Raw genomic sequence first — 115,343 nt, 5'->3', positions numbered from 1 at the left:
CAACTCGTCCCCAAAATGTCATTGGAATGCATTTCTTCAATCCAGCCAATATTATGCAACTTGTTGAGGTAATAGCCGGAGCAGCAACAAGTAAGGAAACGGTTGAAACCGTCAACGAATTTGTCAAAGCAATAGGAAAAGTCCCCGTTCAAGTCAAAGAATCTCCGGGTTTTATTGTTAACAGGATGCTTGTTCCATTAATCAATGAGGCTGCCTTTATCTATATGGAGGGTATAGCAACTCCAGAGGATATCGATGCTGCGATGAAACTTGGAGCTAACCATCCGATTGGTCCTCTTGCACTAGGTGATATGATTGGTTTGGATGTTTGTCTTGCGGTTATGGAAACGTTATATACCGAATTTGGTGATCCAAAATATCGACCTTGTCCCGTTCTCAGAAAGATGGTTCGTGCAGGTTTCTTAGGGCGTAAAACCGAAAAAGGGTTCTACCAATATTAATAGCTGGGGGGAATTATGATGTCAGTCGTTGAGCTGAAGAAAGAAAATAGATTAGGTTTCGTGACCATAAATCGACCCAAGGTTCTCAATGCACTCAATGCGGAAGTTCTTTCCGAATTAGATCAAATAATAAGCAATATCTGCCAAGACAAGGAAATTGATGTTGTAATTTTTTCCGGCGCAGGTGAAAAGGCGTTTGTCGCCGGAGCAGATATATCAGAAATGAAAGATAAGTCCCCTCAAGAGAGTTATACCTTTGCGCGTCAAGGTCAAGTTTTATTTCAACGAATCCAGGAACTTCCTCAACCTACGATTGCGGCAATCAATGGTTTTGCTTTAGGGGGAGGATGCGAACTCGCAATGAGCTGCGATATGCGCATTGCAACGGATAAAGCAAAGTTTGGGCAACCGGAAGTAGCCCTAGGTATTATTCCGGGCTTCGGAGGAACGCAGCGTCTCCCGCGCCTTATTGGGCGAGCAAAAGCTATGGAAATCATTTTAACTGGTCGAACGATTAGTGCAGTTGAAGCTTTGGATTTAGGCTTGGTTAATAAAGTCGTATCAGCAGAAAACTTACTGGCTGAGGCAGTAAATCTGGCAGAAGCTATTCTTGCCAAAGGACCTTACGCTATTCGACAAGCAAAAGTCGCAATCAACAAAGGTCTGGAGGTAGATATTAATATAGGCTGTGAACTCGAAGGAAATCTATTTGCCTTATGCTTTGGTGAAGAACAAAAAGAAGGTATGTCCGCATTTTTAGAAAAAAGGGCGCCTATCTATGAAAAATAGTGGATAGTTTTTGCATGATCAGTTTACTGTAAAGTACATGAAGTTTGGATCTTGTTATTAAGACCATGTTAACACATGGGGAGGATTAGTGACATGAACGAAGCAATACAAACCATTATGACTCGGAGAAGTGTCCGAAAATACTTTGACCAACCCATTGGCGAGGATCAGGTACAGTGGATGTTACGAGCAGCTATGAACGCTCCCTCCGCCGGCAATGAGCAACCATGGGAATTTGTGGTTATTACTGACAAGGACAATCTTAGTAAAGTACCTGAATTTCATCCGTATTCTAAAATGCTCCTAGGAGCAACCGTGGCAATTTTAGTTGTTGCCGACCCAACCAAGGTAAAGTATGAAGAGGAACTGCAACAACTTTGGATTCAGGACTGCTCAGCAGCAACCCAAAATATCCTCCTCGCTGCCCATTCACTTGGTTTAGGGGCCGTTTGGCTTGCAGTTTATCCTGACCCTCCGAGGCTGAATGGAATGCGAAAACTTTTTGGTATTCCAGAAGAGCTGGTGCCGTTTAGTATCGTATCTCTAGGGTACCCGGTGGAACTAAAGCAAGCCACTGACCGCTTCGATAATACGCGTATTCACCGAGAAATCTGGTAAAAAACTATGACATGGAGGGGATGATATGCGAAGCGATTTTCGCTTTTTCCATCGGTTAAGAGTTCGGTATTCGGAAGTTGATTGGCAGGGAATTGTATTTAATGCTCACTACTTAACATATCTGGATGTAGCAGTTACTGAATATTTTCGAACTATCGGTCTTGATTATAAGCAACTTGCTCAAGAAGGCAAGATGGATATGGCTTTGGTCAAAACCACTCTGGAATATAAGAGTTCCGCTATGTTTGATGACGAATTAGATATAGGTGTGCGTATATCCCATGTGGGAAATACAAGTTATAATGCTGAGTTTGAGATTTACAAGACGGGCTTAGAGGATTTGGTGCTTATAGCCCAAACCATCTATGTAAACTACAACCCCGTAAAACGCAAATCAGAACCGGTCCCGGATTTCTTCCGATCTTTGGTCCAAACTTTTGGACCGTAAAAAAGTGTTTACGCTAACAGGACGGAATACTAGGTTGTATAAAAGCACCTAACCTCTCAATTTAATTGAGAGGTTAGGTGCTTTTATAGGTAAGTAAATGACTTCTTAAGTTTTGCATTTTGTATAACGGCATTGATTCGAACAAAATATATGGGTATATTTGTAAAACAAGAGTATCTTCCCGAAAAAGATACATAAAATTCAAAGAATCTATCAATTCGTGTTGAAATAATTAGATATAATTTTCAAGGGAAATTTAGTCAGTTATAGAATGAGTATATATTGATCTCTTGATCAATTTGAGAAGAGTGGTGAGAGAAAATGTCTAAAGACGAAGAAATTTTAGATTTGAAACAAAGGATTGCTATGTTTGAAGAAACTTTAGTAAATGCTCAAGAGGATAACGAAATTTGGGATAGAATCTTCAACGAGAGCTATTGGGGTATGATGGTTTGTGACGCAATTAGCGGTGATTTTCTGAAAGTTAATCCTTGTTATGCTGAAATGCATGGATATAGTTCCTCCGAATTGATTAAAAAAACTGTATATGATGTATTTGCTCCAGAGTGTCATAAAGACCTTCCAGCCATTATTCGCAGGATCCATGAGCAAGGTCATTGTACCTACAAAACCACTCATATTCGAAAAGACGGAAGTCGCTTTCCTGTACACACAGATAGTTATGCATTTACATATAAAACTCGGCTAATACGGGTTGTTTCAGTCTGGGATTTAACGGAGAGTGAGCTAAAAGAGAAAGAACTAAGGCAGTATAGGGAAGGTTTAGAAGAATTGGTCAAATCGCGAACGGAGCAATTAGAACGAACGAATGAGCAACTAAGAAGTGAAATCCACCAAAAAGAAGCCGCCGAAACTAAATTAGCTAAAGCTAATCAGGAGTTGATTAATACCTTAGAAAGTATTAGTGACGGTTTTTATACTATCGATCGACAATGGGTAATAAGCTATGTCAATAACGCCATGGTTAAAGCTTTAGAGGCAAATGGAATTAATAGCAGTATTGTAGGAACAGATTACTGGGAAACGTTTAAGTATGGAAATACCGTAATTAAAGAGTCGTGCTTAAAAGCAATGAGGGATGGGCAGCAATCTCAACTAGAAATTTTCGAGTGTCTAATGGGGCATTGGGTAGAATGTAGTATATATCCTACAGAAAGCGGAGTAGCAGTTTTTTCTCGTAATATTAACGAACGAAAGAAAAATGAAAAGATTATCAAAGATGAACATCATCGCCTCTATACCTTATTTGAACGTTTTCCAGGTCTGATTTGCATACAAGAAGAAAATTTCAAGATCCGTTTTGCAAATAAAAGTTTTAAAGCAAAGTTTGGTTCGTGTGAAGGTAACCACTGCTATGAGGCTATAGCAGGGTTGGACTTTCCATGTAAGGATTGCTTAACTCCAATAGTTTTGCGAAACTCTACCCCTCTATGGAATGAAGTTTTGATTGAAAACAGAACCTATGAGGTATATATTCAGCCTTTTACTGATATCGATGGCTCAAATTTAATCTTTAAAGTTTTAATGGATATTACGGATCGAAAAAAGGCTGATCGAGAATTAGCGCGTTTAGAAAGACTTAATATGGTGGGTGAAATGGCTGCGGGTATTGCTCACGAGGTAAGAAATCCTCTAACGACGGTTCGAGGCTTTTTGCAACTCCTTGACTCTAAGGATAAAGCAAAACTTCATCATGAGTTTTTTGATTTAATGATTCAAGAATTAGATAGGGCAAATCTAATTATTACTGATTTTTTAAGTCTGGCCAAAGAAAAATCGGCTGATTTTACCCTTATAAATCTTAAAAAGATCATAGAATCCCTAGTCCCCCTCTTATCAGCAGATGCCCTTAATCAAGATAAGGAAATTATTCTTGAGCTTGAAGAGGTACCGAACTTCCAGGGAAACGAAAATGAGCTTCGACAGTTACTTCTGAACCTAGTAAGAAATGGACTTGAGGCAATGAACGTTGGTTCGATTCTAACCATTAAAACTAATAATCTTGAAAATTGCATCTTCCTAAAAGTGTGCGACCAGGGAAGTGGTGTTGATCCGATGATATTCGAAAAGCTTGGTACGCCATTCCTGACAACAAAAGAACGGGGGACTGGGTTAGGTTTGGCAATTTGCCAAAGAATAGCTGCTCGCCATAATGCTGTTATTAATTTTGAATCAAATCCAACTGGAACAACAGTCACCGTTAAGTTTTATATATCCAATTAACATTTTAGAAACTAGATGCATCTTTACGTAATATGTTTAGAAATTGATCGACCATTTCAGGATCAAACTGTTTACCAGAACAGTTTTGGATTTCCTGAATAGCTTTATCTATGCTCATAGCCTCTTTGTAGTGTCTAGCGTGGGTCATAACATCGAAGGAATCGACAATTGACAATAATCGGGACAACTTCGGTATTTCTTTACCTATTAGGCCCTGAGGGTAACCGGTTCCATCAAATCGTTCATGGTGGGATAGGATTTGATTGGCAACGTGAGCTAAATCCGGTGTCGAAACTGCGATCCGATAGCCAATTTCAGAGTGGGTCTTCATAATTTCCCATTCTTCCGCGGTTAGTTTACCCGGTTTAAGTAAGATTGCTTCTGGGATACCAATTTTCCCAATATCATGAAGCAAGCTTAGTAAGGCCACTTCATCAAGTTCTTCTTGATTTAGCCCCATTTTCATACCTATCTGAACACACATTTGAGCTATTCTTCGGGTGTGTTCTTCTGTCTCGATATGTTTTTCATGAAGAGATTGTTCGAGAGAACTTAGAATTGAACTTTTAGCACTTCGGCTTTCTAGTAGTTTTTTTCGATACATTCTTTCCTCTGCCAGCTTTAAAGCAGCTCTCATATCCGTGTGTAGACTATCTTTATTAGCACGACCCCAGGAAATACTGATTGGACTTTGAAAACCTTTAATAGATTCGCACTCTTTTTTAATTTTCCTAATCAAATTATCAACATAGTTCCCATGGTTATCTTTAATAAAAATAATGAACTCATCTCCACTCCAACGGGCAGGGATATCATTGGCTGAACAGCAATTTTTGAGAATTTCTCCAACGGTACGTAAGAGACGATCTCCTTCATGATAACCAAAGGTATCGTTAATCAGTTTTAGACCATTTATATCACCCAGTATAATCCAACTGTTGCAGAATATACATGTATCAGCCTTTTCTAGTAATATTTCCACAAACGTCCTGTTTTTTAATGTCGTAACCACATCCGTCTGACTCAAATAAAGGTTGTCTGCTTCATAGTTTTTGCGTTGGGTAATATCCGAAATTGTGCCGATTAAACGGCTTGGTTTTTTAGACTCATCGTATTCAACGATCTTCCCTCGAACTTGGACCCACACCCACTCTCCAGAATATTTCCGAGTTCTGTATTCTACATATAGATTATCGGTGTTACCATTTAAGCAATTAGCCAAAGTAACTTGAAAAAGATTTCTATCCTCTGGATGTATTGTTTTGAGGGTTTGATTATAATTGAGATAACTATCCCGATTCACGTATCCTAAATAGTTTAGCCAGTCAGGATTAATATAGAATTCATTCTTCGATAAATCAGAATCAAAATAGCCGTCATTTGTTGCTCCCATGATTAATTTAAAACGTTCTTCACTCGTAGCTATTTCTTCATAATAGCTCTGAAGTTCTTGTAACATATTATTTGCACTCCCAGCGAGATTCGAAATCTCATCATTCCCAGGTAATGAGATCATTTTGGACATTTCCTTTTTGGTTCTAACAGAATTCATAAAAAAGTTAAGTTTTTCAATTCGGCGGATTAATAGAAATTCTAAGCAAAACAAATAAAGGCTGGTAATAATGAGTAGTATCACGAAAAATGCTAAACTTGTGTAATTGATAATAGCCAATCCATCGTTATACAGGGGCCTTTGGGTATCAAGGACCAAAATAATCTCAGGTTCATTGAAGATATTATTTAGCCTGGAATAACTCCTTACTGATTCTGCTGTCTTCTTAATGTGCAAGAAAGTGTTTTCAAAAGGTACCCTTTGTTGTGCCTGTTGCAATACCTCTTGAATCTTGGGATTCTGTGATGCTTCAAATTTAATGGTTACCTTTAAGGCATCTTCAAGATAATTTAGGAATTTTTCATCAATCAACTTGCAAAAGATAATAGCTCCATTATTTGGAGCATCCATGTTAGATGTTGTCACAGGCGAGATTGAAATAAGTAAGGGCTGTCCAGATATTATCAATAGCCCTGTTAGAGGTTTAGAACTAGACAGTAAATTTTGATAGTTCTTTTTCATATGTAAAATATTAAATAATTCTTCTTTTAGAGAATTCTCGATTACTGTTTCGATTCCATATACCTTAGTGAAAACTGTATCCCCTTTAATATCAAAGAAACCCATATAATTTAGATTTAAGGAGGTCAAAGTGTTATCATGAAGATTCACATCAACATATTCGCTATTGGTGCCATTAAGATAGTTAAAAGTATCATCCCAGTAGGCCCAGTCAGTCACTGTACTTTCTAAGGAAGATTTTTCTCGTTGAATAATCGACGTTGCTCGTTGAAAATCTTGACGGACCATTGTTTCTTCTGTTTTTTCTGCGTAATTAATAAATAATGTCCTAATAAAAATGATGGAAGTTAGAGCAATAAACACTATGCCGATTATGGTAATGAGAGATATTTTCTGTCTAACCTTCAAGTAGATCACCTCTAACTTCTTGTTTTCAGAAGAGTGCCCTATGCCTATTATCTAGGAATGTATATAATTATTTCTACATTTTACCGAAAATACCTCCTAATTTATAATATTTCGATTCTAGCTGTAAACTAAAAGCTTAAAAAACAACACCCTGGATCAATCCAGGGTGCGGGGGGAATTAGGAAGAGAAAAGGTGATCACTCTAAAATAATTGCTGCTACGGGGCAGCTTTTGGCTGCTTCTTTCGTTGATTCTTCGGCATCTTGAGGAACCGGATTTGTATAGGCTTCGGCAATCTCGTAATTCATCCTAAAAACTTGAGGACAAATGGCTTCACAGGCACCGCATCCAATACAATCGGAATTTACGATAGCAAACATTCTTTTTTACTCCTTTCTAACACACATTGTTCTGGTGCTGTGTTAATGCCTATCTGGTTAAGAGATCGCCGATAGTGTTCAAATTAGTTAAAAAGTTGCTAAGAAACATTTTCTAAGGGTTTGGTTACTAAGGAGACAAGGATGAAGACAATAATACTGGCTGGAAGTGCTACTATTAAAGGATCGACATAGCTTAAGGGTCCTGTTCCTGCAAGAGAATTTCTCCCAAATATAGCCTTCGCTAATCCAAAGATAGCCGATTCCTTAGTGTACACGAAGATGCACATAAAACTATAAACAAAGGTTCCAACGACCATACTCCAAGTAGCACCGGTTTTGGTTGCGCGCGGCCACCAAAGGGCCCCAGCATATATTGGCAGGAAAGCTGCGGCACAAAGACCAAAGAAGATCGAGGTGGCTACAGCAATAATGTTACCTGGTAAGACGTTGGCTACCATAACAGTAGCAATAAACCCAACAATTAAACCCCCACGGGCTAACAATAGTGTTTTAGATGAGTCATCTTTACTGGTTTTACCTAGAAGGTCATAGCTGATCGAGGTTGAAATAATGTGCAGCTGACCACTCAAGGTAGACATAGCCGCAGCCAACAGACCAAGTAAGAAAAAGTAAACGAGCCAGGCGGGAAAAGCTTGGGACAGGAACAAGGGGATTACTTTATCTGTATTAGGACCAGTTCCTCCAATAGCGGATGCCGTCATGGCAATCGTATTACTCGTTTCATGAAAGTAAACATTGGCAAGGGCACCGACAGTGAATGCTACACCCGTCATGAATAAAATAAAAACTCCGCCGAAAACTAAGGCTCGGTTTAACTCTTTGCCAGATTTAACCGTCATATAACGAACGATGAGTTGTGGCTGTGCTAAGACACCGATGCCAACTCCGAGCACTAAGGTGGAAATGACAAACCACCAGTTTTGGCTTAAAAAGGTGGGCATTGATGCAAAACCAGTCATTCCTTGTTTTGCTAATGCTTCAGGGACTAAGCTGGACATGGCGTTTAGTTTGGCATGTGCTACTGAGATGCCGCCAAGTTTTATATAGGTTAAACTAATTAATAGAAACATCATAATGAACATGAGAGTACCCTGAAAGGCATCCGTATACACGACTCCTCTCAGGCCGCCAAAGAAAACATACGCTAAAACTATGAGTGAGAGAACCCATAATGCAGTCGTGTAATTCATTTGTAAGGTTTGTTCTAGAAATCGGGCACCACCAATCATTACGGCTGCAGCGTATAGGGGCAAAACGATACTCATGAGTGCCGCGGACCACTTGCGAATAAAGCTAGACTGAAAATGAGCCCCTAATAGGTGGGGGAAGGTATAGGCTCCAAGTTTTTGCCCTAAGGTGCGTGTTTTCTTGCCAAAGAAAACAAAGGCTATGAAAATTCCAACAAAAATATTTGCAAATGTCAACCACAACATACTTAGTCCATAAAATCCTGCTGCTCCACCAAACCCAACAATAGCGGAAGTAGAGATAAAGGTTGCTCCATAAGCCATGCCCATGACGTAAGGATGGATATTTCCTCCAGCCACCATGTAATCCTTCGAAGACTTTGTATGTTTATAACCAAGATATCCAAGAAATGCTGTGATTAAAAGATATATCGCGAGAACAACTAAAAAAATTCCCACTTGCTATTCCACCCTTCAAACAATGAATTCTAGTCATTATTCCAATTGATTAAACCGTACACAACGCATAAAAGGGCACTGCCAATGGACATAAGAAATGCGGCAATGATTCCTGGGTCAGTCAGCCCTAACATAAATCCACCCCGTTCCATTTGATAAAATGCAGATGACTATTAGCATTAGCTGGACATATTACTTGAAATCAATGTTCAGATTGATTAAACGAGTTCACTATTAGACAACCTATTGCTCCTACCATTCCTACCGTACTAAAAAAACTAGTTCCCTTAACGTTCAGTTATTTGATATAATAAACTTTACACACCGTACTTCCATCCTTTCTTCTTTAATTAACATAACTTACTTATCTCTATGCTACCGTTGATGGGTAAAAGGAACATGCTGAAATTATAACAAATCTGTTACCAACAGACAATAGTTTTTTTGTGCTGTATTAAGACAGATTCGGGATTATTATTCTAACAATGCCTTTTTACAATAAATGCATTGTTCAGTATTGAAATCAGTATGACAGAGTGCTATTATTATCTAAACCGTTGATGGGGAAGTAAAACCGCAAGACCAACCACACAGAGAGCCGAGTATGGTGGAAGCTCGGTAGGTAATGGAGCGGGTAAATGGGCCTCAGAGGGTGGAGCGAAAAAGCTTAAGCTTTAGTAGCTACCAACGCAAAGCCAGCGTTAAAGGGCTAAGGGTGTGTTGGCACTCTGCATTAGAGGATGCATAGTTTTTTGTGCATCAATTAAGGTGGTACAGCAGATGAACGTCTGTCCTTATCTAAGGGCAGGCTTTTTGCGTTATGGCCATTATTCGTTCTATTCCAGGACTTGTAGGATTGAACGTGCAGAGAAAAAAACCCGCAAATGATAACAATTTGAGGGAGGCTGTTATTGTGAAGGACCTAATACTGGCAGGACGTAGAGCTGAACGATGTGTGATTGGGTTAAAGGACGTCACTATCGGTGCAAAAGAAATTATCTTGATAGGTGGGCCTTGTGCTGTCGAATCGAGTCTCCAGATGAGACGTTCGGCTGAAACCGTTAAAAAAGCTGGAGGGAAGATTTTACGAGGTGGAGTTTTCAAACCCCGCACATCTCCTTATAGTTTCCAAGGGTTGGGGTTAGAGGGGCTAAATTATCTGGTCCAAGCCGCCAAAGATCATGGCTTACTCTGTGTTACCGAAGTGATTGATGCACAGAGTTTGGATCAAGTTGTAAACAGAGTCGATATCATTCAAATTGGTGCCCGAAATATGCAAAACTTTGAACTATTAAAATTGGTGGGTAAAATAAACAAACCTATTATTCTCAAACGAGGATTGTCGGCGACGATAGAGGAGTGGTTGTTAGCTGCAGAATATGTTTTAGCCGCTGGTAATCCACAAGTTATTCTTTGTGAAAGAGGTATTCGGACCTATGAACCAAGTACTCGAAATACCTTAGATCTTAGTGCTGTAGGGGTTGCTAAAGAACTCTCTCACTTACCAGTTATTGTTGATCCTAGTCATGCAGCTGGTCGTAGAGATTTAATTTCCTCCTTATCCAAGGCCGCTATTGCAGCAGGTGCAGATGGATTACTAATTGAGACACATCCTAATCCAGCTGAGGCGGCAAGTGATGGACCTCAGTCGCTAACGCCAGGACAGTTTATTCAATTAGCAGGAGAACTTGGAGTGGTCGCATCTTCGGTTCAGAGAATTTTCACTGCTGGGAGACCTGAGGATACTATCGAATCTCTGAGGGCTCAGATTGATAGTATTGATCAAATAATCTTAGAGAAATTAGCAGATAGAATGCAAATCGTTCGCAAATTAGGGGATCAAAAACGTTTAGATCAGGTTAAAGTTGCCAGTCGACAAAAAGAAATTGTTCAGCGTTTAGTCAACCTTGCTAATGAACTGCAATTACCAGCTGAATTAGTAAAGAGGATCTACCCATTAATTTTTGAGTTCGGAATTCAGTCCCAAATTAAAAGTCATTTAGCCCAAGAAAAGGAATTGGAATTAAGTACCTACTATCCCACTAGTGGTAAGTGAATATATTATGAAAGGGTGGTAACAAACATCTTAAAGTTTGTTACCACCCTAATTATTAAACCTATAATCCTGTAAGAATGGATTCCACCGATTTACTAATTCGATTAGAAAGGGCTTGATATCCTGCAGAATTTGGATGCAGGCCATCCTGGGCGATATATCTCGCCAAATTATATTTCAGTAAGTCATGGGTTGGAATAAAGAGGGTGTTCCTATCTTCTTCGATAAGCTGTTGGGTATTATAGTTCCATGTGTTTAGAAGTCTAGCATCTTCGAGACTAGTGGCTCTTTCATAGGGATTATATAGACCTAGAAAAACTATTATGGAATTCGGGTTGGTTCTTCTTAGTTCTTTAAATATTAGCTTTAAATTGCTCTGATAACTGTTTAGCCTCACATTAAATTCGTCTTCTTTTTCAAGAGTATTCAACGAAAGGATCCTTCGAATATCATTACCGCCGATAGAGATAACAATAACATCTGAATTGATGATCACTTTCTCAAGACGTTGGCTTTGGAGTTGTTCCAGAAGACCTAAGCTTTCTAGCCCATCTATGCCTGCGTTCTGCACAAGGATTTCTTTAGAGGTGTTGTTTTTGAAATTCTCCGGGAGATAGTTAGAAAACCCTTTGCTCTTTTCGTCTCCCGTTCCTTTTGCAACAGAGTCTCCCAGGATAAGCAATTGGATTGTGTTGGGGCTCTTTGACGAGTGTGTGGAATCCTCAGGTGTTTGTGTTATTGGGTCTGCCGAGGATGACTGAGGACTATCCATGGTTGTGACCATGATCGCTTTATAGAAACCGCTCGCTAAAAGGATGAAGCCCGCGCAAGCGATGGCCAGAATAGAATACCACATGCTCTTTTTTAACACATTCATATCTCCTTAGACCAGAATATCTTGGTTCGTAAAGTAGAGAAAGCTAACAAGGATTGAAGCGATGGTCCATCCCAGCAGGACCGAAATCGAGAACAGCATCGTCATCCCTTCGATAGGTTGGAACGATCCCGATAAATAATCTGTAAGTCGTAAATTGACCATGAACATATAGCGGGTGATCTTCCAATCAGAGAGAAAGTAGCTAATGAAATTACCTGCTACGAGGGTGGACATAATAATTCCAATAGAAGCAGCCGTACTTTTAACTAGAATAGATATCATGAACGAGATACTTCCTACGACAACTGCTACAAAATAAGCTAAGGAATAAACCATCAGAGTATAGTGCCACTGAGGGACATTGAGAACCGTGGAGGTGTCTAGCTTTCCCGCTATAACTTTAAAACCTGTCGCAACTGGGGCAAGCCAACCGCCAAAACCGAAGAAGAAGCCTGAAATAAGCACGGATAACACAAAAGCAAAGAATAAAATAATGACTTCCAAGATCATCAAGGTTAAATATTTGCTGAGAAGAATTTTCCATCGAGGGACATTTCTAACAAGAAGTAATTTGATGGTTCCGCTTGAGGATTCTCCCGACACCATATCCGCTGCTAACATAATAACCAGTAGGGGCAGAAATAAGAAAATTGATTGTTCCATGAATTAGTGGTAAATTTTGCTGCAGACTGTTCTAGCGGGTTAATATTATTATCGAGGTTATATTGTAGTTGTTCAATTCTTACCCGGAGTGAGGATTTATCCTTCTCATCCCGATAAGGGCTGTCAAGTCTGTTTTTCATATCAATTAGCTGTTGATCCGCCAGCTTACGCCAATCATCCGTTGCCGCAATTCCCATTCGTTGAGTAAGTTGGGCCTTAGTTCGTTCGGTGGTGTGATTTTGACCATAGGCAAAAACCGAGATCAGCACAACAAGTATCGCAAAGACAAACATTAGTCGTTTCTTGGAAATCATCTTGATTACTTCATTTTCAATTAGGCTAAACAATTTCATCACCTTCCGTAAGGTCTAGAAATAAATCTTCTAACGTGTTTTGCTTTGCCGAGCAATAGGTGAGTGCTAGCCCTTCTCGAATAAAAAATTCATTGAGTTTATCAAGGGGGTGTTGGCCTATGTCAGCGCTGATGGTATTCTTCTTTAACTGAATCGCCTCGATCTTCCAATGTTCCCTTAGCAGAGAGATTGCTTTGTCAGGAGCATTTAACTGCCATTCAATTTTATCATTGTGTTTAAGGATTTCTTGAACCTGGGCAGTTTTCATGACACTACCTTGCTTGATAATTGAGACGATATCACACATTTGCTGAATCTCCAACAATAGATGGCTTGATACAAAGACGGTCATCCCTTCCTCATAGGCAAGTTTACGGATCAAGGTTCTAAACTCGGTAATTCCAGCTGGGTCGAGTCCATTTGTAGGTTCATCTAGAATTAAAAGTTTGGGTCTAGCTAGGATGGCCTGAGCGATTCCTAAACGTTGACGCATACCTAAAGAGTAGGTACTGACTTTGTCATTGACCCGATGCTGAAGCCCCACCATTTCCACGACATCTTTAACCCGCTGTCGGCTGATGGTTTTATTCATGGATGCAAATTGTAACAAGTTTTCCATGCCCGTTAAGTATTTGTACATATCAGGGCTCTCAATTATGCAGCCGACATTCGACAAAGCTTTAACAAAGTCCTTAGTCACGGAATAACCGCAGATTTTCACAGACCCTTCTGTTGGTTTTATTAATCCGACAATCATGCGTATGGTGGTTGTTTTTCCTGCACCATTAGGACCAAGAAAACCGAAAATCTGAGAGGGATATAGAGTTAAGTTTACCCCTTTGACGATAGCCTTACCTTTAATTGTTTTTCTTAAGTTTGACAGTTCCAAGACTGGAGTTTGTTGCATTAGTTCTCCTTTTAGTTCGTTTTATTTAGAAGTATTACTAGGGTCAACGTTCTTTTTAGTATAAGCAAAATTAACCTAAATAGGAAGTTTAGATGAAGCTACAGCTATTCTCGAAAGAATAATTAGTGTAGTTGGAATATAAGGTAAACCTTAAGTAGTTATACTGTTGAAGTATATTTTAAATAGTGAGATATGGCAAAGGAGGGGAAGATTCATGGTGCAGGCAATTTTTCTATTCATACTGGCAGGTTTGGCCGAAATCGGAGGAGGTTATTTGGTATGGCTTTGGCTTAGAGAAGCTCGGCCTGTTTGGTATGGTATAATTGGAGGACTCATCCTTATTTTTTATGGTATCATACCCACATTACAGAAGTTTCCCAGCTTTGGTCGTGTATATGCTGCCTATGGAGGAGTGTTTATTATTTTGGCAGTTATATGGGGATGGGCTGTGGATAAGAAAGTTCCCGACACCTATGATTGGATAGGAGCTGCCATCTGTATAGTAGGGGTTTCTGTCATGTTATGGGCTCCTCGACAATAGGTAAAAAAGGCTAAGGAAATTCTGTTCAAATCATCAAGGATTGGAGAAAAGAAATGAAAGCTTTGGTTATTGGTTTAGGGGCTTTAGGAACCGTGTACTCTTGCCTTCTAAGTTTAGCTGGGCACGAGGTAACAGGGCTCAGTAGACCCGCAAGCATTGATGAAATAAGGTCTAATGGGGTAAAGGTTACTGGGATTTGGGGAGCGCATAGGACGAAACTCGCTAATGTCGTGTCGGATGTTTCGGAACTTGCTGGACAGACCTTTGATATGATAATTGTAACCGTGAAATCATTCATTACCGAGGAGATTGCGGAAAAAATTGCACCACTCGTCGGAGATACGACCTTCGTCTTTCTCCTTCAAAATGGCTATGGTAATTTTGAGGCTGCCGCTAAATCCATCCCAGAGGAAAAGCTTGTTTTAGGTAGAGTTATTTTTGGGGCAGAGACCTTAGCACCTGGGGAGTCTAAGGTAACGGTCATTGCCGATGATGTGTTGATTGGCTCTCCAAAAAAACTAATCGATCCAGTATTACTAGACGAGTTCGCAAGAATTTTCAGTAAAGCACTCATTCCAACTGTAGCATCCTCGGAAATTATGCAATATATATGGGGAAAGATCATCTATAATTCAGCTCTTAATTCCCTGGGATCAATTTTTGAGGTGAGTTATGGAGAGTTGGCCAAAGAACCTGTTACACGTGAGCTTATGAATAAGATTATTAGAGAAATATTTGACTTGTTGCAAGCAAGAAATATCCCCATGTTTTGGCCTGATGCTCAAACCTATCTATTAAATTTCTATGACTACTTATTACCACCAACCTCTGCCCATCATTCATCAATGCTTCAAGACATTCGCAGTGGCCGCCAAACTGAAATCGAGGCACTAAATGGAGCTGTCGTAAAACTAGCCCATGAATCAAGGGTCCCCGTTCCCGTCAATGAAATTATCGTGGCAATGGTGAAAGCAAAAGAGAGTTTTAGCCTGCGTACTAAGGAAGGATAATCGAAATGTTCACATCATAAAGCTGGAGAATTTTTAATTCTTATAGCGACACATGCCCACATTAGAGATGTGGGTTTTCCTTTGTACTGCAGAAAGTATAACTTTAGGGTCCTCTTTCACTCATGTCATCCTGAAAACAGCGAAGGATCTTAACTAGTGTGGAATAGTGCGGAAGATTCATTTTCATTCTCATTTGTGAACCCAAAAGTTCATGAAGTTTCTTTATGTATCGTTAAATCTGAAGAGGTAAATATTTTAAAGATTTGTGTTGAGGGTCTTGAATCATTCAGCCCCTTGGTGTAATATAAATCTATTACATTTAGAAATTTAACTAAATATATAAGTATCTTATTAAATCATTTTGAACGTCTAAAGGGGTTCTATTTGGAGGTGAAACTATTTATGTCCCATCAGGAAACATTTAAAGCGCTATCAGACAACACCCGCCGACAAATCCTTCGGTATTTAAAGGAAAGAGATTTGAGTGCGGGAGAAATCGCAGAAAAGTTCAATATGTCAAAGCCGAGTATTTCTCATCATTTGACAATTCTCAAACAAGCTGATCTAGTAAGTGATCGACGACAGGGGCAAAGTATCATCTATTCATTAAATACTTCGGTGTTTGAAGAACTTGTGGGTGTGCTTATGGAATTTATCAGCAAAACCCCTAATAGCGACGAAAGAACAAAATAACCTGAAAAGGAGAGGAAAGGTATGTCAGATATTAAAAAAGCTAAAGATGGCAAACTATTTATTGTTTTATCAGGGTTAGTGGTCCTCGGATGTTTAATCGCAGCTATTATCCTATACCCTCATTTACCTGAACAAGTTCCCTCCCATTGGAATTCGGCTGGGGAGATTGATGGGTATATGGGACGATTTGGTGGAGCTTTCTTTATGCCCCTACTCATGTTAGGAATATATATAATGCTTTGGATTGTCCCGAAAATCGATCCGAAGAAGGTTAATTACCAGTCAATGGGTAAGGTTTATTCCTTAGTAGTATTCGCAATCATACTCTTTATGAGTGCTATCTATGCTGGCACCATCGCTGCTGTTTACGGATACAAAATGGCGGTTCCTCACATTGCAATGCCGGGTGTCGGATTATTATTTATCATCGTTGGCAATTACATGGGTAAGATTAAGTATAATTATATGTTCGGTATTCGGACCCCTTGGACGCTGGCCAACGAGGAGGTATGGTATAAGACTCATCGTGCAATGGCGCCCTTATGGGTTGGGGGTGGTGTGATTCTGTTACCGGTTGGTCTTTTGCCGGCAAATTGGACCATGCCACTAATCGTCGGTGTTAGCGTGATATTATCACTAGGCTCAATGGCGTATTCCTACCTTGTTTACCGGAAGGTATCGAAGGGCTTATAGAAGCTATAATTACTCTGTTTACCCGAGACTACGTTATGAACGTGGTCTCTTTTTATTATGACAAATAATCCTTCTGAAACATGACTAGGATTATTCTTAAAAATGGAACTTATTTCTTCTAGAATCTATAATTTAGATATAAATTAGGAGAGTCTTACTGTAAAGCACTTCTATAGGTTGTGTTTATAAGCAGCAAAAAGGGTTAAAAACCCTAGTAGTTGTGGGGATATCCTTATATTTCATAATTAGTTAAACTGTTTGAAATTAAGTTCGGATTTGGCATTCAGATTGCTTATTATCGTAGAACGCAATGTAGTTCGTGTACTACTGCAAAATGCCGTAAGGGTATGAAGGTTGTTAGTGATAAAATTGAGAAGCAAAATTAACGAAAAAGGAGATTGGATTTATGGGAACACTACGAGAAGATGCTTTAGCACTTCACCGCGAGAATGTCGGAAAATTGGATGTCCGTTGCAAAGTACCGGTGCGTGATGGCAGAGACTTATCCCTAGCTTATTCTCCCGGAGTAGCTGAACCTTGTTTGGATATTGAAAAAGATAAGGATTTAGCCTATGCCTATACTAATAAAGGTAATTTTGTCGCCGTTGTTAGTAACGGTACGGCTGTCTTGGGCATCGGCAACATCGGTGCTCAGGCCTCGTTACCTGTAATGGAAGGTAAGGCCGTCCTTTTTAAAACATTTGCCGGAGTAGATGCTTTTCCGATTTGCATTGATACAACCGATATAGAAAAAGTTATTGAAACAGTAAAGCTTTTGGAACCCACGTTTGGTGGAATCAACTTAGAAGACATTAGTGCACCAGCATGTTTTGAGATTGAAGAGCGCCTTAAAAGTGAGATGAACATTCCAGTGTTCCATGACGACCAACATGGCACGGCTATTGTAGTCATGGCGGGAATGATTAATGCTCTAATGGTCGTCGGAAAATCAATTGATGCCATTCGTGTTGTCACAAATGGCGCAGGAGCTGCGGGTGTGGCAATTATTAAATTGTTGATGAGTCTTGGTGCTAAGGATGTGATTATGTGCGATACTAAGGGGGCGATTTATAAAGGGCGTCCCGAAGGTATGAATAAATCCAAGGACGAAATCGCCAAAGTAACAAATCTAACGATGATTAAGGGTTCTCTTGCTGACGCCATGGTTGGGGCAGATGTCTTTATCGGGGTTTCAGCAGCTAATACGGTTACTCCCGAGATGGTCAAATCAATGGCCAAAGACCCCATTATCTTCGCTATGGCAAACCCGGTACCAGAAATAATGCCGGATTTAGCCAAAGAAGCCGGAGCTAAAGTCGTAGGTACTGGACGTTCTGATATGCCGAACCAAGTTAATAATGTATCGGCCTTCCCTGGAATTTTCCGTGGCGCTTTAGACGTTCGTGCATCACAGATTAATGAGGAAATGAAACTTGCCGCTGCATATGCGATTGCGGGTTTGGTTAGTGATGAAGAACGCAAGGAGGACTATGTTATTCCGAAAGCCTTTGATCCTCGCGCTGCTCCAGCTGTCGCTGCTGCAGTCGCTCGAGCTGCAATGGACAGCGGGGTAGCTCGGATCACCGTTGATCCAGAAGAGATTTCCAAGAAAGTATGGGCGATTCGTCCTGAGTAAACTTCAGATATTTGAAGATATGTAGTTCCTTAATATTAGTTCCTTTTCCTATTTTGTAAGTATCTCATTAAACCAATAAATCAGTTACTCCTCCTCTTTAGCGCGGCCTGCACTCTACATGCAAGCCGCTTTTTTACTTCAACATACCAACTGCCAGAGTACCTCTTTTACCTGCGTTTATCCTAAACACTTCCTTTTATTCAGCGATCAGAGAGGTGATGATACCAAATGTTCATGCACTCTAAACTACCGGATATATTGGTGTTGTTTATCAATGTACCACTGTAAAAATAGCCCATTTTAGCGAAAGTAGTGTTCATCCCGTAGGAAATAGAGCGGGCAATAGTATAAGCTGTCTTAATTCCTTTCCTCTGGACATAATTCCCCATTGTTTGCAAGAGAAAGGTAGAAAGACCTTTATCCCTGAAGTCAGGTAGGGTTGCGAAGTCTGTCATTTCGACATTGCTAGCTTGCAGATCCATTTCTGCAGAGGCGAGGGCAACTAACGATTGATTATGCCATATCCCGAAATAAGTAACATTATTCTTTATAGTCTCCGCGATATAATCGGGGTCATGAATAGGAAAGGGATAGGTTTTGAAAATTTTCTTATATAATTCAGTCATCTCCAAGACATCGGCCTCATGGCATTCTCGGTAGATAAAATTACATGAAGGTAGGACTATGGGGGTTTCTATTTTTGACTTAGATCTGGCAGCAATTAGGACATCCTTAATCAGATCTAAATTTTGGGACTGCTTCCGTGTTTCGGAAAAGTATTTTCCCATAAAGTAAGCTGTTTGGTTAGCATTATAGAATTTTGGGATAGAAGCCTCTATTCTATAGTCGTTTTCTAAAAAAGTATCTCTAGCATAGCCTGGTACCTTGGCAAATAGTTTTGTATATCCCTTTTGAGATGCAAGACTATCTAATTTTGGAATTATTGCAGGAAAGTCGGCCTGAGAGAGTTTTATCAAATATATTCGATCATTATAGGTTCCATGTTGAATATTGGAGTTCCCAAGAGTCGTGATGGAATCATACATTATCTCGTCTCTCGATCCGCTCTGTATTTTCTGGGATCAGTGATATGGTATCGTTAGCATCCGATAGAAGCTTTTCGATACCAACTGCTTTGTATTCCTCTGCTCCCTCAAGCTTGGTGTCTGATGGATTAAAACTCTTATTTTTAAAGATATCTACGTATGATTTAGGTTCTTCATAAGTCGTAATAATTCCTTCAAAGTTTCTAAGTACCACTTTATCAGGGGACCAGGAAAGAAGATAGTTAGGAGTAATGCGAATTTTTCCTCCCCCGCCTGGAGCATCAACAACGTATGACGGGATGGCGAACCCGCTTGTATGACCGATCAGGCTCTCCATAATTTCCACTCCTTTGCCGACAGGAGTGCGAAAATGTTTTAATCCTTCAGACAAATCACATTGGTATAGGTAGTAGGGTCGGACACGATTTTGGACTAGTTTATGAACCAGTTTTTTTATGATGCTCGGACTATCGTTTATCCCAGCAAGCAGAACACTTTGGTTCCCCAAAGGGATGCCAGCATCAGCTAAACGACTTAAAGCTTCCTTAGAGGACTTCGTTATTTCTCTTGGATGATTAAAATGTGTGTTTACCCATAGGGGATGATGCCTTTTCAGGACCGAAACTAAAGAATCTGTAACTCGATAGGGAAGGACAACAGGTATTCTCGTACCGATTCGAATAACTTCAACATGAGGAATCGTCCTTAATTCTGTTAAGAGCCAGTCTATGTCTTCATCAGACAGCAAAAAAGGATCTCCTCCAGACAACAAGACATCCCGGATGGCGGAAGTTTGCCTGATATACTGGATCCCGTTTAATAATATTTCTCTACTAGGAAGAAAACTCTCATCTCCAACTTTTCTTTTTCGGGTACAATGTCGGCAATACATAGAACAAGTTGCAGAGACTTGGAATAGTACTCGGTCAGGATAGCGATGAGTGATTCCAGGGACAGGACTATCTTTGTCTTCATCAAGAGGATCTCGCATCTCATAATCCCCTACCTGTAATTCGGATATGGAAGGAAATGCTTGTTTATAAATGGGGTCATTTACATAATCATCTGTATCGATTAACGAAAGGTAATAGGGGGTTATGGACAGGGGAAATTTAGCTATGGTTTCTTGAAGTTGCTTTTTCTCCGATTCTTTAAATGTGACACCTAGGAGTTTTTCAAACATATCTATATCCCGGATAGAATGCTTAAGCTGCCATTTCCAGTCTTTCCAATTAGATATTTTTGCACTTGAGCTTATTTTCTCGGCGATTTCTTGCTGGCCTTTGTTATAGATTTGGTCCACTAATGACACTCCAGACGTTGTTAGATTTGTTTTACTAGTGTTTCATACATAGTGCTAGTTTATGCCTTGTAAATAACAGCTGTCTAGAACGGATCAGTTAGTTAATTTCTCGGACGACAGATTTAATGCATTAGTTTCCTTATAGGCACCTTAGAATTTTTGGGTATAGTATAAAGAAGAATGCTAAAATTGGGGGGATTGTGTTGAGAAAATTGATCATTGGTATTTTTGCTTTTATGGCAGGGCTCATTCCAGGTTTCTTCATCGTCTTTAACTCTGTTTTTTCCGATATCGGCGGCTCCTTTAGCGAACGACTAATTACATTCCTGCTCGTGATCTTAGCCTATGTAATACTAGGTTTTGTGTTTGGTTTTATAGACAGGAGTAAGTCGTGGTTGGTATGGGTTTGTGCGAGTGCTCCTGCAGTTCTAATTTTAGTCCTATATTCCTTTAAGGAGACGAGTCTTATAGGACTAAATATTCTATACGCTTGTCTAACTATCGGATCTTCATGGTTGGGGTTTGTTTTAAGCAGGCGTATTCGCCGAGGAAATTAAAAAGACGATTAAATAATCGCCTAATAGTCAGCCAATGGATATTCATCGCATAGATTTAGTAATGTTCGCCATTCTCATAGTAGCGTTGTTTTTCTAAAATCGTAAACATGATATCCACGCTGGGATAACCGGCTTCATTGATCAAGCGGGTTATGATTTGAGCTGCTAGGTCTTGAAGTTCTTGTCCGCGGTCAAACCACGCGACCTCGATAAAAGGATATCCAGGAACCACCTCTCCATTTAGGATATAGGTTGAGTTCATCACTTCAAGGGTAAAGTCGTCCTTTGGAGACAGTGTAAGTTGGGCAAGTTCGTCAATAAGCTGATTACTTAACTTACGTATGGTGTCTGTTTCGACTCCTCGAATTTTAATTTGTGGCATAATAATCCCTCCGTTTAATTGTTAAAACGTAATGTAGCTAGTCTATCCGTAGGCTAGCTACATTATATTTCGCCTAGTATATATTGTGTCAATCATAGGTGTTTTTACCAAACTGCTTTTAGGGGAAATTGAATTAAGTTATGGATGAGTGCATAATGCTGTTGAAGCGTGCAAAGCCTATACTTATTGCTGTTTTTTCGCAGAGAATCACAGATATGTCTGCATTAAACAGTATGCTTAAAACTAAAACTAAGGGAGGATGCTAATGAACAACCAAGAGGTTATTGAACAAACCTTACAAAACTATGATACTGCCAACGATGCCCTGCTAACTGAATGGGATAATCTTGATCCAAATCTCTTAGATATCATTCTACAAAAACAGCAAAACCGCCTCGAACAAATTGCTGAACGGATCTACCACGAAGAATTAAACGAAAATGCGGAATCTGAAATTATTCAAAACACCTTAGCTCACTATGATTGGGCTAACGAATATCTTTATGAACACTGGGAGACTCTACCATTTGTTGAACGATTATCTATTATGCAAAAGCAATGGAACCGTCTTCAAGAGTTACGTAACCGGACTAGGGTAACATATCAGTAAATAAAATTGGAACATAGATGGTCTTCTTGAAGAATAAAGCCAACACTTACAAGAAGATCAAGAATAGGAACTGGAGCATAAATTGTTAACCACAATTAAATGCTTCAGTTTTTCAATATCACGTTTAAGACTTCCGCTTCGTGGGAGCCGTCGCACTCAGCTAATAGAGTATAACCGAAGACGCCTCCACTGTCACGTTAGTCGTAAAGTTTCATAACATTAATGTAATAGTCCATAGGAATGGAGAGCAACGAATATGTTGGAAATACCAGCGAGACATTTTTCTCGATACTACGAGATCCTTTCTGTTTTTATAAGACATGGACTGGGTTATTTGTTTATCCCAGGGAATTTAATGCCAAGACAGGAAGAGGACTTAACTATTATAGGAGTTCGTCTGAGAAACGCTCTCGCGGAACTTGGTCCGGCTTTTGTAAAAGCTGGACAGATAGCAAGTACTCGGGGGGATCTTATTCCCCAACCCATTGTCCAGGAATTAGCCAAACTTCAAGATCGAGTTCATCCACTTTCCTTTGAGGTAGTGCGGCGAGTTCTCGAAGGATCTTTACAATCCAGCCTAGAATCGATTTACAAAGAATTTAACCCTGTTCCTCTTGGGGCAGCATCGATTGGGCAAGTGCATCGGGCAGTTTTGCATAATGGAGACAGGGTGGCCGTGAAAGTCCAGCGACCATTCCTTCGAGAAACTGTTAAAACAGATATAGAGATTTTCCTGCTCCTTATCAACAAAATTGAACAGAATACCCAGTGGGGAAAACGCTACCCCTTTCGGATGATGCTAAAGGAATTTTCCGACACAATAAATAGAGAACTTAATTTTCTTAATGAGGGTCGAAATGCTGAAAAACTTGCGAAATTAAATAAAAGAAACTCTAGTGTTGTAATTCCGAAGATTTACTGGGAATTTTCTCGTCCTTCAGTCTTAACTATGGAGTATATTTCGGGAATTCCATTACATCAAATAATAGATTCTCAGAAGACATCTTATGATGTTCATCGTATTGCGAGTTGCTTGAGTAAAGCGCTCTTCCAGCAAATCTTTTTGGAGGGGTTTTTCCACGCGGACCCTCATCCTGGTAATGTTCTTATTTCACCAGGGGGAAAAATTGGGCTAATTGACTTTGGGATAATTGGGCATCTATCCCAGTCAAGGAGAGATCATATTTTATCATTGGTTTCCGGACTCATAAGAGCAGATAATCCATTAGTTTTCAAGACGCTTTCGCAAATGGGCATACTTCCCGATTCATTTGACCTGTTTCATTTTGAGAGAGACCTATTAACCTTGCGTCGTAAACATTTGAGGGCAAAGAAGTTCAATATGGGCCAATCAATTCAGGGCTTCATGGACATCATCTTTCGGCATGGAATTATTATTCCCTCTGAATTTATTCTTTTAGGTAAATCGCTGCTGACTCTTGAAGGGACTTTAAGTGGGCTAGATCCTAATTTTAGCCTAATTAATCAAGCTAAACCCTTTATACGGCGGTCTGTCTGGGGAATATACTGGAGGAATTTGCGGGATAAGTTTAGAGGGACTAGGGAGACAGACACAACTAGTTTGCCCATAAACATACAATAGAAGTATAAAAAGGTGTAATTGGAAATATTGGCCACAAACCAGGGCTTCTCCGCTAAGCTAACCGTGCGAAGACAGTGTCTGAAAGAAGAGCTAACCCGTGCGAAGACAGTGTCTGCAAGAAAATCTAACCCGTACGAAGACAGTGTCTTCGTGTGTGTGTGTGTTGTGTGTCGTGTTGTGTGTGGGTGGGTGAGCAAGTTTTCTTTGCTGAAATTATTTAATGGAAGGGAGACCTCCAGTGGAAATAGGAATGCTGGCGCTTCTTGGAAAGACAGTATCGCTTATGGAAAACTTAGGATTTATGTGGATTGTGCACACAGGTTTTGAACTAAGACTTTGGGAACGCCTTTTTAAAGAAGCTTCTAAAGAACAGATCCTTGCAGAAAATTCGAATTGGGACTCACTGTTACTTGACCATTGGCTTGAACAAGCAAGAGTTCAAGAACTGATAGTTTTCAAACATGGAAATTATAAACTAAGTAAAATGGGAAAGGCCATTTATGATTACCGTGACTATGGCTTAGAAGCAATGTACAAAGAGTTTGCTCTTCATTGGGGGCCATGCTTTGCGAAATTGCCTGATTTGATGAGAAAGGAGATATCGCAAGATCAGTTGGATCGTGAAATGGAAAACGAGCTTATTTCCAGAGCCTCAAAAGCCTCAGAACCCTTTGTCTGGCCATTATTACGGGGAAAATGCGAAAAGGATCGTTGGGATAACGTTCTAGATGTAGGCTGCGGTGAAGCGGTGCTTTTACGAAGGCTTGTTGAAGAATTCCCAAGTTTAAAGTGCGTCGGACTCGAGATTAATCCGTCGGTAGCTAATAGGGCTGCTGCGCTAACAGAATCTTATCGGGAACAAATTCGAATCGTTGCAACGGATGTTTTTGAGTTTACGGACACTTTGGGGGCCTTCGATTGTTGTCTGCTGAATAATAATATCTACTATTTTAGTAGTGAACAGCGCGTAAATCTTTTGAATCTTATTAAGGGTTTATTAGTACCTGGAGGTCAAATTGGGATTTTAACAGCATTGCGTGGAGTTAATGCTTCTTTTCAACTATTTAATACGCATATTCCACAAAACTTAATGAGCTTTTTCCTGTCTTGCCACGAGGGTTTTGATGGATTGCCTCTGGAAAAAGAAATGCTGGATCTCTTAGATCAAACGGGTTTCACAGAGGTTGAGGCGATTCCGCTCCCGTTTAAGGTGTCCCATTATTTTTTTGCTAAAAAGCCATCGGTTTAGAATAGATTGTAAGTATTTAAGAGGTCGTTTGAGGAAGTAGGGAGTAAATGATTGAGGTTAAAGGTTTAACCAAAGTATATCGTCAAGAGGGACGGGGAATATGGAATATTAGCTTTCAGGTCGAACCTGGAACAGCCTTCGGATTTCTCGGTCCGAATGGAGCGGGAAAGACAACGACCATCCGTCTTTTAATGGGTTTTTTAAAGCCTGATTCCGGACGAGTAACGATTAAGGAACTTGATTGCTGGCGAAAAAAGACGGAAGTAAAGAAGTTCGTCAGTTACCTTCCTGGTGAACTTCATTTTATTGAGAACTTAATGGGAGAAGATTTTTTAGATCTTATCGCGGGAATGCATGGCTATGATCGGCGAATAAAGAAAAATAGAGATTATTTGTCAGGTGCCCTTGAATTAGATTTAAAGATACTGATTCGTAAGATGTCTAAAGGAATGAAACAGAAGTTAGGGATCATCGCTGCGTTAATGTTGGATGCCGAGGTGCTCATCCTTGATGAACCGACATCCGGACTCGATCCCCTTATGCAAAAAGTATTTCTTGATTTAATCCTCGAGGAAAAGAGGAAGGGGAAGACCTTATTTATGTCCACCCATCAATTTTCAGAAATTGAGCGATCCTGTGAACAAGTTGGGATTATACGAGAAGGTAAACTTCTTGCCATACAATCTATTTCTCAGCTCAGAGAAGCGGAGTATCAAACCTTTGAAATTGAAGTTGATAGTGACGAGGATGTGGAACTTCTAAGAGAGAGCCCCTTAGATCTAACCCCTATTCAAGGGAAATGCTTTGTCGTTCGTGTAGCTGGTGATCTGGATAACTTGTGGTTAACTCTCGGACAAGTGCGTGTTAAACGCTTTAAAGAACACTTTATGGAGTTAGAAGAGGCCTTTATGGATTATTACCGATAGTCTCGTTGTTTGGCTGAAAGACCAACGACAAACTTTAAGGTGGGTTAACTATGAATAGAGCATTGTTTCGGGCAATGTATAAACAATATCGCAAGAAAGTAGCAGCTATTTCAACGGGGATCTTTCTTTATCAAGGACTCTTAACTTGGGTTTATCCCATAATTGCAAAAAACCCAGCCGTTATAGATATCGCAGAGACCATGCCATCTACTGTAAAGACTGTTTTTGGGGTCTCGAAAAATGCACGAACTGATACATTTGAAGCGTTTATTTCGGGCCAGTTTTACGCTAGGATTTGGGTTATGCTCATGGCTTTATATGGAGTACAAACCGCGAATGCCTTACTTGCGGAAATGGTGGAGGACGGATCTTTGGCCTTACTTCTTTCCACACCAGTATCTCGAAGTGAGATTCTTTCAACTCAAACTGGAGTTTTGCTTAGTACAAATGCTATTCTAGTCGCTGTAACGATTGTCGGACTATTCATCGGTACGTTCTGCTCGGGTATAGAAATTAATCATTTCAATTATTTACTCTTGGGAGTGCTAGGAATTGCCTTTTTCTCAGTGATTGAACTATATAGTCTTTTCTTCTCAGCATGGTTTGTTGAGGAAGAACGGGCCTTAACTTATGCTGTTGGGTTAACGATGGCCTTTTACGGTTTGGATATTGTTGGAGGACTTAGTGATAAATTATCCTGGGTGAAAAACTTCTCCCTTTTTCAATGCTTTCAGCCACAAGAGGTGCTAGAGGGAACAGTTAACCCAGTATTGACTATCATAGGTCTTAGTGTCACTTCGGCAGTGCTATGGTTTTTGACACAAAAGGTGTTTGAGAAACAGGATCTAGCAATTTGATTAAATGTAAAATGTGGCGCCTATCATAACAGCGCCACATTGGTTCAATGGGGAAGTTTTCTGTGAAGTAAGGCATAGTACATAACCAAGGCTAGGAGGGCAAAGATGACTGAGCTGCCGTACATGTATATATAGCCCAGTTGTTGGGCCAAGAAGCCGAGAGTAACGGCACCTAGGCCAATACCTAAGTCCATTGCTACCGCAAAGGTGGCATTAGCGGCCCCTCTACGTTCAGGCGGAGCAAAGGAAATGACTAGGGCATTTAGAATTGGTTGGACGGTTCCAAAGCCAAGGCCGTAGATAATCCCGACGAGCAGAAACATAGATAATGAGGTTGCTTTGGTCAGCAAAAGAAGGGCAGTTGCAATTAATAATATTCCGGGAGCTAGAAATCTTCGCGGACCATACCGATCCGCTAGTTTTCCAATGATGGGACGGCCGATTAATAATACAAAGGCATAAACCGTAAAAAATACCCCGATGTTTTTCACGTCTCGGTAATCCGCGTAAGAAGGTAAGAAACTAACTATTCCACCGTATGTTAAAGTGATAAAGAACAAAACAATAGCGGGAGGCAGCGCGGTTTTTTCCAGAATAACCCCTTTGACTTTTGGAGTTTGGGCGGCGTTCTGGCTTTTTCGAGGTGTTTCATAATTAATAAACAATGAGCCTGATAGGCCAAAGGCGGCTATAATTGCTGCACTTGTAAATAAGAAAGTGTAACTCTTATATTCGACTAGGTATAATCCTAACGCTGGACCGAGAGACATGGCGATGGTGGCAGCTATTCCGTAATAGCCCATTCCTTCAGCCCGTCGAGCAGCAGGGATTACGTCTGAAGCCATGGTTCCTGTAGCGGTCGTGGATGCACCCCATCCGATACCATGAACGACTCTTAGAGATAGTAGGGTAACAATAGTGAAGGCTAGGTTGTAGGCAAGTACGGATACAAGAAAAATAATAACTCCAATGACTAGTATTACTTTTCTACCCTTTCGATCAAGCAGATTACCAAACCAAGGCCGTACTACAACAGCAGAGAGGGTAAAAATGCCGACAATCGTTCCGGCAACAGTCTCGTTACCTCCTATGGTCTGGGCATATAAAGGAAGGGTTGGGAGAAGCATATACATTGACATAAACATTAAAAATGATACAAATAAGATTAAGAAGAAAGTTTTATTCCAGATCTGGGCTTCAGGTGCGGAGTTAGTCTTGCTAATGTAGATTTTTTTACCTCCCTCGATGTTTATTTCAGGAAATACCTGAGGTTCATAGTACCTTCAATCTCAATATACAATTAATAAGTTGCTATGGCAACTAGTTTTAGAATGGTGGTTCTTATGTTGAATTCAGTAAATAAATATCATGGTAAATAAGCAAAACATGAAAATATAATTCGACTTATGAAGGGATTTTTCATTACTTTGCTGAAGTTTATTAGATCGTGATAAAAATGCGGTTGAACATAAACCATGGGACCTACAAGTTAATGATCTTAGTGAAGGCCTTAGAAAGGGAGCGACAGACATTTGAAAGAAGTTACGGCAGCGGTGATCATAAAGGATAAGAAAGTTCTGATTGCCCAACGGACAAAGGACGATAAATTAGCGGGAAAATGGGAATTCCCAGGGGGCAAAATTGAACCAGGAGAGACTCTACAGGAATGTTTAAAACGTGAGATTAAAGAAGAATTAGAGGTTTATATAGATGTTTTGGATTTCTTCGGAGAAAGCATATATAACTATCCAGGGGGTACCATCAAACTGATGGCGTATTGGTGTAAATGGATTTCGGGCGACTTCACCTTGAAAGTCCACAGCCAAATTGTGTGGGCAAATCGGAATGAATTAGATTTATATGACTTTGCCCCTGCAGATATTCCCTTGGTGGAAAAACTAAAGCAGGCAATCGCCTTAGAGTCCTGCAGTGGAGACAATAAGCATGAGTAGTTTTATAAGTGATCTTAATCATAAGAATATGGCCGCCGGAATTGCCTCAGGACTTTTAGCGATAACCGGTCCACCGGCTATTATATTAGAAGCCGCATCAAAGGGTAACTTTACAATGACTCAGACGATTCTTTGGATGTTCTCAGTCTATGTGTTTGGTGGAATCTATAGTATTGTGATTCCTATGTATTATCGCATGCCCATCGTGGGCGCCCATTCCATTACAGGAGTTGCCTTTCTCGCGACGGTTACGACCCAGTTTACCTATCATCAGTTAATTGGTGCCTATATTTTTTCAGGGCTCCTAATGCTGATGATTGGATATCTTGGTGTTTTTTCGAAGCTGCTCGAATACGTACCTAAACAAATCATCTCTGTGATGTTAGCAGGAATGATTACAAAGTATATGGTTAGTTTTATTACATCTTTCCATCAACTTCCGTTGGTTGGTGGAGTATCTCTTGTTTCATATATTATTTTCAGCAAAGGTCATAATCGGATTCCGCCCATGGTAGCGGCCATTGGGACAGGGTTTGTGCTTTTAATCTTGACCCAACCCTTAAATAGTGTCGGATTGGTATCAGCGTTTGTTCTCCCAACTCCTCAAATCCCTGTATTTAATCTCCTAAGCTTCCTCTCGGTCTCCGTTCCGCTTGCCTTACTAATATTGAGTAATGATGCAGCGGTTGGGATAGGAGGCTTGGAACAGAATGAATATCACCCTCCAGTGAATCGGGTTATAGCTTTTAGCGGCATGTTTTCAATCATAACCAGTTTTTTCGGAGGTCAATCAGCAAATATTGCAGGGATGATGACAGCGATTTGCTCGGATAAGGAGGCAGGTCCGAAGGAGGCGCGCTATATGGGAGCCGTTGTCTCAGGGATGATCATTCTTTTATTCGGCTTATTCGCGTGGAAGCTGGTCCCCTTGATTCAAGGCCTACCTTCTGAGTTTGTTTCAATCCTTGTTGGTTTTGCTCTGTTAGGCGTATTTGGAAATAGTTTATCCGTAGGCTTCTCAAAACCAACCATGAAATTGAGTACTGCCTTTACATTTGTCATCGCAGTCTCGAATATTACAATCTATAATATCAGTGCTCCGGTGTGGGCTTTGGTTATGGGGACCTTTATTGCGCGATATGTCGAAGAAAACTAGAAGCTATTTTATGGATTATAACTATTACTAACTTTCTCCACGGGTCTCTATTTATGATATAATTGTAAGCAGTAAATCAATTAAAATTAACAGATACTCCACCGTTATCGTAGATGGGGAATACTCTGTTCCCAATAAAGTATTCGTTGGAGAAAGCTGAAAGAGAGGGAACAAAATGATTATTACCGGAGCAGAGGCGATTATTGAATCTCTTAAAAATGAAAAGGTTGATGTAGTGTTTGGCTATCCCGGCGGAGCAGTGTTAACACTTTACGATGCTTTGTATCAAGCGGACTTTAGACATATTCTAACTAAGCATGAACAAGGAGCAGTCCATGCGGCGGATGGTTATTCCAGGGCTACTGGTAAAGTGGGAGTTGTTATTGCCACCTCTGGCCCGGGGGCTACCAACCTGGTGACAGGAATTGCCACAGCCTATATGGATTCTATTCCGCTAGTGGCTATTACAGGACAAGTATCTGTACCTCTAATTGGGAGGGATTCTTTCCAGGAGGCGGACATTCGTGGTATTACAACCCCTATTACTAAACACAACTATTTAGTAAAGAAGGTTGAGGACTTACCTGCTGCCCTTAAAGAGGCCTTTTATATTGCGCGCACTGGTAGACCTGGGCCTGTTGTCGTTGACATCGCGAAAGATGTCTTTGCAGCTTCTTTTGATTATCAATACCCCAATGAAGTTAAGCTTCGTGGCTATCGCCCCGTGTATGCCGGGAATTCTGAAATGATTGACAAGGTCTATGGGGAAATGAGGTCGGCTCAAAAGCCGTTAATTTTTGTTGGCGGCGGGGTCAATTTGTCAGATTCCTCTGAGGAGTTAAGAGATTTGGTTGAACAGACTGGATTTCCAGTTATTTCGACATTGATGGGTTTAGGTTGTTTGCCGAATGACCATCCTCAATTTCTAGGTATGGTTGGAATGCATGGAACCTATGCAGCGAATATGGCTACCACGGAGTGTGATTTGCTATTAGGAATTGGGGTTCGTTTTGATGATCGAGTGACTGGACTCCTAAGCAAGTTTGCTGCAAAGGCTAAAATCGTACATTTTGATATCGATCCAGCAGAAATTAATAAAAACGTTTTGACACACATACGTGTTGTTGGAGATATCAAATGGTCAATACCTGCCTTATCCCAACGAGTTAAGGAGGTTCCCGGCGAGCTCAGGGAACAAGTTCGATCTTGGCTGGAGAAAGTGAGAAACTGGTATATAGAAAAGCCTTTAACCTATGAACAAGATAAAGACCATGTTATGCCCCAAGGGATTGTCGAAAAAGTTAGCCAGTTGACTCAAGGGGATGCTGTGATTGTGACGGATGTAGGGCAACACCAGATGTGGGTTGCACAATTCTACGGTTTTAAAAATCCTCGCTCCCTGCTCACGTCTGGTGGGCTTGGTACTATGGGCTATGGTCTGCCTGCTGCTTTAGGTGCACAATGTGGACTTCCGGATCGACCTGTTATCCTCTTTGTCGGGGACGGCGGGGTTATGATGAACTGCCAGGAGTTGGCTACGGTTGCGGAGTATAATTTTCCGGTTAAAGTCCTTATCTTAAATAATCAGTGCTTAGGCATGGTTGCTCAGTGGCAGAGGATGTTTTATGGTGGGCGCTATTCTCAGACAAGTCTAAAAGGATCAGCCACAGATTTTGTAAAATTGGCTGAAGCAATGGGTGTGGCAGGTCTGCGGGTTACCAAGCCAGAAGAACTAGGAAGTGTTCTTGAACAAGCCTTGGCTATCCCAGGTCCAGTGGTGGTGGACATACGGATTCCCGAAGTATTAGACGTACTGCCTATGGTTCCTGCGGGTGCATGTTTAGATGAGATGATGATGGGAGGAGTAGAGGGATGAAGCATACACTCGCTGTATTAGTAGAAAATAAACCAGGAGTTTTGACTCATATTTCTGGACTAATAAGTCGACGGGCATTCAATATAGAAAGTATTGCGGCAGGGTATACCGAAGAACCCGATACCACTAGGATTACGATAGTGGTTGAAGGAGATGAAAAAGAGCAGGAACAGGTGGTCAATCAGCTTTCTAAGTTAATCGATGTCATTAAAATTAGTGATTTAACGGCGGTGGAATCGATTCAGCGTGAGTTAGCCTTAATTAAGGTAAAAGCAAGTATGGCCACACGCTCGGATATTATTAATATTGTCGAGATTTTTCGAGCGAGCATTGTCGATGTTAACAGAGAGACAATGGTTATCGAACTTTCCGGGGATGAAACAAAGATCGATGCCCTCTGCCAAGTCTTAGAAGAAGATCATGGCATCATAGAAATCGTTCGCACGGGTAAGATTGCTGTTTCACGGGGACCAATTCCGGCAAAAGATCAGTAAACTAAAAAGAACAAGGTGTTTCGCAGGTTAATGCGGAGCACCTTGTTTTTGTTTTACGCTTCCGGTAGAGGATTTTTATAATAGTTATAGATACCAAGTAAAATGGCACTGGCAACATTCTTTTGGAAGGTAGGATTTTGTAATCTTGCTTCCTCATAGGGATTGGAGATGAAGGCAGTTTCAAGCAAAATTGAAGGCATGGTTGTATTACGTAACACATAGAAGGATGCTTGTTTGAGTCCTCGGTTATTTGTCTTAACTGTGTCGATGACTGCAGATTGGATGCTATTGGCGAGATGTAGGCTCGCATAGTTTTTGGGATTATCTTCAGAATAGTAGGTTGAAGTGCCTTGAATAGTCGGTTTAAGATTAGCATCATTATGAATGCTGATAAATAGATCAGCTTTCGATTTATTGGCTATGGTTACCCGAGCTTGGAGGTCTTCGATTTCTGAGTAGTTATCACAGGGTGAGATGTCTTTATCTCGTGTAAGAAGAACGGTTGCTCCTGCTTGTTTTAAAGTATCCTCCAAAGCAAGGGCTATTGCTAAGTTGTTGTTCTTTTCATGAGTTTTATTGGGGCCACTTGCCCCTTTATCCGGTCCGCCATGTCCAGGGTCCAGCATAATCGTCTTGCCAGCCAGGGCGTTAGCCGGGATTTCTTGAAAAGGATTGATAAGAACTTCTTTGGACGGATCATAAGTTGTGTCAGGGGGTGAGGGAGTAATAGGATCCTCTGCAGGAGGTGCATCATCGTCATCCCCCCTTGATGGAGGAGGATCTGGTTTTTTTATTTCTGAGGGAAGAGGGGGGAAGTCCTTTAGATTGTCCTTGTAGTTTGAAGACTTTTTACCCTCAATGATGCTTTGGGAAGTAGGACTTATAATCGCCGTCCCGCCTAGGATGTATACTTGACCATTTACCGTTAAATCAATTGAGGGAGCAGAATTACCGTTGTTGGGAGTAGTGCCGTTATTGGATGTAGAACTATTGTCGTTTGTTGTGGCAAGTGTGATGTAATCAGCAGAGACCCAGCCTGTTTTCGATTCATAGGTAGTCTTGTACCAATGGTCTTGTTGTTCAAGAAGCTCAACAGATGTAGCTTTTGGTATGGTGACAAGTACGTTCCCGGTGGAGGAGGGGGTTTCTCTAAGGTTCAAACCTCCCGAAGCACTGATGATCCCCTTTATGGATATTACGGCGAGATAATTTGCAGATACCCAACCTGTTTTGGATTGATAGGTGGTCTTATACCACTGGTCTTGTTTATCGCCAAGGTTAATAGTCGTTCCTTCTGGAATTGTGATAAGCACGTTCCCGGTGGAGGAGGGAGTTTCTCTAAGGTTTAAGCCACCGGAGGCAGTAATTTTTCCTTGTTTATGTAAATTACTAGCTGCCTTATCACTAGTATTATCCTCGCTGTTATCTTTAGGTGCTTGGGCAGGGACAGGAGGTTCTACTTTCATATGTTCGCGCATGATGGTATAAACTGAGGGTGGAATGTCGTTTATTTCTGTAAGTAAAAGAGGTGCTTTGAATTTGGAAGCAAGAACGGTGCCGGCAACCGCGTCTGGGAATGTGATACCGGAAGCTAAGAAAAGGTCGATTGATTGGTAAGTGTCCTTCATATGAGAAACGACTTCCGCATTCGTTCCGTACCGGTCATAACCCGCCAAACGAGTTTCTACGGTGAAGTTGTTTTTCTTTAAGTTATCTGAAGGAATGACTGCTTCCCCCCCGATCACGATCAAGTGCTGAGGCCTAGCTTCTTGGTAGTATTTAATAACAGAATCAGGAAGCTTAGTTGAGGTAAGAACAATGGGAATCTGCCTTATACCGGCAAAGGTTGCTGCTGATAGAGCATCAGGGAAATCATCACCATTGGCCAGAATCAAGGAATCGCTGGATAATTTTTTGGCAAGAAGTACGGAAGTTTCGTAACGGTCAAACCCGCCAATACGTTCCCAGTCTATTGATAATTTTTCTGTTAATTCCGTTTCAATGGCAGGTTGCAGACAAGCAGTTCCGCCCAGTAGGATGACTTTTTGAGGGGATAATCTCTGCAATTCTTGAATTACCCGGGGGTCAATTGCTTCTCCTCTGGTAAGCAGAATAGGCGCATTTAGGCTAACTGCGAAAGGGGTTGCGGCTATAGAATCCGGGAAATCGTTGTATTCACATAGAATAACTGTCTGAGCTGAGTTCCATCCTTTTTGTGATATTTTAAGAGCTGTTTCAACTCTATCTTGTCCAGCAATACGCTCTGTTGAATAAGCTAAGGGGCTTGCTTGGGTTATGAAAGGCGTGCATAAAGTAAGTGCAAGCGTAGTAATGACAGATAAAATGAGCTTTTTCAGAAGGTTCACCCTTTCTTTAATCGAGTTATGTCGATTATACCATAAAAATCAAAAGTATTTGATGCAGTTTTGATTAAGATCTCCAAAAAGAATGAACATCTTAGAAAGTCAAAAAAACAGTAAAATTGGCTTAGAAGCCCTTTCTTACTGTCTTAGTGGAACTGGTTTAACTATAGTGGACAAAGAGTTTGTGATTGAATAGAGTTAACTAGCTGTCCTAAACCTTACAAAGAAGGTTGTTCCTTGAGAACCAGTATCTACATCGATTCTGGCATTATTTCGTTCTGCAATAGAATAACATGTCGCTAAGCCTAATCCTGTTCCCTTTTCCTTAGTGGTCAGGAAGGGAGTACCTATTTTTTCAAGAACCTCGGGTTCAATACCTGTGCCTTGATCTATGATTGATAGGACAGTTTCATCCCCATCCATAAACGTTTTGATAGTAACTTGTCCGCCTTTTTTCATAGCTTCGATACCGTTACGTACTAAGTTAAGTATTAGTTGGTGGATTTCATTTTTGTTGATTTTTAGATCTGAAACAGGGAGCTTTTCTAATTGAACACTATTATCGGAGTTTAAAGCATCTGCCTGAAGTAAAGGATAAAGATCGTCGATGATCTTGTTTAAGTTTTGCAATTGAACATTAGAGGGCTTGTTACTAGATAGGGATAGAAAGTCCGTGATGATAGAATTAGCGCGATCGAGTTCTTCAATCATAATGGAAAAATAGTCCTGATACTTAACACATTCTCTCTTTTCGCCGAGTATCTGAAGGAAACCCCGCACAGTTGTCATAGGGTTACGTACTTCATGTCCTATACCTGCTGCCATTTGTCCGATAAGATTTAGCCGATCGAGGCGCAGTAGTTCAGTTTCATTGCGTATTTGATCCGTAATGTCCAATATAACCATCAAAATGCATGACTCTCCTTGGAGCCAGATCTTCTGGGTAGAGAACAATCCCTCTCTTACTATTCCATCTTTGGTTTGGAAGAAATAGCGTTGATTTTTGAGTGTTTTATGCTCGGATACAATCTCAATTTGACATTGTTCGATAACGTCAATGGGATAAAAATTTAGATCGTGAGTTGTTTTGCCAAGAACTTCTTCTCTGATATAGCCAGTTGTTTGAAGCCACATGTCATTAACGTCAATGAACCGACTCTCCTTGATGGAAAGAATTGATTTTGAGACTGGGCTATATTGAAACGTTTTATGAAATCGTTGTTCCGAGCGCTGAAGTTTTTCATAGGGAAACATGACATAACTCGCAAATACAGCTCGTAATAAAAAGTAGTAATAAACGATTTTCAAAACATGTCCTAGCACATTATAGAAGTTTGTAATGGTTGTAAAAACTGTGAAACATAATTCCGCAGGGATTGCAACAAGAATCGCAAGGATTAAATACTCTTTGGTGACTATGTCTTCTTGCAGGTACCCCTTTAATAATCTGTAAAGAAACAAGATAAACATGGCTATAATCACATATTCAATCACGATCTTTATAGGTGTTACCCCTTCGGGGGTTAGTAGGACTGGGAATAGGTGGGGGGTATAAAGAATCGATGCACCTACTGCGAATGAGAGAAAAACCGTAATTGCAAGGCCTTTATATCGGTTAATGAATCGACTGATTAAGGTTGTGCTTAAAAGCAGAAAGAGTGCCTCAAAGAATCGACCGGCTAGCCAATACTTAGCAGATAAATCATAGTGCCCATGAGGGTATAATCCGAGGCCTTGCCAAAAAAAGATATGTAAAATATCAAAAATTCCGACTCCTAGGAAACCGAATCCTAGAATTAGATTTATTTTTTGGATTTTGCTGACAAACCAAACGACCAAGAATGAGGATAATGCTATAAGGATGCAGAAAATCTCTAGCACTGTATGAATTACGACATAGGAAGTTTCCCATAATGGGAGAATTAGAAAGGAAGTAAATACGGAAAACATAATTAAAGATAAGAGCTTGAAAATAATTCGAGACCATGTTGGATCCTTTAATCTCAAAACTTCAGTTGCTACCAAGAAAACCTCACCCTTCTACTAAACACTTTAAAATGTGACTATTATAGTATTCTTTTCAAATTACGAAAACCCTCTATTCTTTTTTGTACACTATTCGATGGTTTGTTCACGGATATTACAACTATAAACAAACATTGACATTAATCTAAGCTAGATCTCCAAACTTTTAGGGCAATTTAATTGTTTTTACTTATATTAAATATAAACGGTTAATTACTACTCTGAAAACAAGTTAAGGCTAATGTCATCCTTGTAAGATAGCGAAGGATCTAGATCCTTCAGTCGTACCTCCTTCAGGATGACATAGCACTTAAGTCGCTTTCGTAGCAATTCTTCACGCGCTCCCGCACTACGATAAAATGACAAAGTGTACTGGATTTATCATTCATCAGTGGTACCGCACAGCGGCATGAGGGTCTATTAATAAAATTTAGACATTTAGTAGTTACTACTAGGGAACTGGCTTTAGAGTCTGTAAGAAAAAAGATCATACACTAGCAGGAAATTACTTTTAAGTGTCGAATCAATATTAACAAAGCAGTCCGATAATGTTTACACTTCGGATTGATCATCAACTATTATAGGTGCCCCGATGGGGAGAATAGGGAATCAGGGATTAATCCTGAGCGGACCCACCACTGTGAAAAGGGAGTCCCATACATTTTGCCACTGGCGATAGCTGGGAAGGCGTAGGGTGATGATGAACTTTGAGCCAGAAGACCTGCCTATAATAATGAGAAGCCTGCTTTGACCAGGCTTTGGTGGACGATGGTAAAGCCCCCAGTCTATGACTGCGGGCTTTTTCTGTCGTCTTTTTGGTATACAAGAGTCCATAGATACTCGCTAAAACTCTACGATTATCATTAAGCATTACGACGGGTTTATTTTGAAATTATTGGGAGGGGTAAATGTTGGAACAGGATTTGAGATTGTTTATTGAAAGAGTAAAAAAGCAGAATCCAATGGAAGTTGTTCATGTTCAAGAGGAAATCAACCCAAAGTATGAAATCAGTACTTTAATAATGGAGTTAGAGAAGGCCAGACGTTATCCATTGACGATTTTTAATAATGTTAAAGGGCATGATATTTCGGTTGTAACGAATGTTTTGGCTCCCCGCGAGCGTTTGGCGTTAGCTATGGATGTTCATCCCAAGGATCTCGCGGCAGAGTTTTCCAAGCGAATTAACCAGCGGATCGAACCAGTGGAGGTGGAGGAAGCTCCATTTCGAGAGAACGTTTTTGTAGGCTCAGAGGTCGATTTGTATAAGCTGCCAATTTTAACCCACTTCCCTATTGATGCAGGACCTTACATTACCGCTGGTTTAGTTATTGCAAAAGACCCTGTAACGGGTGCAGATACCGCAGGATATCACAGAATGCAGCTTAAAGGGAAGGATAAGTTAGGGATTAGCCTCCACTCTCGTCAACGTTTATGGGAGTATTTTCGCCGCTCAGAAGAACTAGGCAAATCCTTGGAGGCGTCTATAGTGCTTGGAATACATCCTAATATTTCCATGGGGTCCATGGCCTTAATTCCCTATGATCTGGGTAAATTTGCAGCTATGGGGGGGTTATTTGGGGCTCCTCTTGAGGTTGCCCGCTGTAAGACCGTGGATCTGCTGGTCCCGGCCTATGCTGAAGTGGTCATTGAGGGGGAAATTGTTGCGGGAGAACGAGAATCCGAAGGACCTTTTGCGGAATTTACAAATTATGCCTGTTATCGCAGTACAGAAAACGTGTTTAAAGTTAAAGGAATACAGTACCGTACGAAACCCCTATTCCAAGACATTACCCCAGGCATGAGTTCCGAGCATATTACGATTGTGGCAGTACAGCGAGAAGGGGACGTTTTAAATGCCCTGAATAGGACACTTCCCAACGTTAAAAGTGTTCATGCTCCCATCTCTGCCTGTGGATTGTTTCACTGTTATATTTCTATGAAAAAAATTGCGGAAGGACAGGCCCAGCAGGCAATCTTTACGGCCTTTTCCGTGGACCATAATCTTAAGATGGTGGTGGTAGTTGATGAAGATGTGGATGTCTTCGATGAAAGACAGGTTTTATGGGCCATGGCTACTCGACTACAAGCGGACAGGGGAGTAACTATCATACCTCAGCATATGGGAATGGGCTGTACTCTAGATCCCTCCAGCGATGACTTAAGTCGCACAGCTAAGATGGGGATTGATGCGACTAAACCGCTAGAAGGGTTTGCACCTACTATAGAAATGTCCGCCGAGGTACAGCAGAATATCCGTCGGTTTATGGGAACTTTTGGACTTGGATGAGGAGGAGACTATGTACGAAATTGCAGTTGATGTGGGAGGAACATTTGCGGATTTTATAGTGCGTGATCAACAGGGACGTGCATTTACAACGAAAGTTCCTTCGAGTCATGAAGACCCACTGGAACCGATTATAAAGGGCTTGAGTGAGTTAGCTGAGCAGTGTCGCCTCTCTCTCAAGGAGTTTCTCGGACAAACGAACAAATTTGTTCTTGGCACCACGGTTGGGATTAATGCCTTACTAGAGGGTCAGGGAGCCAAAACGGCTCTAATAACAACTGAGGGTTTTCGAGATGCTTTAGAACTACGTCGTTCACGTCTAGCAGAGCAGTGGGATTTTCGGGTTGCTTTGCCGCAGGTCTTAGTACCCCGTCATTTACGTATTGGTTTGAGGGAACGCATGGATTCTCAGGGTGTATCGATTAAAGCGGTGGACCACGGGCAGATTGAGGAAATAGCTCAGTTTTTGCGTCAAGAAGAGATAGAATCTGTGGCAGTATGTTTACTTTTTGCCTGCCGTAATCCTGCGCATGAAGTCGAGTTTAAAGAGGCTTTACAAGCACTTTGGTCTGGAGTTTTTGTCACACTGTCCTCAGAGCTTTCTTCCCAGCTTGGTGAATATGAACGAACGGTTACCACTGTTCTAAATGCTCGCTTAAGTCCCGTCCTAAGCAATTATTTACAAGACCTAAGGTCACTTTTGTGTGATAAGGGCCTTCAAGTACCCATTTCGATTGCCCAAAATGATGGCGGCTTAACGGATCTAATTCAAGCTAGCCAAAGCGCTGTCCATACACTTTTCTCTGGCCCGGCAGGAGGGGTAAAAGGAGGATGGGCTTTGGCTAGAGAGCAGGGATTGCCTGAATTAGTGGTGGCAGATATGGGAGGGACAAGCTTCGATGTTTCCTTAATCAGACAGAGCAAGATGGAGATGACTCCTCAAGCGGAGATCGCTGGATACCCTATCCAACTTCCAATGTTAGATATTCATACCGTCGGGGCAGGTGGAGGAAGTATTGCTTGGTTGGACAAAGGAGGAATGCTGCGAGTTGGGCCCCATTCAGCAGGTGCTAAGCCAGGGCCCGCCTGTTACGGTTTAGGGGGCCAAGAGCCGACGATTACGGATGCAGCTTTGATCATGGGTTTAATAGATAGTTCGAACTTTTTAGGTGGACGAATGACTTTGCAGAAAAAACAAGCCTATGAGGCTATTGACATAAAGATTGCTCAACCCTTAGGCTTGTCCGTCCCAGAAGCTGCCTATGCTATTTATCAAATCGCCCTCTCCTTAATGGTGGATGCTGTGTACTTAATGACCGTCAAAAAGGGGTATGATCCTCGTTCCTTTGCCTTGGCAGCCGTTGGTGGTGCTCTGCCGTTGTTTGCCACGACCTTAGCAGAAGGAGTGGGGATACGGCAAGTGGTGGTACCGGAACTTGCACCTGTTTTTTGTGCTCAGGGATTACATCACGCTCGTTTTCAGGTAGAGGCCTTGCGCAGTGTCTATGGAGTTTTGCGTGAGATACCTAGCTCAAGCTGGAATCAAGTTATACTTGAGTTGCAATCCGAGGTGGATCAAGAGTTATCACGTTTAGGCGTGTGCCCAAAACAACGTAAATATGTTTGGTCGGCGGATTTAAAGTACCCGGACCAACATCACGAAATAAACATAGATTTCCAAAGGGTTGCAGCGGATCCAGAGGTTTGGCAGCAGTTAGGCACGGAGTTTCATAAAACCCATCAGAAACTTTATGGCTATAGTCAGCCTGAGAAGTCTTTATTACTTGTCAATCTTCGATTACTAGCTCTGGAGAGGGAGGAATGTCTTCAGACTGAATCAGATCAAGTTGGGATCCAAGTTAACACTGGAAATCCATTCACCTGTAAGACTAGTAAGAGGATACCTAAATCGAATGAGCTAACCTCAGTCTATCTGCGGGGAGCTTTTCAGGAAGTAGATATCTTTCATTGGCGGGATTTATACCCCGGAATGTGTTTACAGGGGCCCGCATTAATCAAAAAGACCTTCACGACAATATTACTGGAAGAAAACTGTCAGGCAGAACTTGATCAGGCGAGGAATTTAAGGATTAAGATAGGAAAGGATGACGATAACTATGAATGCCAAAATGAATGAAGTAATCGAACGGGCTGTAATTGCTAATCGCTTGGATACGATTACTCAAGAAATGGGCTATGCCTTAGAGCGGTCGTCCCGTTCTCCTATTTTTGCTGAGGCCTGCGATTTCGCCTGTGGAATATGTAACGGTGAGGGGGATTTAGTCTCTCAAATAAATGGCATACCAATTCTTGCAGCAGCAGGAACCTTTAGTGTTAAAGAAGTGATCCGGAAATACTCTTCTGAGCAGATTGAAGAGGGGGATGTCTTTATCCTTAATGACCCCTATCAAGGAGGAAACCACCTTCCGGATATTGGGATTATTACTCCATTAGTCGTGGCTGGAGAGGTCTTATTCTATTGTGTTAGCAGGGCTCATCATGGAGATATCGGAGGGTCCGTCGCAGGAAGTTATAATGCTAAAGCAACTGAAATTTTTCAGGAGGGCCTGCGTATTCCACCGATTAAACTTGTGAGCAAGGGGCAAGTTCTTAACGAGGTTATGGACCTAATTCTACGAAATGTAAGAAATCCGCTGATGCTCCAAAATGATCTGTGGGCTCAAATGGGAGCCAACCAGATTGGAGTTGCTCGTTTAGCAGAGTTACTCAATGATTATTCTCCTGCTCGAATAAAAGGGACAGTAGAATATTTGCTAGATCACGCCGAAAACCTTACTCGTCAAGCTATTGAAGGTATGCCGGATGGAGATTACTCTGCCGAAGAGTGGGTTGATGATGATGGCTTTCAAGAGAATCCTATTAAGATCAAGGTAGAAGTAAGGATTAGAGGAGAAGAAATGACGGTTGATTTTAAGGGCACTGATCCTCAAGTCAAGGGCTTTGTAAACTCGGCGTTAGTAACCAGTACGACAGCTGCCTGGATTGGCGCCCTTTGGGCGTTAGGTCCAGACATTCCACGAAACAGCGGTGCTTTTAGAGCAATTAAGGTTCTTTTGCCAGAGGGCAGTTTAGTGAACCCCTATGATCCTGCGCCGGTTACCTTGAGTACGTTAACTCCGGCAAGTGAAATAATCAGCTCAATTTTCCAAGCTTTAGACTCTGTGGCGGGTCAACGATTGCCTGCTGGTTTTGGGCGTTATTGTGGGCCGTCGTTCTATGGCATCGATCCTCGAAACCAGGAATTTTATGTGGGATTTGCCTTTTGTGCCTTAGGTTCAGGTGGAGGAATATCTGGTAGGGATGGTTATCCTTATATGGCTCCCTTGTCCAATTATGGGGGGGTGCGAGCACCAAATATCGAAGCTAATGAAATCCAATACCCACATTTAACCTTGTGTCATGAAATGGAAATCGATACCAGTGGAGCGGGAACGTGGCGCGGGGGACCAGGTGTTCGCTATAGTATACAGTTTCAGGGTGACCCGACCAATATTGTGATGTTTGGTGATGGAATGAAAATTCCACCGTTTGGCGCAGCAAAAGGGAAGCCTGGAAGTTTGAACTACGTTGAATTGTTAACAATTAATGGGGAAAAGATTCCTCTAGAGAGCAAAGAACCTTCGCGCTCCTTGTCGAAGGGAACGGTACTGACCATGGTTTCCTCTGGTGGTGGTGGTTGGGGAGACCCTTGGCAGAGAGACCCAGGGAAAGTAGAGCAAGATGTCTTAGATGGTGTTATTTCCCGTGCGAAGGCCAGAGAGGATTATGGGGTTGTGGTTGTCGAAGAAGGTGTAGATTGGGCAGCAACGACTGAGTTGCGCTCTGTCTTGTTAGCGTAGTCCATAAATTGATTCCGTAAATGTCTTGGAGATATCTAACGAATACATCATTAGAAAGACTAAAACTCCGATTAGAACAAGATATGAAATACCAATCTTTAGCCTGAAACTGGGCTCAACGCTCAGGTATTGGGCAGTAACTGATTTTTGGCGATACATGGTTAGGACTTCATAAGCCCCGAAAAGCACGATAATAAGTAGTATATAGGCATGTAGTTTCCAAATGAGGAACAGAGCCATCACTAAGCCAATCACCCAGATAAAGGGAGAGATTGCCTTCGAGATTCTGCCCCCATCTAAGGAGCCGAAGGGAAGTAGATTAAAAAGATTTATGAAGGCACTGACATAGGCCAATCCTGCCCAATAGGGACTGCTTGTCAGCATGTAGAGACCTAAACAAACAAAGGTAATCAATGCCCCAGCTGCTGGACCACCAATGGCTGTTATGGCTTCTTCCCGAACAGAATTAGGCATGCTCTTCATTCTAATAAAGGCACCAAGAAAAGGAATAAATGTTGGAGCAGAAACATCTAGACCAAGTTTCTTACTGGTTACGTAATGACCCATCTCGTGAATGAAAATTACTCCAACAAAGCCTACAGCAAATAGCCAACCATATATTTGAGCATAGAGTAATGCCGTCAAACCCATAGTTATAAAGGTCCCTGCAAATTTTGAAGCCTTTAATAAGGTAAACAGCAGTTTGCCGATTACAGCTAGTTTACCAAAATTTAGAAAACCTAAGATTGCTGTGATCACGATACTCAGGATGGCTTTAGAATTTCTTTTCCTTGGTTTTTCTACGAGATCGTAATCAGGTTTATTCTCGTCGTGAAGCATATAATAGTCTCCCTTACTTATTCTGATTATCTTGGAATTACCTTTATATTAATAGTAATCAGTTGCATATTTAAATAGAAGATACCTAGGCCTATTTTATCATTGATATTCCTTTTTCAGAAGAGCTATTAAATTGATGAGGGATAGATCTTTGCCTCATTAGAGGTATTTGGATACTTATTTCAGAAAAGTTTATAATTTGTTTATAAATTGTTTAGAGAAATTCAAGACAATTCGCTTAAACTATAGTTAGAGAGCTTCCTAAAGGGAGTGTTCCAACGGAGTCTTGTTGCCAAGGCCTGGTCCATGACACAGTTGGATATCTGAGCGGTAAGCCCAGACGTGGGCATATGCCGCTCAGAGGACACTTATTTAATAATTCTGCACGAACATTTCAATTTCTTCTTAATTTGTGGTTAATTGAAAGGGAGGGAATCGTATGGAAGGACTAGATTTTTTGCTAACAGCTATCTGTTTTTCAGTTTTGGGTTATGGATTATGCTATATGACTCTTTCAGTTAATCATAAATCTAAACCTCAAAATGTGAATACTGAAAATTCAATGCAGCGGTAAGACGGATCTATTAAAAAGGGACCTAATACATGAGTCAGGTAGATTTGTAGGGAAGATATGAGGGTGTGACGGACGAAGGTTTGTTATACCCTTTTTGTTATATTGTCAAAAGCATAAACTTGCGTTACATTACAAATATTGGTGGAATCAACAAGGTTAATTTTAGTGAAAAATTGACGGCTTTATTGTATAATGCTGAAGATGACAATCATCCAACGTAGCTGCTTAAAGCAGCTACTATTCTTTGTCTTATTGATAGATTTGAAGGATTACCAGGAGTATAAACTAGGAATAGAGGGATTTAAATGAATCCGAAACAGCTAAACTATAAAATGCCACCGGAATGGACTAAGCATACTCGGACCTTTATTTCATGGCCTGTAAAAGCGTCCATGTGCTATCCCGAGAACTATGAGGAGGTCTGTCAGGGTTACACAGAAATCATCAAGGCGATTGCCGAATTTGAGCCTATAACCGTCGTAGCAAATTCTGAGGATTTTAAGAAGCTTTCTTGCCTATTTCAAAATGAGCGGATTGAAATCCTTGAGATCGAGCATAATGATGCATGGCTAAGGGATAATGGTCCAACATTTCTTATCCGTGATGATGGGGATAGGGCAGGGGTCAATTGGAGGTTTAATGCTTGGGGTGGAAAGTACGCGCCTTGGGATTTAGACGACCAAGTGGCTAGTGAGATTTTGAAGCATGTCAAATTGAAAGGGTTTGATGCTCCCCTCGTTATGGAAGGGGGTTCCTTTCATGTCGATGGTGAAGGTACGCTGCTGACAACGGAAGAGTGTCTCTTAAATCCTAATCGGAATCCAAATATGAGTAGAGAACAAATTGAAGCAGTGTTAGGGGATTTTCTTGATATCCAGAAAGTAGTCTGGCTTAAAAAAGGGCTTGATGGAGACGAGACGGATGGTCATGTCGATAATATTGCCTGCTTTGCTGCTCCAGGTAAAATACTCTTGCAGGTTTGTGATGATCCTACGGATGAGAACTATGCCATTACCCAAGAAAACTTAGCCATATTAAAAAGAGAGACGGATGCCCTCGGGAGAAGGTTCGAAATTATCCCAATTCATCAACCTCCCAAACTATGTGATCCCCTTACCAAAGGGCGTTTGACCTTAAGTTATTTGAACTTCTACTTTGTTAATGGAGGAATTGTTTTGCCTGTTTTTGGTGGGAAAGCAAAAGAATTTGATGGATTAGCGGTTCAGGTGTTAAGCCAAACCTTCCCCCGAAGGCGGATACGCACAGTTAATGGAATGGGGATCATTCGGGAGGGTGGAAACGTTCATTGTACAACCCAACAGATGCCAGCAGGGAGGGATTAAGATGAGAAAGGTTAAAGTGGCAGCTACTCAGATGAGCTGTTCTAATAACATTGATGAAAACATTACCAAAGCTGAGGGTTTGGTAAGGGAGGCAGCATCTCAGGGTGCTCAGATTATTTTGTTGCAAGAGTTGTTTGAAACCCCGTATTTCTGTCAAAAGGAAAAATCTCAGTATTATGTTTATGCAACGGAACTAGAGCAGAATAAAGCGGTTAACCATTTTAAAGGAGTAGCTAAAGAGCTTCAGGTGGTACTGCCCATCAGCTTCTATGAGAAAAAAAACTATGCACGTTATAATTCTCTAGCTGTCATAGATGCTAGTGGAGACGTTCTAGGTAAGTATCGCAAGAGCCATATCCCAGATGGCCCAGGGTATGAAGAAAAGTTTTATTTTAACCCAGGAGATACGGGCTTTAAGGTCTGGAATACTCGCTATGGAAAAATTGGGGTTGGAGTCTGCTGGGATCAATGGTATCCGGAAGCTGCACGGTGTATGGCCTTGATGGGGGCAGAACTGCTTTTTTATCCTACGGCCATCGGTTCAGAGCCCCAAGATGGATCGATCGATTCTAAAGATCATTGGCAGACCTGTATGCTGGGGCATGCAGCAGCAAACTTGATTCCTGTAATCGCTTCGAATCGAATCGGGGTTGAGGAAGATGATGAATCGAATATTTCCTTCTACGGATCTTCTTTCATTGCAGGTCCCCAAGGGAATAAGATTGTCGAAGCTGGGCGCACCGAAGAACGTGTTCTGATCGCTGAGTTTGACCTAGAACAACTTGAGACGCAACGAATCGAGTGGGGGATTTTTCGAGACCGCCGACCCGATCTATACAGAATCATATCATCCTATGATGGGGAGACTAAGATTTAGGAGACGTTTTAATCGTTTGCTGAGGCAGACATCAATATCTAACCAATATTATAGAAATGATTCCTCCCCCCGGTACAAATGAACCGGGGGGTTTTGCTGATTAAAAAGACCCTTATGTACTACTAGTCAAATTTTGGGCGTAGGGAATTTTGAGGTAACTGAGAAGTAGTTAAACTAATTCACTGGTAGATACGAAATAGGCCCTCGCGACTTCATAAACAAAGTTAATTGATTTAGAATTTTTTCCTGCCAAAAGGGCATTGAGCTTATTTAGTGTTGGGTCGGAATCATTTGAGGAAGAGTAAAGCAAAGCTGTAGGTTCCACTTCCAGGACGGTGCCTATTCTTGCTAATAGGTCTAAAGAGGGAGCCCTAAGGCCCCGTTCCAAATAGCCTATATAGGAACTACTCACATTAACTAGTTCAGCAAGTTTTTCTTGTGTAAGGCCCTTAGACTGCCGGAAAAGCCGTATGTTTTTCCCAGCGACCTCTTGAATGTTGTTAGACACACTATCACCTCTCCTTCAATTTTATGTTAGTCACCTCAAACATCTTACCGACTGTGTGTATGTAATCAGATTGAAAAACAAAACACATAGTTATAGAATATAATATTAGAAGTCACGAAATATCAGATGTTATATTATAGAGTGCTTAGGTGGGAGGAAGAAAATTGTCGGGATATATTTTAGTTGTCGATGACCAATATGGGGTAAGACTTCTTCTTCATACGGTTTTAGAGGAATCAAGTTATAACGTCAAAACGGTGGCAAGCGGGGCTGAATGTCTAAGCCTTGCGATGTCCTTTAACCCTCCATCGCTCATTCTACTAGATCAAAGAATGCCGACAATGACAGGACTGCAAGTATTATCGATGCTTGGTGAGGACTGTCAGGCTAAAAATATTCCAGTAATCATGATAAGTGCAGAATCCGATATAGAGGAGGTTGCACGAAGTCTAGGCGTTAAAGATTTTTTAAGCAAACCTATGGACTTAAACGTCTTGCTCAAAACAGTTGAAGATACTTTAGCTAGGGCGAAGCTGAAACAAAGTGACGTTGGAAGGGGTTAGAGTATTTGATGAATTTGGTTCTAGAAAAGTTGCCACAAGGTTTCTTGTTTTTCGAAAAACAAGCCCCAATGGATTTGTTTGATGCCAGAGGCCTTCTTTTATTGACAAGAGGGCAACTAGTCACAGAATGGATCAGGGAACGCCTGGCAAGTAGTGAGGTATACACATTAAAATCTGAGGTAAAGACGGTTACTCATACTAAGTCTTTTCCTAAGGACCTATATTGGGATATCGTAGGTTCATTATGGAGTATTTATCACGATGTTGGGTTAATTACTTCTGAGCAGATTTCCAAAACTATGGTTAGTATAGAGTGGATAATTAACGAGATTAAAGATAAATGTATTTACATAGATACTAATTCTCTGCGAGTAGATTTAGCAAGTTTCAAAGAACATGATTACTGTACTTTTGTCCATGCTGTTAATGTTGCTATCCTCTCAGCATTAACAGCTAGGGAATTAGGTTATAAGGGGCAACGTTTAAGGTATCTTGCAATGGGTGCTATCCTTCATGACATTGGTAAAATTAAAGTGCCCTATGAGATTTTGAATAAGCCAGGGCCATTAAGTAAAAGTGAATTCTACATTATTCAGCAACATCCACTTGAAGGTGAAGCGATGCTTCGAAATGCGGAGGTTTTACCAAGTATCTTAAATACAGTACGACAGCATCACGAACGTTGGAGCGGTAATGGATATCCTAATGGACTAAGTGGATCTAGAATTCACCTAGATGCCCAAATTATTGCTGTAGCTGATGTTTATGATGCCCTAACTGCAGATCGGCCATACCGTAAAGCACTTCCACCTTATCATGCTCTCGAAATGATATTAGCTATGGAGAAGGATTTTAACCCAATGGTGATCCAAGCATTTCGTAAATCCTTAAATCTTTATCCTAAAGATTCCTTAGTAACCCTTAATACTGGCGAAAGAGGTTTAGTTGTAGCTGTACCTACTAGTTTTCCGACACGTCCTCTCGTGCGACTGTTGTTTGACCGTAATGGGAAATATGTAGATAAAGATACATATATAGATTTAATGTGCGAGTTAACCTCTTTTATCATAGAAACTTCTTTCCGTAACTCTATGGCCTGATTTCCAAAGGTAATTTAATTGACTAAAAAGGGGTATGCTGAAAAATATTGTTAAAAGTACTGTGAAAAAGGAAGAAGTGTCATGGTTACGTATAGCCAATCATCAAAGCTAAGTCCAAACCGTCAAGCGTTTCCTATAGTTAAGAAATTCCTCGATAGAAGTGAACTTCTAAGGGTCAAAGTTCACAACTATAATAAGGTAACCGTGATTGACTGCGGAGTTCAGGTTCAAGGTGGCTGGGAGGCAGGGGTTTTGTTTGCCGAAGTGTGCCTGGGTGGACTGGCCCGAGTAAACTTACATTGGTCAGGTTTAAATGGGTTACGATGGCCAACGGTAGAAGTTTATACAGATCATCCTGTGCGGGCTTGTCTGGCGTCTCAATATGCAGGTTGGCCCATTCAAAATGGAAAGTCCCTTGCTATGGGTTCCGGCCCAGGACGAGCCATAATTCATAAAGGAAGTGTATATGAGACCTCCTCGTGCTACGAAGACTACTCGGAAAGGGCGATTCTATGTCTAGAATGTGAGGGACTTCCGTCAGATGAGGTCGTTCAACATCTGTTAAAGGAATTAGGATGTGACCCTAAGAATCTTTATATATTAGTAGCTCCTACTGCTTCTCAGGTGGGTTCAGTTCAGATAGCCGCACGAGCCCTAGAAACGGGTTTGTCAAAGCTCATGGAATTAGGGTATGATCTAGAAAGGGTTGATTCTGGCTGGGGAACATGTCCACTTCCTCCTGTAGCAGGTAATCAGCTTAGTGCCTTAGGACGCTCCAACGATGGAATTCTTTATGGATCAACCGTCCTTTATAATCTCAGAGATGAAGATGAGGTCTTAGATGCCCTAGTCAGGCAAATTCCGTTCTGCTCTTCGAAGGAATATGGGAGGCCTTTTTTAGATATCTACAAGGATCATGGAAATTTTTACGATATAGACCCTCTGATCTTTAGCCCGGCAGAGGTATGGTTATGCAATTTAAACAGTGGGCGCTCTTTTCATGCCGGAGCTTTACGTCCGGATCTTTTGCGTGATTTATTTGACCTGACTTAATAAAGTGTGATACAATTTCTTATTATATAATATTGAAAACTCAAATAGTGTTCTCGATCGCTTAATTCTATTTAGAAGCGGGGAAACCATTTCCGGGGGTGAATCCTTCACATTTAGTAAAATTATTGTGAGGGTAGGGTTACTTTCGACCCGAATCCGTCAGCTAACTTCGTAAGCGTTGAAAGAGAGGAATACACTTAGCTTTGCTTTGCGATTCCTAGCTTTCCGCTTTAGCTGTAACCCGGACCTTTGGTCGGGTTTTTTATTTTGAGGTATAATTGTTTGTATGGATTTCATGCTACTCAAGTAAGTGGTAGGTTTTTAAGTAGTTTAAAATACTTTCTTTTTCACTCATTTCAACATGAATCAGTGGTTGCTGTCTACCAGCAATGACTCCAGCCCACTTAAGATAGATTGTTTGGGTATAGGATTTATGGACAATTGGATCTGCATACCTTAGGCAAATTATTATGAAATGGGGATTAAGATTGGGTGCTTCAACAAGGTCTTGGTTATTAAGGGTTAGGAGTAAGCTGGTGGTAGTATCCCTTGGAATGTCATTAACCACTGTATAGTCGTCAATAAGAATCGGCTTTTGCAACATTTGTTGCTCAAAAACCAAGGTCCTACTAAAAAGATTCGTAGCTGGATGAGTTCCAACGTTCTTAAATTTAAACTCGAACTCGAACCCTAATTCTTCGGCAAGATGAATTGTAGGAGATTCTAAAAAAGTGAAGTAAGGTCGTGCTGCTTCCCGCTGTGTTTGCCAGGTAGTGATAGAAATATAGACAGAAATAATTGACACTAAAGCAAAAATTGCCGTTGAAGCAGTGACCATGTTACCAGACCAGTTCCATTTTTTAATGTTCCAAGACATGTTTGCCCCCTAATTTAGCATATTTTGATATGTATATTAGTAAATAAGCTAAAAAATTCATTAGCACTAACCAGTGCACTCTATTTCAGCTAAGGGTGAAATTCGATACTTTGAAGCGGGGGACGCTGTATACGGCGTAATCTGGAACTATTCACAATTATTTTTCTGATTAAAGAATGATAGGGAGGGAACAATAGCATATTATTAGATATTTAAAATGCTTCAATTCCACTTGTTATGGATGTTATAGATTGGGAAAAATCAATTAATTAATAGAGCTTAAAAGGGGAAGAGTATATGAAATATGTAAATAATGAGCAGTCTGAAGAAATCATGTTGAATAAGCTAAGTAAAATGGCTGAAGAAAGTGGCTATATTAAACCTGAATTATATCGTAAATACGAAGTTAAACGCGGACTACGTGATTTAGATGGGAAAGGTGTACTCGTCGGCTTAACTGAGATTGGTGAAGTCCACTCCTACATTATGGATGAGGGTGAAAAGGTCTCCGTTCCGGGACGATTGATTTATCGCGGTATTGACATTAGGGATATCGTAAAAGGTTTCACTAAAGAAGATCGATATGGATTTGAAGAAACTGCCTATTTACTACTCTTTGGAACGTTGCCAGACCTAAAGGCTCAAAAAGAATTTGAGGAACTTCTTTCAGTTTACCAAAGACTACCGGAAGATTTTGCTCGTGATGTGATTCTAAAAGCACCGAGCAAAGATATCATGAATACACTGGCAAGAAGTGTTTTAGCATTATACTCCTTTGATGACAATCCTGATGATACATCAATGCAAAACGTCCTAAAGCAATGTCTTAGACTGATTGCCTGCTTCCCATCTTTAGCAGTCTATGGTTATCAAGCTTTTAGTCATTATCACGGCAATCAAAGTCTTTATATTCACAGCCCTCGAGCGGATCTAAGTATTGCTGAGAATATTCTAGCTATGTTAAGACCGGATAGCAGCTATACAGCGTTAGAAGCTAAACTGCTGGATCTTGCGCTTGTGCTTCACGCCGAGCATGGTGGAGGAAACAATTCCTCCTTTGTAACTCATGTTGTAACTTCGACTGGAACGGATACTTATTCCGCAATGGCAGCAGCGATTGGTGCCCTTAAAGGTCCACGTCATGGCGGGGCGAATATTAAGGTTGTGCAAATGTTTGAGGATATGAAAGATAAATTGAAGGATTGGGAGGATGACGAAGAGATTGAGCAATACCTTACTCGGATTCTTTCCAAAGATGCCTTTGATCGTTCTGGTTTAATCTATGGAATTGGGCATGCAGTTTACTCAATATCTGATCCGAGGGCGGTCATACTCAAGCATTATGTTTCCCAACTAGCACAGGAAAAGGGGTTAGTCGACGAATTTAACCTATATGCCAAGGTTGAGACCCTCGCACCTCAGGTTATTGAAAAGGTCAATACAATGTATAAGACTGTCAGCGCCAATGTCGATTTCTACTCCGGCTTTGTTTACAAAATGCTCAATATTCCAATGGAAATGTTTACGCCGATCTTTGCGATTTCCAGAATCGTAGGCTGGAGTGCACATCGTATTGAGGAAATAGCCAATAGTGGAAAAATTATTCGACCAGCTTATAAAAGTGTAGCACCAAGACGAAAGTATATTAGAATGAATGAGCGATCTTAGAAAGATTGTGACAAAACAAAATATGGTATAAAAAGAGAAGCTTTTTGGCTTCTCTTTTATATAGGCATAAATCTTTATTTAGGCTTTTTTACCCTAAGGTTTGTAGAGGGCATAAATATCTTTTGTTGAAAAAAGAGGAAATTGGGCATTTTCGGTGAATAAGAATGAGAATTTGTTTAATAAGAAAGTGGGGTCACTTAGATGCAAAATAAGGGTGATAAGAAAAATGCCATAAACTACGGAATCCAAATAAAACTTTTGATGGGTTTTTTTGCAGTCTTGCTATTGACCTTGTTCATAGGGGGCGTTGGTTATTATGGCGTTTATAAGATGAATCTAGAATCTGAAGATCTAGGTGAACATTGGTTTAAAGCAACAAGTTCCTTGGCGGAACTAATCCAAGATACTGAAGACACTCGGCGCTATCTTTTAGGAGGATTTCTGATGCGTTCAGATTCGAGAACGTTTCAAGATCATAAGGCCCAATTTGCAATTATAAAAGTAAAATGGGAACAAGACTTTGCGGAATTTAATAGCTATGTAAAAACAACAGAAGGTAAAGCGAAAAGCGAGGCAATGAGGACATCATTTAATACCTACATAAACGATGCAGAGCAGGTTTGGATGTTAACTCAGGCAGGAGAGGATGTTGAAGCTAGGCAATTACTGACGCAAAAGAGCAAAGAAAGCTTTGACAAATTACTTATGGATATGGAAGAACAGATGGATTTTCAGGCCCAAGGCGGTAATCAAGCTGTGTTAGATGCAAAGGCTACTAAAAGTACGGTTTTGAGGATCCTGATTATTTTTGTTACGATTGCCTTGATTACAGGAGCAATTATAGCCTTTATGCTGGCACGGCATATTAGCCGTCCTCTTGCTGCGGTTACGAAAGTTGCACAGTCCATAGCAGAGGGCGACCTAACAGTTGACATGCCTGATATTAAGAACAAAGACGAAATCGGAACTTTAAGCCAGGCAGTGAGTGAAATGCTTCACTCACTTCGAGTGGTTATCGGTGAGGTTTTAATTCAGTCCGAGAGTGTGGCTTCAACTAGTCAAGAATTATCCGCTGCTTCTGAGCAGGCAACGGCATCAAGTGAGCAAGTGTCTGAAACTCTTGGCCAAATTGCTGCTGGTGCAACGGATACAGCAGTTTCGATTGGAGAAACCCTTAGTGTAATTGAAAAGTTATCTTCAAATGCTCAACAAGTAGCTACAAATGCCGAAAGTGTTAGTCAAAGCAGTGAAAATGCAGCGCAGGCAGCTGAATTAGGAGCTTCTCAAGCAGAAAATGCAGTACAAAAAATTGAAGCTATTCAACAGGTTTCAGTCCAATCAGCTGAAGTAATATTTCGTTTAGGTGATCAATCAAAACAAATCGGCCAAATCGTTGACGTTATCAAGGATATTGCAGATCAGACCAATTTATTAGCTCTAAATGCTGCAATTGAGGCGGCAAGGGCGGGTGAACAAGGACGAGGATTTGCAGTAGTTGCCGAGGAAGTTAGGAAGTTAGCTGAACAATCGTCCAACTCGGCAATCGAGATCGCATCGCTTATTGGAAACATTCAACGAGAGGCTGAACATGCTGTTGGGGTAATGGAAAAAGGTAAGATAGAAGTGGTTGCAGGAGTGGAAGCCGTTAATGTAGCCGGCAATTCCTTCCTAACTATTGTAAAAGAGGTTAATAAAGTAGTTACACAAATACAACAAATTACTCAAGCTGCTCAGCAAATGGCCATAGGAACCTCCGAAGCTGTACAATCTGCGGAGAAAATTGGTGTTTCTGCTCAGCAAGCCGCTGCCAGTACTCAAGAGGTTGCCGCAGCTTCAGAGGAGCAAGCGGCCACGATGATATCAGTAAGCAAATCCGCAGAAGCCCTGGCTAAGCTTGGGGAAAGTCTCATGAGTGCGGTTGTCAAATTTAAGCTTCATTGAAAATGAGTGATTGGTGAAAATTTCGATTATCATAAATGCTCTAAGCTTTCGGCTTGGGGCATTTTTTGCATTAGCCGGACAGTAGGACAGGATTTACGCGAATTCGACATACGGAGTATGCGATAATAAAAGATAAATTAGAATAGGAGCGTAATAGGGTGATTTATCAACAAGAAGCCATATATTAGGTGATTTGAAAGGGTGAATTACCATTAAAATCCCATTAATTTCGATACTCTTACAGGGGATCCCTGAACAAATGGGCATTGCAACGTTAGCCTTTGTAATCGCTAAGATACCGATCAATTGGAAGAGAATCTTTTTAGTAGGGACTATCTTAGCTTTAAGTGCCTATATAGTTAGGCTGTTTCCTATTCCCTTTGGAGTTCACACTTTTGTGTTAATGTTCATGATGTCAATATTTTTAATTAAGCTCTGTAGGGCTGAGTTCAGCATCTCTATTATTGCTAGCTTAGTAAGTTACGTAACTCTAGTACTCTTTGAGATTATTTGTCTATCCTTGTTAATGCCTGTTTTAGGAGTGACGCCTGAAATCTTATTGAAGGACTCGGTTGTACGGATTCTAATATCAATCCCTCAAGAACTGCTATTATTTTGTTCCGCTTTTTTCTTAAGGTATTTCTACTTAAAAAGAGGGTCTTATGATGAATTTTACAGTAATTAGCGAAAAAATTACGAATGGGATAACCAGTGAATTAAGTTATAGTGAAGAGAAAAAGGAATTAATCAGCTATGCTATTGAGACAGCTCTTTTGTCAATTTGTGGATCTCTCTTGATAATTTGCTTAGGCTTTCTGTCCAATGCTTTGATTCCTGTTGTTATTGCTGCTATTTGCGGTAGTTTATTGCGAAGGCTATCGGGTGGTGCCCACTTTAATACGCCCTTCAAATGTTTAATTTACGGGGCCGTTATCTACACCTTAATTGGAGTAGCAGCCAAAGAACTCGTTAACTACTCACTAACAAATCAATATGTCCTTATAGTACTTTTACTGATTTCCTTTTTTCTTGTGGCTTTTTTAGCTCCGGTAGATTGTGTTGCTAAACCAATCAATTCTAGGAGCTTGAGATTTAAACTAAAGATTTCCTCGACAGCATTTGTACTTATCTCGTGCATAGTTTTGATCTTAAATAATAATTCATTGGTTAACGTTAGTATGGTACTAGGTATTTCATACCAAAGCCTAACCTTACTACCAATATTCAATAGAAGAGGAGGTGAATACAGCCTATGAAAAAATCTATTTTTGCTGCAATTGCTTCAATGTTAATGGTGCTTGCCAGTGCTACTTCAGTTTTTGCATGCGGTTGGCTTATGTATCAACCTAAAGCCCCTAAAGCTTTACAAAAGTAAAAACAGTTAACTTTACATCCTGTCCATTCGAGAACCACACTATTTCAAGGACTAGGATCTCAAGTTTTTTTGCAAAAATGTAGCTTACAATGGATTAAATAGATATTCTGCGAGTAACATAAGAGCTGGGTTATTCCCAGCTTTTGTGTTGATCCATACAACGGCGATAGTTGGAGGATTCTATGCTTAGAACTATTAAATATCGAATTGACAGACAATCAATCATCCAATTAACCTTATTCAAAATTACCTTCGGCTTATTAACATTTCTTATTATCATCATCTTGATTTATGGAAAAAATTATTGGGAAAAAGAAGCCTTAAGTATGAATTACCGTTTAATTTCCAACCTCTCACTCTTACAATCTGAAATACAATACAAAGTCAGCTATATTCAAGAAATTAAAGAAGACAAGAGTAGAACTCATGAACAAAAAACCATCCAAGTAACTGGTTTTTTGCAACCGATCCTTGACAATCGAGATAATGACACTACGCTTACGCTTGGCTATTATGATTTAGATTTAGATCTGATAGTTACTAACAATGAAAATGACATCGACATACCTTTCGATGAAATTAGGTCATCGATGGGTAAGGATTATACATTCCATGATTTTGTATGGAATAGTAACGAAATAATTGCTGTAACGTTGCCGATCTACGATAAGAATAGATTATTAGGATATACTTGGGCATACGTTAGAAATCTGAACAGTTTATTTGAATCTTACCGAAGTATTTCTGTAATATTTCTTTCGACAATTAGCTTGGTTATCTTAATCATTATTTTAATCAGAAAGAATATTGAACAAATAGCTTCATACTTAGAAGATTTTTGTAAGATGATCACTAATTCGGAAAATGATCAAAATCGAATTCTCACAAAACTTCCCGAATTAAGGCCTATTCTTTCCAAAATTGCTTTTTATACGGATAGTCTGAAAAAAGCAAATCAAGATTTAGAGTCTTCAAGACTTAGAACCACAAAAATTATGGAAGGGATTTCAGATGGGTTTTATGCCCTAGACCGTCATTGGCAGTTTACCTTTGTAAACTACCAATTAAACTGTGTAAATAAGAAGGAGAATACCGACCTATTAGGGAAAAGCATTTTCGAGGTATTTCCTGAGAGCATAAATCCCTTGACTTACCAGAAAATGCTTGAAGCTATGTTGACGAATGAATCTGTCCATTGGGAAGCAAAGGGTTTGGCTAATTCTGATCAAGATCATGAATTTCACGCCTATCCCTACAGAGAAGGCTTGACGGTATTTTTTAGAGATATTACTGAGTCAAAACGACAGCAGCAAGAACTGGGTCGGTTAGAACGTCTTAATCTTATTGGGCAATTAGCAGCTGGAATTAGCCATGAGATTAGAAATCCACTGACCACAGTTAAAGGATTCTTGCAGTTTTTTGGTGCAAAACCCATCTACGAAAATGATAGAGAATTTATGGATTTAATGATTTCCGAGATTGACCGAGCCAATACAATAATTACGGATTTTTTATCCTTAGCGAAAGCAAACTCTGATAACATAAAGGCTCAGAATATTAACGAAGTTATTAATAAAGTTTTGCCTATGCTCCAAGCGGATGCCTTTAACAACAATAAAGAGGTTATTGCCGAGTTAAATACCTTACCCGATATCATGATCAACGAGAACGAAATAAAACAATTGATCTTAAACCTGGTGCGCAACGGATTGGACGCTACCTCAGAACAAGGTTGCGTTCTCATAAGTACCTTTCTCAAAGAGGATAGGGTTGTATTAGCAATTAAGGACCAAGGAAAAGGAATCCCTCAAGAAATCCAAGAGAAAATGGGCACTCCATTTTTTACAACAAAGGATAATGGAACAGGCCTTGGGCTAGCAATTTCAATGGGGATTGCTCAAAGGCATGGGGCAATTTTTGAGTTTAAATCAGGTAGTCAGGGAACAGTTTTTCAGACTATCTTTTCAATTTAAAAAGAAGTTAAGCTTTATTTAGGCTTATTCAATCTCGGCTCAAGTTAAATCAAAAAGTTCTCTCAGTTCTTTTTCAGTTAGTTTCGAGAGCATGGTTTCTCCCGGTTGAATGACCGAATCAACCAGGGTCTTTTTGCGTGCTTGTAAAGCGTTGATTTTTTCTTCGATGGTTCCTTGGGTAATAAGTTTTATGACTTGGACAGCGTTATTTTGCCCAATACGATGAGCCCGATCCGTGGCTTGATCTTCAACAGCAGGATTCCACCAAGGGTCATAATGAATGACCATGTCTGCACCAGTGAGATTTAATCCAGTACCGCCAGCTTTCAAGGAAATTAAAAATACTTTACCTTGGCCTGAATTAAAGGAATTGGCCATATTCAATCGTTCGGATGCTTTAGTCGAACCGGAAAGATAGAAATGTTCGATCATTTCAGAACTTAGATAGCTTTGAATGATATCCAGCATGCTGGTGAACTGAGAGAAAATTAGGATCCTGTGTCCGCTATCCAGGGCGTCTGTAAGAATTTCTTGTAAGAGCAGCATTTTGCCACTTTCTCCGGTGTAATTCTCTAAGAACATGGATGGATGGCAACAGATTTGCCTTAGCCTAGTTAGAGCTGCCAGAATTTTAATGTGGCTTTTGTTAAAGCCTACAGCGGCTATTTCCTGGGCTATTTTACCTTTCGCTTCTTGTAGAAAAGCTACATACAATTTCTTCTGTTCTTCAGTTAAAGGAGCGTTGAGTTGAGTTTCAATCTTATCGGGGAGTTCTTTAAGTACATCTTTTTTAAGACGTCTTAAGATGAAAGGATTAACATGTTTACTTAAGTCTGAGATTGTTTTAGGGTCTTCCCCTTTGATAATTGGAACTTCATATTTTTTACGGAATTCTTGTTGAGATAGTAGATAACCTGGCATAACAAAGTTAAAGAGGGACCAAAGTTCGGAAAGTGAGTTTTCAATGGGTGTTCCCGTTAGGGCAAAATACCCCTTAGCTTGAATCTGCTGGGCGGATTTAGCATTCAGAGTTTGGGGGTTCTTAGCATGTTGTGCTTCGTCTAAGAAACAGTAGGAAAACTCTGTTTTGATAAATTTGTCGATGTCCCGCCGCAATATAGGATAGGAAGTAACTACTAGGTCCCATTGTTCTTCTAGACATGACAAGAGAGCTTCCCTCTCCTGAGGAGCGCCTTCAACGACGAGAACCCGTAAGTCAGGTGTGAATTTTTTTGCTTCCTCTTGCCAATTATAGATTAGCGAAGTGGGGGCGATAACGAGGGCGGGACCTTTGGCGGTAGGTTGTTCCGATAAAATAAAAGCGAGAACCTGTAATGTCTTGCCTAACCCCATATCATCAGCTAGGATTCCGCCAAGTCCATAGGAGGCCAAAGTTTTGAGCCATTTAAAACCGGTTTTCTGGTATTCTCGAAGGATCGTCTGAAGTTCCTCAGGGATAGGGAACTCCATGTCCTGAGGTTCCAGAATATTCTGCACCAATTGCTTAAAAGCATTATTGCGTTGAAATCCGGGCAAATTAGCCTGACGTAGAAAACTATCAATATACATTGCTCTGTAGGCAGGTAAATTGAGCAGTTTCTTATTTAGATCTTCAGCGTTAAGGTCTAGGTTTTCTAAAAGTTCAGCGACGGTTTTCAACTCAGACTGGTTTAAATCAAGGAAGGAACCATCCCGAAGACGATGGTATTTTTTCTTTAAATGGAGGGATTCAAAGATATCCGCAAGTTCGTCTTGGGGTAGGTCATTGTATTCGAAGGATAATTCTAAGATATCCAGAGTTTCGATAAGTCGAACATGTCCTGAAAAGGTGGTTGTAGTTCGGATTTTTAGCTTGAACTCGTCGGAATAATAGAGTTCAGCGAGGTCTCGAAGTTGAGGAAGCCAATTGACTGTGAACTCATAGATTTTCTCCTCTTCTTTAAGGTGGACTCTTCCTTTGGATACCAGAAAATCTGCCTGTTCAAGGATGCGTAGAATCCGTCCTTCTTGTTCAGAAGAACGGATCAGGATGGCATTTCCTCCGTCGCTGGTCTCCTTGCTAGTTTCCCGGGTCGAAATAAAGGGATTAATCACGATCTCCCCGTAGTGAAATTCTAAGCGAGCGATAATACCCATCTCGGATGTTCGGTCAAAATAGATCTTAGCTTGTAACGTTTCATGGGTAAATCTATTTTTTAGGATGGGGTCGACGGATACCGGACCTAGTTTCCCAATCAAAGGCAAGGCTTCCGAAGCGAAAAACTCCGTCTGAGCTGAGGGAATAACAACCTGGCTCGTAGATCCTTGACGAAGGGCTGTTAGTATGGATGGGAGCAAGTCTTTTTGAGTTTTGGAGGCTTGATAGATTTTATGGCGGTAAACGTAATAGCTGCCATCTGGTGTAAGTTGAAGGGGAACTTCATCACTTCCCAGAGCTAAAGCGAGATCCTGCCCTAGAGATTGTAAGGAGAATTCCATGGGTAAACCATGGCGAATAATTTGGGTAGGCTCTGGGGAAGCAGATCCAATTCCCCAAAGAAAGACGTTGTCTCCTAAGGCGTCTAAAAACCTAGTAAGATAATAGCCCGTCAAAGGCAAGGACTTTTGGTTTAAAATTGCCGTGGAATAATAAGGACCTTGCATTTCCATTAAGGCTGTATGTTGTTCATACATTTCCTGGAGCATAGTGATCAGAGGGGAGTCTTCCTCTCTAAAGACCTGTCTCGTTGGTTCTAAGGTGAATTGCTTACCGAATTCCAGGGATTGACCAGTTTTAAGAGCTTTGAGAAATTGTCCGATATCTTTAACGACATAAAGCCGCTGAAGTCCTATTTTGAGTTGTAAGTAAGTAGTAAGGCGTTGGTTGCCCTTGGTTTGGAGTTCTACTTTGATGGTTAGTTCTTCAAAAGAGGTTTCTTGGCGATGATTCGCAAAAGCAGTAAGAAGCTCTTCAACGACGCGGTTATGCACGACGGGGTCTTTCCAAATTGTCGGCAATTTTTCCTGAGCTGTTTTTAAAACGGCAATCACGTGTTTGCAGGCTCCGGGATACTCTTTAAAGGCCGGGCAGGTGCAGCGGTAGGCACGTATGGTGCTGTCCTTAGCAAAGGCTATCTGAACGGAATATCTCAAACCTCCCACGACGGAAGCATTTACCAGACCCTTTTCTGGATAAAAATTAAAATGGTTAACTCTTCCTGCCTTAGAATAAGTTATACCCTTTGTATACACACCCTCATTATCAGCAAGAGTCTGAATTATTTGTTCAGACAGGTTAAAGCGAGGCATATAAAGTACTCCTTCTCGGGTAAGTTTGATAACCCTGAATCAGGGTTATCAGTTAAGAATACCATAGTTTAAGTGTAGTCGTCTAATTATGGATAAAAGAATAACATCAAAAGTATGCTTGTTAACGGTATGCTTTATGCCGTTAGCCAAAAGTTGTAAAAGATTGTCGAATCATGTATCATTTAAGATAGAGGAAAAGTAAACACCTATGCAGAATTATTACCTGTATATTAGCTAGAATACGAAGCTTAGGGGGGGGATGTTCCTTGCTTATTACCTGCGATAATAGCGTGCAAATGGGCTATATCTACCTAATGCCTAATGAAACAACTGACGAGTATACCCTCGATAAAAGTGATATTGGTCTTTACTATGATGTTAAAAGTCTTAGCATTCCAAGAATAAAATGGCTCGGTATGGGTCAAAGTTTGAATCAAATGCGTTTGGCAACCAAGACTTATAGAGAGGCTGTTGATAAAACGTTTCATTGTGAATATTGGAATGACCTTAATAATGAAGGGTATATGATGGGAATTGAACTGTCTTTGAACGAGGATACTCTATTGACTTTGGTTGCCCATCAAGCGTTTAAACTTTATGATATTCGGTGGCGTAGTCGTGATTTTAGAGTCCTTACCTTAGCTGCTTATCTCGATGTTTTTAATAAGAATAATGTTATTTACCCCTTATCTAAAGAAAAAGACGCTTTTGTCATTCTATCTATTGATCCGTCGACGAAGGTTGGGAAAATAAGGGCCCTAATCTCTGCAAGGGATGATTTGTATCCCATTGATTATTTGCTGAATCCTTTGTTTATTTTAGCTAATTCAAGCCGCTATTATGGTGAGATTAGTACAATGTGATTAAAGAGGCTTGGTTAAAGACAAGCTTGACGATTACAATGGCTTATAACAAGGCAGAGCTATAATAAATTTGAAAAAATTTATTATAGCTCCATTTTTTTAAACAAGATCATGACTAGTCCTTTTGATAGACTACTTCTCCATTAATGATGGTCATCACTACTTTCGACATGGTGTCGAAGGGAACACCGTTAAAGACGATGATATCAGCGTCATACCCTTCTTTAAGCCTTCCCAGTCGATGGTCACAGTCTAATACTTGGGATGGATGAACCGTCAGGCATTTAAGAGCGTCGAGTGGAGAAAGACCTTCCGAGATCGCAAGTCCGGCCACCGTCCTAAGTTGATCGATGGAATTATAGGGGTGATCCGAGATTAAGGATACCTTTATGCCTGCTTTAGTCAATTTTAATACTGAATTATAATTTCTGCCCTTGAGCTCCATTTTGATCCTCGGAGTCAGCATAGGGCCAAAAGCAACAGGAATATTCCTCTGAACTAAGTAATCAGCAACTAAGTGGGCCTCCGTGCCGTGTTCAATTACGAGCTTTTTAATCTTAAATTCTTCGGCGATTCTGACGGCAGTAACAATATCATCGGCTCTGTGAGCATGGGCTCGTAAGGATAGCTCTCCGTTCAAAACGGGAATGACTGCTTCTAAGCGGATATCTCGGTTATGTATCTTACCCATTTTCTTTAATTCCATATAATCCTGGGTCCTCATAAACAAGTCCCTTATAAGTCCAGTTATACCCATTCTCGTCACAGGACACTTGCCATGAGATCCATAAGCGCTCATGGGATTTTCTCCGAGGGAAATCTTTAGACCGGCAGGACTTCTAACGATCATTTGATCAATAATGGTTCCATGCGTTTTTATGACTAAGTTTAATCCGCCAACGGCGTTATCACTCCCTGGTCCAGTCATTACCGTGGTCACACCGGCCCGAATAGCATCAATAAAAGCAATGTCTTGGGGGTTTATGGCATCCAGACCTCTTAAATGTGGTGTGACAGAGTCAGAGGTCTCATTGTTATCAACCCCTATCTTACCAGTGGCCTCTTCGATGATTCCTAAGTGTGTATGACAATCGATTAGTCCAGGCAGCACGTATCGTTCTCCGATTTCGTAGACTTGACAAGTTGAAGAATGATTCTCTATAGATTCAGAAATGTGACTAATGATACCGTTTTCAATAAGAATATCCCGAAGTTGATTTTCTCCAGTTTCGGGGTCGATGGTTAAACAGTTTCTTAATAGTAATACACCCATATAAATACCTCTCTGTTATGACTTATCAATATTTAATGCTACTAGGACCTAATATATAGTTATGACCAGATTTTAAATATAAATTCCTAAGAAGCATAAGCCTCAAATAAAGGGGTTCTCTTGCTTTTATGTCCTAAAATCTTTAAAATTGGATGATAGACAAGTAGCAGTAAGGGAATCATTATTAACTAATGCCTGAAATTCAGTAGGTTTGAAGGAATAAATTGAATTTCGACGAATTTATGATAGGGCAGGAATAAGAAAAACAGAAGAGGGGTTCGAGTTATAAATGTTAACTGTGGAAAAAATCGGCGGAACATCCATGCTGCAATTTCAAAATGTCCTTAAGGATATTATCGGCTATCCTAGCTCAGAAGGTTTTCGTTATGGAAGAGTGTTTGTTGTCTCTGCTTATGCTGGAGTCACAAATATGCTTCTCGAAGATAAAAAGACTAAGGCGCCGGGTATTTATCAACGATTTATAAAGGGTGAAGATTATGAAGCGGCTATGGATGACTTGTTGAGTAAAACACTAGAAATTAATGATACTTTGGCAGGCCTTGGACTAGATACAAAAATCAGCAAGGATTTTTTAGTAGAACGGATTGAGCAAACAAAAGCTTATCTTAACAGTATGGAAGATATTATTGCTTCTGGGTATGTCGCTCGAGACAGTATTTACTCCGCCGCGAGGGAGTTACTAGCTTCTATTGGAGAGGCTCATTCTGCTTTTAACACGGTGAATATTCTCCGTAATAATGGGATTCTTTCAGAGCTGGTAGATCTAACAGGTTTTCGCGACTCGAAACAACTCTCAATCAGCGAACGGATTGAAAAGTCGTTTAAGAATATAAATCCTCATGAAGCAATCATCGTTGCTACTGGTTATACAAAAGGGATCGAAGGAATCATGCGTGAATACGAAAGAGGATACTCCGAAATCACTTTCTCAAAAATCGCGACGCATCTTCAGGCGGATGAAGCAATAATCCACAAAGAATACCACCTATCTTCGGCTGATCCTAAGATCGTGGGCGTGGATAAAGCAATTCCCGTAGGCAGAACAAATTATGATGTCGCAGACCAACTTGCTGACATTGGTATGGAAGCCATTCATCCAAACGCTTCTAAACCATTAGAATTAGCTGGAATAAACCTGCGTATTAAGAATACCTTTGAACCTAATCATCCTGGAACAGTTATTTCCAACGACTATATTGGTCCTCAGGCGAAAATTGAGATTATTGCGGGTTCGGATCAAATTATGATCTTAGAAATCCATGATACCTCTATGGTAGGGGAAACTGGGTTTGATTTAGAAATAATGAAGAAGTTCAAGAAGTATAATATAAGCTATATTATGAAGACCACAAATGCTAATAGTATATCCCTCGTGATTTGGCAGAGCGATCTTAGTGATCTCTTAGTATCGGATCTTGAAGCGGAGTATCGAACTGTTACTGTACAGGAGGCAGCGATAGTTTGTGTGATTGGATCCAATATTGCTATGCCTAGAATTCTGGCTAGAGCGGCCAATGCTTTAGCGAAAAACGATATTAATATTAAATGTATATCTCAATCCCTTCGACAGGTTAATATGCAATTTGTCATCGACCGGGACATGTATTCAAAGGCAATTATGTGTTTAAACGAAGACTTGTGTTATGCAGATATTAATTAGTAATATCGAGTGACTTATAGTGGCAAGGCATTGAGGAGAATCTTCTCATGTATATGAGACAAACAAACGTCTTGCCGCTTAATCTTTGTGGGGAGGCCTGACTATGTCTGTAGAAAATGTTGTAGATTTCTTTGAGCAACATCAAAAAAGTGTGAATATATTAACCTTCGAGGATACAAGCACTGTTTCCAAAGCGGCGGAAGCTTTAGGAGTAACCCCTGGAGAAATTGCCAAATCATTACTTTTTAAGGTCAAAGAGGACTTTATCATGATCTTAATGGCTGGAGATAAGCGGCTTGACAATAAGAAATTTAAGGAAATCTTTAATGCCAAGGCCAAAATGCCCGAGGCTGAGGAGGTATCGGAAGCAACGGGGCACCCTGTAGGAGGGGTTTGTCCCTTCGGATTAAGACGGCAGATTCCCGTTTATCTGGATTATTCCCTACAAGCTTATGCTCGCGTCTTTCCAGCGGCAGGGGCATGTAACACAGCTGTAAAATTATCTATAGATGAATTAGAGGAACTGACTGGTGGACAATGGGTGGACGTCATCCAATCCTAGCATTTGCTTTAAGGATAATGAGTGTCAGCGGGATGCAAACCTCTGCAGGAGAACCTTTAGGTTCTCTTTTTTCTGTCAAGATTGACCATTTTCTCTATAGGGACTATTATTTAAAGATCAACAGGTAAATTCAACCTTTTGGAAGGAAATAAAATGAGTACGATTTTACCGAGTAAAGATCATCGTTTTAAACACTATTTAACCAATAAATACTGGGTCATTGTCATCGCCCTGTTATGTGCTGTTCTTTGGGGGAGTGCCTTCCCCGTATTAAAAGTAAGCTATCTAGAGCTAGGAATAGCAGCGAATGATAGGTCCGCGATCATAGTTTTCGCTGGAATACGATTCTTCTTAGCTGCTATACTGATTTTCCTATTGACTGTGGTAGGTTTTCGGCAGTCCCCAAAGGTAGGACTGAACATTTTACCTCAACTTCTTTTATTAGGCATACTGCAAATTAGTTTGCAATACTTTTTTTTCTATAATGGATTAGCCCATACTTCCGGTATGAAAGCAGCGATTTTATCATCAGCCAGCACTTTTTTTGTAGTTGTTTTAGCTCACTTCGTATATAGAGATGACCCATTAGATTTTCGAAAAACGTTGGGCTTAATCGCTGGTTTAATGGGGATTATTGTTATTAATTCTGGTCAAGATTTTACCTTGGATTTTTCCTGGTTAGGTGAAGGTTTTATGATCCTATCCGGTCTTGTAAGTGCTTTAGGGACTATTTTAGCAAAACGGATTTCCAAAGAGGTTCATCCCTTTGTGGTTACAGCTTGGCAAATGCTTTTAGGATCTCTACTCCTGGTGGTGGTTGGACTACCTGGTCTGAAACCCCACGCCCTGGTTTTTTCCAATAAAGCAGTCATTCTCCTCGTTTATTCTGCTTTTCTTTCCGCTGCCGCGTTTTCTTTATGGTACGCTATCTTAAAATACAATAAAGCTGGAGAGATTAGCGTTTATAAGTTTATGACACCTGTATCAGGAGCTATTTTGTCGGCCTTATTGATTCCAGGAGAAGGTTTGACAGTAAATATGTTTATGGCCCTAGCCCTAGTTGCCCTAGGGCTTATAATTGTTAACTACCAAAGAAGGGTCTGATCGATGTTCGTAGTTCGAAGTTCGAGGTTCGAAAGACCGAAGACCGAGGTCCGAATGGCTTAGCTATATGGAGAAGGATTCGTGGTTTAAGACGACGAAAGTCGAGGGTAGGCCTCTGAGACTAGAAGGAAAGGATGTATGATATGGGAAAGACGTTGGTATTAACCGAAAAACCATCTGTGGGCCGAGAAATTGCGAGAATCCTTCATTGTAATCAGAAGGGAAACGGATGCTTCATAGGGGCAAAATATGTTGTGGCTTGGGCTTTAGGGCATTTGGTAACCCTCGCTGATCCGGAGTTGTATGATGAGAAATATAAAGCTTGGAAGATAGAAGATCTGCCTATGCTTCCTACAAAGATGGAATTAGTTGTCATGAAAGAAACGTCCAAACAATTCGGCGTGGTTAAAAACCTAATGAAGAGTCCAGAAATCGTGGATCTGATTATAGCTACAGATGCTGGGCGAGAAGGGGAGCTGGTAGCACGCTGGATCATAAAAAAAGCCGGGTGGAGAAAACCTATCAAGCGTCTGTGGATTTCTTCCCTAACGGAACGGGCCATTAAAGAAGGGTTTAACCATTTGAAGCCTGGCAAGGACTATGAATCTTTATATGCTGCTGCAGAATGTCGCGCGGAAGCAGATTGGTTGGTTGGTTTAAACGTCACTAGAGCGTTGACGTGTAAATATAATGCTCAACTATCTGCGGGGAGAGTGCAAACTCCCACCTTAGCAATGGTTGTGGATCGAGAGAATGAGATAAAACAGTTTGTCCCGAAAGATTATTGGGCACTTAAGGCGCTAGGCAAGGGTGTTACCTTGCGTTGGCAAGATCATAGCGGTCAAAACCGGATCTTCGATAAGCAGAAGGCGGAGGCACTAGCGGCTAAATTGACAGGACAAACTGGGGAAGTAATAGAGGTAAAAAACGAGGCTAAAAAGGAACTTCCTCCTCTAGCCTATGACCTGACTGAACTGCAGCGGGATGCTAATCGAAAATATGGGTTCTCGGCTAAAACCACATCCTCAGTAATGCAGCAACTCTATGAAAATCATAAATTAGTAACCTATCCGCGTACTGACTCCCGTCATATCAGTGAAGATATCGTTCCTACCTTACCAGAACGCTTAAAAAGTGTTGCTCTGGGGCCTTATGTTGATTTGGCTCGCAGCATTTTACGCAATAAATTAGTCATTACCAAACGGTTTGTCGATAGCTCTAAAGTCACAGATCATCATGCTATTATCCCGACGGAACAGCCTCCGACACTGTCTAGGCTAAGCTCTGAGGAACTAAAAATCTACGATTTGATCGTCAGGCGTTTTCTTGCCGTTCTTTCTCCAGCCTTTGAATATGAACAAACAGTCCTTAAGGTTGCAATAAAAGGGGAAACGTTTACAGCTAAAGGTAAACTAGTTAAGCTCAAAGGATGGCGAAAGGTTTATGAAGGGCAGGGTCACTTAGACGATCAATCTGAGAACGGGGATGGAGATTCTGAGCAAACTCTCCCGGAAATTCGCAAAGGGGAGATGCTCAAAAACTTGTCGATTAAGTTAGATCCAGGCAAAACGAAACCTCCGGGTAGACATACAGAAGCTACATTGCTTTCGGCTATGGAACACCCTGGTAAATTGATTGGAGATCAGAAATTGAGAGAAGCTATGGATCAAAGTCATGGCTTAGGAACCCCTGCTACCCGGGCGGAAATCATTGAAAAGCTGTTCAATTCCTTCTATATGAGCCGTCAGGGCAAAGAAATCATTCCCACCTCCAAGGGAATCCAACTGATTGGTTTGGTCCCCTCAGAACTAAAATCACCGGTATTGACCGCTAAATGGGAACAACAACTGACTGAGATAAGCAAAGGACGAGCTGATAGCCAATCCTTTTTGACAGGAATCAGGGGATACGCAAATCAGCTCGTATCCAATGTGATCGGCAGTGAACAGACCTTTAAACATGATAACTTGACAAGAAATAAGTGTCCTGAGTGTGGAAAGTACCTTTTGCAGGTCAAGGCTAAAAAGGGCGAAATGTTGGTTTGTCAAGATCGAGAATGTGGTTACCGAAAAGGGCTATCTCAAATTTCCAATGCCAGATGCCCGGAATGTCATAAAAAAATGGAGATTAAAGGGGACGGGGCAAATAAGCTGTTTTCTTGTGCCTGCGGATATCGAGAAAAACTGTCTGCCTTTACTAAACGAAAAGAGGCAGAGAAGGGAAACCTAAACAAGCGAGATGTGAGTAAATATTTACAAAACCAAAAAGATAGCGGTCCGATTAATACTGCTTTGGCGGATGCCCTAGCAAAATTAAAGAAATAGGGGAAGTATGTTTTTTAAGCTAGACCATATTGATTGAGTTTATAATAAAGTGTTCCACGTGAAATTCCAAGAAGTTTTGCTGCAGCCGTCTTATTGCCGTTGGTTTTTTCTAAGGAGATCTTAATTTGCGTGATTTCCTCGGAAGTTCCCTTGGTTTTAAGAGCTCCTTGGAGGTTTTGAGCTGTTATTGGGTAAACTACGGATGGCAGACGAGAGCTAAAGGGAGTAAGATTTGAGGGAAGGTATTGACTATTAAGGGTTTCTCCTTCGGAAAGAATGGCTAGTCGTTCGATCACATTGCGTAGTTCCCGAATATTCCCCGGCCAGTCATAGTTTAAGAAACTAAGCATAACCTCCGGGTCGAGGGTAGGTAGCGTCTTTAGATACTTTTGAGTAAATTCGTATAATAAAGCTTGCACTAAATCAGGAATATCCTCGGTCCGTTCTCGGAGAGGCGGGACTTCAAGGGCAATAACATTTAAACGATAGTAAAGATCTTCGCGAAACTCACCACGTTGAATCATCTTAGCTAAGTCGCGGTTTGTTGCTGCAATAATTCGTGTATTCACCGTTAGGGGTTCGGTACCGCCAACTCGGTAAAAACACTTATCCTGCAAAACGCGTAATAATTTAACCTGGAGTTCCAGGGGCAATTCCCCAATTTCATCTAAGAAGAGGGTTCCCCCGTGGGCAAGTTCTAACTTACCAGGCTTGCCTTTGCGTTCGGCACCAGTGAAGGCACCCCCGTTGTATCCAAACAATTCACTCTCGAATAAAGCAGAAGGAATAGCACCACAGTTGATGGCTATAAAGGGTTTAGTAGTTCTTGGACTATCCTTATGTATTGCCTGAGCAAAGAGTTCTTTGCCGACGCCGCTTTCCCCGGTGATGAGGATGGTTGCTTCGCTGCTGGCTACTTTACGCGCAAGGAATTTTGTGCGTAGGATGGACCGACTTTTTCCGATAATCCTACTGAAGGGATCATCAGAGGGGTTGGTCTTTTGTTTTAGGTCTCGTAATTGAGAACTAGCCTGAGATAATTCTTCGTTGAGCCGAACGACTTGGGTAATGTCTTGTTCTGTAGAAATGGCACCAACTATCTTACCCTCGTAGATCACCGGAGAGGCATTGATCTGGACATGTGTTTCTGGACGAGGTCTGTGGTAGGCTTGGCGGATCGGACGTCCTTCATCTAAGATTCCAAGTGTTGCCAAGTCCTTCCTTTCAAAGAAATCAGCAATAGGTCTTCCGACAATGGCTTGCTCTGGTATTGTATACATTTCTTGAGCTTTAGAGTTCCAGTGACTAACGGTCCCGTCGTTTGTCACGACAGTTACAGCCTCGTTGACTGTCTCGAGTAGAGTGTTAAAAAAGGTATTTAATATATTCCAAGAACTAAGTAAATGGCTTACAAATAGGGTTGGGGTAACGATTCCTTTCACTTCACCCCATGGATTAAGTACTATAACAGTACGAAGTTCGTTTAGATGCTCCTGACAAAATAGCAAGGCATCTGTATCTGAATTAGCTACTAGGGGAGGTGACCAAGGGATTTCGTTGAGTACCTGATTACTTGACTTTAGGAAAGAGGCATGTTCTCTGGTAAGGACTCCTACTGGACACTCACCCTGAATTATGACTAAGTGAGCTTTATTAGCCAATTCTAAAGCGTTTTGCAAATTAAGACTCCTGTCTACTAAACGAATATTATGATCCATTAACTCAGACATGGTTAGGGACTTCACGGGTGACCACTCCTTTAGGATAATTTTATCCTAAGAAGGAACGGTTGACTAGTCTTTTTGTTTAAACATATTGATCAATAATGTACAAATTTGTTTAAACACTAAGAGAGTGTTTTTTGTAACCTTTTTAAAAGAAAAAAGTTTTGGATAAAAATATTGTATTTCTTTCATTATCTAGCAGGGATTTTAAATATTCCGTCAAATATTACATAACAGGATTCAGAAAAATCATAAGGGGAGGAATACAATGTTTCGGAAGAAGAGTAAAGCCTTAGTTGCCATGAGTATCATTATGTCCGCATTAATCATGGTAAGTGGTTGCGGCGCGAGTAAGCCAGCAGCAACTCCTACGGGCGACGCAGAAAGCAAAGAACCTATCAAAATCGGTTTCCTGGGAGCGAAGACTGGGGATGTGGCAATCTATGGATTGAACACATTAAAGGGTTTGAACATGGCAGTCGAGGAACTCAACAAGGAAGGTGTCCTTGGAAGACAGATTCAGTTAGTCGAAGAGGATAACGCAGGGCAAAAGGATCAAGCCATTAACATTACCAATAAGTTAATAAGCCAAGACAAGGTTGTAGCTATCGTTGGTGACCCTACTACAGGTATTACTCGTGTAGCAGGTACCATTGCAAACAGTAAGAAGACGGTTATCATGTCAGCTGGTTCGACAGGTCCAGACGTCGTTGAAATTGGACCCTACGTTTTCAGAGATACGTTACTAGATACAATTGCTGCTCCTGCAACCATGAAGTACGTAATTGAAGAAAAAGGCTGGAAAAATGTTGCCTTAATCACATCTAAGAACAATGATTACAGCGTAGGCTTGTCCAAAATCTTCTCTAAGTCTATCGTTGATAACGGTGGTAAAGTGGTTATTGAAGAATTCATTCAAGACAAAGACACTGATTTTAGTGGACAGATCACCAAAATCAAAGCAGCTAACCCCGATGTCATTGTGTTCTCAGGCTATTACACTGAGGGAGCTCTCATCATGAAGAAAGCTCGTGAAGTAGGGATTAAGGCAGTTATGGTCGGTGGAGATGGTCTTCAAGGGGACGATCTCATGAAAATTGGTGGAGCCGATGTAGAAGGTTCAATCTCTTATGCAGGCTTCTCACCGGAACAGCCAACACCTGATACCGAAAAGTTTATTAACGCTTTCAAAGCAAAGTATAACAATGAGTTGCCAGATCTCTTCGCTGCCCAAGGTTATGACGCTTTAATGCTCATTGCTAAGGCTATCAAAGAAGCAAAGAGTGCTGATCCTGAGAAGTTTAAAGATACCCTTGCTCAGACTAAGAATTATGAAGGTGTATCTGGAACCATTACCTTCCAAGAAGGTCGTGAGCCAATTAAGAGCCCAGTTTATCTGCTGGAAGTTAAGGGTGGCAAGTTCACCTTACTGAAAAAAGTCCCTGTAGAAGTAAAATAAGATTAAAAACCGGGTTTCGATCCCTTACTAATAGCTTGTAGCAGCACTAAGGTCCTAGGACCAGTGCTGCTACAAATAATTAAGGTAAATTCCGACAATTTCCACTATATTACATGATTTTACCCGCATTTTATACTCCCACTTAACTTAAGGAGGGCGCCAAATTTGCCGATTTTAAACAATCTGATGCAGCAACTTGTCAACGGGCTCGCCCTAGGTAGCATCTATGCTCTTATAGCCTTAGGCTACACCATGGTGTACGGTATTATTGGCATGATCAATTTCGCTTATGGCGAAATATTTATGTTTGGCGCATATGCCGGCCTAGTTCTAGCATTGACGAATTACGTTAATGTTTACGTAGCCTTATTAGGCGCTACGGTTATCACTATGGTGCTTGGAGTTGTCATTGAGCGAGTCGCTTATAAACCGCTTCGCCGTTCATCACGACTTTCGGCGTTAATTAGTGCTATCGGGGTATCGATCTTCCTGTCTTCTTTAATGGTTCGGATGAAGGGACCTAATACAAGGGGCTTCCCTAAACTTTTTGAGAATAGAATTTTTGAAATTGGGGATTTCCAAATTACAATTTACCAAATTGTAATTATTGGAGTAGCAGGTCTCTTAATGCTTGGATTACACCTTTTTGTCTCGTATACCAAAATGGGTAGGGCGATGCGTGCATGTTCCCAAGACAGGGATGCAGCGAGCCTTATGGGGGTTAATATTGACCGAGTTATATCAGTGACGTTTGCCATAGGGTCTGGCTTAGCAGGAGCTGCTGGGGTATTAGCCGGTATCTATTTTAACGCAGTTCAGCCTTATATGGGGCTTTTGGCGGGTCTTAAAGCCTTCGCTGCAGCAGTCCTTGGAGGAATTGGAAGTATTCCTGGGGCTATGATTGGTGGACTAATGATTGGCTTAACCGAAATACTAGGTATCACAGTGAACTTATCTCAGTACAAGGATGCCTTCGCCTTTACCATCCTTATATTGGTGCTCTTGTTCAAACCATCGGGAATCATGGGGCGAAAAGCCAATAAAAAGGTGTAAGGAGGGAATGGCGATGAAGAAATTACTTAATAATTGGATTGTCCAGGTTCTGCTGTTCCTTAGTGTGCTTGCCTTAACTGCGTTGAGCACATCTATTATTCAGGACATTATTCCACCCTATCTTTTAATGATTGGATTATTTATAGGTATAAATTTAATCATGGCCCTAGGCTTAAATCTGATTACGGGAGTAACTGGTCAGCTGTCCCTAGGTCATGCGGCATTTATGAGTATCGGAGCATATGCTTCGGCGATTGCTACCGTAAATTATGATCTGCCATTTCTGATTGGAGTTTTAATTGGCGGTCTCGCAGCGGGTCTGATTGGGATAATTATTGGCTTTCCGACTCTGCGTCTGACAGGGGATTACTTAGCTATTGCCACGTTGGGTTTTGCAGAAATCGTGCGAGTCCAATTCACGAACATGAAAATTACCAATGGTGCCATTGGTTTTCTAGGAATTGAAGGATCCACTACCTTTCCTATCGTTATGACTATTGTAGTGCTGACAATCTGCTGCATGGTGTGGATAGAAAATTCTCGGAACGGTCGGGCTATGCTTGCCATTCGAGAAGATGAAATTGCTTCCTCAGCAGTTGGGATTAACACGACATTGTATAAAATTCAGGCCTTTGCCATTGGCTCTTTTTGTGCAGGAGTGGGGGGAGCGCTGTTCGCTCATACCACCACGTTTATTCAACCCACCGATTTCGGCTTTCTTAAATCCGTCGATATTTTAAGTATTGTTGTTCTCGGGGGATTGGGAAGTATTCCGGGAACTATCATTGGTGCGATCGTTCTTACCTCAGCCCCAGAAATCTTAAGACCACTCGCAAACTATAGGATGATTGTTTACGGGTTACTGCTGGTCGTGATCATGATCTTCCGTCCCTATGGTTTATTGGGCGGAGTAAATTTAAGGCAGGCCGTTCGCCGTGCATTAATGATACCTAAGAAAAAACAGGCCGGACGGGGGGAATAAAGGTGAGTTTATTAACTTTAAACAACGTAACCATCCGCTTCGGCGGTCTGACTGCAGTAGATACTGTGAACTTAGAAGTCAAGCAGGGCGAAATATTAGCCTTAATTGGTCCTAATGGAGCGGGTAAAAGTACCATGTTTAACCTGATCACCAGTATCTATCAACCCACCGAGGGCACAATAACCTTAGAAGGCAAATCCTTAGTTGGTGTCGCTACCCATAAGATTGCGGATATGGGTATTACCAGAACCTTTCAAACGATTCGCTTGTTTACAGAACTCTCTGTCTTGGACAATGTGAAAATTGGATGTCACTGCCGAGGGAAAGCGGGCTTGTTACAAGCTTTAACCCGCCTGCCGGGGATGAAACGTGAAGAAGCGGAAATAGAAGAAAAAGCGATTAAATCCCTTGAATTTCTTGATTTAGCTTCAAAGCGGGATGAAATGGCGAAGAATCTCTCCTATGGTGAACAAAGACGTTTAGAAATTGCCAGAGCTTTGGTATCTAAGCCGAAGATTCTTCTGTTAGATGAGCCAGCAGCTGGAATGAACCCTCAAGAAAAGGTAGTTTTAATGGAAATGATTCGCAGAATTCGGGATACAGGCATTACTGTTTTTCTTGTAGAACACGATATGAAACTAGTTATGGGTATTTCTGAGAGAATTGCTGTGCTGGACTATGGTAAATTGATTGCTGAAGGGACGCCTCTAGAGGTTCGAAGTAACAAAGCTGTTATCGAAGCGTATTTGGGCTCCGGTAAATTTAAAAGTAGAATTCGGCGCTAGGGAGGACCAAGACATGTTGAAGTTAGAAAAGGTAGATGTGAGCTATGGCTCAATTAAAGCGTTACACGGTATTTCCCTGGAAGTAACAACGGGGGAGATTGTTGCCTTAATTGGGGCAAATGGAGCCGGAAAAAGTACGACACTGCGCACTATCTCAGGACTCCTAAAACCGTCTAACAAAGAGAGTAAGATTACGTTCAAGGAAAAGCAAATTCAGGGCATCTCCCCTCACAAAATTGTGGAGATGGGCCTGTCTCATGTACCGGAAGGACGTCGCGTATTTCCAGACATGTCCGTCTATGAGAACCTTTTAATGGGTGCCCATAGTCGTAAGGGTAAGCCAGACCAGGCAGATTTCGATCGCGTATATCACCACTTTCCTAGGTTAAAGGAAAGAATTAAGCAATTAGCTGGCACCTTATCTGGTGGAGAGCAACAAATGCTCGCCATGGGTAGGGCTCTGATGGCTAGACCAAGTCTGCTGATCCTAGATGAACCAAGTATGGGTTTAGCCCCAATGCTAGTAGAAGAAATATTCCATATTATTGAAGACATTAATGTTGCAGGAACAACAATTCTCCTAGTAGAGCAAAATGCTCATCTGGCCTTGGAGATTTCCAATCGAGCTTATGTATTAGAAACTGGGGAGATTGTCTTGGAAGGTATGGCCCAAGATCTAGCGAAGAATGAAGATATCCGCAAATCTTATCTCGGAGAGTAATTTTAGGTGAGTTTCATTCGTATTTCACTAAGGAGGCAAGTAGGATGAAATTCACAAAGGATCAACTTGAACGATATTCAAGACACCTTAAATTGAAAGAAGTTGGAGCGAAGGGTCAAACCAAGTTACTGGAATCTAAAGTTCTAATCGTTGGAGCAGGAGGTCTTGGTTCACCAGCAGCAATGTATCTGGCAGCAGCAGGCATAGGAACCCTTGGACTTGTTGATCCGGATGTGGTTGACTTATCCAACCTCCAGAGACAAATCTTGCACACAAATAAAGATATTGGCAAGCCCAAAGTCATCTCGGGAAACGAAACTATACAGGGGATGAACCCGGATGTCGATGTTGTGGCGTATCAAGAATGGGTTAGTTCAGCCAACATAAAAGACATTATCCAGGATAGAGATTATGACTTTATCATCGATGCGACGGATAATTTCGAATCTAAATTTTTGATCAATGATGCTTGTGTGCTTTTAGAAAAGCCTTTTTCTCACGCCGGAGTACTTCAACTTCTTGGACAAACTATGACTTATGTACCAGGGAAGGGCCCCTGTTACCGGTGTGTATTCTTAAATCCTCCACCGGCAAATGCGGTTCCTAATAATAAGGATGTTGGTGTACTGGGTGTGATGCCAGGCATCCTCGGTACTATTCAGGCAACTGAGGGAATTAAGTATCTTCTTGGGATAGGAGAGCTCTTAACCGGAAAACTGTTGATAGTTGATGCTTTGACCATGGATTTTAGAAAGGTTGAGATCTCAGCAAGAGTAGGCTGTAGAGCATGTGGTGTTTGTCATCCTGAGTGTTAGCGAAGGATCTAGATACTTCAGTCGTCCCTCTTTCAGGATAACAAAGCCTTTAAGTTGTTTTTCATAGCAATGCTTTAAGTTAATAAGATTTTTTCTCCATCAAAGGAGTTCTTCTTTCTAATCTGTGGTGGTTGTCTTACAACTCTGGATTAGAAAGAGGTTCTCCTTTTCTGTCGATATAATGAAATTATTGTGCATTTGTGTCTAAATAGTAATGAAAATGATGGCACAAAAATTGCATAGTATTTACCTTGAAAGAACCAATTAATAGTTTCAGATTTCATAACTAAGGGAGTGAATGTAATGCGTATCACTGAGCATCCGATTTTAGAGTTTCAGCGTGGGGAAGAGGTCACGTTCTTCTTTGAAGGGCAGGAACTTAAGGGCTTTGAGGGCGAAACTATTGCCGCAGCGCTTCATGCAGCTGGAATTAAGGTTCTAGGCCATAGTCCAAACATGCACCGACCTAGAGGTCTGTTCTGCGCCATCGGAAACTGTTCTTCGTGTCTGATGGTTGTAAATGGAGAACCCAATATTAGGATCTGTGTAGAAAAGCTTAAGCCGGGCATGAGAGTAGAAACTCAGCAAGGAAAGGGGTGCCTTAAGTGAAAGAAATAGAGATCCTTGTCATTGGCGGCGGTCCGGCTGGTCTAAGTGCTGCTACTGCAGCAGCTAATTTAGGTGCCAGCGTCCTTGTCTTAGAACGAGACGGGAAACCTGGTGGTCAATTGGTCAAACAAACTCATAAATTTTTCGGTTCCAAAAAACAGTATGCTGGGGACCGCGGTTACCAGATCGGTAATCTTCTGATAGATGAATGCGAAAAGAATCCCAAAGTTGAAGTGTGGACAGATTCGACCGCTCTTGGGATTTATGAAGATGGAGTAGTAACGGCTGAAGGCCAAGGCAAACACTTGAAAATTAAACCTAAGAAGATAATTGTAGCTACCGGTGCTTCTGAGAAAATGATTGCTTTCCCTAATAATGATTTGCCAGGCATTTATGGAGCTGGCGCTGTACAGACCTTGATGAATGTTTATGGTATTGTCCCTGGTAAACGCGTGTTGATGATCGGCGCGGGTAATATCGGACTGATTGTTTCCTATCAATTGATGCAGGCTGGAGTGGAAATAGCTGGGATTATTGAAGCTTCTCCAACCATTGGTGGTTATTTAGTCCATGCTTCTAAGATTCGACGGGCAGGAGTGCCTATCTTAACCTCACACACTATTATTGAAGCTTATGGACAGGAAAGTGTTGAAGGGGCTAAGATCTGTCAGCTCGATGCTCAATGGCAGCCAATTCCTGGGAGTGAACAAGACCTAAACGTTGATGTTATTTGCCTGGCGGTGGGACTGAGCCCTTTAACTGAGCTTTGTTTTCAAGCAGATTGCCAGATGAAATATGTGCCAGAACTTTCTGGGCATGTCCCTATTAGAAATGAGTCTTTAGAAACCACTCGTCCAGGTCTCTATGTTGCCGGGGACGTTAGTGGGGTTGAAGAAGCTAGTTCCGCTATGGTAGAAGGACGTTTGGCAGGTATTTGTGCCGCCTACAGTCTAGGGTACGGAACGGATGAGGCTCCAAAGCTTCAAAGGGAAGCCTTAGCCGAGCTAAGTGAACTGCGCGCTGGCCCTGCCGGACAAAAGACTGTGAAAGGGATTATGAAACTGATGGATAAGGGGGGAGCTGCATGCTAAACAAGACAGGGGTACCAACACTTGAAGATATACAAACTGTTTCTCCTTCCGAGGAAAGACTTAAAAAAGGTCCCGTCGCCATCATTGAGTGCTTTCAGGAAATTCCTTGCAATCCCTGCACTGAAGCCTGTAAGCAAGGTGCAATTCGACCGATGGAGGATATTAACAATTTACCAAAATTGGACTTTGATAAATGTAACGGTTGCGGTGTCTGCCTAAGTCGCTGCCCGGGGCTGGCAATCTTTATTGTCGACGCATCCTACAGCGATACGGAAGCTATTGTTAGAATTCCTTATGAGTATTATCCAGTCCCACAGGTCGGCGAAAAAGTGGTGGGATTAAATAGGGCAGGGGATGAACTTGGCACGTTTGAAGTAAGTAAAGTTCAGTCAGGGGGTCAGAAAAATAAGACCTACACTATATGGCTGATCGTACCTCAAAGCCTTGCAATGGAGGTACGTGGTCTGCGTTTAAGAAGTACAGAAATACAACCTAAGGAAACGATAGTTTGCCGATGTGAAGATATCACCTTAGGCGAAATTCAGGCACTGATTAAGGAAGGTTACAGTACAATTGATGAGATTAAACGGGCGGCCCGCGCGGGAATGGGTCCCTGCCAAGGACGCACCTGTCGGATGCTGATCGCCCAGGAACTAGCTAAATTTTACAGTATTCCTGTGGGAGAGGTTTTAATGCCAACGTTTAGACCAACAGTAAAGCCAGTGAAACTGGGAACGTATGCGGGGGGTGAATAAATTGCAAAAAAGTGCGAACGTAGTGATTATCGGTGGCGGGATTACAGGCTGTGCGGTAGCCTATGAAATGGCTGTCCGCGGGGTAAAGGATATCGTTGTCATTGAAAAACAGTACCTTTCTTCTGGGGCTACAGGTCGCTGCGGTGCCGGTGTCCGTCAACAATGGGGAACCGAGACCAACGCTATTCTGGCACGTGACAGCGTAAAACGCTTTGAGGGTATGAACGAAGAACTTGAATATGATCGGGATATCGAATTCAAGCAAGGCGGATATTTAATGGTTTCCTACACCGAAAAAGAGTGGGATCAGTATAAAAAGAATGTTGCAGTTCAGCATAACCTTGGAATTCCAACGAAAATGATTACACCCTTAGAAGCTCAGGCAATTGTTCCTCATCTAAACCTCAATGGACTGATCGGTGCCACCTTTTGTCAATCGGATGGTCATGCTAATCCATTTCATGTAGTGGACGCCTACTACAAAGCAGCCCGGCGATTGGGAGTAAAATTTGAGACTTATACCTCTGTAACCGGGATCACATTGGAAAAAGGGAAGGTTACAGCTGTTCAGACCTCTAAAGGAGATATTGCTACTTCAACAGTGATCAATGCTTGTGGTTATGCTGCAGGTACTATTTGCAAGATGGTGGGATTCGAACTGCCTCTCTATCCCCAACGGCACCAGGCGTTAGTGACCGAACCGGTTGAACCCTGCCAGGGACCGATGGTCATTTCTCTGCACCATCGTTTATACTGTCAGCAGACTCCACATGGCAGCTTTATTATGGGAGTGGGCGACCCCAATGAACCTAAGGACTTTAATATCAATTCCAGCTGGGAGTTTTTGGAGGATGTCTCTCGCCAAGCAACAACAGTCTTGCCGCTTTTAAAGAACCTCCGTGTCGTTCGTCAATGGTCGGGTCTTTATGATATGAGTCCAGATGCTAATCCGATTCTGGATGAAGTTCCGGGCGCTCAAGGAATGTGGGTAGCTGCCGGGTTTAGCGGACATGGGTTCATGGTTGGTCCCCAGACGGCCGTTCTTCTAACTCAAAAGATTCTCGGTCAACAGTGCTTTATGCCGATTGAACGATTTGGTTTGGCGCGTTTCCTCGGGGGAGAATTGGATCTTGAATCTGCGGTGGTCTAAGAGTCGATATTCAGGTATTATTAACATACGGAGGTGGAATGTTTGAAACTCTTAGCTAAGGATGAATCCTTATGTATAGGCTGTGGAGAATGCGAAGCAGTTTGTTCAAAAACGTACTTTAAGGAAATTAGCCCAGAAAAATCATGTATACGAGTTAGTGACCAAAAGATTCAGGTCTGCACTCAATGTGGTGAATGTATTGATGTTTGTTCAGTAGCGGCCATTTCACGGGATAAAAACGGTGTTGTTCGAATTAACAAGAAACTTTGTGTTGGTTGCTTTATGTGTGTCGGCTTCTGCCCGGAACTTGCTATGAAAATGCACGGGGATTTGTTGGAACCTTTCAAATGTATAGCTTGTGGACAATGTGCAAAGATCTGCCCAACCCATGCGATTCACATTTCGGAAGAAGCTTAGGAGGAAATTAGATGGAAAAATTGGAACACAAGTTTCTCAAGGAATATAACTATGAATTAGGAGCTGTCGACAAAGGGTATACAAACCGAACGCTCTATATTAATGTCGGTACTCATGAAATCAAAGAAAAGCCTGTTACATCCTTAATGAAAGACAAATTCATTGGCGGCAAGGGCTTTGGTCTATATTACTTGTGGCAGGCCGTGACTGAATCGACAAAGTGGGATGACCCAGAAAATGAAATCATTATTTCCAGTGGTCCAATTGGCGGAATTACTCAATATCCTGGTTCAGGAAAATCATTGGTTGTGACACTTTCTCCCCTGACGAATATGCCAATTGACAGTAACGCAGGTGGTTATTTTGGCCCCTTCCTGAAATTTGCCGGTTTTGATGCTCTTGAGCTTCAGGGTAAAGCTGAGAAGGATGTGTTAATTTTTATCGATGGTACTAAGGGGACGATTACTATCGAGGAAATGCCCGGAGGGGGCGTGGATACCCACATTCTCGGCGAACAACTAACCGAAAAGTATGCTGATAACGAAGAAGACAAGCGAAATATCGCTGTGATTTCTACCGGGACAGCTGCAGAGCATACGAATATTGGTCTTCTAAACTTTACCTTCTACGATGTGCGCCGAAAAGGAATTCGTCTAAAACAGGCTGGCAGAGGTGGGATTGGTACTGTTTTTAGAGATAAACATATCAAGGCTCTGGTCATAAAATGTGCAGGAGTTAAGGGTGACCTGAACCATCCAGTTGATAAGCTTACTCTGAACAAAACAGGGATTAAGCTCCATAAAGAAATGCATGATCTCGATAATTCTCAAAATCAAATGCGTAAAATTGGGACCGCTAATATTATTAGTATCATGGACCAGTATGATCTCTTGCCAACTCACAATTATAAATTTGGCGCTCACAAGGATACCTTTAAAATTTCCCCAGAAGTTTTCATCTCAAAAGTGACCCAGAATTCCCCGGATGGCTGCTGGCATGGCTGCAGTATGGCTTGCGCTAAGGCCGCTGATCACTTTGAACTGAAGACAGGACCCTACAAAGGTCAAAAGGTGACGATCGACGGACCTGAATATGAGAACGCAGCAGGTCTGGGTTCGAACTGTGGTATCTTCGATCCAGATGTAATCCTAGAGTTAAACTTTTACTGTGACACCTATGGCATTGATACGATTTCCTATGCTACTCTGACTGCCTTTGTTATGGAATGCTATGAAAACGGTATTCTCAATAAGGAACGAACCGGAGGTTTGGAACTTAATTTCGGTAATATAGAAGCAAACTTTGAGCTTATTCACCAAATGGCTAAGGGTGAGGGTTTCGGTAAGATTGCGGGTCTTGGAATCCGTAAAATGAAGGAGATCTTTGCAAAAGAATATGGTGCAGATCCTCAATTCCTCTTCGATATCGGTATGGAACAGAAAGGTCTTGAGTTTTCCGAGTATTTGCCTAAGGAATCCTTGGCTCAACAAGGGGGATACGGCCTGACCAATAAAGGGCCTCAACACGATGAAGCTTGGCTGATCTTCATGGATATGGTTAATAATCAGATTCCAACCTTTGAAGATAAAGCAGAGGCACTTCACTATTACCCGATGTTTAGAACTTGGTTTGGCTTAAACGGTCTCTGCAAACTTCCTTGGAACGATATCGCTCCTGCGGATAACAAATTGACGGACGAACCCGCAAAAATACCTGAGCATGTTCAGAATTATGTTGACATATTCAACGCGGTTACGGGTAAAACTATTGACAAATTTGAACTGATTCGTCAATCTGAGCGAGTCTACAATTTCCAGAGAATCTTTAATATACGAATGGGTTTTGGTAAACGTATACATGACAAACTTCCTTACAGAGCAATGGGACCAGTTACAGTGGAAGAGTATCAGTCCAGAGAAGAGCGTTATGATCAACAGCTCAAGGAGATTTTGGGCTATGATACGACAGGCAAAACCACTGAAGAAAAGATTAAGGTCCTGAGAGAATACCGTGAAGACCAATATGAAAAACTCACTGATGCAGTCTATAAACGACGGGGCTGGACTATGGACGGCGTACCAACCGTCGAAAAGCTTCGGGAATTAGGGATGGATTTACCAGAACTCCTAGAAGTTGTTGAAAAACATCGGTAGGTGATAATTTGATCAAGCTAAATAACAGGGATTGCGAATGGCACGAAGGGCTGACGGTTGAAGAGCTTTTGAGGCTTAAGAACTACACCTATCCAAGGATTGTTGTTTCAGTTAATGCTGTGATTGTTCCCGAGGAGGCTTATGCTTCTACGGTCATTGAGGATGGAGATAGAGTAGAGGCAATACACCTTATGGCGGGAGGATAAACAATTAAATAGTTCTATCGCTAGATGAAAGAGATCTGTGGCAAACCGGGAAAAGGTTTGTTGCAGATCTCTTTTCTCAGTTGTTTTTAGCACTGTAATAGAGGAACTACAGGATAAGCGGAGAATTAAGGGTTATAGAGGCAGATGTTTCTGTTGTAGTGTTCAACACTGAGCCTATTCAAAAAGGAGGGGATTGACGTGAAAAGGCAAATCACAAAAGCGAACTTCTCCCTAATCAGTAAGGAACTAAACCACTATGTAAGCAACGGGATTATCACAGAAGAGCAAAAAACCGGGATCATGGAGATTTACGAAATAAAGGGTGGGCTTAACTTTATTCGGGTAGTAGTGACAATTGGAGCAATTTTAATAGGTCTTGGAATCTTAAGCTTTATTGCCAGTAATTGGGATGGAATGAGTCATTTGATTAAGCTGATTATTATCTTTGGGTTTTTCGGAGGAGTAAATCTTGCGGGGTATATACTTTCCGAAAATAATCCTAAGACGGGGCGAAGTTTGATTTACTTAGGAACCTTAGTTTATGGAGCTGGAATTTTCCTCATAGGACAGATGTATAATTTCGGCGGAGACTTTCCCACGGCGTTTCTGCTTTGGTCCTTAGGAGTACTCCCGATGTCGTTTCAGCTTAGGGACAGGCATTTGATGCTATTCTCGAACATCCTGTTCGGAATTTACCTTTTCGGTTCATTTGAACAGGGCTTTCCTTATGCAGGCTGGATAGGGATACCTCTTTTATACTTTGCTTACCACTATTTTGATAAGTCAAGACTCCTCTTATTCTTTGCAAATATAACGTCCTTAAGCTTTATCTTGCAAATAACCATAAGATATGAGGTTGAAGGTTTATATATTGCCTTACTCTTTTTCTTGATCGGACTTGTGATGTATGGCGTGAAACACGAAGTTGAGCCAGATATTTTTCAAAATCAAGGAACCATTCTCTTTGGGGTAGCTGGTGTGATTCTAACAATCCCTGAGTTGTGGGACGTTTTGGTCAGTGTTCAGTCAACCCGCTTGGCGAGTATCCTCTTTGCAATCTCATTTGTGGGTTTGCTGTTTTTCCTGATTAGAAAGGGGAGCCTTATCAGCCTACTTTTTGTGTGTGCTACAATCTTCCGCTATTATACAGATACCTTTGCGTTTTTACCTAAATCCCTGTTTTTTATCGTAGGGGGTCTGTTATTACTTGCCTTTGGTTTCTACTTTGAACGTATGAGAAGTCAATCAAAGGAGGGATTCCGGCATGAATAAGAAAATGACGTTCTTAATCGCTGTAGCGATTCCCTTATTCATTCTCCTAGCCATGACGATTAAACCTCAAGCAACGGTTCTCTTTGGACAAGAGATCCTTTTAGAAACGAAGGCTTATGACCCCACCGATTTGTTTAGAGGGGACTATGTTGCTGTTAATTTCGCAATTACGGATGTTCCGAAGTCTAAGGTGAACTTGCCCTTAGACAAGGTATACAATAAGAATCTTTATGTAAGTCTTAAACAAGAGGGCAGGTATTATGTAGTCGACCAGGTTAGCGAAACGAAACCAAAGCAAGGGGTATATCTTAAGGGAAAATTCAGAGAATCCTTTAATGAGTTAGGGCAAGCAGCAACTTACAGAGTCGATTATAGTTTAGATAAGTATTTTGTTGAACAAGGAAGCGGCAAAAAGCTAGAGCAGGAATCTATTCAGGGAGGGCTTATAGGAACAGTTAAAGTCCTTGGTGGGTATGGAGTTCTAACTGGAATTGCGCAGAGCTAGATAAGCGACAAGAAAGATTTGCCCAAAAGGCAAACTGTGAAACAGGTGGACAGGTGCATTGTTTCGTTTGAAACGAAACAATGCACCTGTCCCCCTGTCCCCCTGTTTTTCCCTGGTGTTTTTGCAGTAGAATCACATTTAAAAATATTTTGAAAAGATTCAGATAGTAAGAAGGATTTTGTAAAAAGAAGTAGAATATATACTTCAAATGCTTGTCGACAGCCTACATTCCACAGTATGCCAACAAAGTTTTGGAGGGCAGATCATGAGTTTAATCATCAAAAGTGTTCCGTACCATTTGCAAGTCTATGAAATTATTAAGGAAAAGATTTTAACAGGGGAGTTGGAGAGCGGTGAAAGGATATATGAGAATAAGATCTCTCAGGAGCTTGGAGTAAGCAGAAGCCCGGTGAGGGAAGCTCTGAGGATGCTTGAACAAGATGAGTTTCTGGCACTTACCTCTTCCGGTTTAATTGTTAATCCTATGGATTTCGAAGACATGGAAGAGATCTATCAATGCAGAATGGCAGTCGAGCCTTTTGCAGCCAAACTTTCGGTAAGCAAATTTGATCAGGAAAGTATCGAAGAGCTTCAGGAATGTGTTAATAAAGCAAAAGAGTATCATGCCACAAAACAATTTAATAAAGTTATTGAAGCAAATACATGGTTCCACAATCTGATTGTCAGAAAATGTGAGAATAGCCGCCTTAAGTCTTTCATCGAAAAGATAGGTTTCCTGGCAATACTTTCAAGAGTTTCAGAGTTTCAATGCTATCAAAGGGACGAAGATTATTTGGAAGAACACCAAGCAGTTGTAAACGCTTTAAAAGCTGGGGATGAAGATTTGGTTGAAGTGACTCTCAGAAACCACATAGAAAATGATTTAACCTTTTACAAAAGAAAATATATGGAGAAAGAAGCTTGTCAGAAACCCTTAGACTCAAACACCAAATCTAATTGATTAGGGGGGTGATACCATTTAGAGGCATGTGGAGACCATTGCTTCCGATTACCAAAAGGATTTAAAAAGAGAACAACCAATCACAAACAAAAAGAAAGAGGGTAGTATGATGTTTAAATTCAACAAAAGAGCGATCGCAAGTGTTCTGACACTTGCGATGGCCGTTGTCACTCTTGCAGGATGCAGCGGCGGAGCTAGTAAAACTCCCAGCGGCACTTCGGAAAATTCTAAGAAACCTGAGGTTGTATATCGTATAAATAGCACCCAGGCTGTGGACCTGTTTGAACAGCTGGAGAAAAAATTTGCTGAAAATGTCACAGAGATGTCTGGAGGCCGCATTGGCTTTGAGTTTGTCCCTACCGGTTCCATCGGTAGCAGCACCGAGGCCCTCACCTCCGTCCAGATGGGCACGTTGGATTTTGTAAATGGCGGCTCTGACGAGTTGGGCTCCCTCGTTCCCAATTCCGACTGGGCACAGCTGCCCTTCTTCATCAATAGTCATGAGCAGGCCGACAAAGAGTATATGAATGGCTTCATCGGCAAATTTGCCGATGAGCAGTATGCAGAAAAAGGGCTTGTCTCTGTCGTCCGCGTCGACAACTCCTTCCGCACGCTGGGCATCAAGGACAAGGCTGTAAACAGCAGCAACGACCTGAAGGGCTTGCGTATTCGTGTGCCTAACCAGCCTCTGGCGCTACGTATGTACGAGCTTATGGGTGCTCTGCCCGTAGCAATTCCCGCCCCTGAGGTTCTGATGGCTCTGCAGCAGGGCACCGTGGATGGAGCGGACAATGCCGTCCTCCTCTTTGACAAGTTTAAACTTATGGATTCCTTCAAAAGCGTCGTTTTACTGAACTACGGCTTCGGCACCGTCAATATCTTTGCCTCTAAAGAGATTTGGGACACCATGTCTGCGGAAGACCAGAAGATTATGAAGGAAGCCGGCCTCAAAGCCAGAGAGTGGTATACTGCAGAACTTCTTAAGCAGGAAAAGGAACTCATTGAGCGTTTAAAGGCCGAAGGCAAGAATGTCATCGTACCCGACGACAAATGGAAAGCCGAAATGTACAAAAACGCTGACGTCATCTGGCAGGAAGCCCTTAAATCTGGAAAATACGACGAGACTTTCATTAAGGAGCTGTACGCACTTTATCAGAAAAACATAGGTGCGAAGTAATACAGTTGGCACAGGATATGGCCAGGTCAAGGCCCCATCCTGTGCCGTCTCCCCCAGCTTTGAACCATCGATTCATTAGTAAGGATGCACGGCCATAAGGAGGATACTGTGGAAAAAAACAATCTATATACCGCCGCTAAAATGCTGATGAAGCTCAATAAGTCGATCTACACGATTGAGAAATATCTTCTTGCTTTTATCATGTACGGTCTGGTTGCTGTACTTTTTATTAATGTACTTTTTCGCTTTGTTTTTTTCATTCCGAGTGCCTGGGCCGATGAGCTGGCCCGCTTCACCTTCGTCTGGCTTGTGTTTCTCGGTGCTTCGGCAGCCATGTACAATTGGGAGCACATTGACATTAACCTCATAGACACCATACTCAAGAAGCTGATAAAGGACAACGAGAGATTATACAATAAGGCACTGAACGCTGTTAAGAAGTTTGCCGTAATCTGTACCATTGGGTATCTTGCCTATCTGGTTGTTGTCTACGGACAATATCTGCAAAAGGTTCTTAAGCTTGGTACACAATCGATGTTTTTGGGGGTTGGAATGGCTGTGCCGATGAGTGCCGTCTATATCTGCTCAGCACTCATGCTGTTCCACGCCGTGTGCTATCTCATTATCCCCGAGCATATCCGGAAACAGGAGGGCTAATACGTGACTACACTAGCTGTTTTTCTTGGTCTGTTTTTTGGGCTTTGCCTGTTTTTGCGCGTACCTGCCTTCATTGCTATGGGTATCGGCGCAGCGGGTGCCTTTGCGTATAAAGATTTCCCTACAAGCCAGATGAGTCAGGCGATTTACAATCAACTGGACAGCCTGCCCTTTTTGGCCATTCCCATGTTCATCCTTGCCGGTGCCGTTATGGAGCATGGACAAATATCGGATGCACTCATTAAATGGATACGATTCTTCATAGGAAGATTCCGTGGTGCCTTAGGTCTTGTCACCATCATCGCAAGCGCGGCCTTCGGTGTTATCACCGGTTCTGCCATGGCTACCATCTCGGCTGTCGGGCGTATCATGGGACCGTCTCTGGAAAAAAACGGTTACTCTAAGGCCTATATCGGAGCACTGCTGTCTTCCTGCGGATTTTTGGGCATCATGATTCCTCCGAGTATTCCGGGCATAATGTATGGCAGCGCTTCGGGCGAAAGCACGTCCGATGTCTGGATTTCGACCATTGGCGCGGGCCTGCTGTTTATCGTTTTATACAGCATTATTAATTACCTCAAGGTCGGCCGTTTTGAAACAAAGCAAGAGGTGCCGAAGCTGACGCCTTCAAAATATGTTCATGCTGCTCTGGTCAACACATGGAGCACCCTCCCCGCTCTTATTATGCCGATCATCATCTTTGGCGGCATTTATTCCGGTGTTTTTACTCCCACCGAGGCGGGTGCTGTCTCCGTCGTGTATGGGCTTGCCTACATTATCATTCGGCTTATTCTTCGCAGATCAAATACAAACGCCAAGGTCTTGACACAGTCTGCAATTGCTGCCGCTCTCTCCACCGGTACTGTCGTCATCATGGCGGCCTTTGCAAACGCCGCGGGTCGCGTCATTACCCTTGCAGGGGTTTCCGCCGCGATGACCGAGTTGGTTACCACCAACATTGACAACCCATACATCTATTTACTGTTGGTCAACCTCATTTTTCTGTTTGCGGGAACCTTCCTGGAGGTCAATTGCGCAATTCTGATTCTGGTTCCGCTGTTGCTGCCCCCTGCAAAGGCACTGGGCATTGACCCCATTCATTTTGGTGCAATTACGCTTGTAAACCTGAGTGTGGGCAACCTCACCCCGCCCTTCGCACAAGGAATCTTTATGGCTTCCAAGGTAGTGGGCACGTCCTTTGTAGAAATTGTCAGTGAAATATGGCCGTTTCTCATTGCGTCTCTCTGCGTTATCGCGGTCGTGACTTATTATCCGCCGCTGTCGCTCTTCTTGGTTCGTTAAACAAGAAAAGCGAATCAAACTGTCTAATGAAACAGGGCTAAAGAGTGCTTCAGAACAAAAAGTAAGTTAAGCTTAGATAATTAATGACCTTAAAGCCTTAAGGAGGTGCTATGATGGATTTTGATAAATTGTTGGTAAACGGAACGATAGTTACCCCTTTTGGTAGATATAAGGGCGTAATAGGTATTAAAAACGGTAAAATTGCCTTTCTTGCTGAGCAACAAGCTGACTACAAGGCTGCTGAGGTGATTGACGCAAGCGGCAAATATATTTTGCCAGGAGTTATTGATGGACACAATCACTTTCAAGATCCTGGATTTACCCATAGAGAGGATATGGAACATGCCACTGCAGCTTGTGCGGCAGGGGGAACAACAACGGCTATCTCTCATCCTATGAATGATCCGGCCATTGTGGATATAGAATCCTATAAGGCTACTATGGAAGCCTATGCACATAGAAGCATTATTGATTATGGGATTCACGGCGGAGGAACAGCTGGTAACATTGATAGGATAGAAGAATTATGGCTAAAGACAGGTGCAACATCCATCAAAATGTTTATGTGTTTCTCGGTTAAGGAATTTCCGTATGTTCATGATGGTGCCCTGTTTGCGATCTTGGAGCAACTGAGCAAGCATAATGGTTTGGCTATACTTCATTGTGAGAATGACGATTTAATTAGGCTTATGGAAAAAAAGATGCAGGCAGAGGGACGGAAAGATCCGTTAGCCTATAATCTTTCACGTCCGGAGATGGCAGAAATAGAAGCCATCAGAAGAGTCATTTTTATGCTAGAAAAAACGGGTGCTCAAGCTTTAATCTTGCATGTGACTTCTGCTGAAGGATTGAAGGAGATAAAGAAGGCTCAACAGAGAGGGGTAAAGGTTTGGGCAGAATCCTGTCCTCATTACTTCACTTTTGTTAGAGAAGATATGAATAAGTTAGGACCTTATTTGAAGTTTTCTCCGGTCATGAGAGATGAAGAGAACCGACTTGAAATGTGGCGTCTTTTAAATGAAGGCTATATATGTACCATTGGTTCAGATCATAGTCCTTATACCAGGGAGGAAAAGGAAGTAGGTGAGGATGATATCTGGAAAGCCCCCAATGGAATTCCAGGAAATCAGATCATGTTATCTGTTTTCCTGGATGGTGTTAACAAAGGACTTGTTTCCTTAGAACGAATCGTGGAAGTTTCCAGTTACAACCCGGCTAAAACTTATGGCTTGTATCCTCAAAAAGGTGTGATACAACCCGGTGCTGATGCTGACCTGACAATAGTGGATATGAATCTGGAGAAAACGTATACTGCTGAAATTAGTAAATCCAAAGCTACTTGGTCACCTTATTTCGGACGAAAATTTAAAGGCTGGCCGATTATGACCTTAGTACGAGGCGAAGTGGTCTATAATAATGGGCAAATTATGGTCGAAGCGGGTCATGGAAACTATATTGCCCGTCAAAAATAGGCCTTGATTGGAATTACGCAGTATAGTTTTCTAGAAGTAGAAAGGAGAGTGAATAGAATGCGAATTCTAGTAATAAATCCAAACATTTCAGAGAGCGTAACTAACCTGATTGCGCAAGAGTCGAGACGTGTAGCTTCACCTGATACTGAATTATTATTCGCAACTGCGCCTTTTGGCGTGGAGTATATAGAAACCCGTATGGAGGCTCTTATTGGTGGGTATGCGGCGGCGTGCGTTGCTGCTGAGCGCCAGGGTGAATATGACGGCGTAATTATTGATGCCTTTGGCGATCCCGGACTTTTGGGTATCAAAGAGCTATTAAATGTTCCGGTTGTCGGTATGACCGAGGCGGCTCTTGCCTCTGCCTGTCTTCTAGGACAGCGTTTCTCAATCATTGCTATTTCCTCGCGGATTAAGGCTTGGTATCTGGAGACAGTCGAACGTAGTCATCTGACGACGCGTCTTGCAAGCATCCGGTCTCTAAATGATACACTGCGTAATATTGGCACAGTACAAGAAGATCATGCTGAGCGTTTAAAAGAGCTGGCTATTGAGGCAGTCGAGCAGGATGGTGCTGACGTTATCATACTTGCGGGAGCTCCTTTAGCAGGTCTTGCCCGTGGCCTTGAAGGTCAGTTGCCGGTTCCTGTAGTGGACGGGGTGTCCAGTGCAGTGCGTCATTGCGAATCGCTTATTGCCCTAAATCCCGGCTATGCAGTTAAAGGAAGTTTTGCCCTACCTCCTCTGAAGTCGAACAAGGGATTGCCGACAGCTCTAGCTGCTATGTTAGATCGCACACGCTGATCCAAGCTATAATATCTATGCTGATATTAGAATAACTCAAGCATAGTTTGGGCTGGGGCAAATTGTTTCATGTATAATAATTCTTGAAATTTAATGAAGAATAGGTATCTCTGAATAACCTTTTTAAGTTTCCTATTCTGCATTTGGGGGTATGCCGATGGAACGGTACGTTCGTTTTAAAAATGGTAATAATATACGCTTCGGGTTAGTCGAAGGAGAAAAGGTTGTAGAACTTATAGGTGAGGAATTCCCCAATTTTAAAAAGTCCGGAATAACGCATGAACTTTCTTTGCTTAAGCTATTGGCCCCTTGTAACCCTACGAAAGCTGTCTGTGTCGGTCTTAATTATAAGGACACAATCCTTGAGCCGGGAGCTAAATGGCCGGTGGAGCCGTTGCTTTTTCTAAAACCATCCACAAGTCTCATTGCCAACGGAGAGAATATTGTAAAATGGCCGATGACAGATTATCTGAACTTCGAAGCAGAATTGGCCATAGTAATAGGAAAAGAAGCTCATCTTGTCCCGGAAAAGCAAGTCTATCAGTATATCTGGGGATATACTATAGCCAATGATGTCACGGCAAAGGATCTTCAAAAGTCTGACGGACTCTGGGGTCGATCCAAGTCTTTTGACACCTTCTTGCCTTTAGGACCTTGGATAGTTAGCGGCATCGATCCTCGCAACTTAACCATTACTTCCTATCTAAATGGTGAGCAAAAACAAGAAGGAAATACCCGTGACTTAATATTCGGTATCGAATATTTGGTCAGCTTTATATCTCATATCACAACCTTACTTCCAGGAGATATTATTTTGACGGGAACGCCCGGAGGTTACGGTAAGACATTAAACGTAGGTGACAAAGTCGAGATCGAGATCTCAGAGATTGGGAAGCTTACAAATCAATGTGTAGAATGCAAGGAAGCCTGGAGCATGCCGCCCAAGAAATAAGGAGCATATATATCCCCTGAAAATATCTAATTTTGGTAAAGAAAATAATATGTTAAGGATAACAGTTTCTATATAATATTCAATTTTTGGATGACGTAACCGTCAATTAAGGTTGCGTCTTTTTTATTCAGGTTCTTTGATTGTTGAGGCGGCAGATAGTAAGCGGTGGAACAAATAGCGTGGCATAAAAAATTCGCCCAGATCTTCAATGAAATCTGAGCGAATTATCATTTTTAAAAATATCCTTACATGCAAAATCCTTGATGAATTATACTGTTTGCGGATCAACCTCTTGAATTGGTCATTTCTGATAGATCATCGTACTTATTGGTTCTCCGCATGGGCATTCGTTACAATATTTCCGTAAAAACCCTCTTGGAATTTTCAAGCGTAATGTTTGGATACATGCTTACTAAAAAAGTCGTTTAGCGATGGTAATTTTCTCGATCTCCTTGGCTCCTTCATAAATCTCCAAAATTTTTGCATCCCGATAGAAGCGTTGAATATCATATTCGTCAATATAGCCGTAGCCACCATGCATTTGCAGGGCTTTATCCGTCACCCAAACCGCTGTTTCTCCGGCGTAAAATTTAGCCATGGCATTGAGAGCGGGATCTAGTTGGCCATTATCCGCTTTCCAAGCGGCTTTATAAATTATGTTGCGTGCCAATTCTATGCGAGTGGCCATCTCAGCTAATTGGAACTGGATTGCTTGGTTGGCAGCCAGGGGAATGCCAAAGGTTTTGCGCTCTTGGACATATTTAAGGGCTAAATCTAAAGCTCCCTGTGCTAAACCAAGTCCCTGTGAGGCAACCATGATGCGTGTCTGATCAAAGAAGTGCATTAGCTGGTAGAAGCCATTTCCTTCCTTACCGACAAGATTCTTTTGCGGCACTCGCACGTCTTCAAAGGTGATTTCTGCCGTATCCGAGGCCCGAATTCCCATCTTTCCATGGATTTTCATCCTTGTAATTCCCGGACTCTTGGCATCAACAATGATTAAGCTATGTCGCTGTGTTTTCTTAGGCGCCTCAGGGTTTGTAACGCATAGTGCCACCATATAGTCACATATTGTTCCGTTCGTGATAAACGTTTTACTGCCGTTGATAACATAATCGGATCCATCTTTAACGGCTCGGGTTGATGTTCCTGCCACATCGCTCCCAGCGTTTGGTTCGGTATAAGCTCCGGCAAAGATAGCTTTGCCAGCGGGAAGTAAGGGGAGATAAGTTTTCTTTTGTTCTTCGCTGCCGTAATTGATGATATTTTCGGCTCCAAAGGTCGCAGCGACGGCGGCTAAGCCGAGCCCCAAATCGATTCGTGAGAGCTGCTCAGTGATTAAAGCTGTTTCCATCCAGCCAGCGCCAGGTCCACCGTATTCCTCAGGAATGGCAATTCCAACCAGCCCTGCTTCGCAGGCTTTTTGCCAGACTTCTCTAGGATACTTTTCCTCGCGATCACATTCTTGGGCGAAGGGTGGAAATTCTTTGAGCGCAAATTTGTAGGCTAGGCTTTGAAAGGCTTTCTGTTCTTCTGATAATTCAAAATCCAAGGTTGTTCCTCCTTCTTCTATACACGGGGTATGATAAAACACCAGTTTTCTTGTATCGTTCTACTTTTGGGGACGTAACGTTCCTAGGACATAGAAAATATTGTGCAATTTCAATGCCAATCCAAAAGGGCTCCTTTTTCGGTGTGCTTTGAGCTCAAAAGGAGGGCTGCGTGTCCATTATGTTGTCAACTGTCCGTCATTCAGGACAATTATGACGGAACAAGAGTAGGGAAGGTTGAGGCTTTTATAGGTTTTCGCATTTTCTCTATGATTTGGCGTCGTCGATTTCTCTCCGGTAAAATGCAGCATATTGGTCGCGTAAGTCCCGCTTAAGAATCTTTCCGCTGGGAGTTTTGGGCAGCTCGTCTAGAAAAATGACACCTTTAGGGACCTTGAAGACCGCAAGGTTTTTACGGCAAAGGAGGATGACCTCTTCTGAGCTGAGGACGGCCCCTTGTTTTAGAATGACTAGGGCGGTCACGGCCTCTACCCATTTTTCATGGACAAGGCCTACTACTGCGACCTCTGAAACCCTGCTGTCTTGATAGATCACTTCTTCCACTTCCCGGCTCGATACATTTTCGCCGCCGCTTTTGATCACGTCTTTCTTTCGGTCCATGATGGTGAGGTAGCTATCCTTATCTAGAATTCCGATATCTCCGCTGTGGAACCAATCGTGCGCTAAAGTGGTCTCGGTCTTTTCCGGATCTTTGAAATAGAGCAACATGGTGTGGGGGCCACGACCGCAAATTTCGCCAGGGCGGCCTTCTTCCGTAATCGGTTGATGCTCTTCGTCTTCCAATTGAGACTCCATATTTAAAGCAGCCTTGCCTGCTGAACCTGGTTTGGTCAGCATATCCTCAGGATTGAGCATCGTATGGTAAGGGCTGAGTTCTGTTTGACCATAGAAGTTATAAAATTTTTGGCAGTTGGGTAGGCGACGGGTGATCTCCTTTAGAACTTCCACGGGCATAATCGACGCCCCATAATACCCTTTGACCACAGAACTTAAATCATAACCGTCGAATTCAGGATGGCGCATGAGACCGATCCAAACCGTTGGCGGCGCAAAGAACATGGTTGCTCGGTATTTTGCAAGGTTTTCCATAATTTCCTTCGGATCGGCTTTGAACAGGAGGATGTTTGTGGCTCCCACCATTAAAGCGGGAGTGAGGAATACATCTCTCTGGGCGCAGTGAAATATTGGCAATGCATTGAGGTTAACATCCCCGGGAGTAAATTCTCCATCAATAATGCAGCTCGTGTATTCGGCTAATAGGGACTGGTTAGTCAGAATCACTCCTTTGGGCAGGCTCTCAGTCCCGGATGTGTAGGTCATTTGAACCGGATCCTCGATGTGAAGCTCTACATCAGGCTCATCAATTGGGTACTTTTTGTACCAGGTTTCAAAGTTAGTGAAGTCCGTTGGGACGGTCTGGTCCAGTCCTTGTCGGGACCAGAGAAGGGTTTTTACGGAAGGCATCTCATCTAGTACATCTTTAATCAAAGGGTAAAGGGTATCTTCAATAATGAATACCTTAGCCTCTGAATGGTTTATGCAGTAAGAGATGTCTTTGCCGAAGAGCAGGAAATTGACTGCAAGGTACACTCCTCCGGCTTTTGCAGTGCCCAGCCAAGTGAGGACATGGTCGATCGTGTTGTGGGCGAGTATGGCTACCCTATCGTATTTTTGCACACCTAAGTCGATTAGGGCATTAGCCACTTGGTTGGATTCCTTCTCCAGTTGACGGTAGGTGAGTGTGGTATTTCGGTAAATTATGGCGGGTTTCTCCGGGTGACGATGGGCGCTTCGTCCAACGATATCGGCGACCACCCAGCGGGTGATCCGGTTATAGCGGGTGCGAAGAAAGCGGATGTTTTCCCCATTGAGCGTATGGTAATGCTCTTGTTCTGCTTCTGTTAGCGGGGCATTTAGAATCATGGGAATCCTCCTCCTCTTTTTTCTCATAGTTTTCAATTAGGCCTATGTTTTTACAATAAGCATTTCATGGGCGCACTCCCATAAAGGAGTGTTACCCGGCTGTTTGGCCTGGATCTTCTTTGGTACTAGCGATTTCGGCAAAACGCGTTCTCAGGGCTGCCTTATAGAACTTCCCGACGCTTGTTCGGGGAATGGCATCTATAAACTCCACTCGGTCCGGTACCCAAATCTTTGGGGTTTTTCCTTTGAGAAAATCAAGGATGTCTTGAACATTGACCTTTCCTTCGTATTCTTGTTTCAGGACGATGCAGGCCAAAGGCCGCTCAACCCACTTAGGATGAGGGATGGCAATTACGGCCGCTTCTAAGACCGCCGGATGCCCCATGATTGTATTCTCTAGATCTAGAGATGAAATCCATTCTCCACCGCTCTTGATTAAGTCTTTGCTACGGTCGGCAACGGAAACATACCCTTCTGAATCGACGGTGACGATGTCCCCAGTACGCAACCAACCGGAGGAAAAGGCTTCCTGGGTGCGAATGGGGTCTTTATAATACTCTTTCGCTATCCACGGTCCGCGGACCAAGAGTTCTCCCATCGTTTTACCGTTCCAAGGGATTTCTTCACCATTCTCTCGGACAACCCTCATTTCAAGTCCGGGGACGAGGAGACCCTGTTTCGCAGATAGATGAAATTTTTCTTCCACTGAAATGTCCATCAGGGAGCTCTTAGGCCGGGATACGAGAACGACCGGCGTGGTTTCCGTCATTCCATAGGCGTGGAGAATAGAGACACCCAATTTCTCGCGGTAGTTCTTGATCATGGATACGGGCGCGGCGGAACCACCATTCACAAGTTCACGTAGGCTGGAAGGGTCGTATTTTCTGCTCTCCCACAGTGGATAAGTGGCCATCCAAATGGTGGGCACACCGGCGGCCAAAGTTACTTTATGATCTTGGATAAGCCGACAGAGATCATCTGCTTGGGGGCGAGCTCCTGGAAAGACCTGAGTAATCCCCAGCCAAGTAGAAGCAAAGGGCAGCCCCCAGGCATTCGCGTGAAACATAGGCACAAAGGGCATTACCCGGTCGGATTCTTGGAGATTCAAGGAATCAGGGAGAGATGCAGCGAAACTATGGAGAACTAGGGCCCGATGAGTGTAAACGACACCTTTCGGTTTGCCAGTAGTGGCTGTGGTATAACACATGGCTGCTGGATCCCATTCGCTCAAATCAGGAAACTCGAAGCTTTCACTAGCCTCTGCTAAGAGCGTTTCATAGGAAAGTGGTTTTTTTAAGAGGCTTGGAGGGATCTCTTTCGTGTCGGACATCACGACGATGTACTCCAAAGTTGGGAGCTGATCTTGGATGCTTTCCAGTAGAGGGACTAAATCTTTATCAACGAAAATAACCTTATCTTCGGCATGGTTGATGATGTAAACTAGTTGCTCCGGCGCAAGACGCAAGTTCAAGGTGTGAAGCACCGCGCCGCTCACTGGTACTGCCATATACAGCTCTAGGTGACGGTGGTGGTTCCAAGCCAGAGTGGCCACCCGGTCTCCCTTGTTAATGCCCAAATCCTTGAGCACATTTGCAAGGCGTTGGGTTCTCTTGTAGAAGTCACTGTACGAATAGCGGAAGGTCCCCGAATAATCGCGGGTTATGATTTCTTTCTTAGAAAAGAGTTTGGCTGCCCTCTCCAGAACCGCTCGCAAGGTGAGATCATAAGCCATCATAATGCAATCACTCCTAACAACATTTATTCAGTTATATGTTCAGAATATTTGAAATATAAATACCAATCGAAATCCTTTTCTTCTTCACGCTTTTTGTGAGTAAAAGGAAGGGTAAAGTTGTCCATTATGTTGTCAACTGTCCGTCACTCAGTACAATTATGACGAAACAATGGGAAGGGAGGGTATTGAGGTACTTTATCGGAGACTGCCAAAGGGAGAGGCCTAGGGCCTAGTGGCATAGGATTTGCATTTGTTTAATATAAGCAAAGAAGATGGAAGCAAAATACTCAGAATATTAAAAATAATAAAAGGGGGGAGATCAAGAATGATTCTGGCAGAAGACAAGCGAATTGAAGAGTACAGTCGCAAAGGATGGTGGGAGACTAAGACAATCCTTGATTATTTTCAAGAGCATGTAGTTAACATGCCGAATCATATTGCCCTGGTGGATCCGCCTAATCGAGAGGAGCTTACAGGCTCGGCCCCTGAACGCTTAAGCTATCGTGAGCTTGATGTTATCGTCCAGAAAGTAGCAAGAAAACTCATGGCTTTAGGCATCCAAAAAGATGATATTCTGATGGTTCAACTGCCCAACACCTGGGAGTTGGCGATGCTTTATTTGGCGGTTGCTAAGACGGGTGCTATTATTTCCCCCATACCGATGCAGTGGCGTCTTAAGGAGTTGGGCTATGTAGCTAAACTTACAGAATCTAAGATTTTTATTACCATCGAGCAATTTAGAGATACCTTTCACGTAGAAATGGGGAGAGAGCTTCTGCAGAATGGATCAGGAAGCCTCAAGCTCTGTATTAGCTTGGACACATTAAGGGAGTGGACGAAAGGGAAAGAGACCCTAGAAAATGACCGAGCAACAGAACCAAGTAAAATAGAGGGAAATGACATATTAACTATCTGCTGGACATCTGGGACAGAAGCGGATCCGAAGGGCTGCCCGATGAGCCATAACAACTGGATATCTCAATGCAGGATTGCGATTCAGGCTGCAGGAATCCAAAAAGGAGATGTGCAGTTTACAGCCGGACCTTTGGTGAACATGGCATCCTTGGGTACCACATTTGTACCTTGGCTGATGCTGGGAGGAACCTATGTCCTCCACCATCCTTTCGATGCTCAGGTATTTGTTAAGCAGATGATTCAAGAAAAGGTCAACTACACACTATTGGTTCCTGCTATAGCCAATTTGCTTGCCAAGCACCCACAGGCGGATCTGTTTGACTTTAGTTCCGTTCGATCAATAACTCTAGGTTCTGCTCCTTTATCGTTGTTTGCAATGAAGGAGTTTAAACGAAGATGGAATATCGAGATTGGCAATATATGGGGACAGAATGAGGGGACAGGGATTGTTTCTGGTCCCGGAGATGTTCCGAATATGGAGGAAAGGGTGGATCACTTACCCCAATACGGCAAAGCTGGATCAAAGTGGATATCAGCTATAGAGGGTATAGAGACTAAGATTATGGATCTGGAGACTGGATTGGAGCTTACCGAGGTAGGAGCGGTGGGAGAACTAGCTTATAAGGGTCCAAATGTCTTTCCGGGGTATTATAAGCGTCAGGATTTAACGGCGAAGTCGTTTGATAAAGATGGATTTTTCTATACTGGGGATTTGTTCCGAATCCGGGAGGGGAATTGCATTAGTTTCTTTGACAGGAAAAAGGACATCATCATTAGGGGTGGACAAAACATCAGCGCTCAGGAAGTGGAGAACATTCTGATGAGTCACTCGAAAATTTTGGATGTTGCGGCTGTGGGCGAGCCTGATGACATATTTGGTGAGCGTACATGTGTTTTTGTGGTAGTGAGACCGGGAGAAACCTTGGATTTGACCCAAGTCAAAGAGTTTATGCAGGATCACGGAGTGGCAATCTACAAGTGGCCAGAGAGGTTGGAACTTATCGATGCCATCCCTCGCAATCCAACTGGCAAGATTTTGAAAGTATCTCTTAGGCAGAAATTAAGGAACAGTGTTCTGTAATGAGATTCTGCATTCTAGGGGTAGTTATAAAGTCAAAAAGTAATGCATTAGGAAAGGGGTTAAACGATGAGAGAAGCAGTGATTATAGAGGCGGTAAGAACTCCCGTAGGCCGGAGAAATGGAGCTTTAAGTGGTATTCGCTCTGAGGATTTGGCAGGCCAAGTCCTCAGAGAGGTAGTTAAGCGAGGGGGAGTCGATCCTGCCTTGATCGAAGATGTGCTGATGGGTTGCGTTTCCCAAGTAAGAGAACAGGGGTTTTGTATCGGGCGTCAGGCTGCCTTGATCGCAGATTATCCGCAACACGTCCCAGGGTTGACAATTGATCGTCAGTGTGGATCTAGCCAGCAGGCCATCCATTTTGCAGCCCAGGCGATTCTGGCTGGGGATATGGATATCGTTGTAGCTGCGGGCGTGGAAAATATGTCCCGGGTTCCGATGGGTTCAAACGTAACGGATACGGAGTTATCCCAGGAGTTGACCTCACGCTATGAGATCATAAATCAGGGTCTTTCTGCTGAGCGAATTGCAGAACAATGGGGTCTCAGTCGCCAACAAATGGACGAATTCTCACTGGAGAGCCATGAGAAAGCTTTGAAGTCCCAAGAGGAAGGGCGTTTCGAGCGTGAGATTATGCCGATGAGTGTAATTTTGCCGGATGGGAGCCAGGTGGTTATGAAAATGGACGAGGGCCCTCGACGGAACACAAGCCTAGAAAAACTTGCTGCTCTAAAGTCACCCTTTCAGGAAAACGGTCGAATCACTGCTGGAAATGCAAGTCAGATTTCGGACGGAGCGGCTGCTGTGCTCATCATGTCAAGAGAGAAAGCGGAAGAACTGGGTCTGAAGCCTCGTTTTCGGATAGTGGCCAGGAGTGTCATAGGATCTGATCCGACCCTGATGCTTACCGGTCCTATCGCAGCCACCGCCAAAGTGTTGGCTAAAGCAGGTCTAGGTCTAGCCGACATAGATATATTTGAGGTGAATGAGGCGTTTGCGGCAGTTCCATTGGCTTGGCTGAAGGATACTGGTGCTGACCCCAAGAAACTTAATCCAAATGGTGGGGCTATTGCTCTTGGGCATCCCTTAGGAGCCAGTGGAGCTAAGTTGATGTCTACGATGATGCACGAACTTGAACGAACCGGCGGTCGTTTTGGACTTCAAACTATGTGTGAGGGACATGGAATGGCGAATGCCACGATTATTGAGCGACTTGACTAGGGGCAAGACAGGAATATATATCGTAAAGAAACTGGATGCTTAGTAAATTGTTGTAGAGAAGGAGAGATATAGGATGGATCACAAGGTGGTAGCATTTGTAACAGGAGGGGCCTCTGGTTTGGGAGAAGCAACTGTTCGGAGGATTGTCAATGACGGGGGTAGAGCAATGATTCTCGATCTGGCAGTCGAGAGAGGAGAGAAGCTGGCTGAAGAAATGGGTGGTAGAGCTCTGTTCCAGAAGACCGACGTAACTAGCCCGGAGAGCGTACAGGCCGCACTCGATAAGACCATTGAAGGGTTTGGGCGTGTCGATGTTGTCGTGAATTGTGCTGGAATTGGGGTTGCTGAAAAGGTATTGGGCAAGAAAGGCCCTCATAATTTAGATAATTTTGCTAAGATCTTGCAGATAAATCTGATCGGCAGTTTCAATGTCATTCGTTTAGCTGCTGCTAAAATGGTGGAAAACGGGCCTAACCCAGGGGGGGAGCGGGGCGTGATCATCAGTACCGCATCAGTGGCCGCCTATGAAGGACAAATCGGTCAGGCAGCCTACAGCGCCTCTAAAGGAGGAATCGTAGGAATGACTCTGCCTATTGCTCGGGAGATGGCGATCCATGGCATTCGTGTAATGACGATTGCACCAGGTCTCTTTGAAACTCCGATGTTTGATGCTTTGCCAGAGGAGGCTCGCAAGTCACTGGGTGCTATGATTCCTTTTCCCTCCCGACTAGGCTATCCAGAAGAATTTGCCCTTTTGGTGAAGAGTATCGTGGAAAATCCAATGCTCAATGGTACTACGATCCGCTTGGATGGGGCAATCCGTATGCAACCTAGGTAAAAACCATTGTGGTAGTTATGAGAGAACTAGTAATGGTTACAGTGATTCTTATGTGCGGGATTTAGTATAAGACTGTAGTAGAATAAAGGAAGCGGTAAGAAAGGAAGGGAACGATGGACATCTATTCGGAAGACCACAAAATGTTTCGTCGAGCCTTCAGAAAGTTTGTGGAGAACGAGCTCTCTCCTCATATCGAAGAGTGGGAAACACAGCGAGAGATCCCGCGTTGGGTATGGAGACGGATGGGGGAGCAGGGTTACCTCTGTCCATGGCTGGAAGAGAAATACGGTGGGTCTGGAGCGGACTTTGCCTTCTCCGCCATTATTAGCGAGGAATTAGCAAGGGCGGGCGTGGGAATTGGGATGGGATTGCATAGTGACATTATTGCACCCTATATTCAGGCCTTTGGCACGGAAAAGCAGAAGTCGGATTGGCTTCCGGCGTGTGCTCGCGGTGAAAAAATCTTGGCCATTGCCATGACTGAACCCCAGGCTGGGTCAGATCTTCAGGGAATGAAGACCACTGCAGTGAGGGATGGAGAAGTTTATATTATCAATGGGTCAAAGACTTTTATCAGCAATGGGGTATTCGCGGACTTAGTCATTGTGGCGGTTAAAACTGGTTCTGCGGAGCTGCCCACAAGCAAGGGAATTAGCCTTATCTTGGTAGAAGATGGGACGCCCGGTTTTACAAAGGGTAAAAAAATGAATAAGCTTGGAATGCACAGCCAGGATACTGCGGAACTCTTTTTCGACAACTGCAGGGTTCCAGTCACCAATCGCTTGGGTGAAGAAGGTAAGGGCTTCACATATCTCATGGAGAAGCTGCAACAGGAGCGTTTAATCTCGGCACTTTGTTCTCAGGGTTTGGCGGAGAGAATGCTCAGTGATACACTAGCCTATGTTAAGACAAGGGAGGCTTTCGGGCAACCCATAGGCAAATTTCAACATAACTCGTTTAAAATAGCTGAAATGGCCACCGAGGTTGAGCTTGGGAGAGTGTTCGTGGATAACCTTGTTGCGGATCATATGGCAGGACAAGAGATAGTAGCTAAGGTTTCGATGGCCAAGTATTGGATCGGAGAGATGGCTAATCGAGTGGCTTATAACTGTCTCCAACTGTATGGCGGATATGGTTACATGGAAGAGTACCCCATTGCTCGGCACTATCGTGATGTGCGAGTGCACACGATTTATGCAGGTACCTCGGAGATCATGAAACTAATTATTGCTCGAAAGTTAGGGTTGTGAGCAGGAAGGAGCGGGATCGGGATCGATGTATCAGATCTTAAATGGGGTGCGAATTCTTGATTTAACCCGATTACTGCCTGGAGGATATGCCAGTCAGTTGCTGGCTGATCTGGGGGCTGAAGTATTGAAAGTAGAGGATCCTTGGCAAGGGGATTATCTGCGTTGGATGGAACCCTACCTGCCTGGAACGAAGGAAAGTGCCCTTTACTGGTCACTGAACAGAAATAAAAAAAGTCTTAAGTTGAATTTAAAAAGCACAGCAGGACGTGAAGCTTTTTTTCGTCTCCTTACCAAGTATGATATTGTTCTGGAAGGGTTTCGGCCGGGAGTGATGGAAAGCTTGGGACTCAGTTATAAAGAGCTTCAGAAAGTCAACCCTTCTGTCATCCTTTGTTCTATTTCAGGTTATGGGCAGGATGGTCCGTATAGTAGACGTTCAGGTCATGATATTAATTATATGGCTCTTAGCGGGGCGCTGGGTCTTACGGGACGGGCCGGAGGGGCCCCCGTGCCTCCGGCAGTACAAGTGGCGGACATTGGAGGAGGCGCCTTAATGGCGGTGACTGGAATTCTGAGTGCCTATATCTCTCGTCAGCAAACTGGGCGTGGACAATATATTGATATCTCCATGTTGGATGGAGTGATTTCTTGGCAGACGATGCTCTATGCTCAACAAGCTGTCTCTGATTCTCCCCTAAAACGTGGAGAAGGAATGTTAAATGGTGGAGAAGTTTGCTATGGAGTTTATGAGACTCAGGATAGTCGTTTTATGAGCCTTGGGGCTTTAGAACCGAAATTCTGGAAGGCTTTTTGTGAGGCTATTGGGCGCAGTGACCTTATAGATAAGCAGTTTGCTCACGACTCGAGGGTCTTGAACGAGGTGGAGAAGGTTTTTAAGACTAGGACTCAGAAGGAATGGACTGCATTCTTTAAAAATAAAGATGTTTGCTGTGAACCAATCCTAGAATTGACGGAAGTTCGAGAGCATCCTCAAGTTCGAGCTCGTGATGTATTTACTCCTCTTACTCATCCGAGTGGTGAGACTGTGGTGGTTGTAGGCAATCCTCTTAAATTCACTGAAGAAGAGGAGCTTCCAAATCAAAGTCCTCCAAGATTAGGAGAACAGACGAGGGAGGTTTTAAAGGAGGCGGGGTTCACTGAGGAGGAGATCAAGGTGTATGAACAGGTTGGGCTGGGATAGAATCTATAAGTGTCTCTGAGTTGATAAATGCACTTGTAAGTTAGGGCTGTAACAAAGTTGTTTTCACTTTGTTACAAGCCCTTTTATTTATCACCCTTAAATTTGAAGTAGGAATGTTCTGAAAAAGAGGAATGGCAGTTATCAAGGGAGAATAGTTATGAGAGGTTCTTAAAATTTGGGGGAACCAATAGGTAAGGGAATTTTTTAAGTTCATGGTGAGGTGATAATAATGCTGATGAGCGATATGATGACCCGAGATGTTCCTCTTCTTCGTGCAAAGGATACCCTTAGGCAGGGAATAGAACTTTTACGCTGGACCAAGTTGGAAGCGCTGCCTGTGGTAGATGAACAGAGTTTTCTGATCGGAATTTTTACGAAAGCCAATGTGTTTGATGCTTTTTTGGCTGGAGCAGATTCATCGGAAATAATTGAACAGTATTACAATACCCAGGTAGTGACGGTCAAAGCAGACATTCCTTACCATGAGGTTGAGCAACAGGCTAAGCAGACCTCAGTGGGCACAGGTGTTGTTGTTGACAAAGAGGGGAAAGTATTAGGCATATTCACCAAAGTTGACATGATCTTAGCTCTTTTTAGGGAAGCAGAACAACAAGCAAATAAAATAAATACGGTTTATCAAGCCATGCCGAACGGTATTATCGTGGTGGATCAGGATAACCGTATTCAACAAATAAATCCTGCCGGTGAAAAAATCCTTGGCTTGAAGCAGGAAGCACTTAAAGAGAAGTTCTTCGATACTGTCATTTCGGGTTTGAACTTAGATTTAATACTTAGAGAGTCTCAATACCTAGTCGGAGTTCAAACTGAGATGAATCAAGTGAAGGTTCTCTGTAATATAAGCCCTGTGGGTGAGTTGGCCGGAGCTGTGATAGTTTTCCAAGCTTTAACGGATTTAGACCAAGTAGCCTTAGAGCTAGATGCTACGAAACGCTTATATGAAACGTTGCTTACGGTTACAAATATTGCCTATGAGGCGATCTTTGTTGTAGACGACCAGGGAAAAATTTCGCTGATCAATGAGGCAGCCTGTCAATTTTTTGGCAAGAGAGAAAAGGAATTGTTGCAAAAACCAATTGATAAGGTTATTGAGAATACGCGGCTTTTGCGAACCTTAAAAACTGGTATGGCAGAAACTAATGAGATCCAAGTTATATATGGTCGACCGTATATTGTCTCCCGCTTGCCTATTGTGCGCCAAGGTAAGATTATTGGGGCTGTAGGTAAAATTATCTTCCAGAAATTAGAGGAAGTTAAGGAGGTTGCCCAGAGACTGGCTCAGCTAGACCTCGAGTTGAATTATTATAAGGAACAAATAGGCTCCACAAGGCAACCGGTTACATTTAATCAGATTATTACCGTCAACCAAGATATGCGCAGGTTGAAGCAAGAGGCTGAAATTGCCGCCCGCGGTAATTCTACAATTATGTTGACAGGGGAAAGTGGTACGGGTAAAGAACTCTTTGCTGAGGCTATTCACCAGGCAAGCCCTCATCGGAATGGCCCTTATGTTAAGGTTAATTGTGCAGCAGTTCCAGAAAATCTTCTGGAGTCGGAGTTTTTTGGCTATGCGAGCGGAGCGTTCACCGGGGCACAAAAAGGAGGCAAGGCGGGGAAGTTTGCCGTTGCTAATGGAGGGACGCTTTTTCTGGATGAGATCGGGGACATGTCTTTGCATTTACAGAGTAAACTCTTAAGAGTTTTAGAGGATAGGTCTTTTGAGCCCATAGGGAGTAATGATTCAGTGAAAGTCGATGTGAGGATCATTGCTGCTACTAATAAGGATCTTATACAAAAGGTTGGGAGCGGTGAATTCCGCAGCGACCTATACTATCGTCTGAACGTTATCTCATTCCGGCTTATCCCTATTCGTAATCGGACAGAAGACATCATTCCCTTGGTTCATGTGTTCTTGGAACGGCTAAATCAAGATTTCGGCAAACGAATTTCAGGGGTTTCTTCAGAGGTGGAAAAAATCCTCGTGGCTCATCGTTGGCCTGGGAATGTGCGGGAGTTAAAAAATGTGATTGAGAGGGCGGTGAATTTTGCTTCTGGCGAATTGCTGGAACGAGCGGATTTACCCTTCTATCTCAGAGAAGAAATGCAAGCTAGTTCAATATCTCTTACCAAGGAGTGGAACTTAGGAAATGCTCATGAACATTTAGATAAAGAAACCTTGGAAAAGGCTCTCCTCAAAATGAACGGCAATAAATCCGAGGTCGCCCGACTTTTGGGAATTTCCCGTTCCTGGCTTTATGAAAAAATGCGGCGCTACGATATCAAAACCCGTTAGTGAACTCGTTTAGCTAAACTAACTGAAGACAATTTCTTTACTTAAAGCACACAACATCTTAAAGTTCAATTCACAATTTTACCATAAATGTTGTCTATGATAATAGTGTACCGATGAAAAGAACATACTTTGACGTCGGGAAACTATTTCTAAGGAGGAATTGTATGAAAAAGAAATTGGCAGTAGGTATCCTAAGTGCTGTGTTGTTGGCCGGTGGGGCTACGGTCGCTTTTGGAGCCACAGATTTGGCAAAGCTCGATGAGCTTAAGAGCTTGACTCAACAAATGTTTGTAATTCAGAAGCAAATTGTAGACAAAGAAGTGGAAGCCGGGCTGAGAACGGCTGAACAAGCGGAGACCATGAAGAAGTTTATTGACGAGCGTCAAGAAGTTCACGAGCAAGCTATAGCTGAAGGCAAAGTTCTTGGTCCTGGTATGGGTAGTAAAGGTATGGGGATACGAAGCAAAGTCAAAATGTTCAGTAATGGTGAACCGATGACAGAGGAACAGATTGAAGCCTGGGATGTCGCAGCAAAAGAACGTTTAGCAGCTCAGGTGGAGGCTATGCAGAGTAATGGAAAATTAACAAAGGAACAGATTGAAACTTGGAGTAAAGCGGAACAAGCTCAGTTAGACGTTCAAAAAGAGGCTATGAAGAGCGGTTCTTTTGTGCCGGGTGCAATGGGCGGCATGGGCAAGGGCATGCGTGGCGGTCATCGGGGTGCTTGGGGTGGAAATCTAACGCCAGAAACAACCACCACCACACCAGAAACTGCATCATAGAAAAATATCCAGTGATTTAGTTAATCTTAGGAGATACTTAAATTTTTTAATTAGGACATTAGCAGATAAGGGCAGCCCCAGTTACGTAGGGGCTGCCCTTATCTGCTAATGTGTATTAAAAAACCTTCCCAGGCAAAGCCTGGGAAGGTTTCAACGATACTAATTAGTTCGATTTACCAATTGCTGCGTGAACGTGGTTGATAGCACTCACGGCAATAAACTGGCTTGTCGCCTGATGGTTGGAAAGGAACAGTTGTTTCTTTTCCGCAGGTAGCGCAAATAGCTGGGAACATTTCACGTTGTTGACGGCCATATCCGCCGCCGCCATTGTTTCTGTTTTGTGCTTTTTTAGCTGCACGGCACTCAGGGCAACGACCAGGTTCGTTAGTAAATCCTTTTTCTGCATAGAACTCTTGTTCAGATGCAGTAAATTCGAAATCCCGTCCACAGTCTTTGCAATTTAGAATCTTGTCATTAAACATTATAAAAAAACCTCCACAAAAATATTACCCGCGCTCTACATGGCAAGTTCACCAACTTCATCCCAGAGCCTAAGGCAATAGAGAAGGTTTGCTTAAATCCACAAGTTTTTACGAGCTTATATTAGTATAACAAATTATCACCAGATGTCAAATAATTATTTGCAAATTAATCCTATTTACGGAGTGTTTATCACATATTAGCTATACATCGTCTCCAAAAGTGCTTTAACATCTTCATTGTCAAGATATTCATCAAAGGTCATCTGACGATCTAGTAATCCTTTAGGTGTGATTTCAATGATACGGTTTGCAATGGTCTGGACAAACTGATGGTCTTGAGATACGAACAGGATATTTCCATCTAGATTTGTCAATGAATTATTGAGTGCTGTAATAGACTCCATATCTAAGTGGTTGGTTGGTTCATCAAAAATTAGAATGTTCGCTCCGCTGAGCATCATGCGAGAGAGCATACAGCGTACTTTTTCTCCCCCTGAAAGAACACTCGCTTTTTTCAGAGATTCATCTCCAGAGAAAAGCATTCTGCCAAGAAATCCACGGACAAAAGATTCATCAGGATCTTTAGAGAACTGTCTTAGCCACTCCACGAGGTTTAAATCTGTTTCGAAATAGGACGAATTATCAAGAGGAAGATAGGCTTGTGTCGTGGTAACACCCCAGCTATATTCACCGCTGTCAGGCGTGATTTCACCCATTAATACTTTGAACAAGGTGGTCTTAGCAAGGCCATTTGGTCCCACGAAAGCAATTTTATCTCCTTTGTTCATCATAAAGGAGATGTTGTCGAGGATTTTTTCACCGTCAATAGTAACAGTCAAGTCTTTGACTGTTAAAATATTGTTGCCTGCTTCCCTATCCGGCGTAAAAGCTATATAAGGATACTTACGAGAGGACGGCTTGATATCATCTAAGGTTAGCTTCTCAAGTTGTTTTTTACGGGAGGTTGCTTGTTTTGCTTTGGATGCATTAGAGCTAAAGCGTTGGATAAACCGTTGTAGTTCCTCAATTTTGTCTTCTTTTTTCTTGTTTGCCTCTCGCATTAATCGGAGAGCTAATTGACTGGATTCATACCAGAAATCGTAATTCCCCACGTATAGCTGAATTTTTCCAAAATCGATATCCGCGATGTGTGTGCATACTTTGTTCAAGAAATGTCGGTCATGGGAGACAACAATGACGGTGTTTTCATAATTATAGAGGAAGTTTTCCAGCCAGCGGATGGACTGAAGATCAAGGTGGTTGGTAGGTTCATCAAGTAAGAGGATGTTGGGATTCCCAAATAGGGCTTGGGCAAGTAAGACCCGAACTTTCTCGTTCCCGCTTAGATCCTTCATCTTACTGTTTTGCAAATCCTTACCGATGCCTAATCCCATTAGTAATTCAGAGGCCTCAGACTCTGCTTGCCAACCGTTGAGTTCGGCAAAATCCCCTTCTAGAATGGAGGCTTTAATTCCGTCCTCTTCAGTAAAGTCTGGTTTAGAGTAAAGAGCGTCCTTTTCTTCCATAATCTCGTATAGCCTCGAGTGCCCCATTATTACAGTCTTCAACACTTCGAATTCTTCAAACTCAAAGTGATCTTGCTTTAATACTCCAATGCGCTCCCCTGGTGTAAGAATGACTTCGCCACTGGTTGAGTCAATTTCACCGGAAAGTATTTTTAAAAATGTCGATTTTCCTGCGCCATTGGCTCCGATTAAGCCGTAACAATTTCCAGGGAGAAATTTTACATTAACATCTTCAAATAAGGCTCTTTTACCAAATCTTAAGGTTATCCCACTGGTACTAATCATTATAAATCGTTCCTTTATATTAGATTTGCCTTTGCTTAAGAATATAGTATATCATTTTATTCCAATAAGGTATAGGTTACGAAAACGTTAAAGAAGCCCTCATACCAATTGGCAGAGGGCTCATTATTGAAGTTGGATCCATGAAACTAATACTAATGAATTGAATAGTTCTCAGCTTCGTTCAATAATTTCCTAAGGATTAAAATGCCTTGCATGGTTCTCGGAAACCCCGCACTGGGAGCCACAAGTAGAATGGCGTGCTCAATTTCTTCTTTAGTACAACCGCACTTCATAGCTTTTAAGATGTGCGTTCTTAAAGCTCTGGGGTATTGACATTCTGTCGAGAGTGCTATCTTAATCAGCCAGCAGGTCTTCTCGTCTAATGGGCCGCCATCTTTATGTATTAACTGGCCATATTTTTCATAGGCATCGTAAATACCCCCATGATGTTCAGTAAAGTACTTTAAGTTAATTTCGGTACTGTCGAGGTTATCAAAATAATCATCCATTTGATGTATGCTCCTTTCTAAGATGTTTACATTATCATCCAATTAGAAGATTTTTATTCGTTATTTACTGATTAATCTACTTTTCATTTTCAAGTAAACACTTATTCTGTACAATGATCTGAACTAAGCTATATTATTAAGATGATAATTTCTTGAAATTCGCCACAGCCAACAATAGGAGGGATTGCGTTGAAAAAAATGGAGATAGATCTTGAAAAAGATGTTCGAAAGATACTAACCGAGGACCTTAAGAGATATTTTTCGAATGAGAGGGATGAAGATCTTGGAGATTTAGGGGCTGAAATCCTTCTTGATTACATTATCAACCACATTGGGCCTTACCTTTACAATAAAGGAGTCGAGGATTCTTATACTTATATGAACGAACGTGTCGAAGACTTGCTGGGACTTGAGAAGCGTTTAAGGTAGGAAACGGCTCACATTAGTTTTATCCAGGAATAAAATCATTCTTATTTTTAATCTATGAAAGATTCCTTGCCTTCGATCCAATCAACAAACTGCCGGGCAGTCCTTGCTGAACGTCCGTTATACCATAGTGCCCATTGCAGAGCTTCTTTTTGCAGTTTCACCTTGTCGATTTTTAGCTTTCTATTGGCTGCTATCCCTTCGACAATTCTTAGATAACGGTTTTGATCGGGGGAAGAAAATACTACATTGATCCCAAAACGGTCCGCGAGGGAAAGCTTCTCCTGCATACTATCCCCTGCGTGAACTTCATCATGATGATTGCCTGATTGCAAGCCTGCCCGTTCGCTAAAGTACTCTTTGACCAGATGTCTTCGGTTGGAGGTAGCATAGATAAGTATATTGGGGGTTTTGCTTTCTAGCCCGCCTTCAAGGACCGCCTTGAGTGAAGTGTAATTTTCCTCATTATCCCCAAATACCAAATCATCAATGAAAATGATAAACTTTTGAGCCCTGTTTTTGAGCTGTCTAATTATTAGTGGAAAATCTGCAAGATAAGCTTTTGGAACCTCCACCATACGTAATCCTTGCGTATGATATTTATTGAGTATCGCCTTAACGGTCGACGATTTTCCTGTGCCCCGATCACCGTATAATAAAACGTTATTGGACGGAAAACCCTTCAGAAATTGAAGAGTATTTTCAATCACTCTAGAACGTTCGGAATTGTATTCAACTAGATCGTCTAAGGTGATAGAGTCAGGATGTTCTATACCCTTGAGGTAGCCTTTTCCATTGGATTTCTCCCATACAAAGGCAATATTGCGGGCGAATGAACCACAACCGTAAGTTCTGTGGAAGTTCTTAAGCTCCGCTAGACAATCTTCCCATTGATTTGATCGGTAAAAACGCTCCTTAATTCTTTGTATATGATCAGGAGTGCTTAAGGGTAATCTGGGTTCACTTGCTAATACCCAATCGGGAAGTTCCTCTATAAAGGTTCGATAGAAGCTGTCTGGGAATAACTCAGTTAGAACTGCTTTGATAATCGTTGACTCAAGCTTAGAAACGAGCTGAAGAGCCTTCAAATCGTGTGAAACCGCTTTTTCTAGAGGATTGTCAGAGAAACTGCTCTGCACTGCTTGTATGTTGAACGAAAATGGATTTTCATCAAAAATTAGGATGTCTATGATGTGTTCCCGTAAAGACATGGTGCCGCTTTTTGCTAATTCAAAGTAATAGTCGTTGTAGGCATTGACGACTTCTCTGAGTTCAATATCTGCTTTTTGAATGCAGCTTAATAGTGCCTGAAGGTTGTTTAGTACGTTATCCTCTAATAGCCCTCTATAAATAGAAAGTGAATCAAGTGCTAGCAAGGTGACCGATAATTTTTGGCGCATTAATCTTTCCTCCATGTAAATATTTGACTAAAGGTTACGGTTATAGCGTAAACAAATGAACACATGTACCTTGTTTGTTTGGCGGAGTTAAGAAATTTCAAAAGTATTTGAGTGGAGTCTTTAAAAAGTATACACAAAAGTGTGCATATGGATCAAGGAGGGAATAATTCTTCATTATTGAGAATTATACATACTGCATAAACGGTTAGCTAACCCCTTATGGGTATTGGCATGTGAGCTGTAGTGTAAATTGATACAGTGTGCACCTCTTAAGGAAACACTCAACTTATAGATTTTAGTTCTTAATTGGAATCAATGATATTTAAATGAATGATTTGTAGAAGGTATTGATTCGGAAAGGCAGAATAGGTTAACAGGGAGGATGAACGTATTTCTTAGAAGTAAATAGGTAATTACAAAATATGGTAATAAATTACTGACTGATGTATAATATCTAGAAACCAACTATCAGTGCGGCTATGCATGGAAATTCTGAACGAAGTGAAGAACCTTAAGCCCGAGATCCTTAGCTATCGCTCAGGATGACATTACCTAAACTTATTTTCAGGAGTAGAAAAATATCGTTCAGCGAGATTGTAGCTAGGGAGGATTGCTTTGAAAGAGCCAAAAATTGTTTATGAAAAACGTGCTCATAACTATGGTCGTCGGAAGGAAAAGCTAGCTTATAAAATTAACCAATTAAGCAATGTAAGACTTGTTGTGTTTCTTGCTGGTTGTGGACTGGCAGGCTTTTTATATATGAATCACCGAACGGCCTTGAGTGTTGGTATATTGGGCATAACCTTACTAACCTTTATTGCCTTGGTGATATGGCATCAGAATCTAAAAACAAGGAAGAACTATCTCCAGGTATTATATGAAATCTCTGCTCAAGCCCTACAGCGTTTGGGTGGGGAATGGAAAATGTTCCCTGATACAGGGGAGGAATTTAAAGACACATCACACCCCTACTCAGAAGATCTTGACCTTTTCGGTTTTAGCTCGCTCTTTCAGTGGATTAATACAGCGAAGACCTATGGGGGGAGAAATAAACTTAAGGAGTGGTTGACTACTCCACCGACTAACATAGAATCAATTCTAAAGAGGCAAGAGGCAATTACGGAACTTGCAGGAAACCTTGCTTGGCGACAAAGGTTTTTAGCAGAAGCCCGGATGGCTAAGCGTCCGATGAATTCCCCTCATCATATCATTGAATGGGCTAAAACCTACGATAAATCCTATCTGCAACTCGGAGTATTAATCTCAGCCCGTGCACTTCCGGTTATTACTATCACTTTTTTACTGCTTTATTTTATAACTGCAAACGTCTCCTTTTGGTATCCGCTGACTGGATTTTTAATTCAGACGATCATACTCTTTGCAGGAAAGCAAAGGGCCAAAGAACTGAATGCAGTTTATTCCTATAAAGAAACTATTAGAATTTATGAGAAGATGCTGGAAAGATTTGAAAAACGATCCTTCCGTTCAGATCACCTAAAATCGTTAAGGATGGGATTATGCGATCGTGACAAAAAACCAGCCTTCAGACAAATCAGAAAGCTTTCGAGTATTGCTGAGCTGATAGCTAACCGAGATAATTCAATGTTTTTAGTTATAAACATTCTCACACTTTGGGATATCCAGTGCATGATTGCCTTAGAGTCTTGGAAACAGACCTCAGGACGTTCGCTTGACCGGTGGTTAGATACAATTGCCGAATTGGAGGCACTATCAAGTCTTGCAATAATTCGCTTCGATCACCAGGACTGGGGATTACCGAAGATCCTCACAGAAAACCCTGGTATCGTCGCAGTTAGTATGGGACATCCCCTCTTGAAAGAGGCTATTTGCAATGATTTATCCTTGAACAAACATTCGGGTATCCTGTTAATTACAGGCTCAAACATGTCTGGTAAGAGCACCTTACTTCGCACGCTGGGTATTAATCTCGTTCTGGCCTATGCTGGAGCTCCGGTATGTGCCAAACACTTTAGTTGTTCCATGCTCCAAATTTATACTTGTATGCGAGTGAGTGATAATCTTGGAGAAAGCATTTCTTCGTTCTACGCAGAGCTGTTGAGAATAAAACAGATCGTCAGTGCGTCTAAAACCTATACGAATATTTTCTTCCTCCTAGATGAGATTTTTAAAGGAACGAATTCCCAAGATCGCCATGCGGGAGCCAAGGTTCTTATTCAACAACTAAGTAAGGCTGGGGCAATGGGCATGGTTTCAACCCATGATTTGGAGCTTGGTAACATTGAACGTGAGAGCGATCGCAAAATTAGAAATTACCATTTTCGAGAGTATTATAAACACGATCAAATTCATTTTGACTATAAACTTCGTCCAGGTATTTCAACGACCCGTAATGCAATGTATTTGATCAAAATGGCAGGTATTGATGTGGATACCTTATCGCAAGATGTTAATAAAGTCTAAAAGATCTTATAAGAGGTGGAGATATAGGATGATTCTTGTGAGTGCTTGTTTGTTAGGGCTAAATACCAAGTATAATGGTGAGACAAATGCCCATTCGTTAATTCAGAGCTATTGTTCTTCAGGAAGGTTTATTCCAGTTTGTCCCGAGCAACTGGGAGGTTTATCAACTCCCCGTGAAGCGGTAGAGATTATAAACGGAACCGGGCAAGAAGTGCTCCTTGGACGTAGTTTAGTTAAGGGCGAGAGTGGAGAGGGCGTAACTTCTCAATTCCTTAAAGGGGCAAACGAGGTGTTGAAATTTCCAAGGATGTTCAAGGTTACTGCAGCCATCCTCAAGGAACGGAGCCCTTCCTGTGGAGTTCATTTTATTTATGATGGAAGTTTTACTCACCGGATGATCCCGGGTCAGGGAGTTACCTCTGCTATGCTGAAAGTGCATAATATCCCGATTTATTCGGAAGAGGAGTTGACTGAAGAGCGATTAAAAGAGCTGATTAGTGAGGATATGGCCGGTTGATACTGTGGTAGTTGATCAGGCGGGTTCTATTGATGGAGGACTTGAAGGCCCAAAGCAAACGGTTTGTGATTTGAAGTCAGGAATCTAATCGGGTATAATTGCAAAGTAAATATATTCCTAAACTCTCAGATGGAGATTGTTTAAGGAGGAAAACTATGCAATTAGTTACTGTTAAGGAAATCTACAGAGAGACGGATCGCTATCTTAATCAAAAAGTGGAGCTATCTGGGTGGGTTCGCACCGTCCGTACCTCTAAAACATTTGGCTTCATAGAAATCAATGATGGAAGCTTCTTTGAAACGATTCAAGTGGTTTTCGATGAGAGTCTGGATAATTTCATCGAGATTGGGAAGCTAACCATAAGCTCGGCGATCCGTATTCAAGGTGAACTAGTCTCTTCACCGGGTGCTAAACAACCCTTTGAAGTGAAAGCGGAAACTATTGAGATTCTGGCGTTATCTGCTGCAGATTATCCTCTTCAAAAAAAGCGGCATACCTTTGAGTATTTGCGGACGATTGCGCATTTGCGACCAAGGACGAATACGTTCGCGGCTGTCTTTCGGTTGAGATCCATCGTTGCTTATGCGATTCACAAGTTCTTTCAGGACAGGGGTTATGTCTATGTACATACTCCGATTATTACCGGCAGTGACGCTGAAGGTGCGGGAGAAATGTTTAGGGTGACAGCCTTAGATATGGCCCTAGCTCCAAAAGATGACTCTGGTCATATTGATTTTTCCAAAGATTTTTTTGGAAGGGAAACCAGCTTGACTGTGAGTGGTCAGCTTAATGTGGAGACCTACTGTATGGCCTTCCGAAATGTGTATACCTTTGGACCGACGTTTCGAGCAGAAAATTCAAATACGGCGAGACATGCGGCTGAGTTTTGGATGATTGAACCAGAGATTGCCTTTGCAGACCTTTCAGATAACATGAATTTAGCCGAAGAGATGATGAAATACATTATCCAATATGCCTTAGACAACGCTCCGGAGGAAATGGCCTTTTTTAATAAGTTTGTCGATAAAACCTTATTTGATCGCCTAGAAAATATCTTAAG

Annotated in this window: 101 protein-coding genes, 1 pseudogene and 2 riboswitches (1 of these 104 running past the window's edge); of the genes and pseudogenes, 75 read left to right on the top strand and 27 right to left on the bottom strand. The window is 42.0% G+C overall.

What is annotated here, in order from left to right; genetic code table 11:
- From HGJ98_RS08815 to HGJ98_RS08795, 5 genes are all read left to right on the top strand, one after another.
- Nucleotides 1–461, top strand: the 3' portion of a protein-coding gene (locus tag HGJ98_RS08815) for a 3-hydroxybutyryl-CoA dehydrogenase (protein WP_291350694.1). Its footprint begins 394 nt before the window's first position; 461 of the gene's 855 nt are visible here — the last part of the coding sequence; the start codon falls outside the window, past its left edge; it ends in the stop codon at nucleotides 459–461.
- 18 nt (nucleotides 462–479) lie between these two features.
- Complete coding sequence (locus HGJ98_RS08810) at nucleotides 480–1,250, top strand: enoyl-CoA hydratase-related protein (protein ID WP_291350693.1); 771 nt, start codon at nucleotides 480–482, stop codon at nucleotides 1,248–1,250.
- Between the two features lie 93 nt (nucleotides 1,251–1,343).
- Nucleotides 1,344–1,868 (top strand): nitroreductase family protein, encoded by a 525-nt coding sequence (locus HGJ98_RS08805; RefSeq protein WP_291350692.1) that lies wholly within the window; start codon nucleotides 1,344–1,346, stop codon nucleotides 1,866–1,868.
- Nucleotides 1,869–1,893: 25 nt separating this feature from the next.
- Nucleotides 1,894–2,316 carry a thioesterase family protein gene (locus HGJ98_RS08800; RefSeq protein WP_291350691.1) on the top strand — a complete coding sequence of 141 codons (423 nt, stop codon included), beginning with the start codon at nucleotides 1,894–1,896 and terminating at the stop codon, nucleotides 2,314–2,316.
- A 321-nt stretch (nucleotides 2,317–2,637) separates the two neighbouring features.
- Nucleotides 2,638–4,560 carry a PAS domain S-box protein gene (locus HGJ98_RS08795; protein WP_291350690.1) on the top strand — a complete coding sequence of 641 codons (1,923 nt, stop codon included), beginning with the start codon at nucleotides 2,638–2,640 and terminating at the stop codon, nucleotides 4,558–4,560.
- 4 nt (nucleotides 4,561–4,564) lie between these two features.
- Here HGJ98_RS08795 and HGJ98_RS08790 read toward each other — a convergent pair whose 3' ends face one another.
- From HGJ98_RS08790 to HGJ98_RS22400, 4 genes are all read right to left on the bottom strand, one after another.
- Entirely contained in the window at nucleotides 4,565–7,042 is a 2,478-nt protein-coding gene (locus tag HGJ98_RS08790; RefSeq protein WP_291350689.1) for an HD domain-containing phosphohydrolase, read from the bottom strand.
- Nucleotides 7,043–7,239: 197 nt separating this feature from the next.
- A complete protein-coding gene (locus HGJ98_RS08785) occupies nucleotides 7,240–7,422 on the bottom strand; it encodes a ferredoxin (RefSeq protein ID WP_291350688.1) in 183 nt (60 codons plus the stop codon).
- A 98-nt stretch (nucleotides 7,423–7,520) separates the two neighbouring features.
- On the bottom strand, nucleotides 7,521–9,089 hold the full coding sequence (locus HGJ98_RS08780; RefSeq protein WP_291350687.1) for a sodium:solute symporter: 1,569 nt from the start codon (nucleotides 9,087–9,089) through the stop codon (nucleotides 7,521–7,523).
- 29 nt (nucleotides 9,090–9,118) lie between these two features.
- A complete protein-coding gene (locus tag HGJ98_RS22400) occupies nucleotides 9,119–9,223 on the bottom strand; it encodes a symporter small accessory protein (RefSeq protein WP_367142702.1) in 105 nt (34 codons plus the stop codon).
- A 779-nt stretch (nucleotides 9,224–10,002) separates the two neighbouring features.
- On the opposite strand from HGJ98_RS22400, the gene HGJ98_RS08775 reads away from it, so the two are divergent.
- Nucleotides 10,003–11,145 (top strand): bifunctional 3-deoxy-7-phosphoheptulonate synthase/chorismate mutase, encoded by a 1,143-nt coding sequence (locus HGJ98_RS08775; RefSeq protein ID WP_291350686.1) that lies wholly within the window; start codon nucleotides 10,003–10,005, stop codon nucleotides 11,143–11,145.
- A 61-nt stretch (nucleotides 11,146–11,206) separates the two neighbouring features.
- On the opposite strand, the gene HGJ98_RS08770 is transcribed toward HGJ98_RS08775, so the two are convergent.
- From HGJ98_RS08770 to HGJ98_RS08755, 4 genes are read right to left on the bottom strand one after another with little or no spacing between them, the layout of a single operon-like run.
- Nucleotides 11,207–12,022 (bottom strand): GDSL-type esterase/lipase family protein, encoded by an 816-nt coding sequence (locus HGJ98_RS08770; RefSeq protein ID WP_291350685.1) that lies wholly within the window; start codon nucleotides 12,020–12,022, stop codon nucleotides 11,207–11,209.
- 6 nt (nucleotides 12,023–12,028) lie between these two features.
- Nucleotides 12,029–12,685, bottom strand: coding sequence for an ABC transporter permease (locus HGJ98_RS08765; RefSeq protein ID WP_291350684.1), 657 nt, complete (start codon nucleotides 12,683–12,685; stop codon nucleotides 12,029–12,031).
- Nucleotides 12,637–13,032, bottom strand: coding sequence for a hypothetical protein (locus tag HGJ98_RS08760; protein ID WP_291350683.1), 396 nt, complete (start codon nucleotides 13,030–13,032; stop codon nucleotides 12,637–12,639). Before HGJ98_RS08760 ends, HGJ98_RS08765 begins: the two co-directional genes overlap by 49 nt.
- Nucleotides 13,025–13,945, bottom strand: coding sequence for an ABC transporter ATP-binding protein (locus HGJ98_RS08755; RefSeq protein WP_291350682.1), 921 nt, complete (start codon nucleotides 13,943–13,945; stop codon nucleotides 13,025–13,027). The genes HGJ98_RS08760 and HGJ98_RS08755 overlap by 8 nt, the downstream gene beginning before the upstream one ends.
- Nucleotides 13,946–14,159: 214 nt before the next feature.
- Between HGJ98_RS08755 and HGJ98_RS08750 the strand changes: the two genes are divergently transcribed.
- From HGJ98_RS08750 to HGJ98_RS08730, 5 genes are all read left to right on the top strand, one after another.
- Nucleotides 14,160–14,486, top strand: a complete 327-nt coding sequence (locus HGJ98_RS08750; protein WP_291350681.1) for a YnfA family protein — start codon at nucleotides 14,160–14,162, stop codon at nucleotides 14,484–14,486.
- Between the two features lie 53 nt (nucleotides 14,487–14,539).
- Complete coding sequence (locus HGJ98_RS08745; RefSeq protein WP_291350680.1) at nucleotides 14,540–15,496, top strand: ketopantoate reductase family protein; 957 nt, start codon at nucleotides 14,540–14,542, stop codon at nucleotides 15,494–15,496.
- A 402-nt stretch (nucleotides 15,497–15,898) separates the two neighbouring features.
- Entirely contained in the window at nucleotides 15,899–16,189 is a 291-nt protein-coding gene (locus HGJ98_RS08740) for an autorepressor SdpR family transcription factor (protein WP_291350679.1), read from the top strand.
- A gap of 21 nt (nucleotides 16,190–16,210) precedes the next feature.
- The gene (locus HGJ98_RS08735) at nucleotides 16,211–16,882 is read left to right on the top strand and encodes an SdpI family protein (RefSeq protein WP_291350678.1); all 672 of its coding nucleotides are present in this window, start codon (nucleotides 16,211–16,213) and stop codon (nucleotides 16,880–16,882) included.
- A 406-nt stretch (nucleotides 16,883–17,288) separates the two neighbouring features.
- Complete coding sequence (locus tag HGJ98_RS08730) at nucleotides 17,289–18,518, top strand: malic enzyme-like NAD(P)-binding protein (protein WP_291350677.1); 1,230 nt, start codon at nucleotides 17,289–17,291, stop codon at nucleotides 18,516–18,518.
- 200 nt (nucleotides 18,519–18,718) lie between these two features.
- On the opposite strand, the gene ablB is transcribed toward HGJ98_RS08730, so the two are convergent.
- Both ablB and ablA read right to left on the bottom strand, forming a co-directional pair.
- A complete protein-coding gene (gene ablB / locus HGJ98_RS08725) occupies nucleotides 18,719–19,564 on the bottom strand; it encodes a putative beta-lysine N-acetyltransferase (protein ID WP_291350676.1) in 846 nt (281 codons plus the stop codon).
- Nucleotides 19,557–20,867: a lysine 2,3-aminomutase gene (gene ablA, locus HGJ98_RS08720; RefSeq protein ID WP_291350675.1), complete on the bottom strand. Its 1,311-nt coding sequence runs from the start codon at nucleotides 20,865–20,867 to the stop codon at nucleotides 19,557–19,559. Before ablA ends, ablB begins: the two co-directional genes overlap by 8 nt.
- A 203-nt stretch (nucleotides 20,868–21,070) precedes the next feature.
- Here ablA and HGJ98_RS08715 point away from each other — a divergent pair, with 203 nt between their 5' ends.
- Complete coding sequence (locus HGJ98_RS08715) at nucleotides 21,071–21,424, top strand: hypothetical protein (RefSeq protein WP_291350674.1); 354 nt, start codon at nucleotides 21,071–21,073, stop codon at nucleotides 21,422–21,424.
- 55 nt (nucleotides 21,425–21,479) lie between these two features.
- Here the strand turns inward: HGJ98_RS08715 and HGJ98_RS08710 are convergent, their stop codons facing one another.
- The gene (locus HGJ98_RS08710) at nucleotides 21,480–21,806 is read right to left on the bottom strand and encodes a DUF1904 domain-containing protein (RefSeq protein ID WP_291350673.1); all 327 of its coding nucleotides are present in this window, start codon (nucleotides 21,804–21,806) and stop codon (nucleotides 21,480–21,482) included.
- A gap of 265 nt (nucleotides 21,807–22,071) precedes the next feature.
- On the opposite strand from HGJ98_RS08710, the gene HGJ98_RS08705 reads away from it, so the two are divergent.
- The 5 genes from HGJ98_RS08705 (at nucleotide 22,072) to HGJ98_RS08685 (ending at nucleotide 27,051) form a co-directional block, all read left to right on the top strand.
- The gene (locus tag HGJ98_RS08705; protein ID WP_291350672.1) at nucleotides 22,072–22,416 is read left to right on the top strand and encodes a hypothetical protein; all 345 of its coding nucleotides are present in this window, start codon (nucleotides 22,072–22,074) and stop codon (nucleotides 22,414–22,416) included.
- 355 nt (nucleotides 22,417–22,771) lie between these two features.
- Nucleotides 22,772–24,019 (top strand): AarF/UbiB family protein, encoded by a 1,248-nt coding sequence (locus tag HGJ98_RS08700; protein ID WP_291350671.1) that lies wholly within the window; start codon nucleotides 22,772–22,774, stop codon nucleotides 24,017–24,019.
- Nucleotides 24,020–24,239: 220 nt separating this feature from the next.
- Nucleotides 24,240–25,268 (top strand): class I SAM-dependent methyltransferase, encoded by a 1,029-nt coding sequence (locus HGJ98_RS08695; protein ID WP_291350670.1) that lies wholly within the window; start codon nucleotides 24,240–24,242, stop codon nucleotides 25,266–25,268.
- Nucleotides 25,269–25,315: 47 nt separating this feature from the next.
- Nucleotides 25,316–26,194 (top strand): ABC transporter ATP-binding protein, encoded by an 879-nt coding sequence (locus HGJ98_RS08690; protein WP_291350669.1) that lies wholly within the window; start codon nucleotides 25,316–25,318, stop codon nucleotides 26,192–26,194.
- A 50-nt stretch (nucleotides 26,195–26,244) separates the two neighbouring features.
- Nucleotides 26,245–27,051 carry an ABC transporter permease subunit gene (locus HGJ98_RS08685; protein ID WP_291350668.1) on the top strand — a complete coding sequence of 269 codons (807 nt, stop codon included), beginning with the start codon at nucleotides 26,245–26,247 and terminating at the stop codon, nucleotides 27,049–27,051.
- Between the two features lie 44 nt (nucleotides 27,052–27,095).
- On the opposite strand, the gene HGJ98_RS08680 is transcribed toward HGJ98_RS08685, so the two are convergent.
- On the bottom strand, nucleotides 27,096–28,217 hold the full coding sequence (locus tag HGJ98_RS08680; protein WP_291350710.1) for an MFS transporter: 1,122 nt from the start codon (nucleotides 28,215–28,217) through the stop codon (nucleotides 27,096–27,098).
- 366 nt (nucleotides 28,218–28,583) lie between these two features.
- Here HGJ98_RS08680 and HGJ98_RS08675 point away from each other — a divergent pair, with 366 nt between their 5' ends.
- The 4 genes from HGJ98_RS08675 (at nucleotide 28,584) to ilvN (ending at nucleotide 32,529) form a co-directional block, all read left to right on the top strand.
- Nucleotides 28,584–29,003, top strand: coding sequence for a (deoxy)nucleoside triphosphate pyrophosphohydrolase (locus HGJ98_RS08675; protein ID WP_291350667.1), 420 nt, complete (start codon nucleotides 28,584–28,586; stop codon nucleotides 29,001–29,003).
- Nucleotides 28,996–30,159, top strand: a complete 1,164-nt coding sequence (locus HGJ98_RS08670) for a benzoate/H(+) symporter BenE family transporter (protein WP_291350666.1) — start codon at nucleotides 28,996–28,998, stop codon at nucleotides 30,157–30,159. The genes HGJ98_RS08675 and HGJ98_RS08670 overlap by 8 nt, the downstream gene beginning before the upstream one ends.
- Before the next feature lie 175 nt (nucleotides 30,160–30,334).
- Nucleotides 30,335–32,035, top strand: coding sequence for a biosynthetic-type acetolactate synthase large subunit (gene ilvB, locus HGJ98_RS08665; protein ID WP_291350665.1), 1,701 nt, complete (start codon nucleotides 30,335–30,337; stop codon nucleotides 32,033–32,035).
- A complete protein-coding gene (gene ilvN, locus HGJ98_RS08660) occupies nucleotides 32,032–32,529 on the top strand; it encodes an acetolactate synthase small subunit (RefSeq protein ID WP_291350664.1) in 498 nt (165 codons plus the stop codon). The genes ilvB and ilvN overlap by 4 nt, the downstream gene beginning before the upstream one ends.
- Before the next feature lie 53 nt (nucleotides 32,530–32,582).
- On the opposite strand, the gene HGJ98_RS08655 is transcribed toward ilvN, so the two are convergent.
- Both HGJ98_RS08655 and HGJ98_RS08650 read right to left on the bottom strand, forming a co-directional pair.
- The gene (locus tag HGJ98_RS08655) at nucleotides 32,583–34,895 is read right to left on the bottom strand and encodes an N-acetylmuramoyl-L-alanine amidase (RefSeq protein ID WP_291350663.1); all 2,313 of its coding nucleotides are present in this window, start codon (nucleotides 34,893–34,895) and stop codon (nucleotides 32,583–32,585) included.
- A 195-nt stretch (nucleotides 34,896–35,090) separates the two neighbouring features.
- Nucleotides 35,091–36,917 (bottom strand): MASE3 domain-containing protein, encoded by a 1,827-nt coding sequence (locus HGJ98_RS08650; RefSeq protein WP_291350662.1) that lies wholly within the window; start codon nucleotides 36,915–36,917, stop codon nucleotides 35,091–35,093.
- Nucleotides 36,918–37,482: 565 nt separating this feature from the next.
- A riboswitch (cobalamin riboswitch) is annotated at nucleotides 37,483–37,661 on the top strand.
- A 167-nt stretch (nucleotides 37,662–37,828) separates the two neighbouring features.
- Between HGJ98_RS08650 and HGJ98_RS08645 the strand changes: the two genes are divergently transcribed.
- From HGJ98_RS08645 to HGJ98_RS08635, 3 genes are read left to right on the top strand one after another with little or no spacing between them, the layout of a single operon-like run.
- Nucleotides 37,829–39,205, top strand: a complete 1,377-nt coding sequence (locus HGJ98_RS08645; protein ID WP_291350661.1) for a UbiD family decarboxylase — start codon at nucleotides 37,829–37,831, stop codon at nucleotides 39,203–39,205.
- 10 nt (nucleotides 39,206–39,215) lie between these two features.
- Nucleotides 39,216–41,339, top strand: coding sequence for a hydantoinase/oxoprolinase family protein (locus HGJ98_RS08640; RefSeq protein ID WP_291350660.1), 2,124 nt, complete (start codon nucleotides 39,216–39,218; stop codon nucleotides 41,337–41,339).
- Complete coding sequence (locus HGJ98_RS08635; RefSeq protein WP_291350659.1) at nucleotides 41,320–43,062, top strand: hydantoinase B/oxoprolinase family protein; 1,743 nt, start codon at nucleotides 41,320–41,322, stop codon at nucleotides 43,060–43,062. Before HGJ98_RS08640 ends, HGJ98_RS08635 begins: the two co-directional genes overlap by 20 nt.
- On the opposite strand, the gene HGJ98_RS08630 is transcribed toward HGJ98_RS08635, so the two are convergent.
- Entirely contained in the window at nucleotides 43,054–43,902 is an 849-nt protein-coding gene (locus HGJ98_RS08630; RefSeq protein ID WP_291350658.1) for a site-2 protease family protein, read from the bottom strand. The genes HGJ98_RS08635 and HGJ98_RS08630 overlap by 9 nt on opposite strands.
- Before the next feature lie 439 nt (nucleotides 43,903–44,341).
- Here HGJ98_RS08630 and HGJ98_RS08625 point away from each other — a divergent pair, with 439 nt between their 5' ends.
- The 3 genes from HGJ98_RS08625 (at nucleotide 44,342) to aguB (ending at nucleotide 46,696) form a co-directional block, all read left to right on the top strand.
- Nucleotides 44,342–44,476: a hypothetical protein gene (locus HGJ98_RS08625; protein WP_291350657.1), complete on the top strand. Its 135-nt coding sequence runs from the start codon at nucleotides 44,342–44,344 to the stop codon at nucleotides 44,474–44,476.
- Between the two features lie 305 nt (nucleotides 44,477–44,781).
- The gene (locus HGJ98_RS08620; RefSeq protein WP_291350656.1) at nucleotides 44,782–45,819 is read left to right on the top strand and encodes an agmatine deiminase family protein; all 1,038 of its coding nucleotides are present in this window, start codon (nucleotides 44,782–44,784) and stop codon (nucleotides 45,817–45,819) included.
- A gap of 1 nt (nucleotide 45,820) precedes the next feature.
- A complete protein-coding gene (gene aguB, locus HGJ98_RS08615; protein WP_291350655.1) occupies nucleotides 45,821–46,696 on the top strand; it encodes an N-carbamoylputrescine amidase in 876 nt (291 codons plus the stop codon).
- Nucleotides 46,697–46,865: 169 nt separating this feature from the next.
- Here aguB and HGJ98_RS08610 read toward each other — a convergent pair whose 3' ends face one another.
- Nucleotides 46,866–47,204, bottom strand: a complete 339-nt coding sequence (locus tag HGJ98_RS08610; protein ID WP_291350654.1) for a helix-turn-helix transcriptional regulator — start codon at nucleotides 47,202–47,204, stop codon at nucleotides 46,866–46,868.
- A gap of 164 nt (nucleotides 47,205–47,368) precedes the next feature.
- On the opposite strand from HGJ98_RS08610, the gene HGJ98_RS08605 reads away from it, so the two are divergent.
- The 3 genes from HGJ98_RS08605 to mch all read left to right on the top strand — a co-directional run bounded on the left by HGJ98_RS08605 (nucleotide 47,369) and on the right by mch (nucleotide 49,920).
- The gene (locus HGJ98_RS08605) at nucleotides 47,369–47,767 is read left to right on the top strand and encodes a response regulator (RefSeq protein ID WP_291350653.1); all 399 of its coding nucleotides are present in this window, start codon (nucleotides 47,369–47,371) and stop codon (nucleotides 47,765–47,767) included.
- Nucleotides 47,768–47,775: 8 nt separating this feature from the next.
- Nucleotides 47,776–48,867, top strand: coding sequence for an HD-GYP domain-containing protein (locus tag HGJ98_RS08600; RefSeq protein WP_291350652.1), 1,092 nt, complete (start codon nucleotides 47,776–47,778; stop codon nucleotides 48,865–48,867).
- Between the two features lie 81 nt (nucleotides 48,868–48,948).
- On the top strand, nucleotides 48,949–49,920 hold the full coding sequence (gene mch / locus HGJ98_RS08595) for a methenyltetrahydromethanopterin cyclohydrolase (RefSeq protein ID WP_291350651.1): 972 nt from the start codon (nucleotides 48,949–48,951) through the stop codon (nucleotides 49,918–49,920).
- 48 nt (nucleotides 49,921–49,968) lie between these two features.
- Nucleotides 49,969–50,114, top strand: a riboswitch (cyclic di-AMP (ydaO/yuaA leader).
- Nucleotides 50,115–50,218: 104 nt separating this feature from the next.
- On the opposite strand, the gene HGJ98_RS08590 is transcribed toward mch, so the two are convergent.
- The gene (locus HGJ98_RS08590) at nucleotides 50,219–50,797 is read right to left on the bottom strand and encodes a hypothetical protein (RefSeq protein WP_291350650.1); all 579 of its coding nucleotides are present in this window, start codon (nucleotides 50,795–50,797) and stop codon (nucleotides 50,219–50,221) included.
- A 297-nt stretch (nucleotides 50,798–51,094) separates the two neighbouring features.
- Here HGJ98_RS08590 and HGJ98_RS08585 point away from each other — a divergent pair, with 297 nt between their 5' ends.
- From HGJ98_RS08585 to HGJ98_RS08560, 6 genes are all read left to right on the top strand, one after another.
- The gene (locus tag HGJ98_RS08585; protein ID WP_291350649.1) at nucleotides 51,095–52,465 is read left to right on the top strand and encodes a citrate/2-methylcitrate synthase; all 1,371 of its coding nucleotides are present in this window, start codon (nucleotides 51,095–51,097) and stop codon (nucleotides 52,463–52,465) included.
- 201 nt (nucleotides 52,466–52,666) lie between these two features.
- Entirely contained in the window at nucleotides 52,667–54,406 is a 1,740-nt protein-coding gene (locus HGJ98_RS08580; RefSeq protein ID WP_291350648.1) for a methyl-accepting chemotaxis protein, read from the top strand.
- 259 nt (nucleotides 54,407–54,665) lie between these two features.
- Complete coding sequence (locus HGJ98_RS08575) at nucleotides 54,666–55,091, top strand: hypothetical protein (protein ID WP_291350647.1); 426 nt, start codon at nucleotides 54,666–54,668, stop codon at nucleotides 55,089–55,091.
- Entirely contained in the window at nucleotides 55,072–55,662 is a 591-nt protein-coding gene (locus tag HGJ98_RS08570; protein ID WP_367142700.1) for an accessory gene regulator ArgB-like protein, read from the top strand. The genes HGJ98_RS08575 and HGJ98_RS08570 overlap by 20 nt, the downstream gene beginning before the upstream one ends.
- Entirely contained in the window at nucleotides 55,659–55,781 is a 123-nt protein-coding gene (locus tag HGJ98_RS08565; RefSeq protein ID WP_291350645.1) for a cyclic lactone autoinducer peptide, read from the top strand. Before HGJ98_RS08570 ends, HGJ98_RS08565 begins: the two co-directional genes overlap by 4 nt.
- Before the next feature lie 182 nt (nucleotides 55,782–55,963).
- Nucleotides 55,964–57,754 (top strand): ATP-binding protein, encoded by a 1,791-nt coding sequence (locus HGJ98_RS08560; protein WP_291350644.1) that lies wholly within the window; start codon nucleotides 55,964–55,966, stop codon nucleotides 57,752–57,754.
- Between the two features lie 39 nt (nucleotides 57,755–57,793).
- Here the strand turns inward: HGJ98_RS08560 and HGJ98_RS08555 are convergent, their stop codons facing one another.
- Nucleotides 57,794–61,042, bottom strand: coding sequence for a DEAD/DEAH box helicase (locus tag HGJ98_RS08555; protein WP_291350643.1), 3,249 nt, complete (start codon nucleotides 61,040–61,042; stop codon nucleotides 57,794–57,796).
- Nucleotides 61,043–61,338: 296 nt separating this feature from the next.
- Here HGJ98_RS08555 and HGJ98_RS08550 point away from each other — a divergent pair, with 296 nt between their 5' ends.
- Nucleotides 61,339–61,905, top strand: a complete 567-nt coding sequence (locus tag HGJ98_RS08550; protein ID WP_291350709.1) for a hypothetical protein — start codon at nucleotides 61,339–61,341, stop codon at nucleotides 61,903–61,905.
- A 115-nt stretch (nucleotides 61,906–62,020) separates the two neighbouring features.
- Here the strand turns inward: HGJ98_RS08550 and HGJ98_RS08545 are convergent, their stop codons facing one another.
- Nucleotides 62,021–63,178 (bottom strand): amidohydrolase, encoded by a 1,158-nt coding sequence (locus HGJ98_RS08545; protein ID WP_291350642.1) that lies wholly within the window; start codon nucleotides 63,176–63,178, stop codon nucleotides 62,021–62,023.
- A gap of 289 nt (nucleotides 63,179–63,467) precedes the next feature.
- On the opposite strand from HGJ98_RS08545, the gene HGJ98_RS08540 reads away from it, so the two are divergent.
- From HGJ98_RS08540 to HGJ98_RS08525, 4 genes are all read left to right on the top strand, one after another.
- On the top strand, nucleotides 63,468–64,859 hold the full coding sequence (locus HGJ98_RS08540) for an aspartate kinase (protein ID WP_291350641.1): 1,392 nt from the start codon (nucleotides 63,468–63,470) through the stop codon (nucleotides 64,857–64,859).
- Between the two features lie 103 nt (nucleotides 64,860–64,962).
- A complete protein-coding gene (locus HGJ98_RS08535) occupies nucleotides 64,963–65,421 on the top strand; it encodes a YbaK/EbsC family protein (protein ID WP_291350640.1) in 459 nt (152 codons plus the stop codon).
- Between the two features lie 153 nt (nucleotides 65,422–65,574).
- Entirely contained in the window at nucleotides 65,575–66,525 is a 951-nt protein-coding gene (locus HGJ98_RS08530; protein ID WP_291350639.1) for a DMT family transporter, read from the top strand.
- Nucleotides 66,526–66,668: 143 nt separating this feature from the next.
- Nucleotides 66,669–68,849, top strand: a complete 2,181-nt coding sequence (locus HGJ98_RS08525; protein WP_291350638.1) for a DNA topoisomerase III — start codon at nucleotides 66,669–66,671, stop codon at nucleotides 68,847–68,849.
- Nucleotides 68,850–68,863: 14 nt separating this feature from the next.
- On the opposite strand, the gene HGJ98_RS08520 is transcribed toward HGJ98_RS08525, so the two are convergent.
- Complete coding sequence (locus HGJ98_RS08520; RefSeq protein WP_291350637.1) at nucleotides 68,864–70,579, bottom strand: sigma 54-interacting transcriptional regulator; 1,716 nt, start codon at nucleotides 70,577–70,579, stop codon at nucleotides 68,864–68,866.
- 262 nt (nucleotides 70,580–70,841) lie between these two features.
- On the opposite strand from HGJ98_RS08520, the gene HGJ98_RS08515 reads away from it, so the two are divergent.
- The 23 genes and pseudogenes from HGJ98_RS08515 (at nucleotide 70,842) to HGJ98_RS08405 (ending at nucleotide 91,871) form a co-directional block, all read left to right on the top strand.
- Nucleotides 70,842–72,032: an ABC transporter substrate-binding protein gene (locus HGJ98_RS08515; RefSeq protein WP_291350636.1), complete on the top strand. Its 1,191-nt coding sequence runs from the start codon at nucleotides 70,842–70,844 to the stop codon at nucleotides 72,030–72,032.
- 165 nt (nucleotides 72,033–72,197) lie between these two features.
- Entirely contained in the window at nucleotides 72,198–73,085 is an 888-nt protein-coding gene (locus HGJ98_RS08510; RefSeq protein WP_291350635.1) for a branched-chain amino acid ABC transporter permease, read from the top strand.
- Nucleotides 73,086–73,098: 13 nt separating this feature from the next.
- Entirely contained in the window at nucleotides 73,099–74,067 is a 969-nt protein-coding gene (locus tag HGJ98_RS08505; protein ID WP_291350634.1) for a branched-chain amino acid ABC transporter permease, read from the top strand.
- Nucleotides 74,068–74,069: 2 nt separating this feature from the next.
- Complete coding sequence (locus HGJ98_RS08500; RefSeq protein ID WP_291350633.1) at nucleotides 74,070–74,852, top strand: ABC transporter ATP-binding protein; 783 nt, start codon at nucleotides 74,070–74,072, stop codon at nucleotides 74,850–74,852.
- Between the two features lie 13 nt (nucleotides 74,853–74,865).
- Nucleotides 74,866–75,573 carry an ABC transporter ATP-binding protein gene (locus HGJ98_RS08495; protein ID WP_291350632.1) on the top strand — a complete coding sequence of 236 codons (708 nt, stop codon included), beginning with the start codon at nucleotides 74,866–74,868 and terminating at the stop codon, nucleotides 75,571–75,573.
- Nucleotides 75,574–75,617: 44 nt separating this feature from the next.
- Entirely contained in the window at nucleotides 75,618–76,388 is a 771-nt protein-coding gene (locus HGJ98_RS08490) for a ThiF family adenylyltransferase (protein ID WP_291350631.1), read from the top strand.
- A 303-nt stretch (nucleotides 76,389–76,691) separates the two neighbouring features.
- Entirely contained in the window at nucleotides 76,692–76,997 is a 306-nt protein-coding gene (locus HGJ98_RS08485; RefSeq protein WP_291350630.1) for a (2Fe-2S)-binding protein, read from the top strand.
- Nucleotides 76,994–78,088: an FAD-dependent oxidoreductase gene (locus tag HGJ98_RS08480; RefSeq protein ID WP_291350629.1), complete on the top strand. Its 1,095-nt coding sequence runs from the start codon at nucleotides 76,994–76,996 to the stop codon at nucleotides 78,086–78,088. Before HGJ98_RS08485 ends, HGJ98_RS08480 begins: the two co-directional genes overlap by 4 nt.
- Nucleotides 78,082–78,561, top strand: a pseudogene (locus tag HGJ98_RS08475) (4Fe-4S dicluster domain-containing protein); the annotation flags it as partial. The gene HGJ98_RS08480 and the pseudogene HGJ98_RS08475, both read left to right, overlap by 7 nt.
- Before the next feature lie 12 nt (nucleotides 78,562–78,573).
- Nucleotides 78,574–78,843 carry a (2Fe-2S)-binding protein gene (locus HGJ98_RS08470; protein ID WP_291350708.1) on the top strand — a complete coding sequence of 90 codons (270 nt, stop codon included), beginning with the start codon at nucleotides 78,574–78,576 and terminating at the stop codon, nucleotides 78,841–78,843.
- Nucleotide 78,844: 1 nt separating this feature from the next.
- Nucleotides 78,845–79,993, top strand: coding sequence for an FAD-binding oxidoreductase (locus tag HGJ98_RS08465; RefSeq protein WP_291350628.1), 1,149 nt, complete (start codon nucleotides 78,845–78,847; stop codon nucleotides 79,991–79,993).
- 42 nt (nucleotides 79,994–80,035) lie between these two features.
- Nucleotides 80,036–80,410: a 4Fe-4S binding protein gene (locus tag HGJ98_RS08460; RefSeq protein ID WP_291350627.1), complete on the top strand. Its 375-nt coding sequence runs from the start codon at nucleotides 80,036–80,038 to the stop codon at nucleotides 80,408–80,410.
- Nucleotides 80,411–80,421: 11 nt separating this feature from the next.
- Nucleotides 80,422–82,563: an aldehyde ferredoxin oxidoreductase family protein gene (locus tag HGJ98_RS08455; RefSeq protein ID WP_291350626.1), complete on the top strand. Its 2,142-nt coding sequence runs from the start codon at nucleotides 80,422–80,424 to the stop codon at nucleotides 82,561–82,563.
- Between the two features lie 8 nt (nucleotides 82,564–82,571).
- Complete coding sequence (gene thiS, locus HGJ98_RS08450; protein ID WP_291350625.1) at nucleotides 82,572–82,769, top strand: sulfur carrier protein ThiS; 198 nt, start codon at nucleotides 82,572–82,574, stop codon at nucleotides 82,767–82,769.
- A 198-nt stretch (nucleotides 82,770–82,967) separates the two neighbouring features.
- Entirely contained in the window at nucleotides 82,968–84,041 is a 1,074-nt protein-coding gene (locus HGJ98_RS08445; protein ID WP_291350624.1) for a DUF2157 domain-containing protein, read from the top strand.
- Complete coding sequence (locus HGJ98_RS08440) at nucleotides 84,034–84,546, top strand: GDYXXLXY domain-containing protein (protein ID WP_291350623.1); 513 nt, start codon at nucleotides 84,034–84,036, stop codon at nucleotides 84,544–84,546. Before HGJ98_RS08445 ends, HGJ98_RS08440 begins: the two co-directional genes overlap by 8 nt.
- 265 nt (nucleotides 84,547–84,811) lie before the next feature.
- On the top strand, nucleotides 84,812–85,507 hold the full coding sequence (locus HGJ98_RS08435) for a GntR family transcriptional regulator (protein ID WP_291350622.1): 696 nt from the start codon (nucleotides 84,812–84,814) through the stop codon (nucleotides 85,505–85,507).
- 28 nt (nucleotides 85,508–85,535) lie between these two features.
- A complete protein-coding gene (locus HGJ98_RS08430; protein WP_291350621.1) occupies nucleotides 85,536–86,684 on the top strand; it encodes a TRAP transporter substrate-binding protein in 1,149 nt (382 codons plus the stop codon).
- 108 nt (nucleotides 86,685–86,792) lie between these two features.
- Nucleotides 86,793–87,341, top strand: coding sequence for a TRAP transporter small permease (locus HGJ98_RS08425; RefSeq protein ID WP_291350620.1), 549 nt, complete (start codon nucleotides 86,793–86,795; stop codon nucleotides 87,339–87,341).
- Between the two features lie 3 nt (nucleotides 87,342–87,344).
- Entirely contained in the window at nucleotides 87,345–88,643 is a 1,299-nt protein-coding gene (locus HGJ98_RS08420; protein WP_291350619.1) for a TRAP transporter large permease, read from the top strand.
- Between the two features lie 113 nt (nucleotides 88,644–88,756).
- The gene (locus HGJ98_RS08415; RefSeq protein WP_291350618.1) at nucleotides 88,757–90,115 is read left to right on the top strand and encodes a dihydroorotase family protein; all 1,359 of its coding nucleotides are present in this window, start codon (nucleotides 88,757–88,759) and stop codon (nucleotides 90,113–90,115) included.
- 57 nt (nucleotides 90,116–90,172) lie between these two features.
- Nucleotides 90,173–90,919, top strand: a complete 747-nt coding sequence (locus HGJ98_RS08410) for an aspartate/glutamate racemase family protein (RefSeq protein ID WP_291350617.1) — start codon at nucleotides 90,173–90,175, stop codon at nucleotides 90,917–90,919.
- A 157-nt stretch (nucleotides 90,920–91,076) separates the two neighbouring features.
- The gene (locus HGJ98_RS08405; protein WP_291350616.1) at nucleotides 91,077–91,871 is read left to right on the top strand and encodes a fumarylacetoacetate hydrolase family protein; all 795 of its coding nucleotides are present in this window, start codon (nucleotides 91,077–91,079) and stop codon (nucleotides 91,869–91,871) included.
- A 412-nt stretch (nucleotides 91,872–92,283) separates the two neighbouring features.
- On the opposite strand, the gene HGJ98_RS08400 is transcribed toward HGJ98_RS08405, so the two are convergent.
- From HGJ98_RS08400 to HGJ98_RS08390, 3 genes are all read right to left on the bottom strand, one after another.
- Nucleotides 92,284–93,423: an acyl-CoA dehydrogenase family protein gene (locus HGJ98_RS08400; protein ID WP_291350615.1), complete on the bottom strand. Its 1,140-nt coding sequence runs from the start codon at nucleotides 93,421–93,423 to the stop codon at nucleotides 92,284–92,286.
- A gap of 265 nt (nucleotides 93,424–93,688) precedes the next feature.
- Entirely contained in the window at nucleotides 93,689–95,365 is a 1,677-nt protein-coding gene (locus tag HGJ98_RS08395; protein ID WP_291350614.1) for a fatty acyl-CoA synthetase, read from the bottom strand.
- A 91-nt stretch (nucleotides 95,366–95,456) separates the two neighbouring features.
- On the bottom strand, nucleotides 95,457–97,100 hold the full coding sequence (locus HGJ98_RS08390; RefSeq protein WP_291350613.1) for a long-chain fatty acid--CoA ligase: 1,644 nt from the start codon (nucleotides 97,098–97,100) through the stop codon (nucleotides 95,457–95,459).
- A gap of 325 nt (nucleotides 97,101–97,425) precedes the next feature.
- Here HGJ98_RS08390 and HGJ98_RS08385 point away from each other — a divergent pair, with 325 nt between their 5' ends.
- The 7 genes from HGJ98_RS08385 (at nucleotide 97,426) to HGJ98_RS08355 (ending at nucleotide 106,696) form a co-directional block, all read left to right on the top strand.
- A complete protein-coding gene (locus HGJ98_RS08385) occupies nucleotides 97,426–99,096 on the top strand; it encodes a class I adenylate-forming enzyme family protein (protein ID WP_291350612.1) in 1,671 nt (556 codons plus the stop codon).
- A 66-nt stretch (nucleotides 99,097–99,162) separates the two neighbouring features.
- Entirely contained in the window at nucleotides 99,163–100,314 is a 1,152-nt protein-coding gene (locus HGJ98_RS08380; protein WP_291350611.1) for a thiolase family protein, read from the top strand.
- Nucleotides 100,315–100,387: 73 nt separating this feature from the next.
- A complete protein-coding gene (locus HGJ98_RS08375; protein ID WP_291350610.1) occupies nucleotides 100,388–101,152 on the top strand; it encodes a 3-hydroxyacyl-CoA dehydrogenase in 765 nt (254 codons plus the stop codon).
- A gap of 113 nt (nucleotides 101,153–101,265) precedes the next feature.
- Nucleotides 101,266–102,402 (top strand): acyl-CoA dehydrogenase family protein, encoded by a 1,137-nt coding sequence (locus tag HGJ98_RS08370; protein WP_291350609.1) that lies wholly within the window; start codon nucleotides 101,266–101,268, stop codon nucleotides 102,400–102,402.
- A 25-nt stretch (nucleotides 102,403–102,427) separates the two neighbouring features.
- A complete protein-coding gene (locus HGJ98_RS08365) occupies nucleotides 102,428–103,603 on the top strand; it encodes a CaiB/BaiF CoA-transferase family protein (RefSeq protein WP_291350608.1) in 1,176 nt (391 codons plus the stop codon).
- A 229-nt stretch (nucleotides 103,604–103,832) separates the two neighbouring features.
- Nucleotides 103,833–105,914 carry a sigma-54-dependent Fis family transcriptional regulator gene (locus HGJ98_RS08360; protein WP_291350607.1) on the top strand — a complete coding sequence of 694 codons (2,082 nt, stop codon included), beginning with the start codon at nucleotides 103,833–103,835 and terminating at the stop codon, nucleotides 105,912–105,914.
- Between the two features lie 164 nt (nucleotides 105,915–106,078).
- Nucleotides 106,079–106,696, top strand: a complete 618-nt coding sequence (locus HGJ98_RS08355) for a DUF2680 domain-containing protein (protein WP_291350606.1) — start codon at nucleotides 106,079–106,081, stop codon at nucleotides 106,694–106,696.
- 173 nt (nucleotides 106,697–106,869) lie between these two features.
- Here the strand turns inward: HGJ98_RS08355 and HGJ98_RS08350 are convergent, their stop codons facing one another.
- The 3 genes from HGJ98_RS08350 to HGJ98_RS08340 all read right to left on the bottom strand — a co-directional run bounded on the left by HGJ98_RS08350 (nucleotide 106,870) and on the right by HGJ98_RS08340 (nucleotide 109,498).
- Entirely contained in the window at nucleotides 106,870–107,178 is a 309-nt protein-coding gene (locus HGJ98_RS08350; RefSeq protein WP_291350605.1) for a zinc-ribbon domain containing protein, read from the bottom strand.
- A 197-nt stretch (nucleotides 107,179–107,375) separates the two neighbouring features.
- Nucleotides 107,376–108,989: an ABC-F family ATP-binding cassette domain-containing protein gene (locus HGJ98_RS08345; protein WP_291350604.1), complete on the bottom strand. Its 1,614-nt coding sequence runs from the start codon at nucleotides 108,987–108,989 to the stop codon at nucleotides 107,376–107,378.
- A gap of 152 nt (nucleotides 108,990–109,141) precedes the next feature.
- Nucleotides 109,142–109,498, bottom strand: coding sequence for a carboxymuconolactone decarboxylase family protein (locus HGJ98_RS08340; RefSeq protein WP_291350603.1), 357 nt, complete (start codon nucleotides 109,496–109,498; stop codon nucleotides 109,142–109,144).
- Between the two features lie 198 nt (nucleotides 109,499–109,696).
- Here HGJ98_RS08340 and HGJ98_RS08335 point away from each other — a divergent pair, with 198 nt between their 5' ends.
- Nucleotides 109,697–109,927, top strand: coding sequence for a DUF2164 domain-containing protein (locus HGJ98_RS08335; RefSeq protein WP_291350707.1), 231 nt, complete (start codon nucleotides 109,697–109,699; stop codon nucleotides 109,925–109,927).
- Between the two features lie 47 nt (nucleotides 109,928–109,974).
- Here HGJ98_RS08335 and HGJ98_RS08330 read toward each other — a convergent pair whose 3' ends face one another.
- A complete protein-coding gene (locus tag HGJ98_RS08330; RefSeq protein ID WP_291350602.1) occupies nucleotides 109,975–111,324 on the bottom strand; it encodes an ATP-binding protein in 1,350 nt (449 codons plus the stop codon).
- Nucleotides 111,325–111,939: 615 nt separating this feature from the next.
- Between HGJ98_RS08330 and HGJ98_RS08325 the strand changes: the two genes are divergently transcribed.
- The 3 genes from HGJ98_RS08325 to asnS all read left to right on the top strand — a co-directional run.
- A complete protein-coding gene (locus tag HGJ98_RS08325) occupies nucleotides 111,940–113,766 on the top strand; it encodes a MutS family DNA mismatch repair protein (RefSeq protein WP_291350601.1) in 1,827 nt (608 codons plus the stop codon).
- Nucleotides 113,767–113,794: 28 nt separating this feature from the next.
- Entirely contained in the window at nucleotides 113,795–114,283 is a 489-nt protein-coding gene (locus HGJ98_RS08320) for a DUF523 domain-containing protein (protein WP_291350600.1), read from the top strand.
- A gap of 155 nt (nucleotides 114,284–114,438) precedes the next feature.
- Nucleotides 114,439–115,343 (top strand): asparagine--tRNA ligase (asnS, locus tag HGJ98_RS08315; RefSeq protein ID WP_291350599.1); only part of this gene is annotated, 905 nt, incomplete at its 3' end.

It is taken from the genome of Desulfosporosinus sp., assembly GCF_014237355.1.
GTDB lineage: Bacteria > Bacillota > Desulfitobacteriia > Desulfitobacteriales > Desulfitobacteriaceae > Desulfosporosinus.
This window is presented reverse-complemented; position numbering and strand designations above follow the sequence as displayed.

Excerpts from the sequence above, each read along its gene's own strand:
- HGJ98_RS08585 (WP_291350649.1), top strand. The coding sequence starts at position 51,095 with ATGAAATATGTAAATAATGAGCAGTCTGAAGAAATCATGTTGAATAAG.
- HGJ98_RS08705 (WP_291350672.1), top strand. The coding sequence starts at position 22,072 with ATGAACAACCAAGAGGTTATTGAACAAACCTTACAAAACTATGATACT.
- HGJ98_RS08735 (WP_291350678.1), top strand. The coding sequence starts at position 16,211 with ATGTCAGATATTAAAAAAGCTAAAGATGGCAAACTATTTATTGTTTTA.
- HGJ98_RS08405 (WP_291350616.1), top strand. The coding sequence starts at position 91,077 with ATGGAACGGTACGTTCGTTTTAAAAATGGTAATAATATACGCTTCGGG.
- HGJ98_RS08490 (WP_291350631.1), top strand. The coding sequence starts at position 75,618 with ATGAAATTCACAAAGGATCAACTTGAACGATATTCAAGACACCTTAAA.
- HGJ98_RS08565 (WP_291350645.1), top strand. The coding sequence starts at position 55,659 with ATGAAAAAATCTATTTTTGCTGCAATTGCTTCAATGTTAATGGTGCTT.
- HGJ98_RS08335 (WP_291350707.1), top strand. The coding sequence starts at position 109,697 with ATGGAGATAGATCTTGAAAAAGATGTTCGAAAGATACTAACCGAGGAC.
- HGJ98_RS22400 (WP_367142702.1), bottom strand. The coding sequence starts at position 9,223 with ATGTTAGGGCTGACTGACCCAGGAATCATTGCCGCATTTCTTATGTCC.
- HGJ98_RS08515 (WP_291350636.1), top strand. The coding sequence starts at position 70,842 with ATGTTTCGGAAGAAGAGTAAAGCCTTAGTTGCCATGAGTATCATTATG.
- HGJ98_RS08385 (WP_291350612.1), top strand. The coding sequence starts at position 97,426 with ATGATTCTGGCAGAAGACAAGCGAATTGAAGAGTACAGTCGCAAAGGA.
- HGJ98_RS08625 (WP_291350657.1), top strand. The coding sequence starts at position 44,342 with ATGGAAGGACTAGATTTTTTGCTAACAGCTATCTGTTTTTCAGTTTTG.
- HGJ98_RS08345 (WP_291350604.1), bottom strand. The coding sequence starts at position 108,989 with ATGATTAGTACCAGTGGGATAACCTTAAGATTTGGTAAAAGAGCCTTA.
- HGJ98_RS08550 (WP_291350709.1), top strand. The coding sequence starts at position 61,339 with ATGGGCTATATCTACCTAATGCCTAATGAAACAACTGACGAGTATACC.
- HGJ98_RS08590 (WP_291350650.1), bottom strand. The coding sequence starts at position 50,797 with ATGTCTTGGAACATTAAAAAATGGAACTGGTCTGGTAACATGGTCACT.
- HGJ98_RS08380 (WP_291350611.1), top strand. The coding sequence starts at position 99,163 with ATGAGAGAAGCAGTGATTATAGAGGCGGTAAGAACTCCCGTAGGCCGG.
- HGJ98_RS08710 (WP_291350673.1), bottom strand. The coding sequence starts at position 21,806 with ATGCCACAAATTAAAATTCGAGGAGTCGAAACAGACACCATACGTAAG.
- ilvN (WP_291350664.1), top strand. The coding sequence starts at position 32,032 with ATGAAGCATACACTCGCTGTATTAGTAGAAAATAAACCAGGAGTTTTG.
- HGJ98_RS08670 (WP_291350666.1), top strand. The coding sequence starts at position 28,996 with ATGAGTAGTTTTATAAGTGATCTTAATCATAAGAATATGGCCGCCGGA.
- HGJ98_RS08805 (WP_291350692.1), top strand. The coding sequence starts at position 1,344 with ATGAACGAAGCAATACAAACCATTATGACTCGGAGAAGTGTCCGAAAA.
- HGJ98_RS08620 (WP_291350656.1), top strand. The coding sequence starts at position 44,782 with ATGAATCCGAAACAGCTAAACTATAAAATGCCACCGGAATGGACTAAG.
- HGJ98_RS08810 (WP_291350693.1), top strand. The coding sequence starts at position 480 with ATGTCAGTCGTTGAGCTGAAGAAAGAAAATAGATTAGGTTTCGTGACC.
- HGJ98_RS08415 (WP_291350618.1), top strand. The coding sequence starts at position 88,757 with ATGGATTTTGATAAATTGTTGGTAAACGGAACGATAGTTACCCCTTTT.
- HGJ98_RS08495 (WP_291350632.1), top strand. The coding sequence starts at position 74,866 with ATGTTGAAGTTAGAAAAGGTAGATGTGAGCTATGGCTCAATTAAAGCG.
- HGJ98_RS08545 (WP_291350642.1), bottom strand. The coding sequence starts at position 63,178 with ATGGGTGTATTACTATTAAGAAACTGTTTAACCATCGACCCCGAAACT.
- HGJ98_RS08785 (WP_291350688.1), bottom strand. The coding sequence starts at position 7,422 with ATGTTTGCTATCGTAAATTCCGATTGTATTGGATGCGGTGCCTGTGAA.
- HGJ98_RS08575 (WP_291350647.1), top strand. The coding sequence starts at position 54,666 with ATGGGCATTGCAACGTTAGCCTTTGTAATCGCTAAGATACCGATCAAT.
- HGJ98_RS08695 (WP_291350670.1), top strand. The coding sequence starts at position 24,240 with ATGGAAGGGAGACCTCCAGTGGAAATAGGAATGCTGGCGCTTCTTGGA.
- HGJ98_RS08395 (WP_291350614.1), bottom strand. The coding sequence starts at position 95,365 with ATGATTCTAAATGCCCCGCTAACAGAAGCAGAACAAGAGCATTACCAT.
- HGJ98_RS08765 (WP_291350684.1), bottom strand. The coding sequence starts at position 12,685 with ATGGAACAATCAATTTTCTTATTTCTGCCCCTACTGGTTATTATGTTA.
- HGJ98_RS08635 (WP_291350659.1), top strand. The coding sequence starts at position 41,320 with ATGAATGCCAAAATGAATGAAGTAATCGAACGGGCTGTAATTGCTAAT.
- HGJ98_RS08340 (WP_291350603.1), bottom strand. The coding sequence starts at position 109,498 with ATGGATGATTATTTTGATAACCTCGACAGTACCGAAATTAACTTAAAG.
- HGJ98_RS08410 (WP_291350617.1), top strand. The coding sequence starts at position 90,173 with ATGCGAATTCTAGTAATAAATCCAAACATTTCAGAGAGCGTAACTAAC.
- HGJ98_RS08630 (WP_291350658.1), bottom strand. The coding sequence starts at position 43,902 with ATGCTTCACGACGAGAATAAACCTGATTACGATCTCGTAGAAAAACCA.
- aguB (WP_291350655.1), top strand. The coding sequence starts at position 45,821 with ATGAGAAAGGTTAAAGTGGCAGCTACTCAGATGAGCTGTTCTAATAAC.
- HGJ98_RS08800 (WP_291350691.1), top strand. The coding sequence starts at position 1,894 with ATGCGAAGCGATTTTCGCTTTTTCCATCGGTTAAGAGTTCGGTATTCG.
- HGJ98_RS08535 (WP_291350640.1), top strand. The coding sequence starts at position 64,963 with ATGTCTGTAGAAAATGTTGTAGATTTCTTTGAGCAACATCAAAAAAGT.
- HGJ98_RS08375 (WP_291350610.1), top strand. The coding sequence starts at position 100,388 with ATGGATCACAAGGTGGTAGCATTTGTAACAGGAGGGGCCTCTGGTTTG.
- HGJ98_RS08390 (WP_291350613.1), bottom strand. The coding sequence starts at position 97,100 with ATGATGGCTTATGATCTCACCTTGCGAGCGGTTCTGGAGAGGGCAGCC.
- HGJ98_RS08700 (WP_291350671.1), top strand. The coding sequence starts at position 22,772 with ATGCCAAGACAGGAAGAGGACTTAACTATTATAGGAGTTCGTCTGAGA.
- HGJ98_RS08505 (WP_291350634.1), top strand. The coding sequence starts at position 73,099 with ATGAAGAAATTACTTAATAATTGGATTGTCCAGGTTCTGCTGTTCCTT.
- HGJ98_RS08520 (WP_291350637.1), bottom strand. The coding sequence starts at position 70,579 with ATGTCTGAGTTAATGGATCATAATATTCGTTTAGTAGACAGGAGTCTT.
- ilvB (WP_291350665.1), top strand. The coding sequence starts at position 30,335 with ATGATTATTACCGGAGCAGAGGCGATTATTGAATCTCTTAAAAATGAA.
- mch (WP_291350651.1), top strand. The coding sequence starts at position 48,949 with ATGGTTACGTATAGCCAATCATCAAAGCTAAGTCCAAACCGTCAAGCG.
- HGJ98_RS08350 (WP_291350605.1), bottom strand. The coding sequence starts at position 107,178 with ATGTTTAATGACAAGATTCTAAATTGCAAAGACTGTGGACGGGATTTC.
- HGJ98_RS08690 (WP_291350669.1), top strand. The coding sequence starts at position 25,316 with ATGATTGAGGTTAAAGGTTTAACCAAAGTATATCGTCAAGAGGGACGG.
- HGJ98_RS08330 (WP_291350602.1), bottom strand. The coding sequence starts at position 111,324 with ATGCGCCAAAAATTATCGGTCACCTTGCTAGCACTTGATTCACTTTCT.
- HGJ98_RS08755 (WP_291350682.1), bottom strand. The coding sequence starts at position 13,945 with ATGCAACAAACTCCAGTCTTGGAACTGTCAAACTTAAGAAAAACAATT.
- HGJ98_RS08560 (WP_291350644.1), top strand. The coding sequence starts at position 55,964 with ATGCTTAGAACTATTAAATATCGAATTGACAGACAATCAATCATCCAA.
- HGJ98_RS08485 (WP_291350630.1), top strand. The coding sequence starts at position 76,692 with ATGCGTATCACTGAGCATCCGATTTTAGAGTTTCAGCGTGGGGAAGAG.
- HGJ98_RS08640 (WP_291350660.1), top strand. The coding sequence starts at position 39,216 with ATGTACGAAATTGCAGTTGATGTGGGAGGAACATTTGCGGATTTTATA.
- HGJ98_RS08745 (WP_291350680.1), top strand. The coding sequence starts at position 14,540 with ATGAAAGCTTTGGTTATTGGTTTAGGGGCTTTAGGAACCGTGTACTCT.
- ablB (WP_291350676.1), bottom strand. The coding sequence starts at position 19,564 with ATGTATGATTCCATCACGACTCTTGGGAACTCCAATATTCAACATGGA.
- HGJ98_RS08365 (WP_291350608.1), top strand. The coding sequence starts at position 102,428 with ATGTATCAGATCTTAAATGGGGTGCGAATTCTTGATTTAACCCGATTA.
- HGJ98_RS08525 (WP_291350638.1), top strand. The coding sequence starts at position 66,669 with ATGGGAAAGACGTTGGTATTAACCGAAAAACCATCTGTGGGCCGAGAA.
- HGJ98_RS08795 (WP_291350690.1), top strand. The coding sequence starts at position 2,638 with ATGTCTAAAGACGAAGAAATTTTAGATTTGAAACAAAGGATTGCTATG.
- HGJ98_RS08355 (WP_291350606.1), top strand. The coding sequence starts at position 106,079 with ATGAAAAAGAAATTGGCAGTAGGTATCCTAAGTGCTGTGTTGTTGGCC.
- HGJ98_RS08685 (WP_291350668.1), top strand. The coding sequence starts at position 26,245 with ATGAATAGAGCATTGTTTCGGGCAATGTATAAACAATATCGCAAGAAA.
- HGJ98_RS08580 (WP_291350648.1), top strand. The coding sequence starts at position 52,667 with ATGCAAAATAAGGGTGATAAGAAAAATGCCATAAACTACGGAATCCAA.
- HGJ98_RS08540 (WP_291350641.1), top strand. The coding sequence starts at position 63,468 with ATGTTAACTGTGGAAAAAATCGGCGGAACATCCATGCTGCAATTTCAA.
- HGJ98_RS08600 (WP_291350652.1), top strand. The coding sequence starts at position 47,776 with ATGAATTTGGTTCTAGAAAAGTTGCCACAAGGTTTCTTGTTTTTCGAA.
- HGJ98_RS08440 (WP_291350623.1), top strand. The coding sequence starts at position 84,034 with ATGAATAAGAAAATGACGTTCTTAATCGCTGTAGCGATTCCCTTATTC.
- HGJ98_RS08750 (WP_291350681.1), top strand. The coding sequence starts at position 14,160 with ATGGTGCAGGCAATTTTTCTATTCATACTGGCAGGTTTGGCCGAAATC.
- HGJ98_RS08570 (WP_367142700.1), top strand. The coding sequence starts at position 55,072 with ATGAATTTTACAGTAATTAGCGAAAAAATTACGAATGGGATAACCAGT.
- HGJ98_RS08455 (WP_291350626.1), top strand. The coding sequence starts at position 80,422 with ATGGAAAAATTGGAACACAAGTTTCTCAAGGAATATAACTATGAATTA.
- HGJ98_RS08320 (WP_291350600.1), top strand. The coding sequence starts at position 113,795 with ATGATTCTTGTGAGTGCTTGTTTGTTAGGGCTAAATACCAAGTATAAT.
- HGJ98_RS08360 (WP_291350607.1), top strand. The coding sequence starts at position 103,833 with ATGCTGATGAGCGATATGATGACCCGAGATGTTCCTCTTCTTCGTGCA.
- HGJ98_RS08435 (WP_291350622.1), top strand. The coding sequence starts at position 84,812 with ATGAGTTTAATCATCAAAAGTGTTCCGTACCATTTGCAAGTCTATGAA.
- HGJ98_RS08530 (WP_291350639.1), top strand. The coding sequence starts at position 65,575 with ATGAGTACGATTTTACCGAGTAAAGATCATCGTTTTAAACACTATTTA.
- HGJ98_RS08740 (WP_291350679.1), top strand. The coding sequence starts at position 15,899 with ATGTCCCATCAGGAAACATTTAAAGCGCTATCAGACAACACCCGCCGA.
- HGJ98_RS08730 (WP_291350677.1), top strand. The coding sequence starts at position 17,289 with ATGGGAACACTACGAGAAGATGCTTTAGCACTTCACCGCGAGAATGTC.
- HGJ98_RS08770 (WP_291350685.1), bottom strand. The coding sequence starts at position 12,022 with ATGAATGTGTTAAAAAAGAGCATGTGGTATTCTATTCTGGCCATCGCT.
- HGJ98_RS08555 (WP_291350643.1), bottom strand. The coding sequence starts at position 61,042 with ATGCCTCGCTTTAACCTGTCTGAACAAATAATTCAGACTCTTGCTGAT.
- HGJ98_RS08370 (WP_291350609.1), top strand. The coding sequence starts at position 101,266 with ATGGACATCTATTCGGAAGACCACAAAATGTTTCGTCGAGCCTTCAGA.